The 115,343-nt window shown below is 53.2% G+C and carries 100 protein-coding genes, 10 tRNA genes, 3 rRNA genes and 1 CRISPR repeat array (1 of these 114 cut by a window edge); of the genes, 59 read left to right on the top strand and 54 right to left on the bottom strand.

What is annotated here, in order from left to right:
- Positions 1-249: 249 nt before the first annotated feature.
- The 7 genes from CKV68_RS04450 (at position 250) to CKV68_RS04420 (ending at position 2,714) form a co-directional block, all read left to right on the top strand.
- Positions 250-322: transfer RNA gene (locus tag CKV68_RS04450), tRNA-Lys, on the top strand.
- A 239-nt stretch (positions 323-561) separates the two neighbouring features.
- Positions 562-637 (top strand) — tRNA-Glu (locus tag CKV68_RS04445).
- A gap of 23 nt (positions 638-660) precedes the next feature.
- A tRNA-Asp gene (locus CKV68_RS04440) sits at positions 661-734 on the top strand.
- 156 nt (positions 735-890) lie between these two features.
- Positions 891-1,967 carry an iron-containing alcohol dehydrogenase family protein gene (locus CKV68_RS04435; protein ID WP_095075675.1) on the top strand — a complete coding sequence of 359 codons (1,077 nt, stop codon included), beginning with the start codon at positions 891-893 and terminating at the stop codon, positions 1,965-1,967.
- Positions 1,968-2,091: 124 nt separating this feature from the next.
- Positions 2,092-2,165 (top strand) — tRNA-Asp (locus tag CKV68_RS04430).
- A gap of 21 nt (positions 2,166-2,186) precedes the next feature.
- A tRNA-Phe gene (locus CKV68_RS04425) sits at positions 2,187-2,262 on the top strand.
- A gap of 155 nt (positions 2,263-2,417) precedes the next feature.
- Entirely contained in the window at positions 2,418-2,714 is a 297-nt protein-coding gene (locus CKV68_RS04420) for a GNAT family N-acetyltransferase (RefSeq protein WP_013912220.1), read from the top strand.
- A gap of 60 nt (positions 2,715-2,774) precedes the next feature.
- On the opposite strand, the gene epsC is transcribed toward CKV68_RS04420, so the two are convergent.
- Positions 2,775-3,341, bottom strand: a complete 567-nt coding sequence (gene epsC, locus CKV68_RS04415; protein ID WP_013912219.1) for a serine O-acetyltransferase EpsC — start codon at positions 3,339-3,341, stop codon at positions 2,775-2,777.
- A gap of 185 nt (positions 3,342-3,526) precedes the next feature.
- A complete protein-coding gene (gene cysK, locus CKV68_RS04410) occupies positions 3,527-4,462 on the bottom strand; it encodes a cysteine synthase A (protein WP_013912218.1) in 936 nt (311 codons plus the stop codon).
- Between the two features lie 762 nt (positions 4,463-5,224).
- Here cysK and ramA point away from each other — a divergent pair.
- Entirely contained in the window at positions 5,225-6,064 is an 840-nt protein-coding gene (gene ramA, locus CKV68_RS04400) for an acetate metabolism transcriptional regulator RamA (protein WP_013912216.1), read from the top strand.
- Between the two features lie 66 nt (positions 6,065-6,130).
- Here the strand turns inward: ramA and CKV68_RS04395 are convergent, their stop codons facing one another.
- The gene (locus tag CKV68_RS04395) at positions 6,131-6,703 is read right to left on the bottom strand and encodes a cob(I)yrinic acid a,c-diamide adenosyltransferase (RefSeq protein WP_029975628.1); all 573 of its coding nucleotides are present in this window, start codon (positions 6,701-6,703) and stop codon (positions 6,131-6,133) included.
- A 38-nt stretch (positions 6,704-6,741) separates the two neighbouring features.
- Here CKV68_RS04395 and murA point away from each other — a divergent pair, with 38 nt between their 5' ends.
- The 6 genes from murA to CKV68_RS04365 all read left to right on the top strand — a co-directional run bounded on the left by murA (position 6,742) and on the right by CKV68_RS04365 (position 17,647).
- Entirely contained in the window at positions 6,742-7,998 is a 1,257-nt protein-coding gene (murA, locus tag CKV68_RS04390) for a UDP-N-acetylglucosamine 1-carboxyvinyltransferase (RefSeq protein ID WP_013912214.1), read from the top strand.
- A gap of 701 nt (positions 7,999-8,699) precedes the next feature.
- A 16S ribosomal RNA gene (locus tag CKV68_RS04385) occupies positions 8,700-10,219 on the top strand.
- A 369-nt stretch (positions 10,220-10,588) separates the two neighbouring features.
- Positions 10,589-13,674, top strand: a 23S ribosomal RNA gene (locus CKV68_RS04380).
- Between the two features lie 123 nt (positions 13,675-13,797).
- Positions 13,798-13,914 (top strand): 5S ribosomal RNA (gene rrf, locus CKV68_RS04375).
- Together the 16S, 23S and 5S rRNA genes form the textbook arrangement of a ribosomal RNA operon.
- A 382-nt stretch (positions 13,915-14,296) precedes the next feature.
- On the top strand, positions 14,297-15,046 hold the full coding sequence (locus CKV68_RS04370) for an ABC transporter ATP-binding protein (RefSeq protein WP_014526184.1): 750 nt from the start codon (positions 14,297-14,299) through the stop codon (positions 15,044-15,046).
- Entirely contained in the window at positions 15,047-17,647 is a 2,601-nt protein-coding gene (locus CKV68_RS04365) for an ABC transporter permease (RefSeq protein ID WP_095075674.1), read from the top strand.
- 51 nt (positions 17,648-17,698) lie between these two features.
- On the opposite strand, the gene CKV68_RS04360 is transcribed toward CKV68_RS04365, so the two are convergent.
- Together CKV68_RS04360 and CKV68_RS04355 are read right to left on the bottom strand one after the other, a co-directional pair.
- A complete protein-coding gene (locus CKV68_RS04360; protein WP_095075673.1) occupies positions 17,699-18,031 on the bottom strand; it encodes a FluC/FEX family fluoride channel in 333 nt (110 codons plus the stop codon).
- Positions 18,028-18,372 carry a fluoride efflux transporter family protein gene (locus tag CKV68_RS04355; RefSeq protein WP_038622275.1) on the bottom strand — a complete coding sequence of 115 codons (345 nt, stop codon included), beginning with the start codon at positions 18,370-18,372 and terminating at the stop codon, positions 18,028-18,030. The genes CKV68_RS04360 and CKV68_RS04355 overlap by 4 nt, the downstream gene beginning before the upstream one ends.
- Before the next feature lie 126 nt (positions 18,373-18,498).
- Here CKV68_RS04355 and pgm point away from each other — a divergent pair, with 126 nt between their 5' ends.
- The 4 genes from pgm (at position 18,499) to CKV68_RS04335 (ending at position 21,840) form a co-directional block, all read left to right on the top strand.
- Entirely contained in the window at positions 18,499-20,136 is a 1,638-nt protein-coding gene (gene pgm / locus CKV68_RS04350) for a phosphoglucomutase (alpha-D-glucose-1,6-bisphosphate-dependent) (RefSeq protein ID WP_095075672.1), read from the top strand.
- Positions 20,137-20,240: 104 nt separating this feature from the next.
- Positions 20,241-20,702, top strand: a complete 462-nt coding sequence (locus CKV68_RS04345; RefSeq protein WP_095076231.1) for a DoxX family protein — start codon at positions 20,241-20,243, stop codon at positions 20,700-20,702.
- Between the two features lie 155 nt (positions 20,703-20,857).
- Positions 20,858-21,592, top strand: a complete 735-nt coding sequence (locus tag CKV68_RS04340; RefSeq protein ID WP_095075671.1) for a DsbA family protein — start codon at positions 20,858-20,860, stop codon at positions 21,590-21,592.
- 175 nt (positions 21,593-21,767) lie between these two features.
- A tRNA-Ala gene (locus CKV68_RS04335) sits at positions 21,768-21,840 on the top strand.
- 51 nt (positions 21,841-21,891) lie between these two features.
- On the opposite strand, the gene CKV68_RS11365 is transcribed toward CKV68_RS04335, so the two are convergent.
- The 6 genes from CKV68_RS11365 to CKV68_RS04310 form a co-directional block, all read right to left on the bottom strand.
- Entirely contained in the window at positions 21,892-22,326 is a 435-nt protein-coding gene (locus tag CKV68_RS11365; protein WP_231910462.1) for a tyrosine-type recombinase/integrase, read from the bottom strand.
- 30 nt (positions 22,327-22,356) lie between these two features.
- Complete coding sequence (locus tag CKV68_RS11360; RefSeq protein WP_095075669.1) at positions 22,357-23,061, bottom strand: Arm DNA-binding domain-containing protein; 705 nt, start codon at positions 23,059-23,061, stop codon at positions 22,357-22,359.
- 195 nt (positions 23,062-23,256) lie between these two features.
- The gene (locus tag CKV68_RS04320; RefSeq protein WP_231910461.1) at positions 23,257-23,496 is read right to left on the bottom strand and encodes an ImmA/IrrE family metallo-endopeptidase; all 240 of its coding nucleotides are present in this window, start codon (positions 23,494-23,496) and stop codon (positions 23,257-23,259) included.
- Entirely contained in the window at positions 23,450-23,620 is a 171-nt protein-coding gene (locus CKV68_RS11355; protein WP_231910460.1) for a hypothetical protein, read from the bottom strand. Before CKV68_RS11355 ends, CKV68_RS04320 begins: the two co-directional genes overlap by 47 nt.
- Complete coding sequence (locus tag CKV68_RS04315; protein WP_095075668.1) at positions 23,613-24,191, bottom strand: hypothetical protein; 579 nt, start codon at positions 24,189-24,191, stop codon at positions 23,613-23,615. The genes CKV68_RS11355 and CKV68_RS04315 overlap by 8 nt, the downstream gene beginning before the upstream one ends.
- Positions 24,192-24,322: 131 nt before the next feature.
- The gene (locus tag CKV68_RS04310) at positions 24,323-24,862 is read right to left on the bottom strand and encodes a hypothetical protein (RefSeq protein ID WP_145955123.1); all 540 of its coding nucleotides are present in this window, start codon (positions 24,860-24,862) and stop codon (positions 24,323-24,325) included.
- Between the two features lie 148 nt (positions 24,863-25,010).
- On the opposite strand from CKV68_RS04310, the gene CKV68_RS04305 reads away from it, so the two are divergent.
- On the top strand, positions 25,011-25,277 hold the full coding sequence (locus tag CKV68_RS04305; RefSeq protein ID WP_231910459.1) for a hypothetical protein: 267 nt from the start codon (positions 25,011-25,013) through the stop codon (positions 25,275-25,277).
- Positions 25,278-25,374: 97 nt separating this feature from the next.
- On the opposite strand, the gene CKV68_RS04300 is transcribed toward CKV68_RS04305, so the two are convergent.
- Complete coding sequence (locus tag CKV68_RS04300) at positions 25,375-25,626, bottom strand: hypothetical protein (RefSeq protein ID WP_231910458.1); 252 nt, start codon at positions 25,624-25,626, stop codon at positions 25,375-25,377.
- 180 nt (positions 25,627-25,806) lie between these two features.
- On the opposite strand from CKV68_RS04300, the gene CKV68_RS04295 reads away from it, so the two are divergent.
- Positions 25,807-26,226 (top strand): antA/AntB antirepressor family protein, encoded by a 420-nt coding sequence (locus CKV68_RS04295; protein WP_095075666.1) that lies wholly within the window; start codon positions 25,807-25,809, stop codon positions 26,224-26,226.
- Positions 26,227-26,340: 114 nt separating this feature from the next.
- Positions 26,341-26,601 (top strand): hypothetical protein, encoded by a 261-nt coding sequence (locus CKV68_RS04290; protein ID WP_095075665.1) that lies wholly within the window; start codon positions 26,341-26,343, stop codon positions 26,599-26,601.
- A 41-nt stretch (positions 26,602-26,642) separates the two neighbouring features.
- On the opposite strand, the gene CKV68_RS04285 is transcribed toward CKV68_RS04290, so the two are convergent.
- Positions 26,643-27,101: a hypothetical protein gene (locus CKV68_RS04285; RefSeq protein WP_095075664.1), complete on the bottom strand. Its 459-nt coding sequence runs from the start codon at positions 27,099-27,101 to the stop codon at positions 26,643-26,645.
- Between the two features lie 78 nt (positions 27,102-27,179).
- Between CKV68_RS04285 and CKV68_RS04280 the strand changes: the two genes are divergently transcribed.
- A complete protein-coding gene (locus CKV68_RS04280; protein ID WP_095075663.1) occupies positions 27,180-27,365 on the top strand; it encodes a helix-turn-helix domain-containing protein in 186 nt (61 codons plus the stop codon).
- Between the two features lie 348 nt (positions 27,366-27,713).
- Here CKV68_RS04280 and CKV68_RS04275 read toward each other — a convergent pair whose 3' ends face one another.
- Positions 27,714-28,424: a hypothetical protein gene (locus CKV68_RS04275; RefSeq protein ID WP_145955122.1), complete on the bottom strand. Its 711-nt coding sequence runs from the start codon at positions 28,422-28,424 to the stop codon at positions 27,714-27,716.
- A gap of 1,006 nt (positions 28,425-29,430) precedes the next feature.
- Here CKV68_RS04275 and CKV68_RS04270 point away from each other — a divergent pair.
- The 3 genes from CKV68_RS04270 (at position 29,431) to CKV68_RS04260 (ending at position 32,681) form a co-directional block, all read left to right on the top strand.
- Positions 29,431-30,312, top strand: a complete 882-nt coding sequence (locus CKV68_RS04270; protein WP_095075661.1) for a hypothetical protein — start codon at positions 29,431-29,433, stop codon at positions 30,310-30,312.
- On the top strand, positions 30,302-32,122 hold the full coding sequence (locus tag CKV68_RS04265; RefSeq protein WP_167376963.1) for a protein NO VEIN domain-containing protein: 1,821 nt from the start codon (positions 30,302-30,304) through the stop codon (positions 32,120-32,122). The genes CKV68_RS04270 and CKV68_RS04265 overlap by 11 nt, the downstream gene beginning before the upstream one ends.
- Positions 32,123-32,441: 319 nt before the next feature.
- Entirely contained in the window at positions 32,442-32,681 is a 240-nt protein-coding gene (locus tag CKV68_RS04260; protein WP_167376962.1) for a hypothetical protein, read from the top strand.
- Between the two features lie 121 nt (positions 32,682-32,802).
- Here CKV68_RS04260 and CKV68_RS04255 read toward each other — a convergent pair whose 3' ends face one another.
- The 4 genes from CKV68_RS04255 to CKV68_RS04240 all read right to left on the bottom strand — a co-directional run bounded on the left by CKV68_RS04255 (position 32,803) and on the right by CKV68_RS04240 (position 36,584).
- On the bottom strand, positions 32,803-34,644 hold the full coding sequence (locus CKV68_RS04255) for a heavy metal translocating P-type ATPase (RefSeq protein WP_095075659.1): 1,842 nt from the start codon (positions 34,642-34,644) through the stop codon (positions 32,803-32,805).
- The gene (locus tag CKV68_RS04250; protein ID WP_095075658.1) at positions 34,641-35,039 is read right to left on the bottom strand and encodes an ArsR/SmtB family transcription factor; all 399 of its coding nucleotides are present in this window, start codon (positions 35,037-35,039) and stop codon (positions 34,641-34,643) included. The genes CKV68_RS04255 and CKV68_RS04250 overlap by 4 nt, the downstream gene beginning before the upstream one ends.
- Positions 35,040-35,167: 128 nt before the next feature.
- On the bottom strand, positions 35,168-35,809 hold the full coding sequence (locus tag CKV68_RS04245) for a hypothetical protein (protein ID WP_095075657.1): 642 nt from the start codon (positions 35,807-35,809) through the stop codon (positions 35,168-35,170).
- A gap of 112 nt (positions 35,810-35,921) precedes the next feature.
- Complete coding sequence (locus tag CKV68_RS04240; RefSeq protein ID WP_095075656.1) at positions 35,922-36,584, bottom strand: hypothetical protein; 663 nt, start codon at positions 36,582-36,584, stop codon at positions 35,922-35,924.
- 1,310 nt (positions 36,585-37,894) lie between these two features.
- Between CKV68_RS04240 and CKV68_RS11350 the strand changes: the two genes are divergently transcribed.
- The 3 genes from CKV68_RS11350 (at position 37,895) to CKV68_RS04220 (ending at position 40,730) form a co-directional block, all read left to right on the top strand.
- The gene (locus tag CKV68_RS11350; RefSeq protein ID WP_231910457.1) at positions 37,895-39,670 is read left to right on the top strand and encodes an LPXTG cell wall anchor domain-containing protein; all 1,776 of its coding nucleotides are present in this window, start codon (positions 37,895-37,897) and stop codon (positions 39,668-39,670) included.
- Positions 39,671-39,806: 136 nt separating this feature from the next.
- Entirely contained in the window at positions 39,807-40,208 is a 402-nt protein-coding gene (locus CKV68_RS04225) for a hypothetical protein (protein WP_095075655.1), read from the top strand.
- A gap of 87 nt (positions 40,209-40,295) precedes the next feature.
- Complete coding sequence (locus CKV68_RS04220; RefSeq protein ID WP_095076227.1) at positions 40,296-40,730, top strand: pyridoxamine 5'-phosphate oxidase family protein; 435 nt, start codon at positions 40,296-40,298, stop codon at positions 40,728-40,730.
- Positions 40,731-40,741: 11 nt separating this feature from the next.
- On the opposite strand, the gene nadE is transcribed toward CKV68_RS04220, so the two are convergent.
- Complete coding sequence (gene nadE, locus CKV68_RS04215; protein ID WP_095075654.1) at positions 40,742-41,572, bottom strand: ammonia-dependent NAD(+) synthetase; 831 nt, start codon at positions 41,570-41,572, stop codon at positions 40,742-40,744.
- A gap of 234 nt (positions 41,573-41,806) precedes the next feature.
- Here nadE and ykgO point away from each other — a divergent pair, with 234 nt between their 5' ends.
- The 4 genes from ykgO (at position 41,807) to nrdE (ending at position 45,510) form a co-directional block, all read left to right on the top strand.
- Positions 41,807-41,929, top strand: a complete 123-nt coding sequence (gene ykgO, locus CKV68_RS04210) for a type B 50S ribosomal protein L36 (protein WP_003852698.1) — start codon at positions 41,807-41,809, stop codon at positions 41,927-41,929.
- 474 nt (positions 41,930-42,403) lie between these two features.
- Positions 42,404-42,637 carry a glutaredoxin-like protein NrdH gene (nrdH, locus tag CKV68_RS04205; RefSeq protein ID WP_013242528.1) on the top strand — a complete coding sequence of 78 codons (234 nt, stop codon included), beginning with the start codon at positions 42,404-42,406 and terminating at the stop codon, positions 42,635-42,637.
- Between the two features lie 126 nt (positions 42,638-42,763).
- The gene (gene nrdI, locus CKV68_RS04200; RefSeq protein WP_013912197.1) at positions 42,764-43,201 is read left to right on the top strand and encodes a class Ib ribonucleoside-diphosphate reductase assembly flavoprotein NrdI; all 438 of its coding nucleotides are present in this window, start codon (positions 42,764-42,766) and stop codon (positions 43,199-43,201) included.
- 149 nt (positions 43,202-43,350) lie between these two features.
- Complete coding sequence (nrdE, locus tag CKV68_RS04195; RefSeq protein ID WP_013912196.1) at positions 43,351-45,510, top strand: class 1b ribonucleoside-diphosphate reductase subunit alpha; 2,160 nt, start codon at positions 43,351-43,353, stop codon at positions 45,508-45,510.
- Between the two features lie 66 nt (positions 45,511-45,576).
- On the opposite strand, the gene CKV68_RS04190 is transcribed toward nrdE, so the two are convergent.
- Positions 45,577-46,062, bottom strand: coding sequence for a ferritin (locus CKV68_RS04190; RefSeq protein ID WP_095075653.1), 486 nt, complete (start codon positions 46,060-46,062; stop codon positions 45,577-45,579).
- A gap of 439 nt (positions 46,063-46,501) precedes the next feature.
- Here CKV68_RS04190 and nrdF point away from each other — a divergent pair, with 439 nt between their 5' ends.
- Both nrdF and ctaD read left to right on the top strand, forming a co-directional pair.
- On the top strand, positions 46,502-47,488 hold the full coding sequence (gene nrdF, locus CKV68_RS04185; RefSeq protein ID WP_013912194.1) for a class 1b ribonucleoside-diphosphate reductase subunit beta: 987 nt from the start codon (positions 46,502-46,504) through the stop codon (positions 47,486-47,488).
- Between the two features lie 467 nt (positions 47,489-47,955).
- A complete protein-coding gene (ctaD, locus tag CKV68_RS04180; protein WP_095075652.1) occupies positions 47,956-49,677 on the top strand; it encodes an aa3-type cytochrome oxidase subunit I in 1,722 nt (573 codons plus the stop codon).
- Between the two features lie 142 nt (positions 49,678-49,819).
- Here the strand turns inward: ctaD and CKV68_RS04175 are convergent, their stop codons facing one another.
- Positions 49,820-50,164 carry a hypothetical protein gene (locus CKV68_RS04175; protein ID WP_013912191.1) on the bottom strand — a complete coding sequence of 115 codons (345 nt, stop codon included), beginning with the start codon at positions 50,162-50,164 and terminating at the stop codon, positions 49,820-49,822.
- Between the two features lie 610 nt (positions 50,165-50,774).
- Between CKV68_RS04175 and CKV68_RS11240 the strand changes: the two genes are divergently transcribed.
- Positions 50,775-50,930 (top strand): hypothetical protein, encoded by a 156-nt coding sequence (locus CKV68_RS11240; protein ID WP_157932718.1) that lies wholly within the window; start codon positions 50,775-50,777, stop codon positions 50,928-50,930.
- A gap of 494 nt (positions 50,931-51,424) precedes the next feature.
- Here CKV68_RS11240 and CKV68_RS04170 read toward each other — a convergent pair whose 3' ends face one another.
- Together CKV68_RS04170 and CKV68_RS04165 are read right to left on the bottom strand one after the other, a co-directional pair.
- Positions 51,425-51,922: a helix-turn-helix domain-containing protein gene (locus CKV68_RS04170; protein ID WP_095075651.1), complete on the bottom strand. Its 498-nt coding sequence runs from the start codon at positions 51,920-51,922 to the stop codon at positions 51,425-51,427.
- A gap of 111 nt (positions 51,923-52,033) precedes the next feature.
- Complete coding sequence (locus tag CKV68_RS04165) at positions 52,034-52,237, bottom strand: type IIL restriction-modification enzyme MmeI (RefSeq protein ID WP_231910456.1); 204 nt, start codon at positions 52,235-52,237, stop codon at positions 52,034-52,036.
- 194 nt (positions 52,238-52,431) lie between these two features.
- Here CKV68_RS04165 and CKV68_RS11420 point away from each other — a divergent pair, with 194 nt between their 5' ends.
- The 3 genes from CKV68_RS11420 to CKV68_RS11235 all read left to right on the top strand — a co-directional run bounded on the left by CKV68_RS11420 (position 52,432) and on the right by CKV68_RS11235 (position 53,172).
- Positions 52,432-52,554: a hypothetical protein gene (locus CKV68_RS11420; protein WP_269090463.1), complete on the top strand. Its 123-nt coding sequence runs from the start codon at positions 52,432-52,434 to the stop codon at positions 52,552-52,554.
- Positions 52,555-52,674: 120 nt separating this feature from the next.
- A complete protein-coding gene (locus tag CKV68_RS11175; RefSeq protein WP_145955121.1) occupies positions 52,675-52,974 on the top strand; it encodes a hypothetical protein in 300 nt (99 codons plus the stop codon).
- Between the two features lie 24 nt (positions 52,975-52,998).
- On the top strand, positions 52,999-53,172 hold the full coding sequence (locus CKV68_RS11235; protein ID WP_167376961.1) for a hypothetical protein: 174 nt from the start codon (positions 52,999-53,001) through the stop codon (positions 53,170-53,172).
- 1,069 nt (positions 53,173-54,241) lie between these two features.
- Here CKV68_RS11235 and CKV68_RS04160 read toward each other — a convergent pair.
- A complete protein-coding gene (locus tag CKV68_RS04160; protein ID WP_167376960.1) occupies positions 54,242-55,348 on the bottom strand; it encodes a replication initiation protein in 1,107 nt (368 codons plus the stop codon).
- Positions 55,349-55,351: 3 nt separating this feature from the next.
- A CRISPR array of direct repeats spans positions 55,352-56,419; the repeat unit is 29 nt; unit sequence GGAACTACCTCCGCATACGCGGAGAAAAG.
- 307 nt (positions 56,420-56,726) lie between these two features.
- Between CKV68_RS04160 and serB the strand changes: the two genes are divergently transcribed.
- Positions 56,727-58,004, top strand: coding sequence for a phosphoserine phosphatase SerB (serB, locus tag CKV68_RS04155; RefSeq protein ID WP_013912189.1), 1,278 nt, complete (start codon positions 56,727-56,729; stop codon positions 58,002-58,004).
- Here the strand turns inward: serB and CKV68_RS04150 are convergent.
- The 3 genes from CKV68_RS04150 to CKV68_RS04140 all read right to left on the bottom strand — a co-directional run bounded on the left by CKV68_RS04150 (position 58,001) and on the right by CKV68_RS04140 (position 61,909).
- Positions 58,001-58,501 carry a GNAT family N-acetyltransferase gene (locus tag CKV68_RS04150; protein WP_014836720.1) on the bottom strand — a complete coding sequence of 167 codons (501 nt, stop codon included), beginning with the start codon at positions 58,499-58,501 and terminating at the stop codon, positions 58,001-58,003. The two genes, serB and CKV68_RS04150, sit on opposite strands and share 4 nt — an antisense overlap.
- 21 nt (positions 58,502-58,522) lie before the next feature.
- Positions 58,523-60,487 carry an ATP-dependent DNA helicase gene (locus tag CKV68_RS04145; protein ID WP_095075649.1) on the bottom strand — a complete coding sequence of 655 codons (1,965 nt, stop codon included), beginning with the start codon at positions 60,485-60,487 and terminating at the stop codon, positions 58,523-58,525.
- A gap of 66 nt (positions 60,488-60,553) precedes the next feature.
- Positions 60,554-61,909, bottom strand: coding sequence for a nicotinate phosphoribosyltransferase (locus CKV68_RS04140; protein ID WP_014526162.1), 1,356 nt, complete (start codon positions 61,907-61,909; stop codon positions 60,554-60,556).
- 124 nt (positions 61,910-62,033) lie between these two features.
- On the opposite strand from CKV68_RS04140, the gene clpS reads away from it, so the two are divergent.
- From clpS to rdgB, 7 genes are all read left to right on the top strand, one after another.
- A complete protein-coding gene (gene clpS / locus CKV68_RS04135; protein WP_013912185.1) occupies positions 62,034-62,414 on the top strand; it encodes an ATP-dependent Clp protease adapter ClpS in 381 nt (126 codons plus the stop codon).
- A 97-nt stretch (positions 62,415-62,511) separates the two neighbouring features.
- Positions 62,512-63,048 (top strand): DUF2017 domain-containing protein, encoded by a 537-nt coding sequence (locus CKV68_RS04130; protein ID WP_095075648.1) that lies wholly within the window; start codon positions 62,512-62,514, stop codon positions 63,046-63,048.
- An 85-nt stretch (positions 63,049-63,133) separates the two neighbouring features.
- Positions 63,134-63,952: a rhomboid family intramembrane serine protease gene (locus CKV68_RS04125; protein WP_095075647.1), complete on the top strand. Its 819-nt coding sequence runs from the start codon at positions 63,134-63,136 to the stop codon at positions 63,950-63,952.
- A gap of 138 nt (positions 63,953-64,090) precedes the next feature.
- Positions 64,091-64,912 (top strand): glutamate racemase, encoded by an 822-nt coding sequence (gene murI, locus CKV68_RS04120; RefSeq protein ID WP_013912182.1) that lies wholly within the window; start codon positions 64,091-64,093, stop codon positions 64,910-64,912.
- Between the two features lie 72 nt (positions 64,913-64,984).
- Entirely contained in the window at positions 64,985-65,752 is a 768-nt protein-coding gene (locus CKV68_RS04115; protein ID WP_013912181.1) for an MBL fold metallo-hydrolase, read from the top strand.
- Positions 65,753-65,790: 38 nt separating this feature from the next.
- Positions 65,791-66,525, top strand: a complete 735-nt coding sequence (rph, locus tag CKV68_RS04110; protein WP_095075646.1) for a ribonuclease PH — start codon at positions 65,791-65,793, stop codon at positions 66,523-66,525.
- Positions 66,522-67,145, top strand: coding sequence for an RdgB/HAM1 family non-canonical purine NTP pyrophosphatase (gene rdgB / locus CKV68_RS04105; RefSeq protein WP_095075645.1), 624 nt, complete (start codon positions 66,522-66,524; stop codon positions 67,143-67,145). The genes rph and rdgB overlap by 4 nt, the downstream gene beginning before the upstream one ends.
- Positions 67,146-67,215: 70 nt before the next feature.
- Here the strand turns inward: rdgB and CKV68_RS04100 are convergent, their stop codons facing one another.
- A complete protein-coding gene (locus tag CKV68_RS04100; protein WP_014526157.1) occupies positions 67,216-67,575 on the bottom strand; it encodes a DUF3817 domain-containing protein in 360 nt (119 codons plus the stop codon).
- Positions 67,576-67,651: 76 nt separating this feature from the next.
- Positions 67,652-68,098 (bottom strand): hypothetical protein, encoded by a 447-nt coding sequence (locus CKV68_RS04095; protein WP_095075644.1) that lies wholly within the window; start codon positions 68,096-68,098, stop codon positions 67,652-67,654.
- A gap of 125 nt (positions 68,099-68,223) precedes the next feature.
- Here CKV68_RS04095 and CKV68_RS04090 point away from each other — a divergent pair.
- Positions 68,224-68,305 (top strand) — tRNA-Leu (locus CKV68_RS04090).
- A gap of 281 nt (positions 68,306-68,586) precedes the next feature.
- Here the strand turns inward: CKV68_RS04090 and CKV68_RS04085 are convergent.
- Genes CKV68_RS04085 through CKV68_RS04075 form a run of 3 tightly spaced genes read right to left on the bottom strand, consistent with a single transcriptional unit; the run spans position 68,587 to position 71,426 of the window.
- Complete coding sequence (locus CKV68_RS04085) at positions 68,587-69,630, bottom strand: DUF418 domain-containing protein (RefSeq protein ID WP_095075643.1); 1,044 nt, start codon at positions 69,628-69,630, stop codon at positions 68,587-68,589.
- Positions 69,631-69,675: 45 nt separating this feature from the next.
- Positions 69,676-70,302: a response regulator gene (locus CKV68_RS04080; protein ID WP_013912172.1), complete on the bottom strand. Its 627-nt coding sequence runs from the start codon at positions 70,300-70,302 to the stop codon at positions 69,676-69,678.
- A complete protein-coding gene (locus tag CKV68_RS04075; protein ID WP_172457167.1) occupies positions 70,299-71,426 on the bottom strand; it encodes a sensor histidine kinase in 1,128 nt (375 codons plus the stop codon). Before CKV68_RS04075 ends, CKV68_RS04080 begins: the two co-directional genes overlap by 4 nt.
- A 209-nt stretch (positions 71,427-71,635) precedes the next feature.
- Here CKV68_RS04075 and CKV68_RS04070 point away from each other — a divergent pair, with 209 nt between their 5' ends.
- The 3 genes from CKV68_RS04070 to acpS all read left to right on the top strand — a co-directional run bounded on the left by CKV68_RS04070 (position 71,636) and on the right by acpS (position 81,734).
- Positions 71,636-71,884 carry a hypothetical protein gene (locus CKV68_RS04070; RefSeq protein WP_095075642.1) on the top strand — a complete coding sequence of 83 codons (249 nt, stop codon included), beginning with the start codon at positions 71,636-71,638 and terminating at the stop codon, positions 71,882-71,884.
- A gap of 222 nt (positions 71,885-72,106) precedes the next feature.
- Positions 72,107-81,205 carry a type I polyketide synthase gene (locus CKV68_RS04065; RefSeq protein WP_095075641.1) on the top strand — a complete coding sequence of 3,033 codons (9,099 nt, stop codon included), beginning with the start codon at positions 72,107-72,109 and terminating at the stop codon, positions 81,203-81,205.
- Between the two features lie 133 nt (positions 81,206-81,338).
- Entirely contained in the window at positions 81,339-81,734 is a 396-nt protein-coding gene (gene acpS, locus CKV68_RS04060) for a holo-ACP synthase AcpS (protein ID WP_095075640.1), read from the top strand.
- 3 nt (positions 81,735-81,737) lie between these two features.
- On the opposite strand, the gene CKV68_RS04055 is transcribed toward acpS, so the two are convergent.
- Together CKV68_RS04055 and bcp are read right to left on the bottom strand one after the other, a co-directional pair.
- The gene (locus CKV68_RS04055) at positions 81,738-82,391 is read right to left on the bottom strand and encodes a TetR/AcrR family transcriptional regulator (protein ID WP_023636151.1); all 654 of its coding nucleotides are present in this window, start codon (positions 82,389-82,391) and stop codon (positions 81,738-81,740) included.
- A gap of 40 nt (positions 82,392-82,431) precedes the next feature.
- Positions 82,432-82,911 carry a thioredoxin-dependent thiol peroxidase gene (gene bcp / locus CKV68_RS04050; RefSeq protein ID WP_013912166.1) on the bottom strand — a complete coding sequence of 160 codons (480 nt, stop codon included), beginning with the start codon at positions 82,909-82,911 and terminating at the stop codon, positions 82,432-82,434.
- An 88-nt stretch (positions 82,912-82,999) separates the two neighbouring features.
- Here bcp and CKV68_RS04045 point away from each other — a divergent pair, with 88 nt between their 5' ends.
- Together CKV68_RS04045 and CKV68_RS04040 are read left to right on the top strand one after the other, a co-directional pair.
- On the top strand, positions 83,000-83,275 hold the full coding sequence (locus tag CKV68_RS04045) for a DUF3618 domain-containing protein (RefSeq protein ID WP_013912165.1): 276 nt from the start codon (positions 83,000-83,002) through the stop codon (positions 83,273-83,275).
- A 113-nt stretch (positions 83,276-83,388) separates the two neighbouring features.
- A complete protein-coding gene (locus CKV68_RS04040; protein ID WP_013912164.1) occupies positions 83,389-83,733 on the top strand; it encodes an antibiotic biosynthesis monooxygenase family protein in 345 nt (114 codons plus the stop codon).
- A 15-nt stretch (positions 83,734-83,748) separates the two neighbouring features.
- Here CKV68_RS04040 and CKV68_RS04035 read toward each other — a convergent pair whose 3' ends face one another.
- The 3 genes from CKV68_RS04035 to CKV68_RS04025 all read right to left on the bottom strand — a co-directional run bounded on the left by CKV68_RS04035 (position 83,749) and on the right by CKV68_RS04025 (position 85,837).
- A complete protein-coding gene (locus CKV68_RS04035; RefSeq protein WP_013912163.1) occupies positions 83,749-84,303 on the bottom strand; it encodes an isochorismatase family protein in 555 nt (184 codons plus the stop codon).
- 213 nt (positions 84,304-84,516) lie between these two features.
- Positions 84,517-85,512, bottom strand: a complete 996-nt coding sequence (locus CKV68_RS04030) for an NADP-dependent oxidoreductase (RefSeq protein ID WP_023636147.1) — start codon at positions 85,510-85,512, stop codon at positions 84,517-84,519.
- A 249-nt stretch (positions 85,513-85,761) separates the two neighbouring features.
- Positions 85,762-85,837, bottom strand: a tRNA-Lys gene (locus tag CKV68_RS04025).
- Between the two features lie 381 nt (positions 85,838-86,218).
- On the opposite strand from CKV68_RS04025, the gene CKV68_RS04020 reads away from it, so the two are divergent.
- The gene (locus CKV68_RS04020; RefSeq protein ID WP_038622240.1) at positions 86,219-87,406 is read left to right on the top strand and encodes a L,D-transpeptidase; all 1,188 of its coding nucleotides are present in this window, start codon (positions 86,219-86,221) and stop codon (positions 87,404-87,406) included.
- Positions 87,407-87,469: 63 nt separating this feature from the next.
- On the opposite strand, the gene CKV68_RS04015 is transcribed toward CKV68_RS04020, so the two are convergent.
- The 5 genes from CKV68_RS04015 to CKV68_RS03995 all read right to left on the bottom strand — a co-directional run bounded on the left by CKV68_RS04015 (position 87,470) and on the right by CKV68_RS03995 (position 91,140).
- Complete coding sequence (locus CKV68_RS04015) at positions 87,470-88,297, bottom strand: dihydrodipicolinate synthase family protein (protein WP_038620037.1); 828 nt, start codon at positions 88,295-88,297, stop codon at positions 87,470-87,472.
- A 57-nt stretch (positions 88,298-88,354) separates the two neighbouring features.
- Positions 88,355-88,430, bottom strand: a tRNA-His gene (locus CKV68_RS04010).
- Between the two features lie 46 nt (positions 88,431-88,476).
- Positions 88,477-89,136, bottom strand: a complete 660-nt coding sequence (gene orn / locus CKV68_RS04005; protein WP_013912141.1) for an oligoribonuclease — start codon at positions 89,134-89,136, stop codon at positions 88,477-88,479.
- A 65-nt stretch (positions 89,137-89,201) separates the two neighbouring features.
- On the bottom strand, positions 89,202-90,005 hold the full coding sequence (gene cmrA, locus CKV68_RS04000; protein ID WP_046693755.1) for a mycolate reductase: 804 nt from the start codon (positions 90,003-90,005) through the stop codon (positions 89,202-89,204).
- Positions 90,006-90,144: 139 nt separating this feature from the next.
- Positions 90,145-91,140, bottom strand: coding sequence for an MDR family oxidoreductase (locus tag CKV68_RS03995; protein ID WP_095075639.1), 996 nt, complete (start codon positions 91,138-91,140; stop codon positions 90,145-90,147).
- 274 nt (positions 91,141-91,414) lie between these two features.
- Here CKV68_RS03995 and CKV68_RS03990 point away from each other — a divergent pair, with 274 nt between their 5' ends.
- Positions 91,415-93,256: a S8 family peptidase gene (locus CKV68_RS03990; RefSeq protein ID WP_095075638.1), complete on the top strand. Its 1,842-nt coding sequence runs from the start codon at positions 91,415-91,417 to the stop codon at positions 93,254-93,256.
- A 93-nt stretch (positions 93,257-93,349) separates the two neighbouring features.
- Here the strand turns inward: CKV68_RS03990 and CKV68_RS03985 are convergent, their stop codons facing one another.
- The 4 genes from CKV68_RS03985 to CKV68_RS03970 all read right to left on the bottom strand — a co-directional run bounded on the left by CKV68_RS03985 (position 93,350) and on the right by CKV68_RS03970 (position 97,094).
- Complete coding sequence (locus CKV68_RS03985; RefSeq protein ID WP_095075637.1) at positions 93,350-94,039, bottom strand: hypothetical protein; 690 nt, start codon at positions 94,037-94,039, stop codon at positions 93,350-93,352.
- Positions 94,040-94,411: 372 nt separating this feature from the next.
- Positions 94,412-94,485 (bottom strand) — tRNA-Arg (locus CKV68_RS03980).
- 103 nt (positions 94,486-94,588) lie between these two features.
- Positions 94,589-94,789 (bottom strand): YbdD/YjiX family protein, encoded by a 201-nt coding sequence (locus CKV68_RS03975; RefSeq protein WP_013912136.1) that lies wholly within the window; start codon positions 94,787-94,789, stop codon positions 94,589-94,591.
- A gap of 19 nt (positions 94,790-94,808) precedes the next feature.
- Positions 94,809-97,094, bottom strand: a complete 2,286-nt coding sequence (locus tag CKV68_RS03970) for a carbon starvation CstA family protein (protein ID WP_095075636.1) — start codon at positions 97,092-97,094, stop codon at positions 94,809-94,811.
- A gap of 599 nt (positions 97,095-97,693) precedes the next feature.
- Between CKV68_RS03970 and CKV68_RS03965 the strand changes: the two genes are divergently transcribed.
- From CKV68_RS03965 to CKV68_RS03955, 3 genes are all read left to right on the top strand, one after another.
- Positions 97,694-99,739, top strand: coding sequence for a cytochrome c oxidase assembly protein (locus tag CKV68_RS03965; RefSeq protein ID WP_095075635.1), 2,046 nt, complete (start codon positions 97,694-97,696; stop codon positions 99,737-99,739).
- A gap of 159 nt (positions 99,740-99,898) precedes the next feature.
- Positions 99,899-100,822: an ABC transporter ATP-binding protein gene (locus CKV68_RS03960; protein WP_095075634.1), complete on the top strand. Its 924-nt coding sequence runs from the start codon at positions 99,899-99,901 to the stop codon at positions 100,820-100,822.
- Positions 100,819-101,577 carry an ABC transporter permease gene (locus tag CKV68_RS03955; RefSeq protein ID WP_013912132.1) on the top strand — a complete coding sequence of 253 codons (759 nt, stop codon included), beginning with the start codon at positions 100,819-100,821 and terminating at the stop codon, positions 101,575-101,577. The genes CKV68_RS03960 and CKV68_RS03955 overlap by 4 nt, the downstream gene beginning before the upstream one ends.
- Before the next feature lie 32 nt (positions 101,578-101,609).
- Here CKV68_RS03955 and CKV68_RS03950 read toward each other — a convergent pair whose 3' ends face one another.
- From CKV68_RS03950 to CKV68_RS03915, 8 genes are all read right to left on the bottom strand, one after another.
- The gene (locus CKV68_RS03950; RefSeq protein ID WP_095076224.1) at positions 101,610-103,061 is read right to left on the bottom strand and encodes a YcaO-like family protein; all 1,452 of its coding nucleotides are present in this window, start codon (positions 103,059-103,061) and stop codon (positions 101,610-101,612) included.
- Positions 103,062-103,135: 74 nt separating this feature from the next.
- The gene (locus tag CKV68_RS03945; protein ID WP_013912130.1) at positions 103,136-103,309 is read right to left on the bottom strand and encodes a thiazolylpeptide-type bacteriocin; all 174 of its coding nucleotides are present in this window, start codon (positions 103,307-103,309) and stop codon (positions 103,136-103,138) included.
- A 38-nt stretch (positions 103,310-103,347) separates the two neighbouring features.
- Entirely contained in the window at positions 103,348-104,325 is a 978-nt protein-coding gene (locus tag CKV68_RS03940) for a zinc metalloprotease (protein WP_095075633.1), read from the bottom strand.
- Positions 104,322-105,335, bottom strand: a complete 1,014-nt coding sequence (locus CKV68_RS03935; RefSeq protein ID WP_013912128.1) for a lantibiotic dehydratase C-terminal domain-containing protein — start codon at positions 105,333-105,335, stop codon at positions 104,322-104,324. The genes CKV68_RS03940 and CKV68_RS03935 overlap by 4 nt, the downstream gene beginning before the upstream one ends.
- The gene (locus CKV68_RS03930) at positions 105,335-107,935 is read right to left on the bottom strand and encodes a lantibiotic dehydratase (RefSeq protein WP_095075632.1); all 2,601 of its coding nucleotides are present in this window, start codon (positions 107,933-107,935) and stop codon (positions 105,335-105,337) included. Before CKV68_RS03930 ends, CKV68_RS03935 begins: the two co-directional genes overlap by 1 nt.
- Complete coding sequence (locus CKV68_RS03925) at positions 107,932-109,416, bottom strand: nitroreductase family protein (RefSeq protein WP_095075631.1); 1,485 nt, start codon at positions 109,414-109,416, stop codon at positions 107,932-107,934. The genes CKV68_RS03930 and CKV68_RS03925 overlap by 4 nt, the downstream gene beginning before the upstream one ends.
- Positions 109,417-109,451: 35 nt before the next feature.
- Complete coding sequence (locus tag CKV68_RS03920) at positions 109,452-111,002, bottom strand: YcaO-like family protein (protein ID WP_095075630.1); 1,551 nt, start codon at positions 111,000-111,002, stop codon at positions 109,452-109,454.
- Entirely contained in the window at positions 110,999-112,723 is a 1,725-nt protein-coding gene (locus CKV68_RS03915; RefSeq protein WP_095075629.1) for a hypothetical protein, read from the bottom strand. Before CKV68_RS03915 ends, CKV68_RS03920 begins: the two co-directional genes overlap by 4 nt.
- Before the next feature lie 537 nt (positions 112,724-113,260).
- Between CKV68_RS03915 and CKV68_RS03905 the strand changes: the two genes are divergently transcribed.
- Both CKV68_RS03905 and ettA read left to right on the top strand, forming a co-directional pair.
- Positions 113,261-113,824, top strand: coding sequence for a single-stranded DNA-binding protein (locus CKV68_RS03905; protein ID WP_014836696.1), 564 nt, complete (start codon positions 113,261-113,263; stop codon positions 113,822-113,824).
- Between the two features lie 169 nt (positions 113,825-113,993).
- Positions 113,994-115,343 carry the 5' portion of an energy-dependent translational throttle protein EttA gene (gene ettA / locus CKV68_RS03900; protein ID WP_013912122.1) on the top strand. The gene runs 321 nt beyond the window's last position, so the window shows 1,350 of its 1,671 coding nt (coding positions 1-1,350); the start codon lies at positions 113,994-113,996; the stop codon falls past the right edge of the window.

Here is a 115,343-nt window from a genome sequence, read left to right as displayed (position 1 = left end):
CGGGATAAAACCTTAAGGAAATACTACGGTAACTTAATTGTCGCTAAACGCATCTAAAAAGTTTCCAACTGTGACAACTTTCATCGAGGGGCGGGGGTGTGGCCTGTTCTGTCGCATAGCGCGCGATTTGCGAGAGCTTTTGTGTGGGGGAGCGTCGTGGGTGCAGGGAAAATCAGGGCGACGGGGGTTGGATTTCACACTTGAGGGATGAAAGTAGTAAAGTGCCAAACGCACCGATAAAACGGTGATGGGCCTTTAGCTCAGTTGGTAGAGCTACGGACTTTTAATCCGCAGGTCCCGGGTTCGAGCCCCGGAGGGCCCACTTTTATGCAGACCAGGCAGTATGTATTTACTGCCTGGTCTGTTTTTGTTTTAAGTGGGGTGTGGGTCTTGGAGTGCTTGCGTTGGCTGGCGTCTGCGAGGTCCTTTCTGGGGTTTGGTGCTTCTTGTTTCATGTATTGCAGGAAAGGAGTGCTTTTACCTGCTGTTTTGTGATTATTGGAACATCAAGTATAGTTCTCTGCAGTCGAGCCGCTCAGCTAGCTGAGTATGGTGACACTTGCTCCCATCGTCTAGGGGCCTAGGACACCGCCCTTTCACGGCGGCGACACGGGTTCGAATCCCGTTGGGAGTACCACCACTTTTGTGGTTTTGTGATACGGCCCTGTGGCGCAGTTGGTTAGCGCGCCGCCCTGTCACGGCGGAGGTCGCGGGTTCAAGTCCCGTCAGGGTCGCAATTAAGCGGCGAGTTTTTACTCGCCGCTTTTTGCATTCTCTCAGTAGCTTACGGGGGTAAAGCGGAGGGCCTGTGGTGTGCGATTGCACTACCTTGGGTAATCGGCACCGCGAAGGTGAATCACGGAACTAGAATTTTCTGAGGTGTACTAGGTATGTCTTATTCGCTTCAACTTCCTGGCTACAGCATCGGTAAAGATGTGTATGGGAAAATCGATGAGGTCATTGCTGCTTACGGATACCGTGCAGTGGTTATCGGGGGTAAAACCGCCATTGAGAAAACCCGTGAGGCTTTTGAGATTGCGCAAGCAGACCAAGATTTTGTTATCGAGGACTGGATTGTTTACGGGCATAATTCCACGTACGCCAACGTCGATAAGCTATGCAGCCTTGAATCCGTGCGCAATGCAGAGGTGATCTTTGGTGTTGGGGGCGGCCGGGCAATTGACACCGTTAAGGTTGTTGCAGCGCGGCTGGGGAAGCCCCTGTTCAACTTTCCTACGGTGGGCTCTAACTGTGCGGCAGCGACAAATCTATCCGTAATGTATAAGGAAGATGATGCCCTGGATGGCTACGACTATCAGCCAGGGCCTTGTCAGCATGTATTTATCAATACTTCCGTGATCGCGCATTCCCCGGTAGATCTCTTCTGGGCGGGCATTGCCGACGGCATGTCAAAGGAATGCGAAGTCAAATTGCAGTCCCGGGGCAAAGAATTGACCAACGCCCCGCTGATGGGCCGTCATTTAAGCTCAGCCGTGACTCCTGCACTCATGGAGTATGGATTCCAGGCTCTGCAGGATTGTAAGAATACTAAGCCTTCAACTGCCATTGAAGAAGTGGCTCTGGCGATCATCATGACTTGTGGATACGTATCTAATATGACAGTCGATCCGGGGCAAACGTATTACTACAATTCCGCATTGGCACATGCTTTTTATAACTCCACTACCGCGATACCTCGTTGCGTCGGAGTGCACCTACATGGCGAGATCGTGTCCTATGGAGTGTTGGCGCTCTTGCAGTATGACCAAGATTTTGATCGTAAAGATCGGTATGTGGAGTTTTATAAAACCATGGGCTTCCCATTGACGCTCGCGGATCTGGATCTTAGTGAGTCTGATGTTCCAGCGATTATGGAAAGAATTCCGGCTACCACCGAGTGGAAAGTTGGAGAATACGACTTTGATCGATTCGCCCGGGCAATCATTGAAGCTCAGGTCTTGGATTAGTCAGGATTTCAATCATAATTTTCTACCCGCACGCTGGGGATTTGTGCGAGGTAGTGACTACTGTGTAAAGTCTTACCTCGTGCAAAGGGGAGCGATGCTTGCCAGATTGCATACAAATAAATATGGCCCTGTGGCGCAGTTGGTTAGCGCGCCGCCCTGTCACGGCGGAGGTCGCGGGTTCAAGTCCCGTCAGGGTCGCGGATCACTTTTGTGGTCAGTGGCGCGGTAGCTCAGTCGGTAGAGCGTCCGCCTGAAAAGTGGAAGGTCACCAGTTCGATCCTGGTCCGTGCCACCACCGAAGCCCCATCCTTAATCAGGATGGGGCTTCTTTTTTGTGTTGTTGGGTTTGGTGGTTTCTGGGGGGGGGGCGTCGAAACGCTAATGGAACATCGGGCAGCGATGCGTTGTTGTAGAGAGTACTTGGACGCTACAACTCATCAGGGGACAGCTATGACACAGAATTCTCATAACACCATTGCAGTAGAGCATGAGCCGGAGCAGAGCCGTTTTGTTGTTTATAAAGACGGGAAGCCCGGAGGATTCGCCAGTTACGTTGAACGCGGCCAGTCTCGCGACTTCAATCACACGGTGGTAGATTCTGCATTCCGTGGGCAGGGGCTATCCAAACCGTTGATTAAGCATGCTCTTGAGAGCAGTCATGCAGATGGTTTTTCTATCATTCCAACGTGCTCTGCGGTGGAGGGATTTATTGCTAAAAATCCTGAGTACCAAGATTTTGTTATTTAGCACGAGAAATTAAAAAGAAGCAGTCAAAGGTGACTGCTTCTTAAACGTTTGATATCCGTACTAGATGTAGTAATCCGGATCCACGAGCTTGATCTTTTCACCAGCCCCACGAGGGCGGTTTTTTGCAGGGATTCCCACAGCTATGTGGTTAGCCGGGACGTCCTTTGTCACTACTGCGTTAGCGCCGATGGCACTTCCTTCGCCGATAGTGATGGGGCCTAGAACCTTAGCGCCTGCGCCAATTGTCACGTTATCTTCCACTGTTGGATGGCGTTTTGTTTGGGTGAGAACCTGCCCACCAAGGGTTACGCCGTGGTACAACATAACGCCCTCCCCAATCTCTGCTGTCTCTCCGATGACTATGCCCATGCCATGGTCGATAAAGAACCGACGGCCAATGGTGGCGCCGGGGTGGATCTCGATGCCAGTGAGAAACCGTGTGAATTGGGATAGGAGGCGCGCTGGTCCTTTATAGCCTTTCTTCCAAAGCACATGTGCCACTCGGTGCGACCAGATGGCGTGTAGCCCGGAATAAACAATGGCGTTTTCTACGTCGCCGCGTGCTGCGGGATCATGATCTCGCGCATTTGCTAGGTCCTCGCGAATCATCTTGACGATGTTGTACATGCTTGTTGAGCCTATCAGTCCGTCTTTTCCTGCTGAGGTGATTCAGATTGTGACTATTATCTGTGTGAATCTCTTAGAGGAATGAGTTTGTTTAAGGGATACAACTTACTGCAGGAAAAATAAATTCCCCACGCTTATGGGTGGCTGGGGGAGCTCGTCATAAGCGTGGGGCTAAAAGAGGTTTCTTAGTCGCGGATATCCTCGAATAGGGCAGTGGAGACATAGCGCTCGCCGTAATCTGGGACGACGGTGACAATGGTCTTGCCTTCATTTTCTGGACGAGCAGCTATTTCAAGAGCTGCTTTGAGATTGGCACCTGCTGAGATACCGCCGAGGATGCCTTCCTGGGCTGCTAGCTGGCGGGAAACCGCAATAGCGTCTTCGTTGGTTACCGTGAGAACTTCCTCGTAGATCTTCTGGTTGAGGACCTCAGGGATAAAGTTGGCACCCAAACCTTGAATCTTGTGAGGGCCGGCTTTGCCTGTAGTTAGTAGGGGAGAAGCTGCTGGTTCAACGGCGTAAATCTTAATGTCTGGGTTGTGCTTCTTTAATGTCTCACCTGCGCCGGTTATCGTTCCGCCGGTGCCGATACCGGCGACGAAAATATCAACCTGACCCTCGGTGTCTTTCCAGATTTCTTCGCCTGTGGTGTTGCGGTGAATTTCTGGGTTTGCTGCGTTGGCAAACTGGCTGGCCAAAATAGCGTTGCCTCGTTCGCGGACGATCTCGTTAGCCTTATCCACGGCCCCTTGCATGCCTGCGGCACCGGGCGTCAGGATGATTTCTGCTCCATATGCGCGGAGCATGACGCGGCGTTCTAGAGACATTGTTTCTGGCATTGTTAGCACAACGTCATAACCACGAGCTGCGCCTACTAATGCAAGAGCAATGCCTGTGTTTCCGGACGTTGCCTCGACTATGGTGCCACCGGGTTGAAGCTCGCCAGACGCTTCCGCGGCATCCACAATAGCCTTACCGATTCGGTCTTTAACGGAGTTGGCTGGGTTAAAAGATTCTATTTTTACCAGTACATTGCCTGGAAGGTCCTGTGCTAGACGGTTAATGCGGACGATTGGTGTATTGCCAATAGTGTCCAGAATGTTGTCGTAGACCTTAGACATAGCTTGGGGACTCCTTAGTCAGGTTAATTCTATGCAGATAGAAACACAGTCTCGTGCTTTATGGTGACCTTACTCTTTCCCCGCAGGAAATACCAGACAGTTCAGTCTTTACATATAGACAGATTTGTCTACATTTCTCCAGGGAGGACTTTTAAAATGTTGGCCACTCACGGAAGGGTGGGAAGGTAGGTTTATGTATGGTAAATTCTTATGTAAATAATATCAAAAACACGGCTTTATATGAGTTATGTATGGATGAGATCTAAGTAAGTTCCCAATACTTTGGTGATATGCGACACATTGCGTTAATGGTTTTGTTTTCATTTTCGGACAAATCGGACATTTGGAATCGCTGCCCCGACTCTGGATGGGGGATATTAAGGGCTATAGGGGAATAGAAATTGGGAAAGTGGAGGTGGATATTTTCACCGGATGCACTATTGCGGCGACCGCATAGTATTCCCATTTTATGTGAGTATGCAGGGGTATTTGCGTAATTTATCCGGATTTACGGGATTTCTATCCCATGAAATATGTGGAAGGGATATGCCTTAGTGAAAACTATTTCAACCTGTACGTGCACCCCTGTGTTCTGACAAAACGGACATATTAAAAACAACACGTCGAATCGGAAGGCTTTTGACTACCCCCGTAAAGTAGATATACTTTCGCCAGTTGCACATTTTCGCTCAGGAACGGATTAAACAAACCAACGAATCTATTGGTTAGTTGCCTGACCGGGCGTCTGACAGGAGGCTTACGGTGGAAGCTCAACGCGTCAAAGATGATGACGATGCGATCCGCTCTGCGCTGGCATCACTGAAAAATGCCACTGGTATCCCAGTGACCATGTACGCGACCGTTCAGTCGGATAATCGCCTACTGATTAACCAGTGGGTGGGGTTGCGTACCCCCGCGCTTCAGAATCTAACGATTGAAAGCGGTGTTGGTGTTGGCGGGCGAGTGGTCAAGACTCGCCGTCCAGTAGGCGTGAGCGATTACATGCGGGCTAACGTGATCTCGCATGACTTGGATCCTGTCATCCAGGACGAGGGCTTGCATTCGATTGTTGCAGTCCCAGTTATCGTGCATCGTGAGGTCCGAGGTGTCTTGTATGTGGGCGTTCACTCTCCGGTGCGTCTTGGAGACAAAGTGATCGAGGAAGTCACCATGACAGCACGTGTTCTGGAACAGGACCTCGCTATTATCGCTGCTTCTCGACGTTCCGAGGGGCTGCGCGGGGCAGCCAAGCAGGGGCGCATGATGAACGGCGCCGAGTGGGAGCAGATTAGGGCGACTCACTCCAAGTTGCGAATGCTGGCTAACCGCATCGAACATGAAGAGCTGCGTCAAGAGCTTGAAGAGCTTTGCGACCAGATGGTAGCTCCTGTGCACGTCAAGCAAACCACCAAGCTTTCTGCTCGTGAGCTTGATGTTCTTTCTTGTGTAGCTCTTGGGCATACCAATGTCGAGGCTGCTGAGGAAATGGGCATCGGCGCAGAAACAGTGAAGAGCTACTTGCGTTCTGTAATGCGTAAGTTGGGTGCTCACACCCGGTACGAGGCCGTGAATGCGGCTCGCCGCATCGGTGCACTGCCCTGATGTAAGAGCGCGCAAAAACAAAGGGTAAGAGGTAACCTCTTACCCTTTGTTTTTCTATGTGGAGGATTAGCGGCTTCCTCCCGGAACCCACTTCACGTCATCGCTATCGTTCGCTACTCGGCTCAGGATGAATAATAAGTCGCTGAGCCTGTTGAGGTATTTAGCTGGCAATACAGAGGTGGTGTCTGGGTGAACCTCTATGGCTCCCCACGCTGCGCGTTCTGCGCGACGGGCGATAGTCCGTGCAGAATGCAACAATGCAGCCGCCGGTGTGCCACCTGGGAGGATGAAAGAGTTGAGCTTTTCTAGGTTCTCGTTGAAAAAGTCGCAGTCTTTTTCCAGGTTGTCTATATAGGATTGCTCAATGCGTAGGGGCGGGTATTCGGGATTCTCGGCGATGGGGGTTGCCAGGTCAGCGCCGGCGTCGAAAAGCTCATTTTGGATGCGGCGTAGGCATGTGCCGACTGAGTCAGGCACCTCGGATAGCGCTAAAACTACGCCGAGCGCTGCGTTGAGCTCATCGCAGTCTGCATAGGCAACAAGTCTTGGATCATTTTTGGAAACACGGGAGAAATCGGAAAGCCCGGTGGTTCCATCGTCACCGGTACGCGTGTAAATCTTTGTTAAATGAACGGCCATAAGCCCAACCTACGTGAGAAGTCAGTAGGGTTGGGAGGGTGAAAGAAAGATTTCTAGTGACGGGTGGGGCCCGACTCGAAGGCTCCGTACGGGTAAGCGGCGCAAAAAACAGCGTCCTCAAACTTATGGCAGCAGCTCTGCTTGCGGAGGGGACAACCACGCTAACTAACTGTCCGCAGATCTTGGATGTTCCCTATATGATCCGAGTGCTCGAAGGACTTGGATGCTCGGTGGAGTCCGATAACGGGACAGTGCGTATCAGCACCCCCGCGGAGATTTCTAGCGACGCGGATTTTGATGCCGTGCGTCAGTTCCGCGCGTCTGTGTGTGTGCTTGGTCCTCTTACCGCGCGCTGTGGTCGCGCAGTTGTGGCCTTGCCTGGTGGCGATGCCATTGGAAGCCGACCTTTGGACATGCACCAAAGTGGACTAGAAAAGCTCGGTGCCAAGACACGTATTCAACACGGCGCCGTTGTTGCAGAAGCAGAGCAGCTCAGGGGCGCCAAAATTACGCTCGATTTCCCTTCCGTGGGGGCGACGGAAAATATCCTTACCGCCGCAGTGCTTGCCGACGGCACCACGATTCTTGATAACGCAGCTCGCGAGCCTGAGATTCTCGATCTGTGCACCATGCTCAAAGAGATGGGTGCCGATATCTCTGGCGAGGGAACCTCAACAATCACCATCACCGGTGTGGATAAGCTGTACCCCACTGAGCATGAAGTCATCGGCGACCGTATTGTCGCTGGTACCTGGGCGTATGCCGCAGCGATGACTCAAGGTGACATCACTGTGGGAGGTATCGCACCGCGGAATCTCCATTTGCCGTTGGAAAAACTCAAAGTTGCTGGCGCGGAAGTTGAAACATATGAGCACGGATTTCGCGTGCGTATGAATCGCCGTCCCCAAGCCGTTGATTATCAGACGTTGCCTTTCCCCGGTTTCCCTACAGATCTCCAGCCGATGGCCATCGGAATTGCGACCGTGGCTCAAGGGACGTCTGTAATTACAGAGAACATCTTTGAAGCACGCTTCCGCTTTGTCGACGAGCTGATGCGACTTGGCGCGGACGCCACTGTGGACGGACACCACGTTGTTTTGCGCGGAGTGGAACAGCTGTCCTCTACTCCCGTGTGGAGTTCAGATATTAGGGCCGGCGCTGGATTAGTCCTTGCTGGCTTGTGCGCTGAGGGGATTACCGAAGTCCACGATGTCTTCCATATTGATCGCGGATACCCCAATTTTGTTGAAGATTTACGGCGCCTAGGTGCCACCATCGAGCGGGTAACCGATTAAACACTCTTTCAATCCCCAGCTTCACGCCTGTGAGCTGGGGATTTGTGTGTTCTGTTGAGGGTGTGTAACTTTATGCGAGTCGCCGCGGCCGAGAGGTTGCAAGATGGTGACCGGATGGTGAACAAAGAAAACGAAGAGTTTGACTTTTGTAGTTACTGTGTTTACTGTTTGTTGTACTTACGCTTGTAGCGCGCTGATGATGGTTGGTGTGTGGGGTGTGGGTGTGTTGTTTGAGAACTCAATAGTGTGCCAATGTACTTATAAATTTATTTTATGGTTGACATGGTGATAGCTACGTTTTGTAGTTAAACAATGATGCGTTGTTGCATGATGTTTTATGTGATGATCACGGTATACACAGTTTTGGCCGGCAAGTGTGGCTTGCTTGTAAAAATGTTGTGCCGAGGAAATAAGTTGTTTATGCGAAACATGGTGTGTGTTTCATGTCCATGACTCTTGTGTGGGTTGTGGTGTGGGATTCCATGTGAACAAACAATATTCACACGCATGTTGTGTGTGTGGGTGTTGGGTGGTTGTTGTGTTGTCTCGTCAAGGCATCGATGATCACTGTTTTTTGCTTTACTTTTTTCATTATTTTTTTGATGAATGATCAATAGGATTATTTTTTGTTGGTTGTTTGTTTTTTTGCCAGTTTTGGTTGGGCTTTTCACGAAGCCTGGTTGGTCTTTTTTGACTGATTTTTTGTGGAGAGTTTGATCCTGGCTCAGGACGAACGCTGGCGGCGTGCTTAACACATGCAAGTCGAACGGAAAGGCCCCTTCGGGGGTACTCGAGTGGCGAACGGGTGAGTAACACGTGGGTGATCTGCCTCGTACTCTGGGATAAGCCTGGGAAACTGGGTCTAATACTGGATAGGACCACACTTTAGTGTGTGTGGTGGAAAGTTTTTTCGGTACGAGATGAGCCCGCGGCCTATCAGCTTGTTGGTGGGGTAATGGCCTACCAAGGCGTCGACGGGTAGCCGGCCTGAGAGGGTGGACGGCCACATTGGGACTGAGATACGGCCCAGACTCCTACGGGAGGCAGCAGTGGGGAATATTGCACAATGGGCGCAAGCCTGATGCAGCGACGCCGCGTGAGGGATGACGGCCTTCGGGTTGTAAACCTCTTTCGACAGGGACGAAGCTTTTGTGACGGTACCTGTATAAGAAGCACCGGCTAACTACGTGCCAGCAGCCGCGGTAATACGTAGGGTGCGAGCGTTGTCCGGAATTACTGGGCGTAAAGAGCTCGTAGGTGGTTTGTCGCGTCGTCTGTGAAATTCCGGGGCTTAACTCCGGGCGTGCAGGCGATACGGGCATAACTTGAGTGCTGTAGGGGAGACTGGAATTCCTGGTGTAGCGGTGGAATGCGCAGATATCAGGAGGAACACCGATGGCGAAGGCAGGTCTCTGGGCAGTAACTGACGCTGAGGAGCGAAAGCATGGGGAGCGAACAGGATTAGATACCCTGGTAGTCCATGCCGTAAACGGTGGGCGCTAGGTGTGAGGGTCTTCCACGACTTTCGTGCCGTAGCTAACGCATTAAGCGCCCCGCCTGGGGAGTACGGCCGCAAGGCTAAAACTCAAAGGAATTGACGGGGGCCCGCACAAGCGGCGGAGCATGTGGATTAATTCGATGCAACGCGAAGAACCTTACCTGGGCTTGACATATACAAGATCGGCGTAGAGATACGTTTTCCCTTGTGGTTTGTATACAGGTGGTGCATGGTTGTCGTCAGCTCGTGTCGTGAGATGTTGGGTTAAGTCCCGCAACGAGCGCAACCCTTGTCTTATGTTGCCAGCACGTTATGGTGGGGACTCATGAGAGACTGCCGGGGTTAACTCGGAGGAAGGTGGGGATGACGTCAAATCATCATGCCCCTTATGTCCAGGGCTTCACACATGCTACAATGGTCGGTACAACGCGTTGCGAGCCTGTGAGGGTGAGCGAATCGCTGAAAGCCGGCCTCAGTTCGGATTGGGGTCTGCAACTCGACCCCATGAAGTCGGAGTCGCTAGTAATCGCAGATCAGCAACGCTGCGGTGAATACGTTCCCGGGCCTTGTACACACCGCCCGTCACGTCATGAAAGTTGGTAACACCCGAAGCCCATGGCCCAACCAGTTTTCTGGGGGGAGTGGTCGAAGGTGGGATCGGCGATTGGGACGAAGTCGTAACAAGGTAGCCGTACCGGAAGGTGCGGCTGGATCACCTCCTTTCTAAGGAGTTTTATTTTTCCAGCATTCACTGGTTGGTGTTTGTTGTTGTTTATTTGTAAATCCGGGTGGAGCAAAGTTGTGTGTGATTGTGTGCTGCTAATCAGATGGTGGCTGTGCATGGTTGTGTGATGGTGTGTTGTTGTGTTGTGTTGGTTGTAGGATTGTTTGTTTGTTGTGTTGGCATGCTGTTGGGTGTCTGGGATGATGCACTGTTGTGTTGATTCTTGTGGCTGCTTTTGTGCTGGTGATGGCCTTTGTGGGTTGTTGTTGGTGTGGGGTGGTTGTGTTGTGTGAGAACTGTATAGTGGACGCGAGTAATAATCTTTATTCTTTTTAGTTCTTGGTATTTTTTGTTTGCATATTGTGTGTGTGTTGTTTTTTAAGGGCACACGGTGGATGCCTTGGCATTATGAGCCGATGAAGGACGTGTAAGGCCGCGATAGGCCTCGGGGAGTTGCCAATAGAGCGTTGATCCGAGGGTGTCCGAATGGGGAAACCTGGCCACAGTTATGTGTGGTTACCCTTCAGTGAATTCATAGCTGTTGTGGGGGTTTACGCGGGGAAGTGAAACATCTCAGTACCCGTAGGAGAAGAAAACAATTGTGATTCCGTTAGTAGTGGCGAACGAACGTGGATGAGGCTAAACCATGTGCGTGTGATACCTGGCAGGGGTTGCGTGTGTGGTGTTGTGGGGTGTGTGCGTGAAAAAGGCTGCCATCTTTTTGCTGGTTTGTGCATGTGTTAGCGGAAGTGGTGTGGGAACGCCTGCCGTAGAAGGTGAGAGTCCTGTACGTGAAAGCATGTGTGCGCTGGTTGTGCATGTCCCCGAGTAGCAGCGGGCTCGTGGAATCTGCTGTGAATCTGCCGGGACCACCCGGTAAGCCTAAATACTTGTAATGACCGATAGCGGATTAGTACCGTGAGGGAATGGTGAAAAGTACCCCGGGAGGGGAGTGAAATAGTACCTGAAACCGTGTGCTTACAATCCGTCAGAGCCTCCTTGTGGGGTGATGGCGTGCCTTTTGAAGAATGAGCCTGCGAGTCAGCGGCATGTCGCGAGGTTAACCTTTTGGTGGGTAGCCGTAGCGAAAGCGAATCCTAACGAGGGTGTTGTTAGTGGCATGTCCTGGACCCGAAGCGGGGTGATCTACCCATGGCCAGTGTGAAGCAGAGGTAAGACTTTGTGGAGGCGCGAACCCACTTAGGTTGAAAACTGAGGGGATGAGCTGTGGGTAGGGGTGAAAGGCCAATCAAACTCCGTGATAGCTGGTTCTCCCCGAAATGCATTTAGGTGCAGCGTTGCGTGTTTCTTGCTGGAGGTAGAGCTACTGGTTGGTTGAGCGGGACTACAATCTTAGCAATGTCAGCCAAACTCCGAATGCCGGTAATGTTATAGCGTGGCAGTGAGACTGCGGGGGATAAGCTCCGTTGGTCGAGAGGGAAACAGCCCAGATCGCCGGTTAAGGCCCCTAAGCGTGTACTAAGTGGAAAAGGATGTGGGATCGCGAAGACAGCCAGGAGGTTGGCTTAGAAGCAGCCATCCTTGAAAGAGTGCGTAATAGCTCACTGGTCGAGTGGTTCTGCGCCGACAATGTAGTGGGGCTCAAGTACACCGCCGAAGCCGCGGCAGTCAACATTTTTGTTGGTTGGGTAGGGGAGCGTCGTGCATGTGGTGAAGCATTTGGGTGACCGGGTGTGGAGTGTGTGCGAGTGAGAATGCAGGCATGAGTAACGAATGAAAAGTGGAAAACTTTTCCGCCGGATGACTAAGGGTTCCTGGGTTAAGCTAATCTTCCCAGGGTGAGTCGGGACCTAAGGCGAGGCCGACAGGCGTAGTCGATGGATAACCAGTTGATATTCTGGTACCCGTGGTGATGCGACAAGTGGTGAATCAGTGGTACTAACCGCCCATTAATTGCATGTGTTCATACTTTGTGTGGGTGTGTGTGGTTGTGCGTGGGACCTTCGTTGGTAGTAGCCAAGTGATGGGGTGACGCAGTGAGGTAGCCGAGCCACTTATTGGATTGTGGTGTAAGCGTGTGGCCCGTGGCATAGGTAAATCCGTGCTGCATATAAGGGTGAGGCGTGATGCGTAGACCTTTTTGGTTGATGTTGGTGATCCTGTACTGTCGAGAAAAGCCTCTAGCGAGTGTCATTATGGCCCGTACCCTAAACCGACACAGGTAGTCAGGTAGAGAATACTAAGGCGATCGGGTGAACTGTGGTTAAGGAACTCGGCAAAATGCCCCCGTAACTTCGGGAGAAGGGGGACCATTGTTGGTGACAGACTGATGGAGCTGATGGTGGTCGCAGAGAATAGAGGGAAGCGACTGTTTATTAAAAACACAGGTCCGTGCGAAAACGTGGAAGTTGATGTATACGGACTGACGCCTGCCCGGTGCTGGAAGGTTAAGAGGACCTGTTAGATCTCTTTTGGGGGTCGAAGCGGAGAATTTAAGCCCCAGTAAACGGCGGTGGTAACTATAACCATCCTAAGGTAGCGAAATTCCTTGTCGGGTAAGTTCCGACCTGCACGAATGGCGTAACGACTTCCCTGCTGTCTCAACCACAGGCCCGGTGAAATTGCAGTACGAGTAAAGATGCTCGTTACGCGCGGCAGGACGAAAAGACCCCGGGACCTTCACTATAGCTTGGTATTGGTGTTTGGTTCGGTTTGTGTAGGATAGGTGGGAGACTGTGATACTGCGCCGCTAGGTGTGGTGGAGTCGCAAGTTGAAATACCACTCTGATCGGATTGAGCACCTTAACCTTGGCCCATGATCTGGGTTGGGGACAGTGCCTGGTGGGTAGTTTAACTGGGGCGGTTGCCTCCTAAAATGTAACGGAGGCGCCCAAAGGTTCCCTCAGCCTGGTTGGCAATCAGGTGGTGAGTGTAAGTGCACAAGGGAGCTTGACTGTGAGACTGACAGGTCGAGCAGGGACGAAAGTCGGGACTAGTGATCCGGCACCTACTTGTGGAAGTGGTGTCGCTCAACGGATAAAAGGTACCCCGGGGATAACAGGCTGATCTTCCCCAAGAGTCCATATCGACGGGATGGTTTGGCACCTCGATGTCGGCTCGTCGCATCCTGGGGCTGGAGTAGGTCCCAAGGGTTGGGCTGTTCGCCCATTAAAGCGGCACGCGAGCTGGGTTTAGAACGTCGTGAGACAGTTCGGTCTCTATCCGCCGTGCGCGTTGAAACTTGAAGAAGGCTGTCCCTAGTACGAGAGGACCGGGACGGACGTACCTCTAGTGTGCCAGTTGTCACGCCCGTGGCAGGGCTGGTTGGCTACGTACGGAAGGGATAACCGCTGAAAGCATCTAAGCGGGAAGCCTGTTTTAAGATGAGGTTTCTTTTGAGGTTCCCTCTAGACGAGGGGGTTGATAGGCCAGATCTGGAAGAGTGGTAACACTTGGAGGTGACTGGTACTAATTTACCGATAAACAACCACCTTTTGTGGTGTGTTAAATAATTGTTGTGCCTGGAGCGTTTGAAAAAGAAGAAGAGTTTTGTTGCTTGTGTTCACTGTGCAGTGTCTGACATGACACGTGTTGTGTGTTGTGTTATATAGGATGTGTTGGTGGTTATAGCGTCGGGGGTACGCCCGGTCCCTTTCCGAACCCGGAAGCTAAGCCCGATTGCGCTGATGGTACTGCACCTGGGAGGGTGTGGGAGAGTAGGTCGCCGCCAACCAAAAAATTTGATACAAACAAAAAAAGATTATGGAGAGTCTAGGTGTGATGCCTTACCCTGTGGGGTGGGTGTGGTGCTTAGACTCTCCTTCTTTTTGTGCATACCCATATTAAAAACCCCGGAAGACAGGGGGTGTTCCCTAGGGATTTTAAGAGGCTGACGGGGGTTAAGCCCTTTTTCCTAGGGAGCTTTTATACGTAGCAGCCTCTTAACAAGCAGGGGCTTTCAGACACCCAATCGCCGTGTAGTAGCCCACGCACAAAGGGGGTAGTCGTGCGATGGGGTGCGCACACTAACATTTCAAGGTTGAATAGACTTGTTACGCTCCTACGGATTTTGATGTAGCAGCTTGGAAACAACCTCAGATAGGAATTAGTTCTATATGTCTATCACCGACTCCAAGAGGCCAGCAGCTCGCGCAGTTGCTCTCACCAAGAGCTATGGGCAAGGCGAGACCATGGTCCGAGCCCTTGATGGCATCGACGTGGAATTCGCTGCCAATGAATTTACTGCGATTATGGGGCCTTCTGGTTCCGGTAAATCTACTTTGATGCACTGCATGGCAGGCTTGGATTCCGTCACCTCGGGGTCGACATTCATTGGAGACACAGATCTTTCGCAGTTGAAAGACAAACAGATGACTGCGCTAAGGCGTGATCGTCTTGGCTTCATCTTCCAATCTTTCAACTTGGTTCCTACATTGACTGCAGCAGAAAACATTACGCTTCCTCGAGACATAGCGGGACGCAAGGTCGATAAGGCGTGGTTTGAGGAAGTGACGCAGCGCCTTGGTCTGAGCCAGCGTTTGAATCATCGTCCAGCTGAATTGTCAGGAGGACAACAACAGCGCGTCGCTTGCGCTCGTGCCTTGGTAGCACAGCCAGAGATTATCTTTGGTGACGAGCCAACAGGAAACTTAGATTCCAACTCTTCGGCTGAGGTTTTGTCGATTCTACGAACTGCCGTAGATCAGGATGGACAGACTGTGGTTATAGTTACCCACGATCCGCGTGCCGCTTCCTACGCAGATCGGGTGGTTTTCCTTGCAGATGGTCGGATCGTTAAAGAGCTACGTGCCCCTTCTGCGGAGGACATCTTGCAGACTATGGCTTCTATTGAGGAGCTGGCGTAGATGGGACAACATTCTGCGAAAGGCAGAGAGCCTTCATATCCGGTCAGTTCTCCTAGTAAAGACAGCTCCACGGCGATGCTTCGCGTGAGCATACGATCCGTGTTGGCCCACAAGGTTCGTTTAGCCTTGACGTTGTTGGCTGTTGTTTTGGGGACAGCTTTTGTCTCAGGTTCCTTGATGTTTACGGCCTCTTTGAGCAAATCATTCGATGCAGTGGTGGACGACAATCTTGCAGGTATTGATGCCGTTGTCTCAGGTAAAGAGAAGCCCATTAATGTTGCAGAGATTGAACAGCTTCGAGCCGACAAAAATGTGAAAGCCGTAGACGTCAATGGATCTACAAACGTTGTTGTGGCTACGGCAGATCGCAAAGCTATACAGACAGGTGCTGGACAAGCTAGCGTCTCCATTTTTCATGGTGAGGGCAGCGCAAGTAACCGACCCGTGAAAATTGCGGAAGGAGTAGAGCCCAAGGACAATGCTGATGTAGTTATTGCCACTGGAACAGCTTCTGCGCACAACATCAAGGTTGGAGATTCTCTTTTAGTTATTGACGCAATGGGACAGCGTGAGGTCAACGTTGTGGGAACGTATGAGCCTGCTTCTTCTAATGCGCCTGGCTTGACCCTTTTAACGTCTGAAGAGGGCTACCTCGCTAATTACACACAAGGGTCCGTTGGATCAGTGATCGTTAAAAGCGCTGGTATGTCTTCTGAAGACTTAGTGAAGTACTTGTCAGAGACCTATCCGCAGTACAAAGTAGACACTGGGGACGCTATAGCCGAACAAATCACTGGAGTTATTAAAAAGGCCCTGAGCTTTGTTAACTATTTCTTGGTAGCGTTTGGTCTGATTGCTCTCCTTGTGGGTACTTTTATCATTGCTAATACCTTCTCCATGATCGTTGCCCAGCGGTTAAAGGAATTTGCACTTCTCCGAGCTTTAGGCGTGTCCAGAAAGCAACTTACCCGTTCGGTTGTATTTGAAGCTGTGATCATCGGCCTCGTCGGCTCCATAATCGGAATCTTTGGGGGTATGGGACTAGTCAGGCTCATCCAGTTTGTGATGGCTAAGTTTGGCATGGAAATTCCCGCAGCTGGTTTAGGTCTTACCGTCACTTCAGTGCTCCTCCCATTAGCGTTGGGCACAATCGTCACGGTGGTGAGTGCATGGGCGCCTGCCCGTCGTGCTGGTGCTGTTCGGCCAGTGGAAGCTATGCGTTCTACAGAAACCGCATCCGAGAGTTCCTTGAAAGTCCGCACTATTTTTGGCGTGGTCGGGATTGGACTGGGTATTGCTGCGGCCTTGGTGGGAATTTTCGCAGAGGATGCAGCTACAAAAACCCGGGCGATTTCCGTGGGCGTTGGCGCTCTGTTCGTGATCGTCGGCGTATTTGCGGCCTCACCCGCAATAAGTATTCCCGTAGTAGGAGCACTGGGACGTGTGCTGGGTGCCCCGTTCGGGGCCGTCGGCAAGCTATCGGCCACCAACTCACGGCGTAACCCTAAGCGAACCGCAACTACTGCGTTTGCGCTCACTTTGGGTGTTGCTCTTGTGACGACGATCGGCATGTTGTCGGCAACGATGAAGAGCAGCATTAGCGACCTTGTGAATAGTGAGGTCAAAGCAGAATTCATCTTGTCTGGCCCTCAGGGCGGGCATTTCCCGGTGCCGGCTGAAGCGGAACAGAAAGTCCGTGAGGTAGAGGGCGTGGATTCTGTGACATCGATGGGCTTTGCACCAGTCACATTGGGAACCTCAAAGCTGGGGGCCGCATCGCATCCGCGCGGTACGGCGTTGGTGAATGGAAAAATCGATGATGTGGTTAATGCTGAAGGCGTGGAGGGAAGTCTTGACCTCACAGCTGCTGACCGCGTCGTAGCCAAGAAGAGTTACTTAGAGGCACAGAACTTAAAAATCGGTGACCAAGTACCGCTGCGGCTGGAAGATGGGACGGAGATCGCCCATGTGACGATCGTCGGTAGTTTCTCCGAGAGCAAGGTTTTGAATGATGTTATTGCTTCGAGCAAAACTATCGAGGGCAAGAACGTCCTCTCAACGACCTCGGTTCTGTTTGTCAACGGTAATGGAAGCAAAACAACTGATGAGCTTCGCGATGGGCTAAATAAAGCCGTTGAAGATTTCCTCGTTGTACGTGTCCAAACATCAAAAGAGTATGCAGGCGAGCAGTCCTCAACGATTACTCAGATGATGAATATTCTGTATGCTCTCCTCGGCCTTGCAGTGGTGATTGCGATTATCGGAATCATCAACACCCTGGCATTGAATGTTATTGAGCGACGCCAGGAGATCGGCATGCTGCGGGCAGTGGGCACCCAGCGTAGGCAGATCCGCACAATGATTTCTATCGAATCAGTGCAGATTGCTCTTTATGGTGCCGTGGTCGGCATCGTCATCGGCCTTGGCCTGGGGTGGGCGTTCCTCAAGGTTCTTTCCTCGCAAGGCCTTGGAACGATCAGTATCCCCATCGCAGAGATCTTATGGCTACTTGTGGGTTCAGCAGTCGTTGGCGTGGTTGCCGCGCTGTGGCCAGCACGGCGTGCGGCTAAGACTCCGCCGTTGGACGCTATAGCGGACTAACCGTTCGCGTATAAAAACCTCGGGTTCACTATCATGTGGGCCCGAGTTTTTCTATAGGTGCATGATGAGACCAGCGCTGCCGATGCCAAGTGCACAGGTTGCCGCCAGGTATACAAGAGCGGCTGCCCAGCGACCTTGGACAATATCTGTTCCCAACTCTTGTGCCAGAGTCGACCAAGTGGATAAAGCGCCTGCGAGTCCAGTACCTACAAACACCATAAGTTCTTGGGGGAGTGCGCTCCGCCATAGCCAAGCGATCAACGCACAGGCAGCAACGTTGGCCACTAAGGTTCCTCGGTAGGGCCCCAGTTTTCCTAACCAGAAACGGCAGACCCCGCCGCAAAACCCACCGAGCAGTACAGCTCCTAGTGCGTAGAGCGTCATGGGACGAGTGGCCTTCTGCGTGTAAGAGCGTTGCCCAGGAGCCATCCGGCGATGCATCCGAAGACGGTAGCGAGGAAGACGCCAGCCGCAGAAAATCCGTTGAGCTGAGGCGTTGCTAGGTAGAGCGCGAAGGCGGAGAAACTAGTGAAGCCTCCGAGAAATCCGGTTCCCCAGAAAGGGCGCGGCCGGAAATACCCCATGAGAGTTGCTCCCACGATATTGATGAGGACGATGGTGGAGGGGGCGTCGATAAGCGATACCTGACTGGTGATGAGGAAACGCGCGGTGGCGCCGAGGGCTGCGCCGCTTCCAACGATCACCGAGAGAGGGACTCTATCCATGAGCTCAAAGCCTACTCCGTCAGTGTGGGGATTGATGTGTCACAAAACCGCACAAATGAGCTGCGTCGGACATCGAAAACCGCGAAGATAGAAGGGATAGACATCGAGCGGACACTAAGGAGCATCATGGCACACGAACGTGCAGGTCAGTTGGCCCAGCCCGAAGATCTTATTGATATTGCAGAAGTGGTGACTGCGTATTACACGCGTCGTCCCGATGTAGATAACCCTGACCAGCAGGTATCTTTTGGAACGTCCGGGCATCGTGGTTCCTCTTTGGACACCGCGTTTAATGAGCAGCATATCCTTGCGATTACGCAGGCCATTGTGGAATATCGGCGGAGCAACAACATTGATGGCCCGCTTTTTATCGGTCGCGACCCGCATGCGCTCAGCGAGCCGGCGATGATCTCCGCCCTTGAAGTATTGCTGGCCAACGATGTGACTGTGCTTGTCGACGACCGCGGCCGCTACACACCAACGCCCGCAGTGTCGCATGCGATCCTTACCTATAACGCGGGCACCCAGGCACAGCGTGCCGACGGAATCGTGATTACGCCCTCACATAATCCGCCACGCGACGGTGGTTTTAAGTACAACCCTCCTAATGGCGGACCTGCGGACACAGATGCCACAGACTGGATTGCCAACCGGGCGAATCAACTGCTCCGCGAGGGCTTGAGCGGAGTTCAGCGGACCTCTGTACAAGGTGTCCTTGACCCGCGAGCCCACGCATACAATTTCCTAGATTCTTATGTTGCGGATCTGCCAAACGTGGTCAATATCGCAGCCATAAGAGACTCCGGGTTGCGTATCGGCGCAGACCCTATGGGCGGGGCATCCGTGGACTATTGGGGTGCGATAGCTGAGCACCACAAGCTCAATATGACGGTTACTAACCCGCTTGTCGATGCCACCTGGCGTTTTATGACCCTAGACACCGACGGAAAAATCCGAATGGACTGCTCCTCGCCTGACTCTATGGCCTCGCTAGTGAGCAACCGAGACAGGTTTGACATATCTACTGGTAACGACGCCGATGCAGACAGACACGGGATAGTCACCCCAGACGCCGGCCTGATGAACCCCAATCACTATCTGGCGGTAGCCATCGATTATCTGTTTACGCATCGCCCCGAATGGTCTACCAACATTGCCGTGGGCAAGACGCTTGTCTCGTCTTCGATGATTGACCGGGTGGTCAGTGGCCTGGGTCGCAAGCTCATCGAGGTGCCCGTAGGCTTCAAGTGGTTTGTGTCTGGCCTTGTGGACGGCTCCGTGGGGTTTGGTGGCGAGGAATCCGCAGGGGCATCGTTTTTGCGTCACGATGCAACCGTGTGGTCTACCGACAAAGACGGACTTATCCTCAACCTTCTCGCTGCGGAAATAGCTGCGGTGACCGGGAAGAGTCCGTCGCAACGCTATGCGGAACTAGCACAGACCTACGGCGCCCCTGTTTACGCGCGTATCGACGCCCCCGCCAACCGCGAACAAAAAGTAACGTTGAAAGGGCTTTCTCCGGAGGCCGTCGTGGCTACCGAGCTAGCGGGTGAAGCCATTACCGCGAAACTTACCCATGCGCCCTGCAATGGCGCGGCACTTGGTGGGCTTAAAGTGACTACCGACAACGCCTGGTTTGCTGCGCGGCCTTCAGGAACAGAGCAGAAGTACAAAATTTATGCTGAGTCCTTCCTCGGAGAAGCACACCTACAGCAGGTGCAACGGGAGGCACAAGAGCTTGTGGATGGGATACTCCGAGCTTAAGCAACCTGGTGGTGAGGCCTAGTGCTGGTGGCGTAATGAACTCTTCCAGCACTTCCCTCCACCCTAAAGCTGCATTAGAGTTTAGGTTTGTGTCTGAAAATACGATGAGGCGTTCCAGAAAGACTATGGCGTTAGATGCCATGAGCTTCTTCGCGCGCTTCTTTATGGCTTATATCTGGATCTCGGCGGGTATCTCTAAAACCGGATCGCATCTAGAGACAGCGCAATCGGTAAAAGCGTATGAGATTTTTAGCGATACGTGGGCTAACTGGATTTCCATAATTATCGGCCCGTTGGAGATCGCCGGCGGTGTTTTGCTGCTGCTGGGAATATTCCTACGCAAGGCAAGCTGGGTCTCCACCTTTGTCATGGTGTTGTTCATCGTTGGACTTTCCCAAGCGTGGGCCCGGGGGCTTAGCATCGACTGTGGTTGTTTTGGTCCACAGGGAATTACAGAAAACACCGCTGTTGATTACGCAAAAGTGATAGCTAGAGACATCGTCTTTGTCGTGCTGTCGCTTTGGACGGTGTACCGCCCCTTTAAAAAGTGGGCCCTGTACGCATAAAAACATGATGTGTTGCGGGGAGTCTTCTCTACCTCCCCAAGACCACGTATTATGGCATCAATTGAGTCTGAAAGCTCATCACCCATGTTTCTTCCGTCTGCAAAGTACGTAGCTCGTGGGTGAGAACAACGACAAGAAACAAGGTTGTAAAAATAGTGAGTAGTGCATCCTCCGTGAAAAGGGTTAAAAACCCTACTGAGAAGTCCAATGGTTTCCTCTGGGCTATCCTGGCGCTTCTGGTAGTGGTCATCGCTGTGGTCGCTTTTATTGTGATCCAAGGTCGAGGCGCTCAGGCAGATAAATTTGCAGATCGCGAACGTGAGTCAGTCTCTTTCGGCGGTGCAGTAACGGACAACGCGATCCAGTTGAAAGCGGCAAACGCAAAGTCTGATGCCAAGAAGATTGATCTCTACGAGGATTACTCCTGCTCCCACTGTGCTGAGCTAGGAAAAGCAACAGACAAGCCGATGAAGGAAGCCATTGAAAAAGGCGAAATCGTGGTTAACCTGCGATTCCTTAACTTCCTCGATCGCGGAAACGAAGACGGCAGCTCCAGCAAAGGCGGCGCGGCTGCGCTAGCCATTGCTAACGCTGGTGAGTGGGAAGCCTACTGGAACTACCGCACGCTGCTCATGGAAGAACAGAACAGCATCTACGGACAGTGGAACAACGACGACTTTGCCAACGCAGCCAAGAACGTCGGCGCATCCGATGAAGTAGTACAGAAGATTCGTGAGGGCGCTGAAAAGCAGCACTTCCTTGACGCTGCTAAGGCTAATACTGAGAAGCTAGAGAAGGACAGCGGAAAAGTTTCCTCACCGCGCGTCTTTATCGACGGCAAGGAAGTCACCGAGAGCATTAATACCTGGATTACCCAGGCTACTTCCTAAGTACAGCTGAACACATAAGACAGCGACGCCACCTTGTAGGGTCGCTGTCTTTTTGTGGTATTTGTGCTGGTTGATGTGTGCGTATATCGGTGCTCGGCCCAGAATTTGGTAAATCCATCATCGATGACTACCATCTTGAACAGAAGAACGACGCGTACGCGCGAAGTTCACATCTGGGGCTATGGCGCAGCTGGTAGCGCACCACACTGGCAGTGTGGGGGTCACGGGTTCGAATCCCGTTAGCTCCACAGAATGCCCCTCACCTAAACACAAGGTGAGGGGCTATTTTCATACCTACATCACGCGCGGTTCTCACGATCCCACGACAACCCCACGACATCCGCCAAAATTCCCCCCAACGTCTCACCGACAGAATCCAGATCATCATCAAACAGCGCCGCATACGTATCCAACGTCATCGCAGCCGAAGCATGCCCCAACTGCTTCTGAACCACCTCCACATTCGCGCCCGCACTCACCAAAAGCCCCGCCGCCACATGCCTAAGCCCATGAGGGGTAAGGCTCGGAAAATGAGGATCTTCTTCCCGAGCTTTCTCAACCGCTGCACGAAACCAGCCGGTCGTAGAATTTACAGGGCGCAGGGGTTCGCCATTAGCCCACGTAAAAACCCACGCGTCCGGGGTCTTCCCTCGGCATTGCTCGTGCAGCATGCGTGAGACCGGCAGGCTCAAAGAAACCTCACGGCGCTCATGCGTCTTAGGTGCCGATGCCACCCAATCCTTCTTCACATACGACACCGAGCGCTACACCGTGATTCGAGCACGGTCAAAATCAATATCTTCGACTTTCAGCCCGGCCAGCTCGCCCCAACGCAGCCCCACGGTTCCCAAAACCCACACGATGGCCACACGATCCCTCCTAGTATCACCCGCAGCCGTGGCGAGGGTGGAGAGCTGCTTAGGGGTGAGGGTGGAGAGCTGCTTAGGGGTGAGGGTGGAGAGCTGCTTAGGGGTGAGGAAAACTTTTACAGGCGCGCTCTTCCGTGGGAGCTTCACCCCGTGCGCAGGATTGGTAAGGATAAGCCCATCCGCTACAGCCACGTCAAGGATTTGGGAAAGCACATTATGGACATTGCGGACCGTGGATCCTGATTTGCCCATGCCAGATACCCACGTCTGAATGTTGGAGGTGCGAATCGCGCCGACCTGCCAGCCTCCCCACTGCTCGACAACGCGGGCGCGGATAGGCCTGTCACGATCAAGGGTGGAGGTCTTGAGGTGTTGCCTGCCTGCCCACCACAAAGTGGCTAATTCCGACACTGTGATTTTCCCGTGTTGTGGGTTGATCCATGACCCCTCGGTGATCGTTGTGGCGTTCTTATCTGCCCATTGTTGGGCTTCTGTTTTGGTGCGGAAGCCTTGCTTGGTGCGTGATTTTCCGTCGGGGCTGCGGTACTGTACCCGCCACGCGGTGCCTTTTGCTGTGTCGTATTTTTTGATGGAGGCCATGAGATAGACTTCTCCCTAGGTCAGTGATTTTTGATGATTGCTGCCTTGCCTCTTTGCTCGTGTTGATTGGCGTCGATCGAGCAAAGAGGCCGTTTATGTTTTTTACCTATACAGACATTCCTTCATGGCTTGATCAGCCATATCTTCTAATGTTCTCCGGGTAGTTTTCGGGGTGATGTTACCGTTGTGTTCAGATCATGCTGAGGCTTGTTGTGGTAGCTGTTGCCAGGCTTCGATGATTTCGACGGTGACGCCGAGCTCGTGGGCTAGGCGTGCTGGGTGCGGGCCGTAGATCGTCTCTGCTGTAGCGTACTCAACGGGGGAGATGAGGAGCCGGGCTGCGAAGCGGTTGGCTCGCTGCTCCCGGAATCCGGTGTGCCCTGGAGGGTCATTGTGGTGTGCGTGTCCGAGCTCGTGAGCATAGGGTCTGCACATCGTCCATGCCCACCCTCACGCTGATGGTGTGGGTGTGGGGTAGCCAGGCTGCTTTTGGTCCACCGCGGTGCCAGCGGATGCGGTAGCCGCGGGCTTCGGCGGCGTCGATAAGGGCATCAATCATGGACACTCTGCTTCCGTTCGCCTTGTTTTTCGTCCTTTCCACTTGCGAAGACGCTTGCGAGTGCAACAAGGTCGAATGCCGCGATGATGCTGGCGCTGATCACATGGCCGAGGAATGCAAGGTAGGCGCAGAAGACCAACACCGCAACTACTGCTATGAGACCGAATATTTGACCGCGCTTGGCGATGGTTCCAGGTTCGACGTAGGGCAGCGTGCGGGCTTTATGGTCTGCGTCGATTTGGGCGTTGATGGCTTTGACGTAGGCCTGGTAAAGCTCAGGGGTGTCCTTCCTCATCCGGGTCATTTCGTCTAGGTCGGGAGTGAGGAGAGGTAGATGGAGGTGATTTTCCTGCAGGTAGGCGGTGACCTGAGCTAGGAGAATTGGGTTTTCTCTAAGCTCGTCTGCGCTGAAGCTCGGAGGAGCTGCTGGTTGATATTGGTTCTGGCTGCTGGCGGCAGGAGTTTCTGGGCTTGCCTGTACGTCGTTTGGCCGCTGAGGTCCATGAGGCTGCCGAGGCCCGTAAGGAACGCCCGGCGTTTGCGGCTGGGGTTCATGATTGTCATGGTTCATTACCTTACCGTTTTCTGTTGGTCTAAGTGAAGTGCGGGTTTCAAAACCTGTTTGAAAGTGCCTGGTTAGGTGAATCTCTTTCTAATTAGGAAAGGTGTTGTGACCAGGCTTTTGTAAAAGTCTTTTACCTTTTAGTCAACTGGGTTCTCGCCTCTCCTTAGTCGTTCTTCTGTTTCGTCTGGGCTGGAGTCTGCCGCGTGTGGCAGGCTTTCGTCCCAATCCATGACGGTGCCGTCATCATCGCTTAGGGGTTTGACACTCGGGGGAGTAGCGGGGGTGCTACGACGGCGTTTAGCAAGGTCATCGCGCTGCTGGTAGTCGATGCTTTCGCCGGTGGGATATCCGAATAGGCGGTTAGCTTCGGGGTCTGATCTGCGCATGATCTCGTCAAGCAGTTGCTGGTTCGATGCGTCGCTGAGGGCTATCCCGCCTACTTTGATTTCCCGGAGTTTTGCCTCGGCTTCGGTGATGAACTCAGCTGCAACGAGAGCCTCCAAGACGTTGGCGTTGTAGGACCGGGCGATTTTCACAACAAAGTCAGGGTCAGCACGTGCACCCTTCTTCCAGCGGGTGAAGTTGGAGGAGCTGATGTCTGATTTTTTAGCGGCTTCGGTGGCGTTGTCTCCATCCATGAGTCCGCTTAAATATTTCCACCACTGCGTACAAGTCATACCCGCATTGTATATTGCAGACCTGCAAAAGTGTAAGATATTGCAGCAAAATAAAAAAACTTGCAGCGCTAAAAAAGCGTGTATAGTGAATTACAGTGCAGCAAAACAGAATTGCATCACTGAAATTACAGCAGGTGGAAGGAGCGAAATGGCCACCATTGACACAACAAAAGTACGCCAAGAATGGGTAGGCAAAACACTAGGCGAGATCGAAACAATCACACGATTCGCGGAAATCCTAGGGGTCCCACCATCAACCGCATCACGCTGGATCGAGCCAGGAAAAGATGCAAATGGTCGCTTCATAGGAGCGGTGCTCAACAACTTTCCAGTGAACTTCGACGACGTGTTCGTCACAGTCCGAGAGGAGCTACCAGCGGAACGAGTCCGGCTACGCCGCCGGTATGTCGCGTAAAAGAAACTAATTGGAGAAAGGTTTGAAAAATGGAAAAATCCCAAAAACGCAGAAAGCGCCGGTAGTTGCAGCTACCGACGCACTCCGCGAAGCGAAACTAGTCGCCCAGAATTCGGTCTTCTGCCTCAGCAAAGCTCAGACCGCTCTGGAGAAGGCGCGCTTCGAGTCCAAGAACATAAGCCGCAACGTCAGATAGCTTCGACTCCATCTCTGACCGTAGTGCTATATGTTCTGCTGTCATATGGACTAACGCAATCGCCACAGCTGGCCCAGGGTCAGAACCTTCCTTCAATGCCTCTCGGATTGAATCCTGCATTTCCGTTAGCTTCTCTTCGCCATCCATATTCATTTCGGCAATCATTTCCCAAGTTAACAATTTCTTCCACCTCCTCCCCAGCACCAGATGTGCTATTCGAAATCTTACTTATCGAAAATGAAAACGCCTTTTCGGGGGAGGTAGAGGGGTAAAGAAAAACCCCTTGCAGGAACAAGAGGCGAAAACAAAACAACTAATAGAAAGGCTATCACAATGTCAGACTTAATTCCATTGACCAACAACGACGGCATCCAAGCTGTCATGGGACGCGACCTACATCGATTCTTGGAAGTTGGTGCCGAATATCGTCACTGGTTCCCTCGCATGATCGCGTATGGCTTTGAAGAGGGGAAAGACTACACGGTCAAAAATGACCGGGTACAAGATTCCCTAGGGTACGAGCGTGAAGCTACTAATCATATTCTCACGATGGATACGGCGAAAGAGCTATCCATGGTGCAGAACAATGCCAAGGGACGCGAAGCCCGCCAGTATTTTTTTGAGTGCGAGAAGCGGGTGGCAGCTGTGCCGCAGTTAACTGGTGCGCAGCTCATGGCTAAGGCGCTGCTTGAAGCTGAGTCGACGATGAAAGAGCTGGAGGACCGTGCGACTACGGCAGAAGCAATCATATAAGCAGCGGCCCTGGCACTCGAGTATCACGAAAAGTTCATCGCTGAAGATGACGATGTAACGAAGATTGATGATTTCGTTCGTGTTTACGGCTCTACTGGCCCGAAGGTGAGGGGAATGTTGATCAGTAAGAATATCGCTTTCCGTACACGGGTAGGCGCCCGATGGTCCGACTCAAAACAGATGATGGAACCGCAGTATGAATGGCGTGCTCGCGCCGGGCGTGCAACATACGACTGGTTCCGGCTATGTCCGCAGCATGACGCTCCGCGTCTACATAACGGTCAGGTTCGTCAGATCCTATATGTGAAGACGTTCCATATGGACGAGCTGGCTAAGCGCCTGGGGTTGGAGGGGCGCGATTCACGACACCCTTAAAAAGAGGCATAGAAAAATGCTCGACCGAGAACAATTTATCCCTACTCATCACGCCATTGAGCACGGATATCTGCCCCCGAGTATTCCATCTCCAAAGGGGCTCCATCTAGGAGATGAACCTTAACAGTGAAATACATACACCTCCAGGGGTGAATCTTTTGGATAAGTTCAATGTCTGTATGTTCACCAATGTTGATAGGGCGAAGGCTCATATGCCTATTCGGTATCTGGTCGCTTGCTATATCAATTCGCTCAATATTTTCAATACCCGGATTATGCACGCGCACCTTATTGCCATCTAAAGGTTCAAGGAAGAAGCGTTTTTGCTCGGCAGCAAGCGCCATCTTCTGAGTCTTCGCAACAGATTCCGCTGCCTGTAACGCGCGTTCTGCCTGGGTTTTAGATTCCTTGGCCTGGTGATGTGCATAGATACCGCCGCATATCGATGCGATCGCTCCAATGGTGGTTGCGATTGTGCCTATGAGCTGGGGAATGTCCATGAATAAGGATTTTAACCCACCGGCAGTCGGGGGGGGGGATACTGTCACAGTGACAAAACGAAAGAAGGTTTATTAGAAATGGAAATTTTTACCGTCGTGCAAGTTACGCAAAAGGAACAGGTTTCACCAACTACGGTTTACCAGGCGATTTACCGTGGCGATCTGGTTCCCATGGGGCGCACCGGCAACGGGCTACGTGCTCATTACCGCTTCACTGAGCAGAACATCGCCGACTGGCTCGGTGGCACCACTGCTGCTGCATAAAAGGGTTAAGTAGTAGGAAGCGTGTCCGTTTTGATGGTTGTTGCTTAACCTTTATTTCAGAATTCCTATGGACTCGTTTGTCGGTCCGATGGTGTCGAACAGGGGGATATAAACAAGATTAAGGTCGAAGTCTCGACAAGGCACAAGGTCTATCGGGCACGCCTGTATAAGTAATATGAGAACTGGACTTGCAAGCTATGGTGGTTGATTCTTTCTAAAATTTGTAGGGGAAGAAGATATCTCCACTGGGACCGAGCAGGGCGCCTGCCCTGCGCCGTACTTCTCGGAATGTGACGGGGAAATCGCCCTCTGTATAAGGTAGGTGATTTGAGACGTTAGGGTAAAGCACTACTTAAGTGCTCCTCTTTGAATTGCAATTTCTATAATGGCGTTTTTAGTACCGGTGACTGCGGGCTGCGATTGGGCAACAGCTGCAACGATAAACAGGAATAGGGTGATGATCGTTGATTGCAGACTATGCCCGTTCCACTTTGAAAACATTAGATAAAGGACGATAAAACTAAGCGATATTGTCCAAAGGGTGCAGAATATTAAACCTTGCATACTCCTGAGAAGTGCAAAGGCCTTCAATCCACCCAGCTCCTCAGCTGGGTTTTTACCAGCTATGTATCTCACTTCGATGGCCTTCCGACGAAGAATGTTATCGAGGATGTTTTCTACTAACAGAAAACACATCAGTACAAGGAGAATCGCAACAGTGATTTGTTCTCCAAGCGAACGCGGTTGCGCATCGGATGCTACAAACCGTGCGATTGGAAAAATTGTTCCGGCGGTTCCCCACAGGAGATACGTGCCAGATAGAGACCCTCTTGCATATAGTGAAGCCTCCAACTCGAGTCTTCTGTTTTTGAGCATCCGAATCCTCTCTGAATGTTCTTCATTGTCAATAATGTTTTGGATGCGGCTAAGTTGGTTGTCAATCCGCCTAGATTTTGTAGCTTCTCCGATGGCAATGAGGATCGCCACTAGCGAGGAAAATGCAGCAATTGCCCCACTTGTAAATGTGAAGAGATCAATTTGCTCTGGTAATAGCTTCATACGTTTAAGAATAAACATCGGAGTCTTCGTATGATCCGGTGCTCACTCTATATGCCAGTTGCTCGTGAGATTCGGGTATAGTCTTAACTCACTTAGTAATCCATTAAACTTGACTGAGAGATATTAACATTTGCTCGGAGGGGGCAACGGTTTTCAAAAGCCACTTCATGGGACTACAGATTCCGGCTTTAATAGCGGCAATGGTCACAGCATGTCCAGAAGGTTCAGCGTCCGGTAAATATCGTTTACCGGTGGGGATGATGTAAAGACTAGGGGGCGAAGGGAGAGGTCTCTTAACTTTGTAGATTGCTATTCCTTCAGACATAACGACCAGAGGAAGCGTTGTATCTGGACTGCGCTTATATGGCTTTTGGGTGAAAGGGATGTAGGCGTTTTGTTGGGCAGCTTTCTCTGTACGCTACTGTAATCATTCGATGGTCTGTGGCTAGCACGCGCGTAAAATCTAGTTCACTGGATGAAGTACGAATAGAAGATCTGTTGACGTATTAATAAATACGAAGGCAAGAAAACCGGGTGCGGCATCTCGTATGTTATAGACGATCAAAACAGGGGAGTGTTAGTTGATATCCCGCCCAGTATGTGAAAGAAAAACGTGGGTGTATGCTGCAACGGGATCTTCGAGACTGCCGTCTTTGACGTGAGCGGATTCGAAACCTGGAGGGGTAAGGCTTTGTAGGGCGTTGCTGAGATAGTTGATCGTCAGATACTCCTCACTAAGCTCGAGTTTTTGCCTGACTTCTTCAATCCCAACCACCCATCGCGCAGTCGGATGATATACATATGCTCGTTATGTTATGGGAAACCTTCAAAGGGGAACGGGGGGGGGCAACTGATTTTCAAAGATGGTTTGAACTCTAGGAGATTCTAAATAAGGCGCCGCAACTTCGTTAACTATTTATGTTATCTAGCTGGTAAAATTAGTTGTGAATTTTGATAGTGTAGGTAGGCCCGCAAGCCTAAGCGTTCTACCCTCAAGGAGGGGGTCATGAGCTTTATTGATATTCCAATTGAGGTTGATGAAATTAATTTATCGATTCGTGGTTGGGAGATTCTTGATGCTCGTACGCGATTCGTCGAGGTAATCGACCTGTCTGGTGAGTGTGTCTATAAAATGGCATATTCAATTCGCGCCTGTTACACCCCATCGGACAATGAGGATAGCAATGTATACCTCGAGGGCAAAGATAATTCTTTTTATTGGTCGGGGTCTCCAGGACTTCAACTTGAAGTTGAAGGGCCGGGTGGAGAAAGTCAAATAGTATTTTTGCGTCGTGGGGATGGCCCGCGATGGCAGGAGAACATGTGTAGAGCTTACGCATCCAAGAAGCCACTTGATATTTCAAAGTCGTTTAAAGTGTCTCTGACAGCGGTGGATGAGATAGCGGCAGACGACTCTATGTACATGATCCCTACATTTGTCTCTGAAATCCCTGTTGAAATTATCAACGAGTCGGCCCTGACATCTGTTCGATTTGAGTTCGATAAAACGATGGTGAATATGGCATATGGTCTATGGGAAAGCCAAATAGATATTGATTTTCGCGGCCGTCTCATAATTGGTAGCGATGTTGAGATCGAATCAGATTTTAGAAAAATGAATCGAAACGCTCAGTGGCTTGCTCGCAAAGGCGCCGATATTTCGAGTTACGTATCGATTCCGCACTTAAGTATTGAGATCATGGACGAAACCGGATTCCTTCTTAACGATGACGAATTCACAATTCTTGGTGACACCTCCGTACGTAAAGCTGCTGACAATCGCCCAGTTTTCACCTGGACTTACCGATCATTCGATGACACCGAAGAAATGATGGGGAGTCCAGCTCGAGTTGTAGTGAGAATTTTTGATGAAAATAATGCTTGTTGACGTCGAAAGAATCCAGAAGTCGCTTGTGAAAGAATATGAGAGCGCTCCCGGAATGTTCAGTGAGCTAGCTCGCCTTGAGGAACTTCTAGCTGAGACATATCGAGACCGGATCCAGTACGAGTTGCTTCAGAACTCTGATGACGCAGGGTCAAGCTATGTCGAAGTTACGTTGAAAGACGACGGAACCATGCATTGGGTTAACGACGGGCGTTCGTTTGATCTGCGTGACGTGGAATCGTTGTGTAGGAGTGCTAGTTCGACAAAGACGCGAGGTGATTCGATCGGATATCGTGGCATCGGTTTTAAGTCTTTGGCTGCTACCGCGCAAAAAATCACTGTCGAATCTGGAGGAGCGTCATTTAGTTTTCATAAAGAAGAAGCTGTGTCAGTACTTTCAGGGGCGGGTAGCGTTGTTAAAGTGGCCGAGGTTCCGTTAATCCGGATACCTGTAGAGATCCAATCCAGCGCGATTGTGCAGGGAAGCAGATTCTCAGTGAAACCAAAAGAACTGAATAATAAGCCTTTCATTAATATTGAGCTGCTGTCCCTGCTTTTCTTACGGAACGTGAAGACATTGCAGGTTGTCGATGGAAATGAGATCGCGCGTACTACAAAGAGCGTGGTGGGCGAAAAGATCACGATTTGTGCAAAGAACGACTGTTCAGAATTTGCGTTGCTTTCTTCCTCGCACGTTTCAGTTGCCATCCCCCTCAATGAGTCAGCTCTAGCAAAAGTCGGGAGCAGAGGAAAACTCTATGCGTTCTTGCCGTTAAATGACTATCTTGGTATCCCGCTTATTGTCAGCGGAGATTTTCTAACTGATCCTTCTCGGACGAATGTCGTTGTGACTGATTCAGCCACAGTAGACATCCTGAATGTTGCGGCTAAACTTATTGCTGAACATTTATCTGATCCGCAGGCGAAGTATTTCCAGAAATTATGGGAATTATTGGCCCAAGGGGAGGATTTACGAGCCTTATTATCGTTCGGACAAGGGAGCGCCGCAGGTATTTTTGTTATGGCATTGCGGAGCGAAATGCAATCTCGACAGATACCTTTTTCTGTTCTACCTATCTCTCTAGAGCCTGATGAAGTAGCGCTAGTGTTCCCGCAAGGAGCTCCGAAGGCTCTTTACACAGCTGAAAACCAGAACCAGACTAAGGCTCTTCAAATCGCTTTGGGGCTACCTAAATCAGATGTTGGCGTTGTAATTGGTGATAAGGCTTCTTCTTTGCACGAAATGACCATTCGTAAAGCAGTACAGTACATTGATGATCTTGCGAGCGCTAAAGGCGTTCAGCTTTCTGCCTCTGAACAAAAACTTGTGGATTTTGCAAGAAAACAATTTGATATATCGAACGAAAATGGAGACAGAAGCACACGAGTCTCGAATATTCAACAGATAATGTGGCAACCTACAGTTAGTTTCCCTGATGTCGTGAAGCGATGGCGAACGGCTGAGCTTTCGGCTTGTGAATGGCTCAACATGAATGGGTGGAACGTTGAAGATGTCTCCTTGCAGAACCTCGGTTATGACTTAGTAGGAACCAATCCCGCAGGAGAGAAAGTCATGATCGAAATAAAACGGATTACGCGTATGAATGAACCGTTTGCAATGACGAACAACGAAATGGGAGCCGCACAAGTTGAAAGCGGAAAATACTGGCTTGGTCTCATTATTGGGTCTGATTCGCAACCTCAATTTGGTTTGCTGGATCCTCGGGATGAGAAAGTTCATCCGGAAAGGGTATGCAAAGCTTGGGAATGGCGATTCAATAATTGGGCTCCAAGAATCACTCGGATAGCCTAGGCGCTGACGGATTGGGCTATCCGTAGGCGTGTGCTGGGGGTACTAAGTATCCAAGAGCGTCTGTTCTGCCAGCGTTCTGTATACACGCCGGCCGTTGTCTCTAAAGTGGGATAGAAGACAACAACGTACAATTCGTTCAGTCTCTAAATGGTGGTGTTTCGTTATATCTGGACTGTTCAAGTTTGGTTTTGTGCTAAGGGACGAAGGTATCCCTATCTGGGAAAAGCAGCTGAATCAAACCGTGGCGATGGGTAGCGTTATAGGGAGAAACGAATGATAAGCGCTAATCAGACAGTCTGATTGAAAAGGGAAACCACTAATGGAAAAGAACATCATCGACCAGTTCGTAGCGGGGGAAGCGACGATGGACGACGTGAAACGCGCACTCGACAACGAACCGAAGGGGCCGGAAATCGACCGCAGAAAGATTCCAGTGACCGAGAACGTTCCCTTCCTGGACGATCTACTGATCAAGATTCAAGCAGCGGAAATGTTCCGGAAAATCACGGAAGCACAAGCGGAAGAAATGTACGAACACCTAATCAAGAGAAACAAGTAAACGCACACGCTAAGCCGTGTGGAAGCGAGACTTTCTTTCGCTAACCGCAAGTAGCCGCGCATGTTGCACGGCTTGCCACACTTCACCGTCATCCAACCACAGGCGCCTGGCCTGTAGCACCCTAGCGCCGCCGCGGGATGAGCCGAGCGGAGTTGAGGATAAAAGCGGTTTCGGAACCTACATGGATGAACGCCGCAAACACGGGGGAGAGCAGCCCATACGCGGCAAGGATCATGCCAAGGACGTCGATGGCAATGGTGCCGATGAAGTTGAACATGATGATTTTTCGGGCACGTTTGGCCACGCGGACAGTGTGCGCAAGGTCGTTGAGATCAGAGCTGATAAGGACTACGTCTGAGCTTTCTTGAGCGATATCTGTGCCTGAGCCCATGGCGATCCCCACGGTGGCATGCGCTAGAGCTGGTGCGTCGTTGACTCCGTCGCCGATCATTGCAATCGTGCGTCCGGCGGTGCGTTGTGCGTCGATAATGGCGAGTTTGTCGTCGGGGAGCAACCCTGCGTGGACTTCGTCGATACCTAGCTCGGCTGCGACGGCCCGTGCCGCGGTCTCCTGGTCACCGGTGAGCATCATGGTTCGCAGTCCGAGTTTCTTCAGGCCCGCAATGGCGGATTGTGCGGAATCACGGATGGCATCAGCTAAGAGAATCGTGCCTGCATAGTGTCCGTCGATGCTGATGTGGACGGCAGTAGCGGTACCGTGGGCATCAACCGTATCCGGCGCACCTGATACCAGGGAACGGTTGCCTGCGCGCACCGTTTTACCTGCGATTGTGACCGTCACGCCCTGCCCTGGTTGATAAACAAAATCTTCAGCCTGGCCGATAGGAAGTCCCTGCGCGCGAACATATGCGACGACAGCTCGCCCCAGTGGATGCTCAGAATAAGATTCGGCGGTTCCTGCCAGCGTGAGCAGTTCTTCACGGTCAATGCTTGTCGACGGCACGACCTCCACGACCGTGGGGGCACCGGTAGTAAGCGTTCCTGTTTTATCGAACACAATCGTATCCACGCTAGAAAGCGCTTCAAGATGGGCGCCGTCCTTGATAAACGCTCCATTTCTGGCGATTCGGGCGATGGCCGCTAAAACTGCGAGCGGTGTGCCAGCCGCGATTCCGCAAGCGCCAGCGACAACAACCACGGCAATTGTGGCCTTGAGATCGTGTGTAATCAGGTAGGTGATCACGGCGCTGGACAAGGCGAGATACACCAGCCATGCTGCGAGTTTATCGGCAAGACGCTGTGCCGGTGGTTCTGTGGATTGTGCTTGTTCCACTGCCGCGATGATTCGTCCGTAGGAGGACTCTGTGCCGACTCGTTGCGCACGAATTTCGACCACGCCGACCTGGTTGATTGATCCGGCAAACACGTTATCGCCAACCGTAATATCCACGGGCAGGGGTTCTCCAGTAATGCGCGATTGGTCGGCGCTTGATTCGCCGGAAATGACGATCCCATCAACCGGTATGCGTCCACCCGGAGAGACGATGACGGTGTCTCCCGCGACAACCTCATGCAAGGGCACCAGGGTGGTCTCATGGTCGCGTCGGACTTGCACTGTCTCGGGGAGGAACGTCATTAGGTCAGTCAAGGCCTCGCGACCGCGATCCAGCGAAAGATCTTCTAATATCTCTGCGGCCAGGGCGAAAGCGGTGATCACCAAAGAGGTTATCCACTCACCGATGGCTGCGGAGGCGACAATTGCGATGAACATGGACAGCTCCATGCTCATCTTCCTGTGACGCAAGTCCTCAAAGGCTTCGAGCGCGATTGGCCAGCAGCCCACCACCAAGCCAAGAACCGCGATGGCCGGCATCGTCGGCCACGGCCACGTCAATCCCAGAGCGAGGGCGACGGCGCAGAGTGCTACGAATAAGGTGCGCGCGAGGTCTTCGCGGTCGATGCGTTGCCACAAGCTACGCATATCTGTTGATGAGGTGCTCACTGCGTAGCACCAGGAGTTTCAGCATCAGTGGTAATGGAACCATCAGCATTCCGATGATGAGTGGGCGCAGTGCCCGCCACATGTTGCTGGGCGTGGAACACGGCGTGCGTGACGAGCTCGCGGGCGTGATCGTCGATAAGCCGATAAAAGACTCGATTGCCATCTTGGCGAGCCTCGACGATCTTTCCCCAGCGCAGTTTTGCTAGATGCTGCGAGGTAGTCGTGGGGGATTTGCTGATTTCTTCTGCGAGCTCATTGACGGATTTTTCCGTGTCGCGCAAAGCCAGGATGATGCGCACGCGTGTGGCATCCGAGAGCAGAGTGAACACCTCGGCGGCGAAGTTGGCGTATTGGCTCTCTGGGTTGAATGTACATTTCTTAGTATCTTCACGCATGCTTAGATACTAAGGTTTGAGGATGGACGTGGCAACCCTGTTGGGTCTGTTTGTAGGCTGAATATAAAAAGAAGTCACCCCACCCAGGGGTTGAGCCTGGATAGAGCGACTGTATGAGCTAACGACGGTTAGCGGAAGAGTTGCGGTAGCTGGTCCTTGAAGAAGAACCAGATAGCTCCGGCAGCTGCGCCGATGATGGCAAGTGCACCTGCTACCCACGGTGCGTAGGTGCGGAAGGGGGATTTGAGGCTTTGTGTGTGTTCGAAGTGAACGGTACAGATCGTTTCGCTAGCATCTCCCTTGCTAATCGGGAAAGCAAGCTTTTTAGTGACTTCTTGTTTTTGAATATCCTCTTCGGTCACTGTGTATGTGTAGCGAATCGATGCGAAATCGTTTTGGTTTAGGTACTTTCCGTTTCCATTATTGGTTATTGGCTTTATGTCAATTTTCTTCATCGTGTCCGGGACATCGTCAATCGTGGGATGCTCGTGGACTGCAACTCCGATTTTGGTCTTTCCTTCCTCAAAGAAGGTGTTGGTAATCGTCATTACGTAGCCGATGGTGTCACCTACCTCCGCGTGCTTAGCGAAGCCCCAGGATGTTTCTACCGGCAGTAGCACATGGTTGACTTCATCGCACTGTCCTTCGACTCTGCTTGTTGCACCTGCTACTGGTGTAGCGACCAACGTCGATGCTGTGGTAGCAAGTACGCAGGTTAGCGCGATTGCTGCTCGTTTGGTGCTGGTTTTGGGTGGGACGGTGAACTTCATGTTTTCCTTTCGTGGGGAGGGGGATGCGTTGTTGGATTTTGTGTGCCGAGGCGATAAACGGCAAAACCCGCCCTAGCTGGAGATTTTCAGCTAGGGCGTAGGGGGTGCTGCACTATCGGAATAGTTGGGGCAGTTGATCTTTGAAGAAGAACCAGATAGCTCCGGCAGCTGCGCCGATGATGGCAAGTGCACCTGCTATCCACGGTGCGTAGGTGCGAAGGGAAGGGAGAGGGGAATTAAGGTTTTGCGTATGTTCGATTATTCCGCGACAGCTAGGTGTGAGTGCGGTTTCCTCTGTGAATGGGATATCGAATTTTTTGCTAACGCTTTGCTGTTCTATATCACTATCAGTGAGCGTATAGAGGTAAGTGCCTGTGGCAGTTTCACCTGGCTTGATGAGCTCAGGTTCTGATTGATCTGGTCCCTTGAAAAACAGTTCTCCTTTATCGTTGTATTCCCCGTCAATATTTGGATGGGCGCCGGCTGTAACTCCTAGGCGTACAGTTCCATCTTTAAATGAGACATTTGTGACCGATAACTGATAGGTAAGAGTGTCACCCGCCTGTGGTTTTTTAAAGCTGGACCAGGAAGGCGTTACGGATACCAATGACTGTTCAATGCCAGAGCAGTACTCTCCCTCGAACCTGCTGGTTGTTGCGTTTGCTGCGTTTGCCGCAGGCGGAACAACGAGAGCGGATGCTGTGGTGGCAAGTGCGCAGGTTAACGCGATTGTGGTTCGTTTGGTGCTGGTTTTAGGTGAGGCAGTGAACTTCATGGTTTCCTTTCACCAAGTGGTGGGATGATGGGGTGGTTGGGGTTCATGTCCCCTGCAAAGAGTTTCCTATGATTATTGTTGATATGTCTTTAACAAAGATTAAGCTTAATCATGTGACTGTATTTGTCCACATTGGGAAAATTTAATCCTTTATCTGCTGGTAGACATGCACTTAGGGGGAATTGTGTGGGGTGAGAAAGATTGGATTTAATTATTTTTGGTTTTTAACTTAAAGGCGTGACGTATTGCTTTGGGGTTTATATGGGTGAAACTTCTTATTGTTAAAGTGTTTGCTATGTGCTTTGTTTCTGGAGATGTTTCACGTGAAAACGGGATTAAAAATGTGAAACCACTGCACACCTTCCGGGGGCTGTCCTTCTCGTGGGTGTGTGGCGATAATTTGCTTGTTGCATCTCGATGTGGAACGCGCTGATGCTCTTATGTGATTCCTGCGGTGTTGTCGGTAGGTGGCTTTGACGGTATGTAGTGCGACATCTTTGCCGGACGGATTGTGTCGGGCATGTTGAAGCGATTGGTTCACTAGGGCTTCGGGGTTTGGCTGTAGAGGGTGCGGTGTCTATGTGGTCTTTGGTAATAAGAAGTTCTTTTGTTGGAAATTGCTGCGTCAACTAGATGTGTGCTCAAGACTTGTTTGCTGGCCGATCGGGAATGTGGCTAGCGGCCTGCCGGTACTATCTGAAGATTATTCCTTCATGGTGTCTGCTGGGTGTTGCTGGAGAACTTGGCAAAACGTGTGGGAGTATGCCGGATTTCTGTTTAGATAAGGGGGGATGGCAATACCGAAGCTAGTGGCTGGTTCTGCCGTCTTTTTATGGGCTGTGGACTAGGTGCGAGGGGGATTTGGGATGAACTTCACTATGCTCATGTGGGGGTATGTAGAGCTAAGAACCCTTCGATGTTGCATGCGGGAATTGCTTAGGTTGTAGTAAGTTATTTTTCAGTTGTTTTCGAATGAATTTTTCATTAATGCTTGAATGGTAAGGCAGGCCTCAGAATGTTCGGGAAATGCCTTCTAACGTTTTCCTTATGATGATGTTTTGGTTGAGGGGAACGGGAACGCAGTGCTCGACGTAATATATTGGCTTTTCTTAAGTTCAGAAATAGATAAATAGTTTTGCTAGCATCGCGGGGGAACTTTGCTCGAACTTAAGTGCGGGTGAAGTGCTGGTCGAATTGGATCGTTCAAGTGTCGCGGACAGAGGGGGGTTCGCCACAGTAAGGCTTAATAGAGTGAGCTGGATCCTGCGCCTGATTGGTGATTTTTCAAGACGAGTCTTTAAAGGAGATCCATGTCAGTCATACGGTACCCTCAACCTCGGAGGCTAAGTCCGGTAGCAATAGTTGCCGTAATCTGGACTTTAATTGCTGCCCTCACAGTAGTTCCATATTCATCTGCATATGTTCCCGGGACTTTTGCTCCCAATCATGAGCAGCCAAATGGTCCACCTGCCGACGTGAAATCCGGGATAGATATTGCTCCTAACCCGGTAGTGCCGGGTGGGGATGTGACCTACACGATCACGGGGCAAGCTAAAGCGCCAAAGCCTAATACAACAAATGCTCCGGGACAGAGCAATGTTTTGTATGCGCAGGTGGAATTTACTCCGAGTGAGCATGCTCCGCTTAAAGCGGCCCCTCAAGCAACTGATTTCACATGGTCGGACGGGGTACGTCGAACATTTGCTGAAGAGCCGAAACTAGTCAATGGTACCTGGGTTCTCACGTTCAACGCCGGAGGTACTGACTTCGGTGCAAACCCTTCGTATAAAGCTTCGCTCGTAGGCTCGACCTCAACCGACATTTCGGTAAAAGAGATTACCGCAAAGGTGAAAACCACGGTGAACATTGATCCCGTGCTGAACTGGCGCTCGACGAATCCTACTATCACGCCACTCGGAAACTGTACCTATCGGGCAGTCCAGGAAAACACCTACCTAGGCGATGGCTATGGGGCGTGGTTGATGCACCTCAAGCTGGGATCGGATGGCTGGAATCAAGAGCTTGATCCTAACGGGCCTCAGATTCAAGTTTTCGATGAAACTGGTGCTGATGTGACTGCAAGGTTCGCGCACTACCGATTCAATTCACAGGACTACAGCCAGCCGGTTTACCCAGAAACAAATGCTGGTGTTAGCCCATACAACCAGTGGAAACAGTCCTTGAATTACAATTTCGATCAGAGCACTAATACAGGCGATACTTGGATCCGTGATGGATACAAGGTCAGAGTGACTCAGACGATTCGTGACACCACATGTAGTTATGGGGAAAGCTACATTCACTATAACGTTGGTATTGAATCGGCATTTCCACCTATCTATTCTTCTGACGAAGCAACAGCTTCTGCGCCCGTGGAACTGACCAAGAAGTTCCGTGTGGAGAAGTCGACGGATGCTGGTCGGGTGGTGTTGACTCCTGAGCAGGTGCGTGGTGAGGCTTCGTTTGATGTGAAGTACAAGGTGACGGTGACGAATGATGGTCGCGTTGCTGGTGTGCATCCGGATGTGACGGATGTGCCTGCGGCTCGTGAGGGTTTTGCGGTGCAGGGTGTGTCTGTTGATGGTCAGGTGTTGGATGCGCCGTATGTGATTAAGGGTCAGTCGTTGGATGCGGGGGCGTCGCGTACGTATGACGTGGTGGTGTCGTATCGGGTGGCTGATGCTGGTCGTGTTGATTGGTCGTCGGTGGGTACGTGTGAGTCTTCTGGTGGTCAGTCGTCTGGTGGTTTGGTGAACCGGGTTCAGATGGAGGGGGATTCTGATGGTCCGGGGAATAATGATGCGTGTGTTCCGGTGATTCCGCCGAGTGAGGACACACCATTTGTACCAATTCCAATCGTGCCCATTCCGGTTGTACCGACACCAGTGGTACCAACACCGGTTGTGCCGACTCCAGTTGTACCAACGCCAGACGGAGCGCAGCCTACTCAAAAGCCGGCTGAAAAAGGTGCCAAGTCAGGCAAAGTGCTTGCAAAAACAGGCGCATCTGTACTGGCTCCGATCGTAATCGGTCTAATTATGCTGGCCTTGGGTATTGCTATTCTTCGGCGTAGGAATACGGAATAACCACAGCTAAGGAATAACGGTTGAAGGTGTCAATGAGCGAAAACTCGTTGACACCTTCAATTTATTAGTGTGCATTGTGAAAGTATTACGGTTTCCAAGAGGCTTGCCTTTCTCGCAGGTATGCGACAATCACTGCATGCAAGGTGAGAAAAATATGTCGCGGGAGGGCGTCGAAAAGCTAACCAGACTGCTTGTCTCTGGTGAAGCATTGCGCTGGATACGTGAGTTTGAAGCCTATCGTTCAGATTTGGCAAAAGTGGGAGAACAAGACCGACCGGATAAAAGAACGACTGTTTTTGTGGATGCTGCGGACCTGGTGTGGGCATGGATCTCAGAGCCGGGTGCTACGGGATTCCGGAGCTATGCTGAAGAATTGATTTCCTGCGAGTTGGCTGGGGAAAACCCGGATTGTGCTGAGTTGGCAACCTTCTGGCCTGACTCAGAGATGGCTGTTTTGTCTCAGGTAGTGGAGCAATGGGAGTTTAGCCACCCGCCATTTGTGAAGTTGGTTGATGATGACGGCGGTATTGCTCGTTGAGGTTAACCTACCCCTAGATGTGACAAATATAATTCCAGTTTGGTAAAGGCCGCGCTTTTTTGGTGTGCTGCTGGGAACATGGGTGGCATGGATAACAATTATGAGGCAATCAGGGTATTAGGGCAGGACGAGATTGTAGAAAAACTCCGCGGCGAACCCGTTGGTCGGATCGTTGTCCGGCGTAAAGATGATATGGAGATCTTCCCGGTGAACTATGTCATTGACACCTCACAGGGGGAACCGCGTATTTATTTACGTACAGCGGAGGGCACAAAGCTGTTTACTGTGAATTTAAACCCCCAGGTTCTCTTTGAGGTCGATCACTTTAATGAGGAATCTGGTTGGTCAGTGGTCGTTCGTGGCACTGCGCACGTGGTGAAAGATACCGCTGAGATTCAACATGCAGAGACTCTTAATTTGCGCCCATGGCTGCCAACATTAAAGTACAACTTTGTGTGTATCCCCTGCATGGAGCTATCTGGGCGCGCGTTCGTCTTTGGAGAAGAGCCGGAGCGGTACTAGCAGCAGCGAGCTTATCGACGCCACCATGTGTCGCCAGGCTCTACCGGTAGATGGCGCTTATGTTCGCTAACTTTCCATAGATGCTCGATGCGGGCCGTGGCTTCTTTGGAGACTGCCTCAGTGTCCTCGATGTACGTATCGATCTCGGAGTAGGTCACACCAAGAGCAGCCTCGTCGGGAAGCGCAGGGCGGTCTTCTTCCAAGTCCGCAGTGGGGACTTTAAGCCACGTGGAATCTGGAGCGTTAAGGGCTTGTAAAAGTTGTGCACCTTGGCGCTTGGATAGTCCCGCGAGTGGGAGGATGTCGGCTGCGCCGTCGCCAAACTTGGTAAAGAAGCCAGTGACGTTTTCGGCTGCATGATCAGTGCCGATAACCAGAAGTCCTTTCTCACCGGCCAAAGCGTACTGCGCGATCATCCTCTGGCGTGCTTTAACGTTTCCTTTATTAAAGTCGCCGAGTTCTTTTAACCCCAGGGCTTGCGCGACATCTGCTGCACAGGCGTCTGTGGCTGGCTTGATATTAATGGTGACGCTGTGATCTGGCTGGATAAACGCAAGGGCAGTTTGGGCGTCAGCTTCGTCTGCTTGAACACCATAAGGCAACCGGATGGCCCAAAAATCTGCGGGATGTCCTTCTTTGCGTAGTTTCTCTACTGCTAGTTGGGCTAGGCGTCCCGCCAACGTTGAGTCCTGTCCACCTGAAATACCAAGGGCGAAACCCTTTGCACCAGAGGTGGCAAGGTAGTGGGCGAGGAAGTCCACGCGTTTCGCGATTTCTTCAGAAGGATTGATGATTGACTGGGTCCGAAGCCGGTGTTTAATAGTGCTGCGTAGAGTGTCCATGGTGCCATCTTAGTTTTTCTCCCAACGAGTGCTGTGAGGGTAGAAAAATAAGGTGGGATCAGCGGGTCGGGGGATGCTGAGCGCTAGGGTTTGGTATTTGAGTGCTTGGTAAGATAACATCATCCCTCGTGTCATGGCAGGTTTTCCGCCTATGCGTAAGCATATGAGTGGAGAAATGCCCAAATAACCGTGAAGCCTCTCTATGGCTTTTCTTGGAGAAGAAAGGAGCGCCCGATGAAGGTCCGCAAGTCCCTTCGGTCGCTGAAGAACAAGCCGGGCGCTCAGGTTGTCCGTCGCCGCGGCAAAGTTTACGTGATCAACAAGAAGGATCCTCGTTTCAAGGCTCGCCAGGGCTAGGATATTTTTGCAAACGACCACCTCTCGGGGTGGTCGTTTTTTGTTGTATCTAGAGCCTGATTGGGTGGGGGGTGACCCCTGCGTTTTATAACTTTTCTATAACGAAAAATTTTCAACATGGAGGTGAGCTGGCCTTATGTTGATCGGGATTGATTCTGTTGTGATTTTTGGGCGAGAGGGCGGTGGGCCTATCCGCTAGATGTAGTGGCGGGGGTAAATGCCGTACTGGGAATTCCCTCGATGTAACTACTATATATTGTGCCTGTTGCGCATTTTAACCACTAAGTATAGTGTCTTCTTGTGTCGCCGGAACGGCTCGGAGAACAGCGGAAACATATAATTTCCGCCCGTATCCCCTCTGCTGTGGTGCTCCTGTCAAAGGACACTGCATGTTCTCCGGGGAACAACATACGTTGTTAACTATGTCGTTTCGGTCCTAGGGACCGTTTGCTCAAGATTTAGGAATTGTGCGCCATGTCGATCACCGTCTACACCAAGCCAGCTTGCGTTCAATGCAACGCCACTAAAAAAGCCCTCGATCGTGCAGGTCTTGATTACACGCTCGTAGATATCAGCATCGATGATGAAGCTCGTGATTACGTGATGGCTCTGGGATACCTTCAGGCTCCTGTTGTTGAAGTCAATGGTGAGCACTGGTCAGGATTCCGCCCCGAGCGCATCAGCTCGCTGGTGGCGCAGGTTGCCTAATGACTTTGTCTTCTGAGCGCCGTGATGGGGCCAGGGACTTCTAGGAAAGCCCGAGTGAGACAATAGGTCTTGCTTGGGCTTTTATACATAAGAGCCAGGACTCAATGTTTAGGAAGGTAGCCGGAGATGCTCGTCGTCTATTTTTCTTCCGCAACGGAGAACACTAAGAGGTTTGTGCACAAACTAGGTTTTCCTGCCAAGCGAATCCCATTGCATAAGTCTTCTCCTGAACTGGTTGTGGACGAACCCTATGTATTGGTGTGCCCCACGTATGGTGGGGGAGCGTCGATAAGCGGTGGTAATACTAGGCCAGTGCCTGCGCAGGTGATCCGCTTCCTCAATAACGAGCACAATAGAGGCTTGCTGCGCGCGGTTATTGCGGGAGGTAACTCTAACTTTGGTCTTGACTTTGGCAAAGCCGGAGACATGATCGCAGCTAAATGCCAGGTGCCTTATGTTTACAGGTTTGAGCTTTTGGGCACAGATGAAGACGTTCGACTAGTTCGCGATGGCTTGCTTAGCAATGCGGCTGCGCTGGGTCTTCTCCCTGAACCGGTAGCGTAAAACAAGGAACTGCTGGCTTCCGTAGAATCGTGGGGCCTTGCTGTTTAATACTCGCCTTCTCCGTGAGCGTTGACTCCGAGAAGAGTCTAATTTCATAACATTTTCTGTATCCGCACATCACCATTATTTGAAAAGGTAAAGGTTTCTTCGTGTCGCAATCTTTGGGAAAACACGTTGCTGAGCCGGTGTCTCGCACCGAACAACTCGACTACCACGCGCTTAACGCGCTACTCAATCTTTATAACGCGGATGGAAAGATCCAGTTTGATAAGGATCGCGAAGCTGCAAATCAATTCTTCTTGCAGCATGTTAACCAGAACACCGTCTTCTTCCACGATCTTGAGGAAAAGATTGAGTACTTGGTTGAGAACAACTACTACGAGCCTGAAATCATTCAGCAGTACGAGTTCGCGTTTATCAAGGACCTCTTCAAACAGGCGTATGCCCACAAGTTCCGTTTCAAGTCATTCCTTGGGGCGTATAAGTACTACACCTCTTACACGCTCAAAACTTTCGACGGGCGCCGCTACCTTGAGCGCTTTGAGGATCGCGTATGCATGGTCGCGCTAACGCTTGCCGACGGCGACCAGGACCTCGCCCGTAACCTCGTTGATGAGATCATGACTGGCCGATTCCAGCCAGCTACCCCTACCTTCCTCAACTCTGGTAAAGCACAGCGCGGCGAGCCCGTGTCCTGCTTCCTTTTGCGTATTGAGGACAACATGGAGTCCATTGGACGTTCCATCAACTCTGCACTGCAGTTGTCCAAGCGCGGCGGCGGCGTTGCCCTGCTCCTGAGCAACCTGCGTGAGGCTGGTGCACCGATTAAGAAGATTGAGAACCAGTCTTCCGGCGTTATCCCCGTGATGAAGCTGCTGGAGGATTCTTTCTCCTACGCAAACCAGCTGGGCGCGCGTCAGGGCGCAGGTGCTGTATACCTCAACGCCCACCACCCTGACATTCTTAACTTCCTGGACACCAAGCGCGAAAACGCAGATGAAAAGATCCGCATCAAGACGCTTTCCTTGGGTGTTGTAATCCCAGACATCACCTTTGAGCTGGCTAAGCGTAACGACGACATGTACCTGTTTAGTCCCTACGATGTTGAGCGGGTCTACGGTAAAGCCTTTGCCGATATCTCTGTGAGCGAGCATTACGCTGAGATGGTGGAAGACCCACGGATTCGTAAGAGCAAGATCAACGCTCGTGAGTTCTTCCAGACCATCGCGGAGATTCAGTTTGAATCTGGTTACCCGTACATCATGTTCGAGGACACTGTAAACAAGGCAAACCCCATCGAGGGCCGTGTGAACATGTCCAATCTCTGCTCTGAGATCCTTCAGGTGAACACCCCGTCCCTATTCAACGACGATCTTACGTACGAGGAAGTCGGCGAAGACATTTCTTGTAACCTGGGCTCGCTGAACATTGCGATGACGATGGACTCGCCGGACTTTGCCAAGACCATCGAGACAGCGATTCGCGGGCTTACCGCGGTATCGGAGCAGACTGCTATCAACTCGGTTCCGTCGATCCGTAAAGGTAACGACGCAGCGCACGCTATCGGTCTTGGTCAGATGAACCTTCACGGCTACCTTGGCCGCGAGCACATCTACTATGGCTCTGAAGAAGGCCTCGACTTTACCAACGCCTACTTTGCTGCTGTTCTCTATCAGTGCTTGGTGGCCTCCAATAAGCTGGCCCGCGAACGCGGACGTACTTTTGCTGGCTTTGAGACCTCAAAGTATGCGACTGGCGAGTACTTTGATGACTTTGATCCCGCAGATTTTGCGCCTAAGACCGAAAAGGTAGCAAAGATTTTTGCGGACTCCTCGATCTATACGCCAACGGTTGCCGATTGGGCAGACCTTAAGGACGCCGTGGCTGCCCACGGTCTCTATAACCGCTACCTTCAGGCAGTGCCGCCGACGGGATCGATTTCCTATATCAACCACTCAACCTCTTCTATCCACCCAATCGCATCCAAGATTGAGATCAGGAAAGAGGGCAAGATCGGTCGTGTTTATTATCCAGCACCTCACATGGATAACGAGAACCTCGACTATTTTGCAGATGCTTATGAGATCGGCTTTGAAAAGGTCATCGATACGTACGCCGTAGCGACGAAGTACGTGGATCAGGGGTTGTCGTTGACATTGTTCTTCAAGGACAGTGCGACTACCCGTGATATTAACCGTGCACAGATTTATGCCTGGAGAAAGGGCATTAAGACCTTGTACTACATCCGTCTGCGACAGGTCGCGCTGATGGGAACTGAAGTAGAGGGCTGCGTCAGCTGCATGCTCTAAACGAAAGGGGATGGCCCACCGCGAAAGCGGTGGGCCATCCCCTTTTTTAAGTGTGTACTGCGCTGTTTAGCGCGCGGCGAGTTCGGCGTCGATACGCAAGACTCCGGAGCCGGTATCGGCGATGCGCAGGCGGTCCAGGATCTCCTTGACGGTTGCTTCCTCTTCGATCTGCTCTTCCAGGAAGCGATCGATAAGTGGGCGTGAATCGTAATCCTTGACGGAATCCGCGATCTCTGCGAGTTCGCGGATCATAGCGGTGACCTTCTGCTCATGTGCGAGGGAAGCCTCGAATGCTTCGATTGCAGAATTTGCATCGAGCTTTGGCGGTGCAATATCGCCGATCTGAGGGCGGTAGTCGCGATCAAGAAGGTGCTTAGAGAACTGAGCGGCGTGATCGAGCTCTTCCTTGTGCTGAGCCTGCATCCAGTTGCGCATTCCGGTGAGGGAAAGATCATCCAGGATGTAGGAAAGCTGAAGATAAACCATGGAAGCTTCGAGTTCAGCGGTGATCTGGTTGTTAAGGGCTGCTGCTAGTTTTTCATTGATACTCATGAAAGCGATACTAAGTAGCAATAACGGATATGTCACCTTAAGTTAGCCCAGCATAACAGGGGTTTTTGTTGTTGGGTTGCCTAACTTAATGGTGAGGAGTTGTGGTGGTTAGCAAGATGCTACTGAAAGCGAAATGAAAAGCTAGAAGGTGGTAAAGGCCACATTTTTCGAGTGGGTGGCGTGCATGTGCGCTCAGGTTGAACTTAGGGTATGCCATCCTATGGGTCCGGTATGTGGTGTGATGAAGATAACATTAAGGTGGTGTTGGTTGAAGGGGGGAGGAGCCTTATAGCCTCTTCTGGAGTTGTTGTGGGGTAGAGTCGACGGGTAATAAGCTGCCCCGGAGCTATGTATAAGGCTGGCCGTTGCGCGTCGAAAAGCGGCATGCTTTTGACTGCTGGGTAGGGCAGGGAAAATTCCGAAGTAGGAAGGTGAAACGGTGGAGTCTTACGATTCTTATCTCGAATCACATAAAAAACCGGTCTCTGCTATTAACTGGAATAGCATTCCTGATGAAAAAGATCTTGAGGTGTGGGATCGCCTGACCGGCAACTTCTGGCTCCCTGAAAAAGTCCCAGTCTCCAACGACTTGAAGAGCTGGGGAACGCTCAATGATCTGGAAAAGACCACGACTATGCGGGTCTTTACCGGGCTGACCATGCTGGACACCATCCAGGGAACGGTTGGCGCCGTGTCAATGATTCCTGATGCGATCACCCCGCATGAAGAGGCTGTGTATACCAATATTGCCTTCATGGAAAGCGTGCATGCTAAGTCTTATTCCAATATCTTTATGACGCTTGCCTCTACTAAAGAGATCAATGAGGCGTTCCGGTGGTCGGAAGAGAATGAGAACCTTCAGAAAAAGGCCAAGATCGTTCTTTCCTACTATGAGGGTGCTGACCCATTGAAGCGGAAAGTGGCCTCGACGCTTTTGGAGTCATTCCTCTTCTATTCCGGCTTCTATTTGCCCATGTATTGGTCGAGCCATGCCAAGCTGACTAATACGGCGGACATCATTCGACTGATTATTCGTGATGAGGCCGTGCATGGTTATTACATTGGCTATAAATATCAGCAGGCGGTGCGCCAGCAAACGCCAGAGCGTCAGGCGGAATTGAAGGAATATACATTTGACCTTCTTTATGACCTCTATGATAACGAGATCCAGTACACGGAAGATCTTTACGACGACCTGGGTTGGACTGAAGACGTAAAGCGCTTCTTGCGGTATAACGCCAACAAGGCACTTAATAACTTGGGGTATGAGGGCTTGTTCCCGGCTGATGAATGCAAAGTTTCGCCGGCAATCCTCTCTGCACTGTCGCCTAACGCTGACGAGAATCATGATTTCTTCTCTGGCTCTGGTTCTTCTTATGTGATTGGTAAGGCTGAAAACACTACGGATGATGACTGGGACTTCTAATAGGAAGTGCTAGGAAAGGCCGTGTAAACCGCCGCACAAAAATTCTTCTTGTGCGGCGGTTTTGCTTATTTTTGGGGTGGGGGGGATTGTGGTGAGCGTGAGGCTGGAGGGGAAGGTCTTGAAGTGGGAAAAGGGGGCTGGTACCCCTTTCATCCTTTGGATTGATAACCGCTGGGGGTGGGGTAGGGGCGCTTTGTGGGGGTGACGTATGGAAACGCACCCTTTTTACTATGTGGCGCGTATCACTGGAACTATCTGGAAAATGCTGTATTTTTAGCGGAATTAGTTGCCCGGTTGTGTAAAACCCCAGATAGGCATTTCGTTTTGCAGGTCATTGCGCATAAACTTAGCTGAATTCCAGCCGGCTGTGGCTGGCTTACGTACTTACGCTGCCATAAGATGGGGCAGTGTAAATTTAGTCGTCTTCGTCACTTGGAGCGAGGCGGCTCACAAGTCAGGAGGATCGTATGACCGCTGTGGCGCCGAGGCTCGAGAATTACTCTGAGCCAACAAGGCCCGCGCCGACCGGCGGTGCCCGTAAGGGTACCCTGGCCTGGAAAATGCTAACCACCACCGATCACAAGCAACTGGGCATCATGTACATCATCATGTCCTTTGTGTTCTTCTTCCTCGGTGGACTTATGGCACTGCTTATTCGTGCGGAGCTTTTCTCCCCAGGACTGCAGTATCTCTCAAACGAACAGTTCAACCAGCTCTTCACGATGCACGGCACCGTGATGCTGCTTTTGTTTGGTACTCCCATCGTGTGGGGCTTTGCTAACTACATCCTGCCTTTGCAGATTGGTGCCCCGGATGTTGCATTCCCTCGTCTTAACGCTTTTGGTTTCTGGGTCACCATGATCGGTGCCGCTGCCATGCTCTCCGGCTTCCTCACCCCTGGCGGTGCTGCGGACTTCGGTTGGACAATGTACCTCCCGCTGGCAGACTCCATTCACTCTCCGGGCATTGGCTCTGACATGTGGATTGTTGGTGTTGGTGCAACTGGTGTGGGAACCATTTCCTCCGCTATCAACATGATCACCACGATCCTATGTATGCGTGCTCCGGGTATGACCATGTTCCGCATGCCAATTTTCTGCTGGAACATCTTCGTGGCATCTGTCCTGGTTCTTATGATCTTCCCACTCTTGACTGCTGCAGCTCTGGGCGTGCTTTACGACCGTAAGCTTGGCGGACACCTCTTCGATCCAGGCAACGGCGGCGCCATCATGTGGCAGCACCTGTTCTGGTTCTTCGGACACCCTGAGGTTTACGTCCTCGCGCTTCCGTTCTTCGGAATCGTCTCCGAGATCATCCCAGTCTTTGCCCGTAAGCCAATGTTCGGTTACATCGGCTTGGTATTTGCAACGCTGTCGATCGGATCGTTGTCCATGGCTGTGTGGGCGCACCACATGTTCGTTACCGGCGCTATCCTGCTTCCGTTCTTCTCCTTCATGACCTTCTTGATCTCGGTTCCTACCGGCGTGAAGTTCTTCAACTGGCTTGGAACAATGTGGAAGGGACATGTCTCCTGGGAGACGCCGATGACCTGGACCATGGGCTTCCTGGTTACCTTCCTCTTTGGTGGATTGACCGGCATCATGCTGGCCTCGCCGCCGCTAGACTTCCACATCTCTGATACCTACTTTGTGGTTGCTCACTTCCACTACACCTTGTTCGGTACCGTGGTGTTTGCTTCCTTCGCCGGCGTGTACTTCTGGTTCCCCAAGATGACCGGACGTATGCTCGATGAGCGCCTGGGTAAGATTCACTTCTGGATCACCTTCGTGGGCTTCCATGGAACCTTCCTGGTTCAGCACTGGTTGGGCAACGAGGGCATGCCGCGTCGTTACGCTGACTACCTTGATTCTGATGGCTTTACCACTCTGAACCAGATCTCCACGATCTTCTCGTTCCTGCTCGGAATGTCTGTTCTACCGTTCATCTGGAACGTCATCAAGTCTTGGCGCTACGGCGAGGTCGTTACCGTGGACGACCCATGGGGTTATGGAAACTCCTTGGAGTGGGCTACCTCTTGCCCGCCACCACGACACAACTTCACTTCGCTGCCACGTATTCGTTCCGAGCGTCCTGCATTGGAGCTCCACTATCCGCACATGGTTGAGCGGATGCGTCGTGAAGCTCACGTGGGGCACCACGCGGAGCCGGTCACCAAGAAGACCAGTTAACGCATAGTAGCGACTGATTACTCTCTGACTTAAGTCGAGGCCTAGAAAGAATCTAGGCCTCGACTTTTTGTTGTGATGTGAACGCCCGCGATGGCTCGGGGAATCGTTTGATGGGGGCGGCTATCGGTAGTTTGGGCAATTTCTATGAGCTAGACAGATTGCTCATGAACATAGGAAGGGCTGAGGATAGCTCGAAGTGGAGATGCTTAGGGGGAGATGAAACGCACTCTTGAAAGTATTGCTGACTTCGCTCAAGGTAACGTTTGATCGCGTCCTTGGAGTGTCCGTTTTTAGATAGCTGATCGTGTGAGGACTCGGCTTCTTTGAGCTGTTTGGTCCAGGCCTCTACGTCTGCTTGGAGTTCCTGGCATGCAATGGGTACGGATTTAGTCTCTGCATGTGCGAGAGTGCTTGTGGATGCGAGGGCGAAAGAGAGTGCAATGGTGGTGGTTATGAGAACGCGAGTGACGGTGGTTTGAAGATGCATATAACCCTACTTTCCTTCTTTAATGCTAATTAATTGTTAAGTTAATGTATATGAAGTGATGGGGGCTATCAAGTGTTTTGCATCTCAAACTTTTCGAGCTATTCGGAGAGCTTCTACAAGCAAGAGCTTTTCGACGGCATCCTCTCTTGGATAGGTGAAGAAGAGACGTTGAGATAATGACTGATCGTATTGATGTTGCTTTCGGTATTGCACATAATGGCACGTGGCTAGTGTGGTAGTGCTGCTAGGGGATAGTGCACTGATCATTATGAAATATTGTTCCGGCTCGTTTTTAGCTCCGGTTGTGCGGTTTTGAGGGCTGTGGCTTAACTTGGCAACGATTTAACGCCGAAAGAAGTGGGGGAGCACTTGGTATTTACATTGTTAATACCTCATGCAAAACCGTTTGCTATATGGGGTGCTAACACTCTACGGTGGCTAATCATCGTTGAATTGGACTAGGGCGGCGAATGCTAAACCGCAGGCTCGTTCTTGACTACAATGACTACAGGCTCAAGAAACAAGAGCTTTATGCCAAAGAGAGGACAAGGTTGGGAGTATTCCGTGCCATCACCTACATGGCCGAGACGCTTTCCATCCCCACATAATCATGAAAAACAACATACACTTGGCAATACTGGGGTTGCTTGCGGTGTCTGTAGCCCTCGGCGCACCCCGCGTCATTACCTACGGCCTTGCGGCACTCCTCTTCGCAGTTCTCACAGTAAAAACATGGTCACTGGCCAGAGCCTGGGCAAAGCAATAGGCCCGCATCATTATCGGCGGACATGCTGGGTACATCTTTTGGTGCGTTAAGGATGCTCAGTCCACTGCGGAATATGACCATCAGTCTGGGTCACATATGGCAGACAGTCGCCCCTGCTGCAATATGTCCCTTAGATAAACGTATGCCTCTATGGGGTGCTGAAGAGATCAAAGTATGGACGCGCTAGCGACTTCAGTCCTCTGTGTAGAATCGCTCTAAATCTAAATGTGACACGCAAAAATAATCCTTGACTGATCGTAGGGTCAGTAATAGATTTTGTTTATTAAAATCTGTACTACGGTTTGTGTTCAATATTGTGGTCAAGCTTCTCTCGTATATCATCCGGAACTGCCTCTGCATATATGGAGAGAAGTCTGCTAGCTGTCCGCACGGCAGGCATGGGGCATCGTTGTCTTTTGTCGGCGCGCCGACATGGATGGGGAAGTATTCCCCATCTCTCAGCTTGCATGTATCACGCCTGGGAAAGTCGATAACTATTCCTTCTCTGGAAACTTTTTAGGCAGCTGCCAAATGTGTGCACCTCTTTTTGTGATCCGCACACCGGGCTTCATTTTGATAATGAGGTTCCCGTCTTCTGGGGACCTCGGTACGTACATAAACCCGCCTGTATTCGACAAACCTTTTACAGGTGGATAGGACTCGTCGTAGTCGATAACTTGATTGAATCGAACAAGTTTTCGATACATGCCGAGCAGTTTAACATAACTTGAACCACGTACCCCCTCTTGTCCCCGTTCCATATAGCGGGCGTGGATTCGTAGCGTTTTGTAGATTGTGTTATCGCGGTGCTTATCTTTAACTTTTGGCCAAGGTATGTCATCTTTGATGTATTCCATTTCCCTAGCTTCATGCCCTCCTCTTTTTGCAAGAGTGAAGATGTATTGACGGGTAACCCCGTATTCCCTAGCAATCTGGGATTGGGTCATACCTTCACCTAAAAGCTGCATAACCCGTTCTGGCGTGATAGACATTTATACCTCCGTAGTGGTGGACACAAACTATATATCTAGCAAGTGTCAAGCTATGAACTACCTCCGCATACGCGGAGAAAAGCTGCCTGAAAGAGATTTCCTGGACCTGCGCTAGTTCTCGCGAGTCATCTCTGTATAGTTCGCAAACTGAATCTCTTGGTGCTGCCGCTCGTTGGTGAGCTTGCGCGGAACTCCCATCGCTTTATCGACTTCCCGATCTAGATCATCGTGAGTTTTAAGAAGGGCATGGTCCATTTCTAACGGGTCGTAGTGGTCAACGAGCGAGTGATCGGGGTGAAGCTCGCGCGCGGCCAAACCAAGGTAGGAGTTCAGGTTATCCTCAGGCCACTCTCTAGCGTGCTTCTTCGCTCCTCACTATCACCGCCTGATGATGATTATTGGTCGACCTAACGACCCCATGATTTGACATTTCCTAAAAAATGTTGAACACAATTTGGGTCGTATGTAACCTAGGGCTCAAACCCCTCCCTCTAAAGATCGGAATCACTATGAGACCTCGATCAAAATCCCTGGCTTCACTAGCTGCCGTCGCTATCCTTTTCACTGGTCAGGGTCAAGCCGTCGCTGCTGAAAAAGACGATCCTACAACCCTTCAGGAGTTCCAAGAATAGACCGTTGCAGAGGCATCAGTCACCCCGGAGGTTCTGGATCAAGCTTTTGAGGAACTGATCAACTCGGATGTTCCCCGAACTGTAAATGACGACTCCACTGTAACCTTCAACCTCGAGCACATGGATCTAACGTTAAGGGATCCACATGCCATCACCCCCTACGCAAGTGGAGGGAAAGAACAAGGAGGCTTTTGGGTAGAGTTCACCCCTCTTGAGCAGGACCTGATTATTGGTGGATCGGGGTTTGTCCTAGGGGCCGCCATCTGCGCCATTCCCGGTGTCGGGTGGGCTGTATGCACCCTCGTTGGAGCTATCATCACCGGGGCAACAGTGGTTCTCAGCCACCACAAGAAGTGCAATAATCGCATAAAGATCCATTACACATGGGCCGGAACGGTTCGTAACAGCGAGTGTACTTAACGATCAAGCGCGAAATGAGGACTAATGAACAAGCATAAAATATCGCCCAATGCGATTGTCGTTGCACTATTTGGGCTGGCAATCTCAGGTTATGTCGCCATTGCAAACAAGTCGATCCTCGGATTTGTCATCCTCATACTGCTCACCATAGTTGTAGCAGTACTGGTCAATCACATCAAAAACAGTCATCAGGAATAACCGGCGAGTAAAGTCATCTGCCGGACGCTAACCCATGTCGCCAACCTGGCATAACGTTTTATCACCGTTTATTTCTGCATTGTTTGGCTCGGCTTCCCTGTCCCCCGCTCTCCCTTGCTCTGCTGCTCGGCGCATGGCGCCGACTCTGCCCCTCAAAACTGCCACACACAGTAGGCACTTCTAGTGTCGATGGTCTTTACGCTGGTTGCGGCCATTCGAACCGCTGTATGTGACCAGTTATGCCATTGGATGGGTCTCAGATTTTAGGCCCAACTGAGCTGGGATCGCTGGGGCATTACAACTCTGGATGTGGTGGTTCTTCGCCGGCTTCATCGAGGTAGTAATCAATGACGTACCGGTACAGCTTGAAAAGCTGCTCTCTATCAAACTCGGCAGTGTCCTCGGGATCATCTTCAAGCTCCCAGTGGGTTTTCCGTCAATCGTGTGTTCGGCAAGCAGAACAACTTGACGGAGTTCAACGGTGCGTCGTGCCGTTGTTACGACGTCGCCGATCCCTTTTTCTTCGGGAACGTCAGTGATTACCCAGTGTTTCCTCCCACCTGGGACTAGTTCTACTCACTTAAAGAAGGGGTAGTCAGGCTTTTTGTTCTTGCACGCTTTAAGAAAAACGATCAGTGCGCCTGCGACTGGTTTAGGCAGTGTGTTGACGTTGTCGAAGTCCAGGCCAAACGTTTCGTCCCCGTTGCGTAACCCCAGTTTCCATGCGCTTGTATTTCTTGCTGCGAAGCAGATTGCCGATGAATTCAACCTGCTTCGGACTGGCTACCGCCCAGGGCAAAAGAACTCCCAGTCTCACAGTCCTTCTCAATCAGCGTCACTTCGTAGTAGTTCTGTGCCGTGTGGGGACGTAAACAAGCTGCCCCGGCTCTCACACTCACCCTGACAGGCGACATACAAGCCGTGATATCAACAATGCAAGGAGGGTGTTTCTCGGTTATCTGGGCTCTCCAATAGCTGTTGTGTGTGGAGTAAAAGAACGATGAAAGTAGTTTTCAAAAAGAGGTGTTTTATTAGTGGCTGTCCTATCGGACAGGGAACCGTATATTGCTTACGGTATTGCACCCTGTTCTTCGGGATAAAGCCCTGCTTTCTTTAAAGCGGATACATGATAAGCGACCGTGCGTCTGGAAACTCCAACCTCTTCTTCGATTGCCTTCCAAGTAGGAAGCTTTCCTGTCTGGGTAAAGCTCTGCGAAGCAACCGCGAGGATCTGGGCTCTCGTATTGTTGCCGGATGCACGCTTGCGCTTGTTCGCAGAAGCAAGATTCTTTCTCTGTGCCTGTGCGTATTCGCCTTGGGGGTCGGTTTTCCAGCGTTGCGCGGCTTTCTGTCCGCCTCTGCGCCCCATGGTGGCTAAGGCTTTCCGCTCGCTGGTGGTTGCTTTTCTAGGCGCGCTCGACCCGATGGAGGCTGTGCTCTTAGATTGGGTCACATAGCCGCGAACTCGGCGTGCCATAGTCTGGAGGTCGCGCATCGGGGCCAGCTCTGCGGGCCGGCCTGCACCACCGTGGGCCTGCGCGACGTTGTAGGCGTGCTCGTAGGCGTCGATAATCGCCGCGTCCGTAAGACGTTGTCCAGCAGCGCGCAGCCTGTGGCCGGTCTTAAGAGCATGTCTGAATGCGGTCTCGTCGCGAACAGCGGTGCCTTCAGCAATCCAGAGCACGCGCACGCCGTCGATGAGCTCCGGGTCGTACTGGTCGAGTCCAGCGGAGACTTCCGCGTCCACGTCTTGGGCCAGAACTTTAAACGCCTGTGCCTCTTCGCGACGGGTTTTCACCGCGTTAATGAGTTCTCGCCCAGACTTAAACTGCTGGCGTGGTGCAGTCTTGTACTGGTCTGTCCCGGCCAAGTCCCTCACCTGCCTTATCAAGTCACCTAGACGCATCACACGATTATGCTGCCTATACCAACGATAAGCCGACGGAGACTTACCCGTGTAGAACGGATTGCGGCTAAAACCGTGGGCGAAGTGGGGATCATTGTCGAGTAGTTCACCTAGGGTGCGTGTAGTCGCGGCGAGGAGCTTCATCTGCGAAGATTTACCCGAAGCATCCGCGTAAACAGGGTCAATAAGCCAGATAAACTGGTCTTTCCCGCTTACTGGGTTCACGCCCACCCAGGTGGGGCCGATGCTGTGCTCAACAAGCACCCGCACGACGGAACTACCTCCGCATACGCGGAGAAAAGCCCGGGTGCGAAAGCTGGTTCCAATGATCCGATGAACTACCTCCGCATACGCGGAGAAAAGACTGCAACGGTGGGGCGTTGCGACGAAAGTAAGGAACTACCTCCGCATACGCGGAGAAAAGCTATATCCTCACGCACACGATCCAATTTGCGCTGGAACTACCTCCGCATACGCGGAGAAAAGGGGACCGCACTACAGCCCGTCCCTGTGGGCTGGGAACTACCTCCGCATACGCGGAGAAAAGTCGGTGAATCCATCGGTGAGCACTTTCTCCCAGGAACTACCTCCGCATACGCGGAGAAAAGAAATCGACTACATCTTGAGCCTCTGGAACAAAGGAACTACCTCCGCATACGCGGAGAAAAGACTTACTTCCCACCTACTCACCACGGTGGGAAGGAACTACCTCCGCATACGCGGAGAAAAGAACCCACGGTCCTGGTGTTGAGTCGTCGAGCAGGAACTACCTCCGCATACGCGGAGAAAAGTGCTGATATGACACCCGCGCAGCGTTTCGAGTGGAACTACCTCCGCATACGCGGAGAAAAGTCGCAGATTCCCTGATGGGAACGATCCTGAGTGGAACTACCTCCGCATACGCGGAGAAAAGATTACGCCCATGGCTATCCCTTTAACGATGGCGGAACTACCTCCGCATACGCGGAGAAAAGTGGCCACAGCACCTGCACCAAAAAACTGTGACGGAACTACCTCCGCATACGCGGAGAAAAGTGATCGACACTAACGGTAATGATCTTGATGAAGGAACTACCTCCGCATACGCGGAGAAAAGGCGATGTTGATGGGGAACTCATTGAAACTTTGGGAACTACCTCCGCATACGCGGAGAAAAGGGCAACACAACTTCCACAGTGCGGGCCTGGCGGGAACTACCTCCGCATACGCGGAGAAAAGCGCGTGGAATCAGCTGGGTGAGAACGCCGCACAGGAACTACCTCCGCATACGCGGAGAAAAGCAAGAAGGCTGGGCCTGGGTTGATTCCAACGTGGAACTACCTCCGCATACGCGGAGAAAAGACTAACTTACCTGCGCGTTTACTCACCAAAGAAGTCAAAAACAGTCCAAACTGCGTCTGGAATCAGCACATTAACTCCATACAAGCGGTGCGAAAACTAGCCTTCCTTATTAGACCATGACAAAAGTGGGAAAGACTATTGCACACCCCCGCAGGATCCGCAAGAAGGTGTAAAACCACAAGACCGAAGGAAAGGTACTTTGCCCCATAGGATGGGGAGCAAGTGCGCATTCGTTGATGCGGAGCCCGTCATTCCTAAAAAGGGGAGCACTGGGAGGATTTGAAAGGCTTCGTGCGACAATAGATCGGTGATTGAACTGGACCAGCCTCAAGTAACTGTTAGCCTTCGCCCAGAGCTGACCCCGGCTGTTATTACTATTTCAGGCCAGGATCGACAGGGAGTGTCGGCAGCAGCTTTCCGAGTGTTAGCTGCTAATGGCGTGCAGATCCTTGATGTTGAGCAGTCGCAGTTTCGGGGGTTTCTCGGGCTGGCGGTGTTCGCGGGCGTAGAGGCCGCGGGTGTGGAGACTCTGGAGATCGGTCTCAAGGAGACTCTGAAGACGTATGGACAGAGCGTCAAGATTGAGCTGCAAGAAGTCGCTCAGTCTTCACGTCCCCGTTCTACGCATGAGGTGGTTATTCTTGGGGACCCGGTGGAAGCTCATGATTTGTCGCGTATAGCGCAGACTCTGGCAAATTTTGATGCGAATATCGATACGATCCGTGGCATTTCTGATTATCCGGTTACTGGTCTTGAGTTGAAGATTACTGTCGCTAATCGTGAGCTAGGTGCTGCTATGCCTTTACGCAAAGCTCTGGCCGAGCTCACTACAGAGCTGGGCGTGGACATTGCGATTGAGCGTGCAGGGCTTTTGCGACGCTCTAAGCGTCTTATTTGTTTCGATTGTGATTCCACGCTCATCACCGGTGAGGTTATTGAGATGCTGGCAGCGCACGCCGGTAGGGAAAAAGAAGTCGCAGAAGTTACAGAACGCGCGATGCGTGGCGAACTGGATTTTGAAGAGTCACTGCGAGAGCGTGTCAAGGCTTTGGCGGGTCTCGACGCTAGCGTCATCGGTGAGGTCGCTGATTCCATCGAATTGACGCCGGGGGCAAGAACAACCATTCGGACATTGAAGCGATTGGGCTACAAGACTGCTGTAGTATCAGGCGGCTTTATCCAGGTTCTTGAAGGTCTTGCAGAAGACCTTGGGCTGGATTATGTCCGCGCCAACACACTGGAGATCGTGGATGGGAAGCTTACTGGTCGGGTGATTGGGAAGGTCGTCGATAGGGCAGCTAAGGCGGAATTCTTAGAAGAGTTCGCTCGGGAATCAGGCATAGAAATGCATCAGACTGTCGCAGTGGGCGATGGCGCGAATGACATCGACATGATCTCTGCCGCTGGTTTGGGCATTGCTTTTAACGCTAAGCCGGCATTGCGCGAGATCGCCGATACCTCTGTAAACTCCCCATTTTTGGATGAGGTCGTTCACATGCTCGGTATTACAAGGGCTGATATCGACGCCGCAGATGACTCGGACGGAAAGATTCGTAGAGTCCCGCTGCCTCAGCAGAAAAACTAGTATGACGAGCGGTATTCGTCGGCGAGCAAGGAATAGACTGTGAAGTCATTGTGGAGGCCTTGGTAAAGGAACCCGGCTTTCTCTGCAACACGTTGGCTGGCCTTGTTCTGAGGATCTGTGCGTAGTTCAATGCGGTGGACGCCGAGTGAGAATGCATAGTCCACGGCGAGCAGTAACGCTGAGGTCATAAGGCCTTGCCCTCGTGCCCATGGGGCTGTCATGTAGCCCACATCCATGGCATTGTGTTCTCCAACAAGTGGCCGTAATTCAATTTGCCCGCAGAAGCGGTCGCTTGTAAGGGTCGTGATCACCCACCGTAGGTTGTCGTGTTCAGTCGTGATGAATTCTTCTGCGTTAGCAAGGGTGTAACCTGCGGGAATCGTCGTGTATTTCTGAGTCAATGGGTCAACACAGGTGGCGGTGAGATCGTGGGCGTCGGAAAGCACCAAAGGCCGTAGCCTTATCGATTCGTTGCGCAGAGTGGGAATGTGCGCCATGGCAAGCCTTCCTAGTTCAAGTTACTTTGCGACGAGGCGGGCGAGAGCGCCGCGCACTACCTGCGGATCGTTGGTACGCCAGAAAGCCGGCAGCGATTTAATAAAGAACGCCCCGTAGCGCTTGGTCACGATCCTACGGTCAAGGATAGCCACGACACCGCGGTCCGTCACGGACCTGAGTAATCGTCCTGCTCCTTGCGCAATGAGCAGTGCAGCATGGGTCGCCGCGACCTCCATGAAGCCATTTCTGCCTTCTGCGTCGGCTGCGTCTTTACGCGCTTGTAGCAGTGGATCGTCTGGGCGGGGGAAAGGGATTCTGTCGATGATGACCAACGAACACGCCTTGCCCGGAACGTCCACGCCCTGCCAAAGACTGAGTGTGCCAAAAAGGCAGGTGTTTTCTTGTTTGGAGAACTTTTCGACGAGCGCACCGGTGGTGTCGTCCCCCTGGCAGAGGACGTCGAAAGGCAGGCGGGTGCGCATGGCTTCTGTGGCTTGTTGCGCGGCGCGGCGTGACGAGAATAACCCGAGGGTACGGCCTCCGGCAGCCATGATGAGGTCATATATTTCGTCGATGACCTCGGGGCTTAATCCATCGCGCCCAGGATCGGGGAGCGAGTTGGGGGTGTAGAGAATTCCCGACTTAGCTGGGTCGAAGGGGGTTCCTGCGTCAAGGCTGTCCCACGAGCCCTTGGCCAGGCCCCAACTGGCGGCCATCGCGTTAAAATTGCCGCCGATATTGAGCGTGGCAGAGGCTAGTACCACCGTATTCTCGCTAAAAAGACGGGCGTGGAGCAACCCCGCGATGGACAATGGGGCGACTTTGATCATGACGCCGCGGCGGTCGTCGTGAAGCACCCATACGACGTCCTCTTGGCTGGCGGCGTCCTCCTCTTCAAAGACAGAAAGGATGCGGACAACAGAATCGTGCTGGTCACCCAGATGATTTGAGAGAGACATCCGCTCGGCGTGCCGTTCCGGATCGTTTGCGGCTTCTCCTTCTGGTACTCGGGATACATGTTCCCGGAGAGACCAGATGGCATCGCGGAGGGCGATTGTTTGCTGTTTAAGAGACTCGGGAAGGGATGTGAGCCGGCCCGGCTCCACAGCGAGCATCGCGTCTTCCCATTCTTTGGAGATGTCGATGAGCTTTTGGTCTTTGTCTCCCGCGCCTAGTTTCCCGGCTCGGCGTGAAGACATAGTCAGCGCGGTAACACCGATTTCATTGGTGGCTACGGCCGTGATTCTGCCGTCGAGTTCATGGGCCTCGTCGACGATGACCACCTCATGCTCTGGCAACACGTTGACGTCGGATAATGCGTCGATGGCTAAGAGCGCGTGATTGGTGACGATCACGTCTACATCATGGGCTTTTTTGCGGGCTATTTCTGCAAAACAATCTTCCCCGTGTGGGCACCGACTGGCCCCGATACATTCCTGCGCGCTGACGCTGACCTGTCGCCATGCCAAGTCGGGAACACCGGGGTCAAGGCTATCGCGATCGCCGACTTCGGTCTCGTTGGCCCATTCATAAATCCGTGCCACGTGTTTGCCTAGCCAGGAGAGGTCTTCCTCGTCGATCAGAGCATCTTCTGGTTCTTCGGCCGCAGCGATCTTATTCATGCAGACGTAATTCGCGCGGCCCTTCATGATGGCAAAGGTGGGGCGCCTGCTCATGTGTGGTTCGAGGGCGTCGGCAAGCCGGGGAAGATCGCGTTCCACGAGCTGCCTTTGCAACGCGATCGTGGCGGTAGAAACGATGATCGTGGAGTCCGTAGCTTGAGCATGGCGCAGGGCGGGAACTAGATAAGCCAAAGACTTACCAGTGCCTGTTCCTGCTTGAACTGCAAGATGGCGTTCTGATTCGAGTGCTTTGGTCACCGCGTTGGCCATGGACACTTGGCCGTTACGACGGCTGCCGCCGAGGGCAGCTACCGCCGCATCCAGTAACTCATCGGTGGATAAAGCAAGGGGCGAATCTGACATAGGACACAGTGTAGAGGCTGCACCCAACGTTGATTCCCGCGGCCCCTAGGCCTGCGAAAAGACTACTTAAAAACCAATGAACCGAGTCGACAGGACAGGCTCGTCCTTGCTCAAAGCAAGTCCTTCCCACGGCAACGTTATAAGCTGTTCTGCTAGATAAGCGCGGGATTCTTCGAGCGTGGGCAGGTTATCCACGACTATTCCGTTACGCATCAGAGGGATGGTGAGTTCATAAGAATTAAGCTGCCCGATCTGAGGAGTCTCGTGGTCGTAGGGGAATACAATTTCCTCGACTGCTGTTCCAGTGGCGCGGTGGGTACGAACTGCTCGCTTAGTTCCGCCCACCATGGCCTTGCCTCGGGAACGCTTGGCCACGGGGTGTCCGTCGACTTCCACAAGTTTGTAGACCATTCCGGCTGTCGGCGCCCCTGAACCGGTGACCACAGATGTGCCCACGCCGAAGGCATCGACGGGATTACCGCGCAGACCAGCAATAGCGTATTCATCTAGGTCAGAGCTCACGACGATGCCAGTATTATGCGCTCCCAGAGAATCAAGCTCTTGACGCACCTTTCGCGTCATTACACCGAGATCACCAGAGTCGATGCGGACAGCACCTAATTGAGGTCCCGCTATTTCGATGGCGGTTTTAACGCCCTTGGCAATGTCATAGGTATCCACTAAAAGGGTGGTTCCTACTCCGAGGACATTGATCTGGGATTGGAAAGCTGCTGGCTCGTTGGGTGTTCCATCATCGTTGACGTGCAGTAGCGTCCACGCGTGTGCTGCGGTGCCGGAGCCAGGGATCCCGTAACGGTAGACCGCCTCAAGATTAGAGGTACCTACAAAACCTGCGAGATATGCAGCACGTGCAGCTGTAACCGCTGCGTATTCGTGTGTACGGCGGGAACCCATTTCAAAAATAGGACGACCATCTGCTGCCGTGACCATGCGAGCCGCCGCTGAAGCTACTGCCGAGTCTGCATTCATAATGGAAAGAATGAGCGTCTCAAGGATGACGCACTCGGCGAATGTTCCGCGAATGGTGAGGATGGGGGAGCTGGGGAAGTAGAGCTCACCTTCCCGGTAGCCATCGATTTGTCCTTTGAACTCGTATGAACGCAAAAAATCAATGGTGGTAGCGTCCAAGAACGTCAGACTAGCGAGTTGCTTTTCGGTGAAGCGATAGCGCTTAATCGCTTCGAGCACTCGGGCTGTTCCTGCGACAACACCATAGCGGCGTTCGTTGGGAAGCCGCCTGGAGAAAACCTCGAATGTACAGTTGCGGTATGCAGTGCCGTCGGCAAGCGCTGATTGCAACATTGTTAACTCGTACATATCGGTGAGCAATGCTGTCGATTCGAATTCAGTCACGCACACAAGCTTAGCCTTGAAAACGATGAGAGCTGAAGCACAAGTCATAAAACGCTTTTCCGTATATTTGTGCGGCAGCTCACTGTGGGGCTGTCGTGTTCAGATCTTCATCGGGCTCTCAAAAGAAAAGCTCCATGCGGAACAACTAAGGAATTGGGCTAGGCTGTGTTGTATGCAAGTCAACCAAGAAGATGTGACTCATTCCCTTAACGAGCTACCTTCTGTCGTTTTAGCACCCACTATGGATGTTGTGGTGTCTTCTCCGATGGCTACCCCAGAGCTTGACGAGGATTTATCAGTGGACGTGGCCTCCAGCGAAAATCTGCCTTGGATGTGCATCGTGTGGGACGACCCGGTCAATCTCATGAGCTACGTAACGTATGTATTCCAAACGATCCTCGGATATAGCAAGCGCCGCGCTATCGAGTTGATGATGCAGGTTCATACAGAAGGCAAAGCCGTGGTGTCCTCCGGGGAGCGCGACAAAGTTGAAGGCGATGTGAAAAAGCTCCACACCGCTGGCCTGTGGGCCACGATGCAACAGGGCGGTTAGTCCCTGGGGGTTTGTGCACCCCTTGCTCCCCACGTGCGTCCCGTAGCGCTTATAGGCGAAAAGCCGAGCGCTCCTTTGATCGAAAGGCATAATCACTATGCAGCCATGGAAGAAAAAGAAAGGCCTCATGCGCGGGGCCCACTTTGTATGTGTGCTTGAGCCAATGGAACGAGAGGTTCTTGGAAACCTTGCCTCCACCGTGAGTGAGGCCCTCATCCACCGTGCGCAAACCGCACCCAAAGACGAGTTGGCAGAGCTCACCGGTATGCCTAGTGGGCATAAAGAAGCCCCCACCGATCCCGCATTGGCCCGGCTACTTCCAGATTTTGAAAAGGAAGGCGACGAGGAATTCGAAGGAGATAATTCTTTGTTGCGTTGTCTGCACGAGACAGACATTACGCGTGCGAAGGTTGAGCATTTGCAGGTGCTCGGTCAGGCTCTTGGCCCCGATGGCGGTGTTCACGTGGATATCACGGAACCAGAGGCGCATGCATGGGTTGCTGCGCTTAACGATATCCGCCTCTACGTGGCATCTGGAGAGGTCTTTGGAGAAGAAGCTGAACAAGACCGAGATAACCTGGTCGAATGGCTGGCTTATAACCAAGAGTCACTACTGAACGCGATGATGGGGTAATCAAGGCGCTTGATTCTAGAAGCGGGGACACCCGATTACTGTCAGTATGCTGGGCGTTTTCCCAGCATTTTACTAGCAGCAGGGGATGGAGCTGCGAGATTTCTTTACTAGGCTGTGCTTCATTATGACGAACCGATTTAACCCCTACGCTCAATCAGATAGAAATACTTACGGCGGTGTATCAACTAGCGGTGGGTATCTTCCTCATGAGTATGGCGCGCAGTATCTTCCAACGCCGGGTTATTCTGCGGATAGGGTGACACAGCGAGGCGTGGATACTAGTTCGTGGCGATCCATGGGGCGCAAACGCTTAGTCGACGCTACCGTACTGGCCTTGGGGTATGTGGTTATCATCTGGGCAGTTCATATTGTGAACACCGTATTTTTTGGTGGCACCCTCGCTCAAGGACTTGGCGTGCACCCACTAGACGGTGCCTCAATCTGGCATATCTTTACGTCGCCGCTCGTGCACGGAAACTATATGCACCTCTCAGCTAATACCCTCCCCGGGTTAATCTTTGTGTTCCTCATTGGCCTATCTGGTCGTCGGGCATTCTGGGAAGTCACAATGATCGCTGCGGTTGTCGGCGGCATGGGAACCTGGATCTTTGGCGGAATCGGAACCACTCATATCGGCGCCTCCGGTCTCATTTACGGCTGGCTTGCTTATCTAGTGGTTCGAGGAATCTTCAATAGAAGCTTCTCGCAGGTACTGCTCGGTATGGTTTTGGCGTTTATCTACGGTGGTTTGATTTGGGGAGTTTTGCCGGGCGACGTTGGAGTCTCATGGCAGGCGCACCTATTCGGAGCTATTGGCGGACTCATCGCAGGTGCGACCATCACTTCCGATGACCCGCCAGCGTTGAAAGCGCGCCGGGAACAGCGAGCTCTTGAGCGCTCTTGATGTTGCTGGCCCGCGAAAGTGGTGGACGGCAGTGCTCGTTATACACTTCCGGCTGACCGGATTAGCATGGACTACGTGATACAAGACCACAAGTCGGATTCCTTGAAAACAGAAGTGCCAGGCGTGGAGCCATCGATTGTGTACGAAGGTACGATTGATGCCTCCTCGCCGATCGGCATTTTTGATTCCGGTGTGGGGGGATTGACCGTAGCTCGGGCAATTATGGAGCAGCTTCCCCAAGAGTCAGTGATATATATCGGGGATACTGCTCATAGCCCGTATGGACCAAAACCGATCGCCCAAGTCCGAGAGCTTTCCATGCGGATCGGCGATGAGCTGGTGGCTCGCGGCTGCAAGATGATTGTGATCGCTTGTAATACAGCAACGTCAGCCGCGTTACGTGATCTGCGTGAACGGTATAGCATCCCGGTGGTCGGGGTGATTCTTCCTGCTGTACGACGCGCTGTTGCCACCACCCGCAATGGCAAAATTGGTGTTTTGGGCACCCAGGGAACAATTGCCTCGGGGGCATATCAAGAGCTATTTGCTGCAAGTCCCGGTGTAGATGTCTATGCGCAAGCCTGCCCGAGTTTTGTGAGTTTTGTGGAACGCGGCATCACATCGGGGCGACAAATCTTGGGAGTAGCCCAAGGCTATACGGAGGGGTTGCAAGCCGCGGGGGTAGACACTCTGGTTCTTGGGTGTACTCATTACCCATTGCTGACAGGCGTGATTCAGCTCGCCGTGGGGGATAACGTTACCCTTATTTCTTCCTCGGAAGAATGCGTAAAAGACGTGCTCAAGACACTGAGCCGCAACGATATGCTTGCCGACGCCGCCACAGATAAGCAACCTATTCGCTCTTTCGAGTCCACAGGAGACCCTGCCTTATTTGAGCAGCTCGCCATGCGTTTTCTGGGGCCGCATGTGACGCACGTCGAAAAGCTACGGGAGGTGTAAAGTTCATCCACTTAGTGGATATGGCCCCTTTTCCGCTCGCTCTTGGCACGTAATCGTGGCACAGTAAAAAATATGAAGCTGACCATCCTTGGAAGTTCCGGAAGCCTGGGCGCCCCCGACAACGCTGCCTCCGGGTACCTCATTCAGATGGATAACGCCCCCAGCATCCTCATGGACATGGGGCCAGGTGTCCTAGCACAGCTCGAACGCGTCCAGAATCCCTCCGATGCACATGTCGTGTTTTCGCACCTACATGCTGACCATTGCGTCGACTTTCCTTCCCTCTTGGTGTGGCGTCGCTATCATCCGACGGCGGCAGCGAAGGGGCGTAATCTGTGTTTTGGTCCCACAGACACCCCCATCCGAATGGGGCGCTTAAGTGCCGATTCCGTGGATAACATCGACGATATGTCAGATACCTTTGCGTTTACGCCGTGGGAAAACGCACAGGAGGAGCTGGTCGGTGCTGTTTCTATCACGCCATATTCGGTTATACATCCGATTGAAACGTTTGCCCTGCGCGTAGAGCATAAACGCTCGGGGAAAATCATTGCGTATTCCGGCGACAGTTCCTATACAGAGAACCTGATTGAGTGCGCACGCAATGCTGATGTTTTTCTGTGCGAGGCTACGTGGGGAGAGACCAGCGAGGGTAAGGCCCCCAACATGCATATGAGCGGAGCGGAGGCCGGCCGTATCGCGCGCCTTGCCGGAGTAAAGCGGCTCGTACTCGTGCATATACCGCCGTGGGGGAATGCCGAGGCAGCTCTTGAGAAGGCACGATCTGAATACGACGGTCCCATCGATATCTCCTACCAAGGCATGGAAATCAACATCTAGTCTCTTGGGCAGAGAACAGCTGCAGTAGTGTGGTGGGCATGACTACTTCGAACTTTAAGCGCGCCGATGGCCGCGCAGTTGACCAAATGCGTACCGTGAAAATCACCCGTGGCTTTACCACTAATCCTGCGGGAAGCGTCTTGGTCGAGTTCGGTAACACCCGAGTTATGTGTACTGCCTCTGCAGAAATTGGGGTGCCACGCTTTAAACGCGATTCCGGCGAAGGTTGGCTCACCGCCGAGTACGCCATGCTCCCGGCGGCAACGTTGGATCGTAACCCGCGCGAGTCGATGCGCGGAAAGGTGAAAGGGCGCACCCATGAGATCTCTCGTCTGATCGGGCGTTCGCTGCGTGCCGCTGTGGACCTCTTCGAGCTGGGGGAGAACACCATCAACATCGACTGCGATGTTCTGCAAGCTGACGGCGGGACTCGCACCGCATCGATCACGGGTGCGTATGTGGCGCTTGCCGACGCCATCACTCATCTGCAAAAGCAAGGTGTCGTTCCAGGCAACCCGCTGAAGGATCCTGTGGCTGCTGTCTCTGTTGGCGTTATCGACGGAACCGTGTGCCTTGACCTGCCTTATGAAGAGGACTCCCGTGCCGACGTAGACATGAACGTGATCATGCAAAGTGGCCGCTTTGTGGAGATTCAAGGAACCGGCGAGCACAATACTTTTGACCGCGATGAACTCACACGCATTCTCGACTTTGCAGAGAAAGGCTGCGCGGAGTTGGTAGAGGTGCAAAAAGCAGTTTTGGGGATTGCATGAGAATTCTCGTCGCATCTAATAACGCCAAAAAGCTCACAGAATTAGAAGTTATTCTGGAGGCAGCTGGTATCTCAGGAGCGGAGATTGTTCCGCTCAATGCTGTGGAACCCTACGCAGAGCCTAAAGAAGACGGCCGGCATTTTGCCGATAACGCCTTGATCAAGGCACGCGCTGGGGCGAAACACACCGGCCTTATCACTATCGCGGATGATTCCGGTCTGACGGTGGACGAGCTCAACGGGATGCCCGGTGTTCTTTCTGCCAGGTGGTCTGGTGGGCACGGTGACGACGCAGCCAACAACAACCTCCTCCTGAATCAGATGGGGGACGTGCCAGAGGGGCGTCGACAAGCAGCATTCGTGTCCGTGTGCGCTTTGGTGACCCCCGATGGGGAAGAACACGTTGTTGAGGGGCGCTGGGAAGGGCGACTGCTGACCGCACCCCAGGGCGACAACGGCTTTGGCTACGACCCGCTATTTGTACCAGCGGAAGAAGACGCCGCAGGCACATGCCGCAGCTCGGCTGAGCTCTCGGCGGAGGAAAAGAACGCACTTTCTCATCGCGGGAAGGCGCTTACCCAATTGGTTCCTGTGATCGCGCGGATCATCCAGGACGCGTAGAAAACACCAAAGCTCGGCACTAGGTTTGTACGTCTAGTGCCGAGCTTTATGCGTGGGCGTGTAGCGCTGCTTAGGACTCGTTGAGCTGGAAAGTCTTCTCCACATCTTTGCGGCGCCAGGACTCGACAAAGAAGGAAAGGAAAGGCACCACGCCACCGAGGGCCGTGATCAGCCACTTGGTCGGCTCCCAACGAGCCTTGGTTCCCAAGTTCAAGGAAGCCACCAGATACACAATGTAGAGCAAACCGTGAACCTGGGCGATGTACTTGCCCCACTCAGGGATTTCCATTCCTAGTCCGTACTGACAAATCATCCGCACGACGAGGACCAGCAGCATAACGCCGGTTGCCCACGCAGAAATAGAGAAATAACGAAGGGCCTGGCGCACACGACGCTTACGCTCCGGGTGAATCGGGGTAGAGGTAGTCATACTGCTTTACAATCTCCTAGTTTTGATACTCGGTTAACAAGCCTACAGACAAACATCCATGACAGCGATCAGAGCATTAACGACGACGTTTTTGCTGGTTAAGCTGGTTGAACTCTTCTATGCTCAAGGTCTTGCGCTGGGGCAGGAACGACTCATCGATCTCAGTGGAACTCTTTTCCTCCTGGGACACTGCAGTAAAAGGAAGCTTTTCTTGTGTGTGCTCTTCGGCTTCTGTCGCGTTGCCATATAGCTCGGCATCGCTGGCATAGCGCTGATTCTCATACTCCATGAGCTTGCGATACGCATAGATGAAGAATCCACCGAAAAACGGCCACTGCAGCGCGTAGCCCAAATTCTGGAATGAACCACTTCCAGACCTAAAGCGCGTCCACTGCCACCACGCGAGCGAGAGAGTTGCTGCGACAAAAACCACCAGAAAAACAATGTGCCATAACCGGACTCGGAAACGCCGTGGCTCAGTGGCCGTGGGCAGATCTGGGGACGTCTGGTCGGAGTTATTCACAGTGTCTTAGGATACCCGCTAACGTGGGAAAACCAACTTCTTCTTCAGCGCAAGAACCTGGCGTTTTTCAAAATCGTCCAATGACCCGTATAATCATCACACGTTGCGCAGTGAACCTGCGCTAAGCGCCCGTGGCGGAATTGGCAGACGCGCTGGATTTAGGTTCCAGTGTCTTAGGACGTGAGAGTTCAAGTCTCTCCGGGCGCACAGTATGAAAAGACCGTCTAACTGAGTTAGGCGGTCTTTTTCTTTTGTCTGGCATAGCTTTCCGCTAACTCTCCGTGATGATTTCACGACATCCGAAAACTTTGTTCATCGCGGTATTGCGGTATTGATGTGAGCAGTATGGTTGCAAGCGCTCTGGAAAGCCGATCACACCGTGATGAGGTAACCACGATAGAGCGGCATTATGGATCCCTCTTCAATAGCAGAAGTCCTGTCTGGTTTCTCCGGATAAAGAAGACCAAACAGGACTAGTGCTCAACACGTTAATTCTGAAGAACAGGCTGAGCTGTTTCGTGGATGTTTTCAACCGCCGCACTAGATTCACGATTACTAGGTTCACGATTATCTGAGCGCTTGGGTGCGAAACTCCACCATGTCACCATGCGCCAGAGGCGCTCTAAGGGGCCTTGCCCAAGGGTGCGATCCCACACCCAGCTCAGCACCATCTGGAAGACAAGCATCCCGGCGGTAAAGAAGAATGCGATGTCCCAAGCTTTTGGAGAATCGGGCAGACTAATCACTGTGTTAGCAGCCAGCATGATGAGCGTCGCACCGATGTAGTTGGTGAGTGCGAGGCGTCCCATAGGCGCAAAAGCTGTTTGTAGGAACGATCGAGCTGGCGTGTGCAACAGAAGAATCGCCAGGCAGATCCATATGGCGGCGATAGCGAGCCCTGCGATCGCAGATTCAGTGCTAAAACCAGCGTTGATCTTGTTCTGCCACTGCATCCAGCCGGTGATGAGAGCAATAGGGGTAAAAATAATCAGCGCGTAGGCAGGAATACGGGGTTTTTCGGCTAGTACAGCAGGAATGCCATATTGAGCGAGGCCGCTACCTAGGAGGAATAAACCGGGAATGAGCAGTGGCCCGCCAAATGGGGAGGCAAGGACTGTCGCTATGACGCCGAAGGCTAACACCCAGGCTCGGGGCATATATGTGGAAGGGAGAAGGATAAATAGCGCGGCTGCGGCGTAAAACAGGAGTGCCTCTCCAGGATGGACAAACTGATGGAGCGCGCCCAAGGCACCGATGAAGAGAAAGCGGCGCAGCAACGGGACGCGTCCGTAGTTTTTTGACCACATCAAGCCGAATCCGATACCAAAAAGCAAAGAAAAGATCGGAAAGAAGCGCTGTTGTACTAGTAGCTGCATAAAGTCATAGGAGAGGCTTCGCGGCGCGGACACCTTCCATACCGTGCCAATGTTGGCGAAGGCAATTCCACATAATGCGATTCCTCGAACAACGTCGAGCCATTCAATACGATTTTTCACACGTTCTATTTTTGCTCGTAGATCGTGCGTTGCCATCGGTCTAGGAGATGAAAAACCCTGAGCGCGTGTCGGCCGAAAGTACTACGTAGACATTTCTCCTGAACGCCACAATGCTGCCGCAATCTCCACTCTGTTTCGCACGAGTAGACGTTCTTGAATCCGTGCGACATGGGTTTTTACTGTGGAAAGTGAGATAAAGAGGTCCGCGGCGATTTCTTGATTTGTGCGTCCATGCGCAATGAGCCGTGCGACTTCAAGCTCTCGACTGGTCAGCGGGAGTTCGGAGGGGGCGTCGTTAAGCTTGGATCGGCGCGCAAGTAAGAGCGACAGCACTTCGGGGGAAATGAGGACATCGCCGCGATATGCAGAGCGAACAGCCTCTACAAGTAATTCCGGCCCGGAGTCTTTGAGCAGATAACCGCGTGCGCCATAGTCCAAGGCGGTGTCCACGTAGGTGTCATCGTTAAACGTGGTGACCATCACCGTAGATACGTGAGACGCGATCTGCTTGGCGACGTCTAAGCCGTTCATCCTCGGCATGCGGATATCCAACAGGGCTACATCCGGGCGCAGTCTGGTGATAGCGTCAAGCGCCTCCGCGCCATCAGATGCTTCGTAGAGAATCTCCATGTCGGGCTGTGACCCGAGAATCATATGAAAGCCGGTGCGCACCATGGCTTGATCGTCGGCAAGCACGATACGAATCATGGGATTACTGCCTCTACTTTCCAACCAGTTCCATGCGGGCACGCATGAAAAGTTCCTCCAAGTGCACGTATGCGTTTTCCTAGGCTATACAGTCCGCTGCCGGAACCGCTGTCTAAGCCGGGTGCGGGGGTTCCACCCGAATCTTCAACGACAACTTTTAGTCCTTGCGCAATGTCTTCCAATGTTACCGATACCGCTGCGCCGTGGGCGTGCCTGAGCACGTTGGTGAGTGATTCGGATACCACGCGCTCTGCGGTGATGAGTGCTTTGGTGGGCGCCTGGGTGCGGGCAGTGAACGTAGCCTCTCCGGAGAAGTCGTCGACTAGCCGTTCGATGTCTGCGATTGTGGCGCTTACTGGTGCAGTGCGCGCTTGAGATACGGTGTCTCGGATTGCTTCCAAGGCACGTTTTCCAGAAGACTCGATCTGCTCCAGAAGTTGGCTTGAAGCGGAATCGGCCTGTGTTCGTCCCGCCTGAGCCAGGACGACGATACCTGCGATTTCGTGAGCCACGATGTCATGGAGATCGTCCGCAATATCGCTTTTTACTTGTGCTCGAATTGCGCTTTCATGATCTTTCAAACGCGCGCGTTCTGAGTGCACAATAGTACCGATTGCAAAGCTCACTATGGTCGCGATGATAACGAGCAGCCATACGATAACCATGCCTATATCGGAGACGACAAGCTGAAGCGGAATGAGCATCGCGGTGAGAGCCGCAACGATAGACATCCAGCGAGGAGAACTCGGCGACGTATTGGCCGCAAGTACGCCAGCCAAAATGACCAATGCCCAGTTGGCGGCGCTTGTCCAGTAGCTTCCTAGCGCATAACCGATGGCGACTGCACAGAGGTTTCCCCACAGGGCTAGATGCCAGCGATGATTCTTAATACCAAGGGTTGCGCATACTCCAGCAGCTAACGCGGGGAGGGCAAGCACAAGGTTTTCTGTCATCGCGAGTTCAACTAGTGCCGCCAAAGCTAAGGGGAGCAGCAATAAGGCAAGCTGAAATTCCGTGAGATGACGTCGGAGGAAAGTCACGTGATCGATGATAACCGTATCCGCACATGAGAAGGAGAAGGATGCGGTGTCGCACCGGGGTGCGCAAAGCCTTTTTCTGGACAACGTCCTTAGCTGATAAAAGCAGATAGGAGGTGGTGTTATGCGATTCTAGTGAGCGATGGTGAATGCGCTCGTACACTAAAAAGGAAAGAACGTGCGGAAGCAGTGTGAGGTTCAGTGAGCAGTCCATGGTTAAGCGGATGCGGAACTGCAGCATGGGTAAAAAGAAGCTCTCGCATGGAATTGGGACGGACTGACAAAGGTGGTTTTCTGTGAGTATTTCGCGGAATTTTGATGAGTACTTGGCAGATCGTGGGCTGGTGCAATTAGCGGAAGTAATCCCCGAGAATGAGTGCCAAGAATTTTGTCCGGCAGACTCATGGTATGAGGGGCAGTTGGAAGAGCAGGGGGTAGCGAAGGGTGCTGAAAATGACACGCCCGGAGAAAGTTTTCCGGACCAAAGTGCTGATGAAGAGCTAGCCCAGGCGCAAAAGCTAGTAGAAGGCATTTTGGGCAGCTAAATAGCTGTTTTTATGGCGGAAATATGGATCTAACACTAGGACGCTTATGTGTTGTAAGACACTTTTTTGGCGGAAAAAGATGTAAAAGGTGACAGTTTCCTCATATTTTGTGGCATATTAGTCAAGCAAAAGTTTTTACGGCAATAGTGTTTTTTTGGGAGCTATTGCCGGTGAACCCGTGAGCGCAGAGCGCCAGTCCAAGACAACAGGAGAGTTACTCAGGTGACTGAACACAGCATCTTTAAAGGGCAGCAGTCCGGATCTTCGCGTCTCGTTGAACGCTTTGATTCTGAGCCTTTTGCGCTCGTATTTGCCGGGCAGGGGTTTGATTGGTTAAAGACCCTCCGTGCGTCAATAGCTCAGGGTGCAGGAAAAACCTTGGAGCCAATCATCGCAGAGGCAGCGCAACGCCTCATTCCTATTTCTGATGTGTTGGCAGTTGCTAGGCCTTTTGGGTTTAAACCATTGGAATGGGCCAAGCACGATGAAAACGCAGGCATGGATACATCCCAAGCAGCTATTAGTGTGCCTGGAATTCTTACCTCACAACTAGCTACCTTGGATCTGCTAGAAAAGCAGGGCTTGGACGTGGATAAAGCCGCTGCGGTTATAGGCCATTCGCAGGGCGTTTTGGGCGTTCATAGTGTGCGGGACCTTACTCGCGCCGCAGAGATCCTTGCGATTGCAGAAATTATCGGCGCAGTTATTGGCCATAATGCACGTGTCACAGGACTAGTAACACGTGGTGGCATGGCCCCCATGGTTTCCATTGATGGCATCACCCGTGAGCAATTAGAAGCTGCTATTTCTTCTGCATGCGGCGGCATTGACAAAGATATTCGCCCTGTCATTGGGCTTAAAAACTCGCGTACTAATTTTGTGCTCGTTGGACGTCCTAAAGACAACGAGGCAGTCCTGAATATTCTGCGCGCGCAGGCGGCAGCTGATGCGCGTGCGGTAGAGGCTAAAAAACGTGGTGGTTCTGCTTTCGCACCAAAGATAACTCCGTTGAATGTTCAGGTAGCTTTCCACCACCCGGCTATGCTTCCCGCTGTTGATCGCGTGGTTGAACTAGCAGAGCGTGCCGGCCTGGATGCGGACCTTGCGCGACAGATCGCCATGGACGTCATGGTCACTCCGGTGGATTGGGTGTCTGATGTACACACTGCGCTCGATCAAGGCACGCGCTGGTTCCTCGATGTCGGGCCAGACGGTGGTGTGGTGTCTCTGACTGAGCAGGCACTTCTGGGGCGCGGTGCGATGTCCTTCGCCGTGTGCGGCACGGAAGGCCAAGCACAGCTTTTCGACGCTGGCCGCGCGCCTGTCCTCCCGCATCCCTTTGAGGCTTTCTCGCCGACGCTGATAAAAACTCCTCACGGCGTGCGCGTAAAGACCAAGTTCACTGAGCTCACTGGGCGTAGCCCCATGCTCCTTGCCGGGATGACCCCGACCACCGTTGATCCTGAGATTGTCGCGGCGGCAGCGAACGCGGGCCACTGGGCAGAGCTAGCAGGTGGTGGCCAGGTCACCCCTGAGATCCTAGAAAGCAACATAGCCAAGCTCACCGGCTTGTTGCAGCCAGGCGTGAACGCACAGTTCAACTCCATGTTCCTGGATCCTTATCTGTGGAAGATGCAGATCGGCGGTAAGCGGCTGGTGCCTAAGGCGCGAGAAAACGGTGCGCCTATTGATGGCATCGTGATCACGGCGGGTATCCCAGAGCATGAAGAGGCCGTGGCTCTGGTGCACGAGCTGCGCTCTGGTGGATTCCCGTGGGTTGCTTTTAAGCCCGGCGCGGTAAAGCACATCATGAAGATTCTGGCTATTGCCAAAGACGTGCCAGAAACCCCCATCATTATGCAGATTGAGGGCGGCAAGGCTGGCGGACACCACTCATGGGAGGACTTGGACGAGCTGCTCATCAGCACGTATGCCAAGATCCGTGAGTATGACAACGTGGTGGTGTGTGTCGGTGGTGGCATAGGGACCCCGGAGCGTGCTGCAGACTATCTGACCGGTTCGTGGGCTCGTCACTACGGCTTGCCCGATATGCCTGTCGACGGCATCCTCGTGGGCACGGCTGCCATGGCTACCAAGGAAGCGAAGACGTCTGAGGCTGTAAAGCAGCTGTTGGTTGAGACGCAGGGTACCCAGGAATGGGTCGCAGCTGGTAGCGCAAACCAGGGCATGGCTTCTGGCCTATCGCAGCTGGGTGCGGATATTCATGAGATTGATAATTCCTTTGCCAAGGCTGGTCGTCTCTTAGACTCGGTGGCTGGAGACGCAGAGGCTGTGGCAGCGAAGCGAGAAGAGATTATCGCGGCGATTGCTAAGACGGCCAAGCCATACTTTGGCGATGTTGAAGACATGACGTACCAGCAGTGGCTTGAGCGTTATCTTGAGCTGTCTGGTCCTGTGGACGGACGGTGGATTGATTCCAGCTGGTACCGCAGGTTTGTGGAGATGCTGCACCGTGCCGAGGCGCGCCTGGTGGCGCAGGACCATGGTTCTTTCCCGTCGATTATTTCGCTGGAGGAGACGGAATCGCCGCAGGTGGGCGTCGATACGCTCTGTGCGCAGTACCCGGCTGCTGAGACTCTCGTGCACCCGGCGGATGCGGCGTGGTTCCTAGAGGTGTTGGCAACCCCGGGCAAGCCCGCTAACTTTGTGCCGGTTATTGATAAGGATGTGCGCCGTCGCTGGCGTTCGGACTCCTTGTGGCAGGCCCACGATGAGCGTTATACGGCGGATCAGGTGGCTATTATCCCTGGTACAGCTGCTGTTTCGGGTATCACGGTGGCTAATGAGCCAGTCGCTGAGCTGCTTAGTCGTTTTAACGCCGCTACCGTTGATCGCTTGGATGCCGCAGAAGCGGAAGATGCTCAGACTAGCGTGGTCGAGCGCGTGCTGAACGCCTCTGGTACGTCATGGGCAGGTCGCCAGGTCGATTCTCTTACCGCTCGACTGGGGGCTGTCTCAGAATGGGATGTGGACACGAACGTTGCGACGCACGCATCGAGCGGGGCACGACTCGTGGAACTCGATTCTGAGCACGCCGAGCTTCATGTGCCTTTGCTTGGATCTACTGCTCCTGGAGTGGAGGCCAGCATCACCATTCGTCTCACCCTGCCTGAGAGCGCACCAGCTGGCTGCGTACCGCTGGTTACCAGGGAAGACGCAGAGACCGCGATGGAGGGACTGACCCAGATAGCCGCCGGCGGTGTACTTGGTTCGATGGACGATGACGGCGTGACTGCTGTCTGGCAGAGCACCCTGAGCCGCGACGATGCAGCCACCTATGAGACTGTGACTGCCGGCTATCTTCCTGCTTCTGTCGAACCAGCAGGAATTGCCCCCGACATTCTGGTGGGCAAAGCATGGCCAGCTATCTTCACCGCGGTGCGTAATGCCGTAATCCCAGACTCTGACGGCGCGAAGGTCGTCGAGGGAATGCTCTCCTTGGTGCACCTTGAGCACCATGTCACCGTGGTTGACCAGGACTTGTTCTCTCGTTGCGTCACCGCTGAGGCTTCCTCGCCTGTATCCATTGAGGTGAGCGCACGGGCTGAGGAAATAGTAGACACCACCATTGGGCGCATTGTGATCGTCCGTGCGGAACTGCGTGTCGACGGCACCCTGCTGGCACGCCTCAGCGAGCGCATGGCCATCCGCGGTCGTCGCGGGAATGCCGTAGCCCGGACGAACACCTCTGCTCTTCCCAGCGTTATTGACGCACCCCGGTCTTTCCGTGCGTTTGCAGCGGTCACGGCCCCGGATTCCATGCATCCTTTTGCCGTAGCGACGGGCGACCGGAACCCCATTCATGTGTCTGAGACCGCCGCAAAGCTGGCGGGCCTGGGAGAGGGCGTGATTGTTCATGGCATGTGGACATCGGCAATGGCCGAGCTTATTGCCGCTGGTGGCTACTCGGATGAATCTGTATCCACCCGCCCGAATAAGGTCATGGAATATACCGCGACGATGCTTGCGCCGGTGCTGCCGGGCCAAGAAGTAGAGTTCCTGGTTGAGCGCTCGGGTATTGATTCGCGCGAGGGGCGCGGTGAAGTTCGTGAAATCACCGCAACTGTTCAGGGCTCTATAGTCCTTACCGCAACTGCTGTCATGGCTGCGCCGACCACATTCTATGCTTTCCCCGGACAGGGCATTCAGTCTCAAGGCATGGGCATGGAATCTCGTGCTCGCTCTGTAGCTGCTCGTGATGTATGGGCGCGCGCGGATCATCACACTCGTACTCATTTGGGATTCTCCGTTTTGGACATTGTTCACAACAACCCAACAGAGGTGCGCGTTGCTGGTGAGACATTCTCGCACCCCAAGGGCGTTCTCTTCCTCACACAGTTCACGCAGGTGGCTATGGCAACCCTCGGCGTGGCTCAGATAGCTGAGATGAAGGAAGCTGGGGCACTTGACAATAAGGCGTGGTTCGCGGGCCACTCCGTGGGCGAATACAACGCTTTAGCTGCTTATGCAGGTGTTTTATCTCTAGAAAGCGTGGTAGAGATCGTCTACCAGCGCGGACTTACCATGCATCGCTTGGTAGAGAGAGACCAAGATGGAAACTCCAACTATGGTCTTGCTGCCTTGCGGCCTCACAAGATGGGGCTCACAGAATCTCAGGTCTTTGATTATGTCGCTGGAATAGCTCAAGAATCTGGCGAGTTCCTTGAAATCGTCAATTACAACCTTGCCGGCATGCAATACGCAGTGGCAGGAACAAGCAAGGGGCTCAAAGTCCTCGGCGCTGATGCTGAACGCCGCGCGCCGGGCAAGCGAGCCTTCATCATGATTCCTGGCATCGACGTGCCATTCCATTCTTCGCATCTCCTTGACGGCGTGGACGCCTTCCGTGAACATTTGGATTCCCTGATCCCAGCAGACATAGATCTGTCTATGTTGGTTGACCGCTATGTTCCTAACCTCGTAGCACGCCCATTTGAGCTCACCCGGGATTTTGTCTCCGCCATGCTTGAGGTGGCACCGGCTCCGATTCTTAAAGACGCCCTTGAACGCTTTGATGAGTTGTCTCAGGAACCGGTCACACTTGCTCGCACCCTGTTGGTGGAACTGTTGGCGTGGCAGTTTGCGTCCCCAGTGCGCTGGATTGAGACGCAAGATCTGATCCTGCGACCTGTTTCTGAGGGGGGCCTCGGCGTGGAACGCTTTGTCGAGGTCGGCGTGGGTTCGGCGCCAACTATCGCGAACATGATGGGGCAGACCCTCAGGCTTCCGCAGTATGACGGCGCCGAGGTGGAAGTTCTCAACATTGAGCGCGACCGCTCGGTAGTCTTTGCCACCGATGAGCTGACGCGTGCCGTGGCCGCACAAGCTACCGACGCAGAAACGGAGTCTGCTGAGGTCGCACAGGATGTCGCAACGGTCCAGGTTGCCGCAGCAGTGGCACCGACTGAGGCCCTGGCAGCCGCTAGTGGCGCCCGTCCAGACGACATTGCCTTTACCCCGGCTGATGCGACGATGATGCTGATCGCTTTGTGGACTAAGGTTCGCCCGGATCAGATGGGCGATGCAGACTCGATCGAATCCCTGGTTGAGGGCGTGTCTTCTCGCCGTAACCAGCTGCTGCTAGACCTGGGCGTGGAATTCGGACTTGGCGCAATCGATGGTGCCGCAGATGCGGAATTGGTGGAGCTCAAGAAGACGGTCTCGCGAATGGCCAAGGGGTACAGCGCCTTTGGGCCAGTGCTTTCCGACGCCGCCAATGACGCCCTTCGTCGAATCACAGGACCTACTGGCAAACGCCCCAACTATATTTCCGAACGCGTAGCGTCCGCATGGCAGCTTGGCACTGGCTGGGCCGATCATGTCACTGCTGCTGTGGTTATCGGTGCACGTGAGGGATCGTCCTTGCGCGGGGGAGACCTCGCAACCTTGACGCCTGCGGCGCCCTCTAATGCAGCCGAGCTAGATCAGCTTATCGACGCCGCTGTGCAGGAAGTTGCTGCTCGCCAAGGTGTGGCAGTAGCACTTCCAGGTGGATCATCAGCTGGTGGCGGAGTCGTCGATTCTGCAGCACTGGGCGAATTCGCGGAACAAGTGACAGGAAAAGAAGGTGTTCTTGCAGCTACGGCTCGCACGATTTTGTCTTCGCTGGGCTTGCATGAGACCGCAGAAACTCAGTCGCTAGAAGACTCCGATGCAGATGCGGCACTGTATGAACTCGTGTCTCAGGAGCTAGGCGCTGATTGGCCTCGACAGGTCGCTCCGAGTTTTGACGCTAACCAGGCAGTTCTTCTCGACGACCGTTGGGCTTCGGCGCGTGAGGATCTTTCCCGCGCAGCACTTGGTGAAGAATCAGCAGATTCGCTCGATCTTACTGGTGCAGGGGAGATCGTGGCACAGCAAGCCGAGTTCTTTGGATTCGAAGAGCTTGCTGAACAAGCGCGTTCTACAGAAGCGCTCGAATTCGTTGACGACGTTGCCGTGGTCACCGGTGCCTCACCAAACTCCATTGCAGCTGCGGTCACCGCTGAACTGCTCTCCGGAGGGGCGACCGTGGTCGTCACGACCTCCTCGTTGAGCCATTCCCGCCTGCAGTTCTATAAGGACCTCTATCGGGACAGTGCCCGTGGCGGTGCCGCGTTGTGGGTTGTTCCTGCGAACCTCTCCTCTTTCGCGGATATTGACAGCATCATCAAGTGGGTTGGCGAGGAACAAACCGCGACGGTCAACGCCCAAAAGCAAGTGATCAAGCCAGCACTTGTTCCTACGCTTTTGTTCCCCTTCGCAGCACCGCGCGTCCAAGGTTCCTTGTCCGACGCTGGCCCACAAGCAGAGATGCAGATGCGCCTCTTGCTATGGTCCGTCGAACGCCTCATCGCAGGGCTATCGGAGCTGGGTACTAACACCCACGTGGGCGAACGACTACATGTTGTCCTCCCAGGTTCCCCCAACCGCGGTCGTTTTGGCGGCGACGGCGCATATGGCGAGTCTAAGGCGGCTCTCGATGCACTCGTCACACGCTGGAATGTAGAAAAGTCGTGGAAGCCCAACACATCGCTTGTTCATGTTCTCATCGGTTGGGTACGTGGCACCGGACTCATGGGCGGAAATGACCCGCTCGTCGAGGCGGTTGAAGCAGCTGGCGTTACCACTTATTCCACGCAGGAGATCGCCGAGCTTCTGATCGGCCAGGTCAGCGCAGAGGTGCGTCGTCAAGCTGCGGAAGCTCCGATAACCGTTGATTACACGGGTGGCCTAGCCGAGTGCGATCTAAATTTGGCGGAACTCGCCAGCAGCATTCACTCCCAGGGTTCGGGAGAAACAGCGGCAACTGAAGATAACGCTCCGACTCTTAAGGCGTTGCCTACTCTTGCCTCTACTGCTCAAGAAACCCGTCCAGATTTCCGTGGACAGGTTCACCAGAATCTGGATGACATGGTGGTTATCGTGGGCGCTGGAGAGCTTGGGCCATACGGCTCTGCTCGCACCCGCTTTGAGGCCGAGCTCACCGGCGACCTCGGGGCCGCAGGCGTTCTAGAACTTGCGTGGACCATGGGGCTGGTTCACTGGGATGAAGATCCCAAGCCGGGTTGGTACGACGCTGACGATGAGCCTGTGGATGAGGCGGATATCTACGATCGCTTCCATGATGAGGTACTCGCTCGCGTTGGTGTGCGTCGCTACCACGACGACTTCCACATGGTGGACAACCTTGCACCAGAACTCACCACGGTCTACTTGGATCAGGACCTCAGCTTTAGCGTGAGCGACAAGGAGACTGCGCGCACCTTTGTCGAATCAGAGCCAGACTCCACCTCAGCGGTGCTGAACAAGGAGACCGGCGAATGGACAGTCACGCGCAAAGCCGGATCAGCTGTGCGTGTTCCACGCAGGATGGCTATGAGTCGATTTGTCGGTGGTCAGATCCCAGAAGGTTTTGATCCCAGCGTGTACGGTATCCCCGCAGACATGGTGGATAACCTAGATCGCACCGCACTATGGAACCTCGTATGCACCGTCGATGCTTTCCTCTCCTCGGGATTCAGCCCCGCGGAACTGCTACGAGAGCTACACCCCGCACGGGTTTCCTCCACGCAGGGCACTGGCCTAGGCGGAATGCAGTCCATGCGCGCGCTGTATATCGATGGTTTGTTGTCAGAACCTCGTCAAAACGACATCTTGCAAGAGGCGCTTCCCAACGTTATGGCTGCTCACGTCATGCAGTCCTATGTGGGCGGATATGGCCAGATGATTCATCCGGTGGCAGCATGCGCAACCGCTGCTGTCTCTGTGGAAGAAGCAGTAGACAAGATTAAGTTGGGCAAGTCTGACTTTGTGGTTGCCGGTGGCTTCGACGACCTATCGATCGAGGGAATTACCGGATTCGGTGATATGGCAGCCACCGCTGACTCCCAAGAGATGACGGCCAAAGGCATAGAAGATCGCTACTTCTCTCGCGCCAACGATCGACGCCGTGGTGGATTCGTGGAATCCGCTGGTGGCGGAACAGTACTCCTAGCACGCGGCAGCCTGGCTGCTGAACTCGGACTTCCCGTGCTTGGAGTGATCGGATTCGCAGAATCCTTTGCAGACGGCGCGCATCTGTCTATCCCAGCCCCAGGCTTGGGAGCCCTTGGCGCTGCGCGTGGCGGAAAAGACTCTCGCCTTCTCGCGGATCTGAAACACCTGGGAGTCTCCGCGGATGACGTCCGGGTTGTGTCTAAGCACGACACCTCCACGAATGCGAATGATCCCAACGAGTCCGACCTCCACGAGCGTATTGCGCACGCGATTGGTCGAACAGAGGGCAACCCGCTGTACGTGATCTCGCAAAAGAGCCTCACCGGCCACGCAAAGGGCGGCGCTGCTGCGTTCCAGCTGATCGGTCTTACTCAGGTTCTACGCACTGGTATCGTCCCAGCTAATTACAGCCTGGACTGCGTCGATCCTGTGCTGGCAAAGCACTCGCATCTGGTGTGGCTGCGTCGACCGCTTAACATTGGGCAGTTGGCACCTAAAGCCGGACTCGTGACGTCCCTTGGATTCGGTCATGTGTCTGCGCTCGTGGCTATCGTGCATCCAGAAGCCTTCGCAGAGGCTGTCCGTAGTGAACGCGGCGAAGAAGCTCTTACCACATGGCGTAAAACTGCTGCAGAGCGTGAACTTGCCGGTAGTCGCCGTTTGCTCCGAGGCATGATGGGAAGGGCAGCTCTGTACGAACGCCCGGTGGAACGAAACCTTGGCAGTAGCGGTAACGCTGGTAAAGAACGTGAGGCTGCAGTCCTTTTGAGTGAGTCTGCGCGACTCATCGACGGTATCCTGGTTCCGACGCCAGATAAGTAGTCTCTTTTGAACAAGGCCTGCCCCACACAGACAACACCGTGTGGGGCAGGCCCTTGTTTGCACACACTACGCATGTCATACAGCCCGCCCGCGCGCTACACTTCAAGAGCTCCCGAGAAAAGGAAGATAATCCATGTTTATTGGGACGGACCTCGTTCACATCCCTAGCTTTGCAGAACAGTTACATACGCCAGGGTCTTCTTTTGCAACCAACGTCTTTAGCGCGCTTGAACTACGAGTGGCCGCGACAAAGCCAAAGAGAGATGCGCACCTTGCTGGTCGATGGGCAGCCAAAGAGGCCTTTATCAAGGCATGGAGTCAAACAATGTACGGTAGCGCGCCGGTGATAAGCGCGGAGAACGTTGACTGGCGAGACATCGAAGTAGTGCCGGACGCTTGGGGGAGAGTAGTGGTGACTCTCCGTGGGGAAATCCAAAGACTTGCGCAGATAGACCAGGCGCAGGTGAGCATCAGCCACGATCATGACTATGCCATCGCGCAGTGCATTATTGCCGGTCCTGCACGATAAAAGCTAACCGGTGGCTACGGCAAAGAGATAGGCCACAAGCATCCTTTTAATTTCTTTCACGCGCGCGTGAAACATCTCATCCGTGGAGGCACGGTCATAGACTGCGTAGTTCAACAGCGAGGAGACCGTATGTACCAGCATGCGAGAGATTTCCGCCCGGCCTTCTTCCGATGTTTGTGGGGCAAGCGGCCGCAGGGCTTCTCCCACGATTTCTAGCATGGGCTTTTCTGTGGCCGCTGCTGTTGCACGTGTAGCAGGAGTGGACTGAATGGCATGCCAGACGCTCCTACGAGAGGGGTCCGCACGCCACATATCCGCCAGATGATCAATGAACTCGTCGAGGAAGTCCGGCCATTGAAGCGCCGGGACCTGCTCAGAGAACTTTTGTATTTCTGCTAAGGAAGCCGCAGTGTCTTGACGATCGAGTTCGCAGATCATCACATATTTATTGGCAAAGAATTGGTAGATGGTTCCGATGGGTACCTCGGCGCGGCGGGCGACTTCATCGAAGGTAAAGGACTCAAAGCCTACGTCGACAAGCACAGAGCGAGCAGCGGCGAGAATTCTGTTGAATCTTTCGCGGCTGCGTTGCTGCGCGGGCCGGCGGCGAGGGAGGAGAATGTCCCCGCTAGTCCTGGTTACTTCGGGTTTACCCATGGCTTACATCGATTGGTTCTTTACTAGAGCAGATTGATAATTATTCGCTGGCGAGCAGGTCGCGGAGCACACGTGCAACATGTCCTGTAGCTCGAACGTTGTATAAGGCTAAGCCAAGCGTTCCGTCTGGTTCTACAAGAAATGTCGATCGAATAACTCCCTGGACCACTTTGCCGTAGTTCTTTTTCTCCCCGAAGGCACCATAGGCCTTCATAATTTCCTTTGATTCGTCGGAAAGCAATGGGAAATTAAGCTCATGGTCGTTGCGGAAGGCACTGAGCTTTTCCACCTTATCGGGGGAGATGCCGACAACGTCGATCCCCAGTTTTTCGAGCTGAGCAAGGCTATCCCGGAAGTCGCACGCCTCTTTTGTACACCCAGGGGTATTAGCGCGGGGATAAAAATAGACCAGCACCCGAGAGCCGCGGAAATCCTTAAGAGCTGTGGTGCCGCCCTTGTCATTGGGAAGATCAAAGTCGGGGGCCATATCGCCGATGGAAAGTCGCGCTTGTTCAGTCATGGTCTAAAGGATACCGGCTACGCACACTCAACGGGTTTCGGGCTAAGGTGTAAGGAGGAAATAGCGAAGAACTCAGAGGAGAGTATCCGTGGCACGCGATATTAATGACATTCAGCGCGACATTGAGCGCACCCGTCGTCAGCTCGCAAGCACCCTCGACGAGATTGTGGATCGTTCTAAGCCGCAGAACTTTGTCGATGATGCCAAGAAGCAAGCAACCACCAAGCTGCAAGATCCCCAAATCCAGAAGATTCTCGCGGGCATCGGAGTAGCTGTGGCTGGCCTCGTGGTCCTGGGCATCGCACGCGGACGCAAGAAGAACAAGGAACTCAAAGAAATCCAGCGGCTTCTCGCACAGCGCTAAAGCTTTTCGACGCCACCATTAGTAGCCCATAAGCCATATCCCCACGCTAATCCCGTGAGGATATGGCTTTTTGCTTCTGCATGCTGTGAGATATACGACTAGCATCGGGGTCTATGAGCATCATTAAAATCAATGCATTGTCCGTGCCCGAAGGCCGTGGGGAGGAACTAGAGAAGCGATTTGCGGCACGCAAACACGCTGTGGATTCCGCGCCGGGCTTTGAAGGTTTTCAATTACTACGCCCTACAGCTGGTGAGGACCGTTATTTTGTGGTGACCCAATGGGCTGATGAAGAATCATATGCGCAGTGGCGCGATGGGGAAGCTCAGAGTTTGCATGGACACGGCCGGGGCGAGAACCATGAGAATGCTGCTAGCTCCCACTCTGGTGATAAAGCCCCCGTGGCACAGAAATCTGAGCTTTTGGAATTTGACGTGGTGTTGGACTCTACAAAGTAGGGTGGCGTTAACCGATTAACCGAGGACACACCCGTGGTCTGTGAGCCTACGCAAAACTGCGCGGGTGTTGTCCTCATTGACGGCGGCGCACAGGCTCGAGAGCACCGTTACCTGGAAGCCTTCTCGTAGACCGTCGAGAGCCGTAGCCTGAACACAGTAATCCGTAGCGATCCCCGCGATATCAATCTCGCGTACCCCACGGTCTTTTAGCCATGTGCTTAAGAGTTGCCCATCTGCCGTGGAACCCTCGAACCCTGAGTAGGCGGCGCTGTAGTGCCCTTTATAGAACACCTCGTCAAAGCGCGTGTTTAAGAGCAGCGGATGAAAATCGGCGCCCTCTGTATGAGCCATACAATGTACGGGCCACGTATCAATAAAATCTGGGGTTTCAGAAAAGTGATCGCCAGGGTCTATATGCCAGTCTTTGGTGGCTGCAATGCAGCCGTATTTTTTCCCGTGAAGTGCTGTGTATTCTGCAATAGATTGTGCTTGAATTGCACCCTTGACCGTTTCTAACGCCCCGCCCGGACAAAAATCATTTTGGACGTCAACAATGATGAGGGCTCGCATATGTTCCTTCCGAGGAAGCACAGAGAAGGTATAAATCCATACGAGGATACATCTCGGCAATAGGAACACTGCATTGGGGTTGAGAAAGGGGTAAGCATTGTGGATAAGGCTTTTCGACGCCGCCCACTATCCGCAACACCAGATCCCCCGACTAACTGAAAATAACGATAAGTAGAGCGGGGGAGTGGGGGGGGGCTATGGCGCGGAAATTCTCTAGAACTCCACGATCATCTTGCCGGTGTTGCCGCCTTGGAAAAGCTCCAGGAAGGCGGAGGGGAGTGCGTCAACGCCGTGGCGAGTAGTGACATCAAACTGTATTTGCCCAGTGACCACAAGCGGGGCTATGACCTGCTGGAATTCCTCTACCGTATCCATGTATTTGGGAGCGACAAACCCGCGCAAGGTTAAGCACTTCCCAATGATTGAAAGCATATTGCGAGGGCCAAAAACTTCTTCTGAATTGTATTGAGAGATCGCCCCGCATAGCGCTGCTCGGCCAAAGACATTGAAGTTGTCGATTGCTGCTTCAAGATGGTCGCCGCCGACGTTATCAAAGTAGACATCAATACCATTGGGCGCTGCTTGTTTGAGTGCCGTGGATACATCACCGTTGCGATAGTTGAAGGCGGCGTCGAAACCCAGCTCTTTCAAGCGCTCAACCTTGGCGTCTGTGCCGGCAGAACCAATCACAAAGCTAGCTCCGAGATGCCGCGCGATCTGACCTGCGGCAGAACCGACGGCGCCGGCCGCGCCAGAGATAAAGACGACATCGCCCTCCTTCATCTCCGCGACTTTTTTCAACCCGATGTAGGCAGTCAAGCCAGTCAACCCTAGTATGCCTAGGTAAGCGTGAGCTGGGACAATGTTTGTATCTACCACCAAAGCTTCAGCCTCATCGACGATAGCCATCGTCTGCCATCCTTGGAAATGGCGCACGCTCGCTCCGACCTGAATCTTCTCGGACTTTGATTCCACGACGACGCCGACAGCCCCACCAGACAGTGGTTGATCAATCTGGAACGGCGGGACGTAAGACTCCGTATCGTCCATGCGACCGCGCATATACGGGTCGACCGTCGCTACCTCATTGCGAACCAACACTTGGCCGGCTTGAAGCTCGGGGAGCTCGACGACTTCCTTACGGAAATTCTCCAGCGTGGGCATGCCTTGCGGGCGAGACGCGAGAACCCATTGGGTAGTTGTGGTCATACGAAGATGCTCCTTTTCCCTTGACGGTTGCGTGTGAGCACGTGGACGTGTGTTCCACGAATGCTTTTAACAATCCCTCACAACCCCACGGAGATGAAAAATATTCCAAATTACGTATGTCTTGTGGGGTTTGAATCTTGGAGGGGAAGAGGATGATGGGGAGTGTCGTTTATTTTTGGATATTTTTTAGACACTTGCATAAAAAATGACCCCAGCTATTCGGTAAAATACCGTTCTAGCTGGGGTCTTTGGTGCGCCATCAGGGACTTGAACCCCGAACCCACTGATTAAGAGTCAGTTGCTCTGCCAATTGAGCTAATGGCGCATTGTTGTCCTTTGTGCCGTGCGGCGCGCTGTGCAACGAGAAGAAATATAACCCTATTTGATGGTGGTTGTAAAATCGCCTGGTCAGAACGTGTTTCTGGGCGGGCGTTTTATGACTATTTTGTGGGAAGTGCGCAGAGAGCTTTGGGGTGGGCGTCGGCACGCTAAAAGTAGGGGAGGGGAGCGTAACGACGGGTGCTTGACAAGCGATGAAGGGGAGGAAACGCACTGGTGGTTTGGGTTAGATAACAATGTGGCAAACATGGGTTGCTGCGGGCCTATATCAGTGGGAAAAGACGTTACGATGTGGGTTCGTCGTCGTGACGAGGTGTCGTGAGAAAAGTGCGACATCGATCGTGGTTGTAGGAGAAGAAGGAAAATAGTGGCCAAAAGGGTATCCAAGCGATCGTATATAGGGGTAGCGGCGACGCTGTTGGGTTTCTCGTTGTTGATGGCTGGATGCACGATAGCTAAGGGGGGCGGGGATGAATCAGGACACAGTGAGCAGTCCTCGCAGCAGGCGGAGAAGAAGCTTGCTCCCATAGCTAGCGTGAATAATGGTGAAACCGGGGTGGATCCCTCCGCGTTTGTCACGGTCAAATCTTTGGGCGAGGGCCTGAAGAACGTGACCATGACTAATGAGAATGGCAAAGAGGTCCAAGGTGAGATCTCTGCAGATGGACGTTCGTGGTCTACCACCGAGGTCTTGGGCTTTAACCGTTCGTACACCATTGTGGCGAAAGACAAGAACGGAGAGTCTTCCACTACGGGGTTCCAAACGGTAACCCCGGCGGCGCAGGCATTTGGTTCTTTAGCTCCTCTTGATGGGTCAGTCGTGGGAGTAGCCCAGGTCATTGCGATGCGTTTTGATGCAATCGTGAATGATCGCAAAGCTGTGGAAGACGCAATCAAGGTGACCACCGAGCCTGCGGTCGAGGGCGCATTTTTCTGGATTAGTCCCTATGAGGTGCGGTGGCGTCCGGAGAACTTCTGGGCACCGGGCACCAAGGTCACCGTGGACGCCAAGCTTTATGGCAAGAACCTAGGCAAAGGCGTGTACGGAGATAACGACAATTCTGCGACGTTTACCATTGGTGATCGAGTCGAGGCGGTAGCCGATGACGCAACAAAGACCATGACGATCTACCACAATGGTGCGCCTGTCCGGTCGATGCCGATCTCCATGGGGGCGAATAAGTGGCCGACCCCCAACGGGGTTTACACCATTGGGGATAAGAATCCTTCTCTGGTGATGGACTCGGAATCCTATGGGCTCTCCCATAACGAGGGCGGTTACCGCGTTGATGTGAAATTTGCCACACAAATGTCCTATTCCGGCATCTACGTGCATGCGGCGCCATGGTCTGTCTATGCACAGGGCAATTCCAATACGTCTCATGGCTGCATCAACGTGAGCACGGAGAACGCGCAATGGTTCCAGAACTTTGTTAAGCGAGGGGACATCGTCACCGTGCGGAACACCATTGGCGGTTACCTCAGTGGCTATGACGGCCTGGGGGACTGGAACATCGACTGGCCAACCTGGAAGGCCGGAAACTCGAATATCTAATACTTCCCTAAAGCCTTCAAGGCCCCGTAGCTCGATGAATTACGGGGCCTTTTCGTGCCGTGGCTAATCGACGCCACCCAGTGGCGCCCGACATACTCCCATATCTATGCCTTCGTGGTCAGTGATGTAGTCCTTGAGCGTCTGAATCGGGGCCTCGCCTTTGATCTTGGACACCAACTCGGAAAGGAGATCATTATGGGGTGGTTCAAGGCCCTTCCTTAATGCCTCGAACCATTCGACGGTTTCCTTTGGTGCCATGTTGCCGGCGATGGAGGAGAGGTAGGTAAAACCTGTGGATACGCGGGAGTTGATGTTGACCTCACCGCCGGCATAGTAGCGAGTTTTAAAGGGGGTGAGCTCTTGGGCGACCTCGTCAATCTTGAGCGTGCCGCCTGGATCTTTGATGCCGATGACGTGCGCGAGCATACATAGCTGCGCCAGGGTAGAAGCACTCGCGTCGAAACCAGTGCGTTCTGGGTGGTTGTAGATGATTGTGGGCTTACGGACGGCGTCGATAACGGCTACTGCGTAACGACGCGCCTGCTCCTGCGTAGGGCGCACGTAGGGCGGGAACCCTAATAAGATGCCATCAATCCGGCTTAACGACGCCACGTAGCGCCCTAGCTCTACAGCATGGCGCTGTCGGATAGCGGCAACACCAACAAGTATCTCAATTCCAGGCGCCCAGGGATGCTGATTCACAGCGTCGTAGAGAGCACGTTTTTCAGAGGCGTCCATGCTGTGCTGCTCGCCGGTGGAGCCACCGAAGAGGATTGATGTGATGCCTTGGCTGATAAGCCAGTCTGCGTGGGCCAGGGTGGACTCGATGTTGAGGGATTCATCGTGATGGAAGGCCGTGGGCACGGCAACATGGATCCGAGCGTTAAGCATGCAGTGATTGTATCGGATAACAAAAACTCCCTGACTAAAAATAGTCAGGGAGTTCATTGGGGTGGCTGACGGGGCTCGAACCCGCGACACCCAGGATCACAACCTGGTGCTCTACCAGCTGAACTACAGCCACCATTGCCGCTTCAAAGCAGCGAGGACAATATTAACTCACAAATCTATTATTGCAAAAACTGCTGGTAGGACTGGGTTGCTTGAGCAGAAGCCTCAATGCATTCCGCGTTGGTGAGATCCTTTTTAAAGAGCGCTTGACGGTAGTACTCAAGCTCGCGGATGGACTCAACGATATCCGCTAGCGCGCGGTGTGCCATGCCCTTTTGTGGTTGATTGAAGTACACGCGCGGGGACCAGCGTCTGGCAAGCTCTTTGATAGAGGAAACATCGACCATGCGATAGTGCAGAGCCTCGTCGAGCCTTGGCATGTAAGCGTTGATGAAGCTGCGGTCTGTAGCAATGGAATTACCTGCCAGGGGAGCTGGATGTTGCGGGTCGCAATGCTTGGCAATCAGCTCAAGGACGGCATCCTCGGCTTCCTTGATGGAAACAGTGGAGGATCGGATTTCCTGCGTCAGACCAGAGTTTTCGTGCATTGTGGTGACATAGTCGTCCATTTCTGCGAGTTCCGCATCAGTGGCGTGCACAACAAGGTCTACTCCCTCGCCAAGGATATTCAGATCTGCATCGGTGATCAGTGCAGCAACTTCGACAATCACGTGACGGTGAGTATCGAGACCTGTCATTTCAAGGTCTATCCAAACGAGACGATCATTTTTAGCGGGAGTATCAGACATGTTTTCTAAGGTACTCGTATCTTGCGTCATTGTGGCAGCAAGGAGGTGTTTCTAACCACGAATTGACGCAAGAACGGACGAAGATGCATTGAGGTTTATGATCCTAGTTTTTTATAGAACCAGCCCATCAGTGGTGAAAGTACTGCAGTAGGGGCGATTGCAGAAATTGCATTCATTGCTTTTGATAAAGGCCCAGGAACGACCCGGCGCGAGTTTGCGGCAAGTGCTGCGAGAGTTTCTTGTGAACATGACTCGTATGTGGTCCAGAGGAAGTCCGGTACGACTTTGTCCACGATGGATTTTTCGGCATCATCGACGACTGCCTCGCGGACGGGGCCCGGAGCTAACAATGTGCATGCAACGCCAGTGCCTCGGAGCTCGTAGTGGAGGGCCTCCGTGAAAGCGTTTACCCCTGCTTTAGTGAGCACATAGGTGGCATTGTTGGGGATGGGGACATTTCCGGCGGCGGAACCAACGTTGCAGATGGCGCCCGTGCCACGCTTGATCATGCCGGGAAGTACTGCGTGGGTGAGCTCAAAGACCGCACGGGCGTTGAGCTCGAATTGTTTGTCTTCATATGACCAATCCTGGTCGATGAAGGGGCCAAAGCTTGCGATTCCTGCGGAATTGATGATGATGTTAACTTCCACGTCTTGAAGCTCGCTGATGAGCGTTGCACGCTCCTCGGGATTAGCAAGGTCACAGGCCATAACATCGACTTTGACGCTGTGGTTTTGTTCCAATTCCTCTGCTAGCTGCTCAAGGACGTCACGGCGTCGGGCTACCAGAATGAGATTGTGGCCCATGCAGGCAAGATCCTTGGCGATCGCACGTCCGATTCCTTGGCTTGCGCCAGTAACTACAGCTCGTGCATGAATGGATGGTGAAGGTAATGCCACGGTAGTTCTCCTGAACATTGGTTGGAAAGCGCACAGAGTTCTCATTCATACTACGTGCGCCCGTAGCATTACCGTCGTTATAGCTGGATTTAGCTTGTGGGCGTCGAGTTGTGAGGCGCCCACACGTTTGGGTTTGGTGTTAATTGATCTCGACTACCGTCCGGCCATGAAGTTGGTTAATCATTAAGGCTTTACCCGCATCGATGACCTCGTCGAGGCTGATAGTGGTTGTCATTGCATCTAGGGCTTCGGTATCTAGGTTTTGTGAGAGTAGAGCCCAAGCTTTTTCGCGGTGCTCAAGAGGTGCATCAACGGAATTGATGCCAACGAGTGATACGCCACGAAGAATAAAAGGAAGAACCGTTCCTGGTAAATCTGCCCCTTGGGCCAATCCGCACGCTGTAACCACTCCGCCCCACTTAGTTTGAGCACACGCGTTGACAAGGGTGTGGGAGCCCACGCAGTCGACGACACCCGCATATAGGGCGCGTTGTAGAGGTTTGCCCTTTTCGCTCAGTTCTTTTCGTTCCACGATGGAGCTGGCCCCAAGCCCTAGAAGATAATCTGAGTGCTCTTCCATTCGGCCGGTCGCGGCGACAACGTTATAGCCAAGCTTGTGCAATAAAAGAATGGCGATTGACCCCACGCCGCCGGTAGCGCCTGTGACGAGGATGGGGCCATGATCGGGCAGAACCCCGTGTTGTATAAGCGCGTTCACGGAGAGCGCTGCTGTGTATCCTGCTGTGCCAATAGCTGCGGCTTGTTTCATGGAAAAGTTAGAGGGGAGAGCCACCGTAGACGAGGCGTGAATACGCTGACGTTCGGTGTACCCGCCATGGCGAAATTCTCCGATTCCTGCGCCATTGGCAATGACTTTATCGCCGGGCTGGAACCGCTCGGATTCTGATTCTAAGACCTCCCCAACAGCATCGATGCCGGGAACTAGGGGGAAGGTGCGGGCCACGCCGCGATCCCCACGCAGGGCCATGCCGTCTTTGAAGTTGAGGGAGGAATACGCAACTTTAATGAGCACATCACCATCGGCGATGTGCTCATCCGCTGATGGGAGGAGTTGGGTGGTGATGTCCCCGGTTTCGGAAGCACAAACCACAACAGAGCGCGATTGATTAGTCATGTTTTCCAACCTAGCCCTCTTTGTCTCGTTGGGTGGGGGATCGTGCGAATACACACACGTGAATATAAAACGGAATAGTGAGTATGGTTGAGCACTTCATTTTTCCTTTATGAACTTGGACTCACCCAAAAAGGGGAAGTTTGCATAGGTAGAAGCTGAGAATTAAATGAAGCTTACCGAGCGATGGTGGGTTTTCTTTCGCGATTTTTGGGGGAAAATTTTCTCCAGCAAAAGTTTCGGATTGCTTTTATTTCATCTCGTTATAATTCCGTGAGTGAAAATTCATCCCTCAAGAACCGTATTCTCACGCAGGGGTGGCGTATCTGTTGTATGCGCTGCCATAACGTGTGCATCTCTCGTTACTACTGCTGCCCCTGCTCTGTCCGCTGAAGAACCCGATGACTCTCTTGCCGTTGTGCAGCGTCAAAGTGCTGCCCCAACAGGCGAGGCGCCTGCTACTCGATTCATTGTCACATTCAACCGCATGACGACGCTGGATCAGGCTAAAAGGATGAAAATCCTGGATAAGATTGTTAAAGAATTTTCTTCTGACGCATCTTTTGTTCGTCAGATGTTCGACGGCTCATACGTCGTTGAACTAGATCCGCCTGTGCCTGCAGAGCGAATTCCTTCTCTCCGTGGCGCCCTTGAGTCCAAAGCAGAAATTGCTTATGCGGATATTGACCGCGTCCAGTATTCCACTTCTCTTGCTGCGCCCAATGACGAGCACTACAAGTACCAATGGCACCTCTTTGACCAGTTCGGCGCTAACGTCGATAAAGCATGGGCATCGGGTGCCGACGGCGCTGAGACGGTTATCGCCGTGGTGGATTCGGGTATTACCAGCCACGCCGATCTTAACGGCAAGGTCTTGCCTGGTTACGACATGATCTCCGACCCCAAGATCTCTCAGGATCGCGACGGTCGCGATAACGACCCCACTGACATGGGTGACTGGACCTATCAAGGGGATTGCGGCCCCAACTCCCGCGCCACGAATTCTTCCTGGCATGGTACTCACGTTGCGGGTATTGCGGCGGCAATTACGGACAACCATGAGGGTGTTGCTGGCGTTGCTCCTGGAGCCAAAATCCTTCCTGTTCGTGCTTTGGGCCGATGTGGTGGCTACACCTCGGATATCGCGGATGCAATCGTGTGGGCTGCAGGCGAGGACGTTCCTGGAACCCCACATAATGACAACCCGGCCGACGTGATCAACCTGTCCCTCGGTGGACGGTCTCGCTGCATGCCGATCTATCAAAACGCCATCGACCGCGCGCTGTCCCGTGGCGCAACAATAGCAGTGGCTGCTGGCAATGAGGATCAGTCAACCGATAACGTGCAGCCTGCATCGTGTGATGGCGTGATCACTGTAGGCGCTACTGGTCCGGAAGGCCACAGGTCTACCTACTCCAACTTCGGGCGCCACGTTGACGTCGGTGCTCCTGGCGGCAATATGTATCCGGCCTTTAGTAACCACAATCCGGGAGGGGGCATCCTTTCCACTGTTAACCGTGGTCTGCGCAGCGCTGAAGCGAGCGGCTACTCCTACATGGAAGGCACCTCCATGGCTACGCCTGTGGTTGCTGGCGTCATTGCTTTGATGAAGGCTGCAGATTCCACAATCAGCCCCGATGAGATTGAGCGCATCCTTCGCGACACCGCACGTCGCTATACTGCAGAGCCTGGTCCCGGACAGCGAAAGACTGCGCACGGAATGGGTGCAGGGCTTGTCGACGCCCATGCTGCGGTGTGTTCTGTACTAGCCCGTAATGGCCGTAGCTGTGATGATGCCCGTCCTGCTCCTAAGCCGATTACGGTTCCTACACCGGTCGTGGAGACCGTTCCTGCGCCGGCTCCTTCCGACCCGGAGCCGGTTGACCTCGATCCTAGCGAGTCTCTTACCCCAGAGCTTGACCTTCCCATTGTTGATCCAGAGCCGGTGGCTGAACCAGAGCCGGTAGCTGAGGCACCAGTCGCACCTCGCCCTATTGTGAGGAAGCCTGTTTCTGAGGAAAAGGAACGCCCTGGCCGGGAACGCACCGGAAGGGAACAAATAAAGCAGCAGCAATGCACCCGCTTTGAACGTCTTCTCCCATGGAAGAAGTGCTCTTAAGTCTTGTGTAGACGTATGAGGTAAAGGCACGTCCCGCTTGTTATCGCGAGGCGTGCCTTTTGTTGTAATTACTGATGCTGGCTTTGGCTCCAGTTATGAGCGAAAGAGCATCAGGAGTGGGCTGAAGAAGTGTGATAATGCGCGCAAGAAACCTTGCCACAGTGAGCGGAAGTTTCCTGTTGAATTAGGTTGATCCACCACGAGGTTGGGGCCCATGGCGCGAGTGTTGTTGTCTGGGTAGCCGTCAACCATGATTCCTGTTGTTCGTGGTTCCGGCGACCTAGCGTCGACGGTGTATGTGTATTCGACAGAGACTTTTCGTCCAAGAAGAAGGTTTGTGAGGTCTTTATCTCTGAACCTGATTTGATTGGACTGCTCTTGTACTTCCCATCTTTTCTCGATGAGTTTTGCAGGGGGCTGCTGGTCGATTGTGTAGGTGATGGCTTCCTTGTTTAGTTGTCCTACCGCAGGGACTAGCTCTGTGAAGTCACTAAAACCGCGGGAATTTCTATCTTTTGATTCGATGGTGACCTTCACGGTCACGGTATCTCCGTGGGAAGCGTGGACCGTTGTGGGGTCAGACGGGGTCCGAGTGGTCCCCTTGGGATCTTTGACCGTGATTTGGCGTATTAATCGCGCGCCTTCCGCTATATCAGTTGTGGCCGTTATTGCGTTGTTCGAGGCTTCTCGAGCTAGAGCGCTGGGGGCCGTAGATAAAAGGGGAGTTATGGCTGTGAAGGCAACGATAACTGCCAGCGGTTTGACGACTCCAGACTTGCGCATAGGACCCTCCCATATATTTATATGAATATGCTTATAAAGATAAGGTTTTTATCTTAAAAACAAATTAAAATCTACTGTATTTTGGGGTGTGAGGAAAGCGGGGGCGCTTGGTGGTGTTGGGAGTGTCGTTTCTGAGAACGCTAGCGGGAGTGTGCTGTCTAAAAGTCCAGGTGAGGTTTTCTAGTGTTCTCAAAAACGACAAAACCTTGGGGATCTTGATCTCAAACCTGCATTTCCATAGACAAAAGCCTCAAAACAGGCCACGCACTGCCCCTTTGTCTATGGAAATGCAGGTTGTGGTGGGGGAAAGTTGCTAACAAACACAAAAGGAGCCGGGACATTGTGTTAACAATGTCCCGGCTCCTCACAAAGCGCCCCCGGCAGGATTCGAACCCGCGACCAATCGGGTAGAAGCCGACTGCTCTAATCCACTGAGCTACGGAGGCATTGATGGAAATAATACTACGGCGTGTGTTTTCCTCATAGTTGAGGAGGGGGAGGCAAAAGAAAGGCCGAGAACTCTGTCTCGACCTTGTCTTTTAGCAGACGCTAACAGCAGCGGGAACCCGGATTGGAATCTTGATCAGCCCAACGCTGGCGCCAATATTCGCGTTCGCTGGGAATCGATTCGTGGGGATGGTGGGCGCGTTGGTGGGCTACGAATTTTTCGTAGTCTTTTTCTCCGAGTACCTCGCCCCAGTAACGTAGCGGGGCAGTTGCCCATCGCAGCGCTGTTGAAAGAGTCTCCATCGTTCCTCGTTAGTGGATGCTAGTGGTGGCTGTGGGCGTGTGCTTTAGGTGGATCATATTCGTTCCACGCATCAACCAGAACTTTTTCTACGTCAGATGTGCCAAGCGACGATGGCGCGAAGAAATTGGACTGGTGGAATGGCTCTTCAGAAGTCTGAACTTCCTCGCCACGCTTGAGCTGACCCAATGCACGAATACAGACTACCGCAGCTGCAATGAGGACGATGATCACGAGCACCGCGAACAGCACGGACAAGAAGCCCTGGACTGCGGTGTTCCTGACGACGGCCTCCATGGCCTCGACCGACTTTGCAGTGCCAAAGGAAGTCTTTCCTTCTGCGAGTGCATTCTTGTAGCGTGTGTGCTGAGCCCAGTATCCGATGGCGGGATTGTCGGAGAAGATCTTCTGGTAGGAAGCTGTCATGGTGACTGCAACATCCCAGAGTAGAGGTAGTCCTGGGATCCACACCCACTTGAGAAGGCCCTTCTTAACGGTTACTACCACAACAAGTGAGAGCGCGACAGCTGCAAGCAGCTGGTTTGCAATACCAAAGAGTGGGAAGAGAACGTTGATGCCGCCTAGTGGATCTGTAACTCCCATCAGGAGGATGGAGCCCCAGAGAGCGCACACAATGACAGTGGAGAGCCAGTGGCCTACGGTCCAGTTAGGATCGGCGAATTTCTTCAGGCCAGGGATGTTGGCCAAGGTGTCTGTCATCATAAAGCGAGCCACACGGGTACCAGCGTCCACGGTGGTGAGGATGAAGAGCGCCTCGAACATGATGGCAAAGTGGTACCAGAAGGACTGCATTCCAGCGTTGCCGGTGATATCCGTGAGAATTTGTGACATACCGAAAGCCAAGGTCGGTGCGCCACCGGTACGTGAAATGATGGTGCTTTCACCCACGGCGTCGGCAGCCTGCGTAAGCGCATCAGCGGTGATACCGGCGCCTGGAAGACCGAGGCCGTTGACAAATGCGGCTGCCTGTGCCGGATCGAGTCCGGTGAGGGTCGCAGGGGAGTTCATCACAAAGTAAAGGTGACGGTCGATGACCACAGCGGTGATGAGAGCCATGATGGCAACGAAGGATTCCATGAGCATGGAGCCGTAGCCAATCATGCGCATCTGGGATTCCTTTTCAATCAGTTTCGGCGTTGTTCCCGCAGAAATGAGCGAGTGGAAGCCCGATAGGGCGCCACAAGCGATGGTGATAAAGAGGAATGGGAAGAGATTACCTGCAAAGACTGGGCCGTTTCCGTTGCGCGCGAAATCGGTGATCGCGGGCATATGAACCTCGGGTCGATTGATCACGATGGCGATTGCCAAAAGGGCGATCACGCCGACCTTCATAAAGGTGGACAAGTAGTCGCGTGGGGCAAGGAGCAACCACACGGGCAGGATGGCGGCCACGATGCCGTAGCCGATGAGGACCCATGCCAGTGTGACCTTGGACCAGGTGAACCAGTCGGTTCCCCACTCGGTGGAGGCTACCCAACCGCCGGAGATGATGGCGAGAAGAAGCAGAACCACACCGATAACCGAAACCTCGGTGACTCGTCCGGGGCGGATGTAGCGCATGTAAATGCCCATGAAGATTGCGATCGGAACCGTCATGGAAATGGAGAACACGCCCCATGGGGAGTCGGCAAGCGCGTTAACAACAACAAGGGCAAGAACCGCAATGATGATGACCATGATGGTAATAACGGCCAAGATTCCGGCGGCGCCGCCTACGGTTCCCATTTCATCGCGGATCATCTGGCCGAGTGAGCGGCCGCGGCGACGTGTGGAAATCCAAAGGACGAGGTAGTCCTGTACAGCACCGGCGAAGATAACACCGAGAACGATCCAGAGTGTGCCTGGCAGATAGCCCATCTGCGCAGCCATAACCGGGCCCACCAGTGGACCAGCGCCGGCAATAGCAGCAAAGTGGTGACCAAAGAGCACGCGACGGTCTGTAGGAACAAAGTCCTTTCCGTCGTTGATGTATTCGGCTGGGGTAGCACGATCATCGCGTGGCCGGACTACCTTGTATTCAATAAGTCGTGCCCAGAATGCGTAGGCGATGAAGTACGAGCCAACTGCTGCGAAGACGAGCCACACAGCGTTGATCGTTTCACCTCGGGCGAAGGCAATGACGCCCCAGCCTGCAGCGGCGATGAGGGCGATGACAATAAGTATGATGCGCGATTTGAGGGACAGTGGGCGCGAGTCTTTAACACCCACGGGCAGCGGCGCTGTATCTCCGTGAATGTACTCCACGCCCTTTGGGGGTGCTTCGATTGTGGGAACTGGATTGCTCATGTGCAATGACCTTCCACTTTGGGGCTGTGTCGATGAGCAAGCGAGAAAATTGAGGGCGCTTGCCGATCAAGAAACCGAGTCTTATTTGGCTGGATGTGATTCGTTCTCTGATAAAAGCTGCAGTAAGAGAGTCGAGCGGCACATCGCGTGGCCGTGCATTACAAAAATGTTCAATTATGGGTGCCTGTGCGTGTTCGATGCTGGGAGCAACGTGCAGCACACCGTCGAACTGCTATGCGATGAGAGAGCTGCCCATACACCTATGGGCAAGGCTTCTGAAGCATGTTTGATTAAGGGAACGCAAAGGATATGACCGCAACAATGTATTTTCCCGGTTCATAAGGGATAAGCGGGGACTCACGTGGAAATATCCTTCCGTATGACAATTCAGCCTGTGGCACTAAGAAGTAGGGTAGCTTAACAAAGGCCTATAACTGTAATTTGTTTCATCCATTTCGCTTAATGTGGCGAAGGTTAAACTTTTGTTTGGTTAAGCGTGCTGTTGGAATTCTCTTCCATCTTGTTTGGTTTTGGCGTCGTGCCTAGAAAAATGCGTTAAAAGCGTGCAGCTTAAGCGGAAACGGTTAGGCTAGAAAACTATGTCGAATGCTTCCTCCCCCGTGGTTCGAGTCACATGGCCGTTGTATCTTGCTTTTTTGGTGGTTGCGGGCCTTGTGGGGGCGTTAATTTCATGGGGTTTTCTTAGTGAATCCCTGGCCGCATTGGGAATTCCAGACCCCGGGCCGGTGACCACTGCAGGGTTGCCGTTTTTTCGTGCTGCAGGTTGGATGCTTGCAGCTCTTGGTGTGGGTTCGTTTATGTTTTCGGCCTTTTTTGTTTCCCCTCGCGCAAACGCCTCGTTGGATCGTGCGGAGTTGAGCGTCGATGGGCATATCGCGGCACGAACCGGTTCTGTTGCCGTGCTTTGTTTCGGCGCTATTGCGGTCCTCATGATTCCACTTGTGCTTTCCGACGTCTCCGGCCAGCCGTTTTCTCAAGCCGTACAGTTACATAACTGGCCAATCGCTATTACCAAAGTTCCGGCAGCGTTGGCGTGGCTATGGACGGCGATTATCTCTGGCATTGTCGGTGGTTTGTCATTATTGAGTAAGCGTTGGAAGTCCCAACCTGTGTGGTTTGTTGGGGCAATCGCCACGATCATCCCATTGGGGTTGGAAGGGCACTCGGCCGCCGGCGGCGATCACGATTATGGGACGAACTCTCTTTTATGGCATTTGCTTTTTATGCTGCTGTGGGTTGGCGGCCTTATGGCTTTGATTGCGCACGGTAGGCGCTTGGGGCCGGATCTGGGGCTTGCGGTGTCGCGCTATTCGCAGGTGGCTTTATGGTCGCTTGTTGCTATGTCGATCTCTGGTGTGATCAACGCAGCTATCCGAGTGCGTGTGGAGGATTTGTTTACTAGTGGATATGGCAGGTTGATCGTCGCTAAGGCCATCATCACGATTATTTTGGCGGTGTTTGGTTTTGTCCATCGCGCAATTACCGTCCCCCAGCTTCAAAAAAGCGAGGACACTCGGGGGCTTTTTGCTCGCGTCGCGATAGTCGAAGTGCTTGTCATGGCTGCGATCATGGGAGTTGCTATCTCATTGGGGAGAACACCGCCGCCTCCGCCTCGGGTGACTGATCTTTCCCAGATGTCGATCATCATGGGTTATGACCTCACCAAGGCGCCTACATTCTGGAATGTATGGACGGTCTGGCGTTTTGACATTATGTTTACCACCTTGGGAATTGTGCTTACCGTGGCGTATGTTGTGGGACTCCTGCGGCTTCGGGCACAAGGGAAACAATGGAAGTGGCAACGCACATTTTGGTTCTTGTTGGGGAGTATAAGCCTTAGCCTTTGTATGAGTTCGGGCGTGGGGCTCTATATGCCGGCTATGTTCTCCATGCACATGGTGACGCATATGGTCCTATCGATGGTTATCCCAGTCTTTTTAGTGCTGGGAAATCCGCTTCAGCTTGCTCTTGCGACGCTGCGACCGGGGGCGGAAGCTCAGCCAGGGCCTAAGGAATGGCTGGAACAATTTATTGATTCAAAAACGCTGCGTGTGGTCATGCACCCAGCATTTAACACAATTCAGTTTGTTACCATTTTCTATCTCTTATACGTCACCCCTTGGTATGAGGTGATGGTTTCCGAGCATGCGGGTCATCTCTCTATGAACTGGGTCTTCTTGCTGTCCGGGACGCTTTATTATTGGGAAATGATCGGCGGAGACCCTAAGCCGGTGAATAATTCGGTACTATCCCGTCTTGGATGGTTGGTTTTCTCGATGCCTTTCCACCTGTACTTCGGCGTGTACCTTATGCAGCTTTCTAAAATCTTGGCAGAAGGCTTTTACTCTCAGCTCGGTTTGCCGTGGGCAGTTGATCTGATGCATGACCAAAACGTTGGCGGCGGCATTGCATGGGCCTCTGGAGCCTTCCCGTTGGTCATCGTTTTCGGTGCGTTGTTTATGGAATGGCTGAAGGAAGACCGTCGAACGGAGCGTGAGATTGAGAAGCGGATTGAGTCGGATGACGATGAGGATTTCGCTGCCTATAACCAGATGCTGGCAAGAATGAACTCGGGCGAACAGGGTGCGGCGGCGGATTACCATAGCCGGGAGTTTGATAAGTAAGTGCAAAGGGGATAAGCGAAAAGGTGGATGGTACCTCTGCCGTGGTTTTCTATGAGAACTTGAGCGCAGAAGTAGCAAGGTTTATTGACTCAACGTCACTCATTATTTTAAGTGATATATACCCTTTTTATTAGCTAAATGATCGGCTAGCATAAGTTTATGAGTACGCCAGTCATTCAAGTCTCCGCACTTACTAAGTCGTTCCACCGGCACGGCCAACGTAGGCTTGTTGCCGTCGATCGGGTGTCGTTTAGCGTCCCACAGGGCCAGATTGTTGCTTTTTTGGGTCCAAACGGTGCTGGAAAATCCACAACGATCGACATGATTTTGGGACTCAGCTCGCCTGATTCTGGTCAGGTGAATGTACTTGGTGAGCCTCCGCAAAAAGCTACCTGCTCTGGCCGGTGCCAAGCAGTGCTTCAGTCTGGTGGGTTGCTTCCCGACTTCACAGTGCGGGAAACTATTCAGGCAGTTGCCGCCGCACATGGAGCGCGCGGACGGGTAAAAGACATGATTAAGCGTTGGGATCTGTCTAGTTTTGCTCGCAGAAAAGTAGGGAAATGCTCTGGGGGCCAGCAACAGCGATTGCGTTTTGCGTTGGCCATGCTCTCAGATCCGCAAGTGCTTATCTTAGATGAGCCCACTGCAGGATTGGACGTTGAAGCACGCCGGAAGTTCTGGCGCATCATGCGTGAGGAAGCGGATGCTGGCCGCACGATTATCTTTGCTACCCATTACATCGAAGAAGCAGACGACTTTGCGGAACGCGTTATTTTTATCAGCGAAGGAAAAATCGTTGCGGACGGTCCCATCGAAAAGATTAGGGCTTCAGTGCGAGGTGCAACCGTCAGTGCCGTCATTCCGCATGCCTCGATGAAAGAACTCGCCGGATTACCGGGGGTTAAGAACGTAAGCATGAACGGTGATCGAATGACGCTGGACACTACGCATCCAGACGATGTTGCGCGGTACCTGCTTAACCGCACCTCTGCTTATGACTTGTTGGTTTCAACGACATCGCTTGAAGACGCATTTATTGAGTTGACTCATTCACGCGATGGTAAAGCAAAGGACGTAGCATGAATATTCGTTTTGGTCTCATAGACGTCAAGCGCATCGTGCGTAACCCGGCAAATTTAGTGTTTGCCATCTTGTTACCGGCTGGAATGTATCTTCTTTTTGGTGCTATTCAAGGTTATGGAGATGCAAACTTAGGTCATGGCAACGTCAGGGCGGCGATCATGGCATCAATGGCTTCCTACGGTTCTGTTACCGTGGCCACGACTCTAGCGGCAACGTCGGCGCTGGAGCAGGAAAAAGGCTGGGGACGTCAGCTTGCGATGACGCCTCTTGTTGGTGGGAAATACCTTGCTACCAAAGTATTGACGGTGTTGATCGTTTCTTTCGTCCCTGTCCTTGTCGTGTATGTTATTGGTGCTTTGACATCGGCCCAGATAGAAGGTGATATTCGATGGGGCTGGGCGTTCTTAGCATCATGGCTTACGGCAGTGCCGTTTGCATTTTTTGGACTTGGAGTGGCACTGCTTATACGCGGTGAAGCTGCCCTTTCTCTTGCTTCCTTTGGCGTATTAATCTGTGCATTTTTGTCCAATATGTTTATCCCGCTTAGTGGGGTTTTGCTGTCCATATCGCGTTTTATGCCACTGTATGGAGTTAATAAGCTAGCGCGTTTTCCCATATCGGGTTCTGAAGAAGCTATAGCGAATGGGGCTGCACTATCTGCTCCCCTATGGTGGGCGGTAGCTAACATTGCTGCTTGGACTGTTGTGTTTGCGTTGTTTGCTTTTGTTGCCTCGAAGCGGCAGCAAAGAAGATGAAAAAGGAGATAAGGAGTGCCACCTCAGGACAGCTACGCAAAGGGGTGGCACTTTTTTTCTATGGGATTTACGGTTCCTCCTGTTGCTTGATAGCAAAGGTGAGCGGGGCGTTCCATAAATTGTGCTCGCTGTCGGTCCCATCCAAAGTCGATAGGGACGAGTCCCGGGACGACAACTGTTACGGCTGTGAGACCGTATGTTTGCACCTCAGGAAGGGTGGTGTTTATGCAGATCGGGTCAAAACCGGCGTCGATAAGCGCGGCAAGGGCGGAAGGCGTAGCCGCAAAGTCTGTCTCTCTGTACTCGTATAATGGCTGATCTGTGCCGAGCAGCTTGTCGATCCGCGTTGTCCATTCTGGAAACGACACCTGATGTGCATGGTCGAGAACCGAACGAATACGGTCGGGCACAGGTAGACCGGTAGCGCGGACGCGCCGCCGCTCAGGATAAAAAGCCCAGGCTTCGTTGAGCGCTGCGACGGCTGCGGCAGTCAGTGACTCGCGGCAGGCTGAGCCTAGAGACACTGTCACACCATCGTCGACACCTGCGATCACCACTGGAAAACCCAGGTCAGTATAGGCGCGGGCGAGCCGAATCCGGAGCTCAAGTAGTCGTGCACGGCAGAGCAATGGGGCAAGCTCTGCAATGGAATGTGGGAGAAGCGGCAGAGTGGGAATTGATCGTACCCACGTGGACATGATGGCATCGCGTTCAATGAGCTCAAGGCATGCGGCGTGGGTGGCATCTGTGAGCGAACTTCCAATGGCGGAGCCGGAGGAGTTAGTGACGGCCCAGCGGTGCGTCGGCACATCTCCGTAGTACACGCATTCAACAGGAAGAAACACAGAATCATGGGTACAAAGACTGCGGCCTTCCACCCACATGTGTGGCGCGGTAGGGGACCATGGAACTAGTCCGCGATTGAGCGCGAGCATTTCTGGCCCGAACCCTAGCTGTGTAGGAGAGATTGCTCGTCCAGGAAGATCTGTAGCGGCCCCTACGATGACTCTTCCTTGGGAATGGGCGCAGCATAATCGCTCAAGCCCTTCTAATGCTGCGATATTTCGACTGTGGTGTAGCGACTCTGTCTGTCCTGACCACGTGAGATCAAGATTGCAGAGGGCGGTTCTTATGCGGGTAGTCCCGGAAAAGGGAACGGACGTAGTCCAACCGCGATCTAAGTGACCAGGGCCTAGAATCCCCACGGTGGGATCGAGGACAGAAGTGACGATCCCATCAAGAGCCTCCAGCGGAAGCCTATACGGCTTTGAATTTTCCGCAGGTACGGGACGAGGAATTTTCACGACCTGACCCGTGAGTACATGGATTGCCCACGATGAATCGTCTGATAGTTCGGTTGCCACATCACAAAGGTTTTTTAAGGCGTGCTTGGTAGCAAAGCCGGCCGTTCGGCGGTGGCCGGCTTTGCGTGGCGGAGGTGCGTCTGCAGTGGCAGTAAACGCAAGCGAAGAAGCACTAATCATGATGCAAGCAGAACCGGAGCACAACGGGGAAGTCGCTGTGCTCCGGCAGCTTCCTTAGAGAAGAAAGCTTGGAGCTAGGAGGAAGAAGACGTGGAAATGCAGGAGGAGGAAGAGGTAGTGGACGAACACATGCTGAAGAACGCGGTGTCATCAGCATCGACGTAGTCGTTTACCTCAAGACCCTCGACCTCCATTGCGAGCAAATCCAGGTTGAGACCGGACATAGCGTCTCTGTGCATGCTTGTCATGATGGTGTGCTCCTTTCATGGGAAGACGTACGGTTGGACTACTGATATGGACTACCAGGGAAAACTATAAAGAATAGCACTATGATTGCCCATAACATTATGGTACCCAGATAAAGTGAAATGTAAATAACAATTATGGTAACGATTTGCTGTTGAAATATCTCAGAACGTAGTTGTTTTCTGCGTGCAAAATTCCATGCAAATTTTGGTAAATTATTGGTTCTGGATATCGTCTCCAAAATCTTGGTTCCGTCTGAATGCGGAACAGGAATAAGGGAGCCAACAAATGTGAGAAATAAGATTCTGGGAAGCCAGGAGGCGCCGTCGGGAAGCAACCCTTTGTTGTAGAGAAATACGGAAAGCCCTGTGAATATGAGAGTGGTGGCAGGGCCGACCGCAAGGACTGCAACCTTCCCGGCGCGAGAAGATATTGCCAATATTCCCGGTAATTGCAAGCTGAGGAATCGGCGGGGAAAAGGGGCAGTGGAAAATACTGCCGGTTTGATTCCGCACAGCAGAAAAAAGGCGATTCCATGAGCACACTCGTGGGCAATAATGGTGATGATTACGCCGACGAGAATTGTGAAAAAACCGGTGAGATTAGGCGCGCTATGCGTTTGGGTAAAAGCGGAGCCCGCAGACAGGAGCAGGGCCGTCGATGCCGCCGCAAGTGCCATGACTAAGGTGACAAAAGAAACGAACCACACTTCGCGGGGCCGCCCCAACACGCCTACGGGATGCGAAGACGCGCCGGTATCCGGGGCCGCAGTAAGCAGTCCCCGGTGCTCCATCGCACGTATGGCTTGAGCAACCTGCGGAATGACAAGCATTCTCATGTCGACGCTATTCCCATTATCGCGTTGCCGGAAGAGATCCAGCAGCATCCAGGCCTGTGGGCCTAGTTCGCTGAGTTCGCCCTGCGGATTACGTGCTACTGCGAAACTTCGATCAGGACTGTGGATAATCGGACCCAATGCCGCGCCGGGAGCAAAACGGAGATCGTGGATGCTGGTCATATTGCCTCCTGATATAACGCGTGCAGTAAATAAGCTAAATAGGCTTCATCTGAGATATTGACGGACATCCTGTTGTTGGTCATGTGGACATAAGAGCGCAGAAGAAAAATGGAGTTCTCTTTCCACGTGTGGCCGGCCTCTGCCGCAGAATCACCAAAATCAAGCTCGTGAGAGGCATGCGCCGCATGGAGTTTCTCCACTGCAGACGTCATGTGTTGAGTGAAAGTGGCATAGGGTTCGGGGAGACCTGAGCCGTCTGGGGCGCGGCGTAAGGCTTCACGAAATGGCGTGGCTGCGCGTGAGAGCGCCTGAGCCTCAGCGGAGATTTTGTGCTGTGCCGTGGGCGAGGTGTAGCTGGTGGGCATAGAAAAAGACGAGGTCCAACCTGCGTGGTAGCTTTCCCAAAAGCGTCCTATGGATGCGTCGGAATCCAAAACCGTATGCGCAGTGCAGATCATTCCTAGCGCGGCCGCGGCTAATCGTGAGGTACGTGCTTCTAAAACGCCAGAGTGTAAAAGCTTTTCGACGAACAATGTCGAGGTTTGAAAAACATCTTGGCTAAGCGACATCCCTATCCGTCCGCCGTAGCGGTCATATTCACGCTCGTAGTAGCGCTCTCGGATGCAGTTATCTGGTTCTAGGCGCGGCAGGCCATCCTGATCGATGTAGTCGGAGAACCTGGACATGGGGTACTCGTGTTCAAAGAGACGCCGATAGCCTTCGGGATTGCGCAGCGACAGTTGGGGTGCGCTGGAAGGATGAGCGTCAATCCACGGTTGGATAGCCTGATGTGCTGCGCATATGACGTGCTCGCGATCTGCCGGATTGCAAAGCTCTAGCCTTAAGCGGACATGTGCGCCCTCCAACCAGTAATTCATATGGAAGAACCGTTGTACTAGGCCTTCTGTCACGCATGTATGGGCAAAGGGCAGTAGGCAGTCGCGGAGCAAAAGAGAGGGATCTTCTCCATAAAAAATATGAAAAGCGAGCCAGGGGTCGGTTGTGCGCATTAGATACCTTCCTTCAAAGAGCGTGTTCCTGTGACTATGTGTTCCTGTGCTACGCCGGACTCGCCAACAAGAGGAAAGAATTCCTCAATGACACATCCGTAGTGAGCGTTGCGTAATGCACGTATGAGGTTGGTGATCGTTCCCATGATCTGGGAGTTGTAAAACTGTCCTTTGCCCACAACGCCGTGGGCGTCGAATGTTCGCAGAACTCCACACTCGGGTAGACCCTGATACCGGGAAAAGCTGCGCCACCATACCAAGGCTTCCTCTAAGAGACACGGGATATTCATAAAGGTGGTTGAAGTAGGAAAGATCCAGCTTTCTCGCGCGAGGACAGCATCTCCTAGCATCAGACGCGCTTGATGCGTTATCTCTGAATTCGTACGCGGGAAAAAGTCCAAAGAGCAATGCATAGGTGGTGCTAGGAGCATGAGCGCCTGCGTAGATAATGGCAGACCTCGGTCGGTGATGTACCCCATGTATGCGGGGAGGAGTTCGGTGCCGTGGGCGTCGAAAAGCTGCAAGCGTCCACTGGATGCGCAGTAGGCCAGATGCGTGTCTGCGAGTCGAATATCAGACGCACGTGTGGTTTTTCGAGGGTGTCCCGGAATGAGAAGGGTGGTTGGATAGGTAGCCGGATGCGCGTTGAGGTTGGAGACGACTTTTCCGGCTGTCAGCTCGACGAGTTTCACTCCCGCATCAGACGCATAATCAGATAATTCGGACCATGCACGTGTTGCGGAATCTGGCATCGCATGCGCGAACCGAGACCACGGAAAACCTGGCCCGCCAAGTGTCCGGTTAATCACGATCTTGGCTTTGTCGCCTTGCTGAACATAAGCGTTCAAAGACCGAAGCGGATATCTACGCGATTGCACAAGAGGGCGATGATCGATGAGGAGATCACGTATGTCCACGGGGCCAGCGGCGTTGCTTCTTAATGCTGCCACGTGTGCCAGGAAGCGACGCCGCGCACGAATCCATTCCCAAGCCTTACCCAGCGGCAAAGATGCAGTGGACTTCAGATCATTTTCATCGACTGCCTCAATATCAATTTGGCGCAGTGGCGTGAGGACCTCGGCGACAAAACTGTTGACCAGCGCCGGAACATCGTGGCAGATTTCCCCACGGGGGAATTTTGCGGACACAAACTCCTCAAACAACGCGCGTTCTGCCTGCCGCACATCCAGCAGATCGACTAGGTCTGAGAGAGCTTCCCAGTCAAGGGCTGTGCACGAGTCCGCGATGGAGGAGGGAATCGTCGATTCTTTCCCGACCCCATCCTCATACACATGGGTATGGAACATCGGAATGCTGGGATCGACGAGTCGCCGGAGGCTATCCAAGTGGTGCGCGAGATCTAGGATCTGAGTGTGCCTGCGGTCAAAGTCGCTTATCGACGCCACCGCGTTGCATTCCTCCGCGATGCGGGCAATGAGACGCGCAGCAGATACGGCCTTGTCTGACCCACGTGCCAAGTGCGTAACTATCGGCTGTTCAGATACCGCTGTGGACGGGGATAAATCGAGAGTGGGAACAACTAAGGCCGAAATTCGGATGGCATCGAGAACAATGCACTTTGTTTGTGCCTTGCTTAAACCTGTACGCGCCGAGAGCTCTGCGGCCAGCTGCTCACACGTGTATTCGTGGTTTTGGGGAGCACTTGCGGCTAAGGCCATGACCTTTCCAAATAGTCCATTGGAATCGACCACTCGGCGTTCCTCCCGGTAAACGGCTAAGTCCCGGTCGCCGACGTGCCCTAGATATTCGACAGAACACCGAGGCAGTGCGCAGTGACCATGCTCTGATAACGCGTCAGGATTAACCAGAACCGGAAGTGTGGCAATAAAACCAAAGTCCTTCTTCATAGCAGAGAAAATCTGAGCCATAGCGTAGACGTTCCAACGCGCAATAGTGTGCACAGATGTTGGGGCAAGAGTCTCATCCGAGTGCAGGCTGGCGTGGGACAACTGAGACGGCGCGATTGCGCACAGGGCGGAAAACGGTACTGACCGGGTGGCGCTGCGGATCACGTATCCCAGCGCGGTGCGGTGGGCACGAGCTAGCTGCTTGGCAGACATCGCACAATCTGTGCTCAGTTTCCGGATGGCTTTTGCCGCTGGGACTGATGCGGCCAGTACTGCTGAATCGACTCCCTGGTCACGGGCGATCTTCCCGAGGCACTCGCGCTCTCTTTTCTTGGAACTCATGAGTACCTTGTGCAGCTGCTCTGAGGACAGCACGTTTTCGGCGGCAGTGATCACCGTATCTGCGGCAGTCGTTACGCCAGCAGGCAACCGCACACCAGCGGATGTAGCTTTAGCCAGCAGCGCACGAACTTTGCGCACGTCATGATGATGCGCAGCTCGCTTGAGATCGAGTAGCGTGTGGCGCAACACTGTGTGTGTACACCCCGCGACGTCCTGGCGGGCCGCAGAACCAAGGGCATCAAGGGCCGCGTCTACGCGGAGTCGCTGGTCCAGATCGGCAGTAAGTAGTGCGTCGGTGGGGGCGTCGCAAAGCTGCCGCAACGCCTCATACGGCACACTGCAGCTGCGAACCAGGGCTTCATTAAGAAGCTTCCATGAAATGGTTGTCATAGTAACGAGTTCCTCCACCGTGCGTGAGGCCGATCCACACCCACAAGGATGTTGAGGACCGGGATGAGATTATCCGCTAAACCGAGGTAGTTGCGCTGGTACTGAGCATCAAAGCCCAACACAGCGCCCACAGAGACTCGCTCCTGTGCCGCAACAGCATAGACAGCGTGACAAAAGGCCCCGACCTCAGCACATGCCCACCGATAACCAGAGGCGCCGTAAGTAGTGGTTACCCGCTGCAAATCTGCGCACAGCACTAAGACGGCTGAGCTGCGCAGGGGGTCGTAGTTTTTCAGGAGATAGGTGTTGCGCAATAACTCGGGAAGCTGTGGACACGGGCGCGCAGGAGCCGCCGCAGGATATGTCTCACTATCCGCTATAAGCGAATGTGCTAAGTCCATGACGTTGACGCACAGCGCGGCTGCTTGGATACCCGAGGAATAATCGGTTTCAGGAGGGGTTCCCAGGAGTGAAGCGGCCGTGGCGCGCCCGCGTTGCACCATGCGGGTAAGCACACCCACGTCGATTGGAGCTCCGGAATAGCGCCCAAAAGAGCTGGAGCCTCGCTTGATTATTGCTGGTGGCGGGGCGGCGATTCTTTCCGTAGAAAAAGGCGCACGCATACTCTGCATTTCTCGGAGCCGCTGTTTTTGCAAAGCCACAGTGGTGGGAAAACGTACGGGCATCGTTCCCGAGTGTGCGAGTCGAGCAGCAGTCTGGAGAACGGCTGATGGCGCGCCAGCGGTAACAGTGTCTGAAGGGGAGCTGTTAGGCAGCGTGATCGTGCAATATATGGCCTCGTCGAGGGGATCACTACCAAGGAATTCGGAGAGAGCAAGCTCGTCGGGTGACCAGTCGATAGCCACCGGCCCAACCGCTGCATCCAGTTGGGAGACTAACGCCGCGACAACGATCCCCACATCCACGGAGGTCGCTTGATACGCAAAGTCACCGTACTTAAACGCTGAACGCCAAAACTCCACGGTAACCAGCAGGGTCTCACCGGCAGAACGCGAGCGTTCGCCTCGTGGGGAATCAGCCCTCAGCTGCTGCCATTGGCAGGTTATGGGGTTGAATAAGTACAGGCCAGCGGGCAGGTGGCTATCTCCGGGGCTGTATCTGTAGAAGTTCACTGGGTATAAGCCTCCGCCTGAGGCTGTATTCCGAGACCACTGAAAAGATTGCGCCTCAGATCGGGTCCTTGTCGGCGAGTTGCAGTCGACTTCTGCGCGCAGATGAGTTCTGATCAGAGAATCCTCCAGCGCTTGCGCAATAGCGATGTCCGTGGGGGACATGGCGTGTGTATGAAGCTGGAAACGAGGGGCGTCTGGAACAATTTTTGCGGGATAGGGTTGATGGTTCCAAAAAGGACCTTGAGCAGGGAAGACCATGCCATGTTCTTTGCGCTCCAGAATGAGCTGCGTGTATTCGGTCGCAGCGTTATCCGTTGTGGCCCAAAAATCTGCAGTATGGCGATCCATAGGACTCACCACCTTTCAGCGAAGCATGAGGAACATTAGGGAAGCGGGTGCGGAACAAGATTGAGACGGGGAGGTGAGCTGGGAGGGGCTAGACCCAAAGCGCGAAAACATGTCATCTGTTGCCTCAACCTAGGCATATGCAATGCCCTGGTCAGCTGTCCGATATATTCCAGCGGCAAGAGACCAGGGACAATAACCTTGACAGCTGAAAGCCCCACCATTTGGTGATAACTCTGGGTGAAGTCGACAACATAGCCGTAAAAGCCATGTGCTTTGAGACGCTCGACTAGCTCAACGAGAGACAAGCGAGGGCACCCCGGGATGTCGGAGACACGGAGCAGCTCTTTACGGGGCAGGAGGAGGAAAGCGGCGGCGTCGATAAGCTCGGAAGCGGCAACGCTGAGGCGATGAGCTGCCCCGGAACCGTCCGCACGCACTGCGGCGGCGTCTGACAACCGTGCACTAGCAAGCAAACGCGACTGCGGATAATCCGCCATGACCTCCCGTAGAGCTTTGCGTACTGCGACATAAGGATCGGGTGCGGCGGCTGCCCCAACGCAGAGGAAAGTGCGCTCAGTATCCGTGCATACCGCAATAACAGCAGGAACTCCTACACTCAGCGGGCAGTAAAACGCGCGGATAACCAGCCCTTGCCTGCGAAGATGCCGCAGCATTGCCTGGTAAGTGCGATCATTGATCGAGTCAACATCGATCTCTGGGACGGTCATGGAACCATGCCATACGGCCAGGACAGCGTCACGTTCAATGACCTCTACTAACCCAGACATCACCGCGTCCTCCCATGTGCGCCCCACCGCGGCGCCGCTGGAGGAATCGAAGCAAAAACGAGCTTGTGCGTCAGACCAGAAAAACACCATATCCGTGGGGACTGCCCATGCGGTTTCATCTCCCAGGCGAATAGCGCGTGTCCAATCGCGGCAGCGTTCATAAGAACGGTTCCACCGTTCGTTGTCCACCCCAAAATCAGTGGCAGGGACGTGGGGAATATGCGTATCGACGCCTCTCGCTCCCTCATTCCCACATGCGGATGCGCGCTCGACGGCCTCGTAAAGAGCTAGCTTTCGACTCTCAGCAATGGTCGGCGCCTGACCACTCCAATGGAATGCTGGTCGAGACCCCACAGCAGGCATGGTTCCACGGGAAACCACCATTCCAGGACGGCGAATCTCCGTGATCGGCCCCGTCCCACACGGTGCTAACACAGGCCCTGTGAGATCGGAAACCTCTGCGTTAGCAGCACAATCGTGGTGCTCAGTGCAGCACGGGCTTGGCGGAATAAACACCGTAGAACTGGAAAGGCACTGTGCATCAGTAGCTGCTAGTCTCCAGCCTCCTTGGGGGCGCTCGACATAGTGCACACGCTCAGACAGCCAACATCTGATGAAGCCGGGTACTCTAGCAGCCTTAACCCAGTCCGCAGCCTCTTCCGTGCGATCCGCCCATGCGCTAAGGCAGACCCTGCATACCTCGGAGGGGACCGCTATCCACTGCTCATGACGCGGAGGCAGGGCGTGCGCTGGGAAACTGCGCGCCGGGCAGTGCAGGTAGGCGACGCGCGTAGTCATGAGACAAGAGGCCGATGAACGGCCGGGTCGACGGCGGGCGGGGAAGCAGGTATCCACGTGCGTGGGCGCAACGCTACGGCAGTGAGCCCGGCGGCAGAGAGACGGGGATCTGTTAAAAGCTCAGCCACCGGTTCCTCTGCAAGGCAGCGCATGCTGGATTCTCTTAAGGCTAACGCCGGAAGCGCATGCGACCAGCCGTCGTGCGGCGGACAGTGCTTGTCCGCATGCAGTTGTGCAAGCGCGAGGTGGCCGTAGGCGGCTGATACCGCGGCTTGTTCCGCCGAGTCTCCCGCCGCCACGACGCTAAGAATCGGATTGTCACATTGAACAACGACTACCGAATGGCCCCACAGAGGCGTGAGCTCCAAAAACGTAGACGTGGCTGCGCCATAGAGTTCCTGAGCATCTCGTACGCAGGATGAGGCCTCAGGACTTGCATTAAACGGAACAACCTCCGAGATGCCCTGCGTTGCAGAGTGAAAAGACCAATAAGCGGCTGCACGCGGGAGAGCGCGTTCCATGGCTTCTTCCTGGGAACTTCCTACGGCAGCCGGTGCGGGAAGCCCAGTGGGCTGCAGCAAAGGGGCGTCCGGCATAGTCCGTGCTGACTGTTGGGAGAGAAGGACGCGGGTAGTGGCTTCCTCAACTGCGCGTTCACGTGCAGCCTCCAGAGTATCTAGCGCCCAACCCGTGACGATCCAACGACGTTGATCGGGACCGGTCACGGATACTTGAGATAGCCGCAAGGGCATCTGAGTTATATCGTCGTCAAGGAAGCGCGGCGTGAAGCCCAGAAGCGGATCAACCAGAGAAAACAGGGGAGAATCGCCATTATCGCGCTGCTGGTGCTGCTGTCCTAGCTGGTGTTGGGTCACCTCACCGGTGGAAAGGTCGATGCGAACTAGTGCTTGTGTGAGTGTTGCTGGCATGACACCAGAGACAATCTTGAAAGCCTCAAAGGACGCGACGATTCCAGCCATGCGGATAAGAGCTTCTGGAACCTCAGCGGTTTCTTTCTCAGTGGATAAAGACTCCAACACGCGCGTCGCAGCTGCTGCCTCAGCTGCGGCATCTGATGCGATGACTAATCCGCTGCCAATTCTGCGGACGGTGATGGTGGCGGCGTCGCTGAGCTCGCGCCAGCTCAGAGAGAGCAGGGGGCGGAGGTGCGACGTATCCGGAGAAAGCGCTGCACAACGCACTGTTGCACAGCCGTTTTCTTCCAAACTTGCTTTGATTAGATGAGCGCTTTCCGGGTGGTTGCAGCAGATAGTAAAAGGCGTGTGGCTGATCTTCTCCAGAACAGCAATGGGAGTGGGCGTGTAGTTTGCGAGGAGCCTCAAGATCCCGTCCCAGGGGCCGCCCCACTGGTATGCGGCAACAGAAGGGTTTTCCGGGGTCAGCCGTGTGAGCATCCCATGCCGGTATAACTCGGATTCGAATAGCTTGATGGTCTGAGCACCGGCAGCGCCCAGGTGTTGGAGAGCATCTGAGAAGAGTACGTCGCCTTCAAAAAGGGGCGTTGCGGCACGGAAAGCTTTGTATGCGCCGGGGCCATCGATAGAAAATCGACGAAAGTCATTGTGAAACTCCACGCCCGTGGGTGTCTCCGAGAACATCACATTACTGTGCAGGAATGGTCGCCATCCCTGAGCCGCTGTGGAATTCTCAGTCTCTGGCAAGCCGGCGGGATGTGGGGAATTCTGTACGATACGGGTCATACGATCACCATTCCTTTGGGGAGCAATCTCACACAAACCCTCAACTCATCGTCGGATTTCTAGAGCACAAAGGGCTTTTCGACGGGAACGAGCGTGCCGATAAGCGGGGTGGTGGCTCGGGGGGGGTGATCCGAAGAAGAATCAAAAATTTATTGACAAAAGCTTACCGCAAAATGTGGCTTAGGTTCAGAAAAGTTATTAAACAGATAGATATTTATCAGAAACTGCTGGTGATGGGCGGAGGGGCTTGAGTGAGCTAGCGGGCGATTCGTCCCGCAGCATAAAAGGTTCACAACATCAAGAGCCCGCAGCCTATTCGGAGAGCTTCTGTGGATAGCTTGCGACTAGAAGCAGAGTTGTCCACAGAAAGACAGTCTGCACGGTGAGAGGGATATTCGTGTGGGGGAAAGGTGCGCAAGATGTGGAGGGCAGGGAATCGGCGTTAGCCCTTGTGCTACGGAACAAAGTTCTGCGACATGCCGCAGACCTGCGTGGTTATCAGCTCATACCAATGAACTCAAGGAATGGAATCACATCATGCATATTCAAAGCACCATCGTAGGAAACCTCACCAACGAGCCAACATTCGTGCAATTCACTAGTGGAGGAGTCTGCAAGTTTCGTATCGCTGCGAGTCGCAGGATGCGCAAGCATCCTGTCAACAACGATGTTCCCGGGGAAGAGTCTCAGTGGATTGATACGGACCAAAACTACATTGACGTGGAATGCTGGGGTCAGCTAGGTGTGAACGCCCGGATGTCGTTGGAACGTGGGCGCCCCGTGATCTGTTCTGGTTATTTGGTCACACAAGAATGGACTGATGCCGCAACGGGAAAGCTGGCATCAAAGATCGTTCTCAAAGCTAGCTACGTGGGGTTTGAGTTGAGCCGTTACGTTGTGTCTTCGCGTAAATCGACTGTGGAGGACATCCACCATGTCCCTGGGCTACCAGCTCCAGAGAATACGGAGAACCAACCCTTTATCCCAGACCGGGACTATTCAAGAACCAATGACTTTTTGAATGAAGAAGGTGGTGCCGCGAAGGAGTCCGGTGAGTTGGTGGGAGCAACGACAACGAGTTCCCACAATCCGCCCTTTTAACCGCCTTTTAAAAAACTCGTCGACTAACAGGGGGAGGCGGGCTCACACGGTGAGGAAATAAAACCTCTTTTAGGTTAGGAGAGTGCAGCGCGGGGCGAATTTATAGGAAGAGTGATGTACCCTTTGACGTGACTGAAACCTATTTCAACATTTAAAGGGGAATATCACTGTGGGCGAATTCATCTACACGATGAAAAACGTGCGCAAGGCTATCGGTGACAAGCTCATTTTGGACAATGTCACCATGGCCTTTTACCCAGGCGCCAAGATCGGCGTTGTGGGCCCGAACGGCGCTGGTAAGTCTTCGATCCTCAAGATCATGGCTGGACTTGACCAGCCGTCCAACGGCGAAGCATTCCTTGACCCCGGTGCTACCGTGGGCATTCTTCTTCAGGAGCCGCCACTGAACGAGGACAAGACCGTTCGTGGAAACGTTGAGGAAGGCCTCGGCGAGATTTTTGAGAAGAAGCAGCGCTTCGAGCAGATCGCCGAGGAAATGGCGACCAATTACACCGATGAGCTCATGGATGAGATGGGCAAGCTCCAGGAAGAACTGGATGCCGCTGACGCCTGGGAGATCGACTCTAAGATCGACCAAGCGCTTGAGGCACTGCGCTGCCCGCCGTCCGACGATCCGGTTACGCACCTCTCGGGAGGCGAGCGTCGTCGAGTAGCACTGGCTAAGCTGCTGCTCTCTGAGCCCGACCTTTTGCTTCTCGACGAGCCCACCAACCACCTGGACGCAGAATCCGTGCTGTGGCTGGAAAAGCACCTTGCAGACTATAAGGGCGCTGTCTTGGCAGTTACTCACGATCGTTACTTCCTGGACCATGTTGCAGGCTGGATTTGTGAGGTTGACCGTGGAAAGCTTTACCCTTACGAGGGCAACTACTCTACCTACCTGGAGACTAAGGCTCAGCGACTAGAGGTTGCCGGCAAGAAGGACCAGAAGCTGCAGAAGCGACTGAAGGAAGAGCTTGCGTGGGTGCGCTCGGGAGCTAAGGCTCGTCAGGCTAAGAACAAGGCACGTCTGCAGCGTTACGAGGAAATGGCTGCAGAGGCTGAGCAGTACAAGAAGCTCGACTTTGAAGAAATCCAGATTCCTACTCCTCCGCGTTTGGGCAACCAGGTCGTGGAAGTGGACCACCTGGATAAGGGCTTTGATGGCCGCGTTCTGATTAAAGACCTTTCCTTCACCCTGCCACGCAACGGCATTGTGGGCGTTATTGGCCCCAACGGCGTGGGTAAGTCGACGCTGTTCAAGACCATCGTGGGACTAGAGAACCCGGATTCCGGTGACGTCAAGGTTGGACAAACCGTCAAGCTCAGCTATGTCGACCAGAACCGTGAGAACATCGACCCAGAAAAGACCGTGTGGGAAGTTGTCTCCGACGGCCTCGATTACATCCACGTTGGACAAAACGAGATGCCTTCGCGCGCGTATCTGTCCGCCTTTGGTTTTAAAGGCCCTGACCAGCAGAAGCCATCCAAGGTCTTGTCTGGTGGTGAGCGCAACCGA

The sequence above is a fragment of the Corynebacterium ulcerans genome (assembly GCF_900187135.1).
GTDB lineage: Bacteria > Actinomycetota > Actinomycetes > Mycobacteriales > Mycobacteriaceae > Corynebacterium > Corynebacterium ulcerans.
This window is presented reverse-complemented; position numbering and strand designations above follow the sequence as displayed.

Excerpts from the sequence above, each read along its gene's own strand:
- CKV68_RS11420 (WP_269090463.1), top strand. The coding sequence starts at position 52,432 with ATGAGACCTCGATCAAAATCCCTGGCTTCACTAGCTGCCGTCGCTATC.
- CKV68_RS03975 (WP_013912136.1), bottom strand. The coding sequence starts at position 94,789 with ATGGAGACTCTTTCAACAGCGCTGCGATGGGCAACTGCCCCGCTACGT.
- CKV68_RS04305 (WP_231910459.1), top strand. The coding sequence starts at position 25,011 with ATGGCCACCATTGACACAACAAAAGTACGCCAAGAATGGGTAGGCAAA.
- CKV68_RS04275 (WP_145955122.1), bottom strand. The coding sequence starts at position 28,424 with ATGAAGCTATTACCAGAGCAAATTGATCTCTTCACATTTACAAGTGGG.
- CKV68_RS04420 (WP_013912220.1), top strand. The coding sequence starts at position 2,418 with ATGACACAGAATTCTCATAACACCATTGCAGTAGAGCATGAGCCGGAG.
- CKV68_RS04080 (WP_013912172.1), bottom strand. The coding sequence starts at position 70,302 with ATGATTCGTATCGTGCTTGCCGACGATCAAGCCATGGTGCGCACCGGC.
- CKV68_RS04085 (WP_095075643.1), bottom strand. The coding sequence starts at position 69,630 with ATGGCAACGCACGATCTACGAGCAAAAATAGAACGTGTGAAAAATCGT.
- CKV68_RS03925 (WP_095075631.1), bottom strand. The coding sequence starts at position 109,416 with ATGGATCGCCATACTGCAGATTTTTGGGCCACAACGGATAACGCTGCG.
- CKV68_RS04190 (WP_095075653.1), bottom strand. The coding sequence starts at position 46,062 with ATGAGTATCAATGAAAAACTAGCAGCAGCCCTTAACAACCAGATCACC.
- CKV68_RS03905 (WP_014836696.1), top strand. The coding sequence starts at position 113,261 with ATGCATATTCAAAGCACCATCGTAGGAAACCTCACCAACGAGCCAACA.
- CKV68_RS04170 (WP_095075651.1), bottom strand. The coding sequence starts at position 51,922 with ATGTCTATCACGCCAGAACGGGTTATGCAGCTTTTAGGTGAAGGTATG.
- CKV68_RS04370 (WP_014526184.1), top strand. The coding sequence starts at position 14,297 with ATGTCTATCACCGACTCCAAGAGGCCAGCAGCTCGCGCAGTTGCTCTC.
- CKV68_RS11350 (WP_231910457.1), top strand. The coding sequence starts at position 37,895 with ATGTCAGTCATACGGTACCCTCAACCTCGGAGGCTAAGTCCGGTAGCA.
- CKV68_RS04265 (WP_167376963.1), top strand. The coding sequence starts at position 30,302 with ATGCTTGTTGACGTCGAAAGAATCCAGAAGTCGCTTGTGAAAGAATAT.
- CKV68_RS04040 (WP_013912164.1), top strand. The coding sequence starts at position 83,389 with ATGAGCATCATTAAAATCAATGCATTGTCCGTGCCCGAAGGCCGTGGG.
- CKV68_RS04145 (WP_095075649.1), bottom strand. The coding sequence starts at position 60,487 with ATGTCAGATTCGCCCCTTGCTTTATCCACCGATGAGTTACTGGATGCG.
- acpS (WP_095075640.1), top strand. The coding sequence starts at position 81,339 with ATGTTTATTGGGACGGACCTCGTTCACATCCCTAGCTTTGCAGAACAG.
- CKV68_RS03965 (WP_095075635.1), top strand. The coding sequence starts at position 97,694 with ATGTCGAATGCTTCCTCCCCCGTGGTTCGAGTCACATGGCCGTTGTAT.
- CKV68_RS04240 (WP_095075656.1), bottom strand. The coding sequence starts at position 36,584 with ATGAAGTTCACTGCCTCACCTAAAACCAGCACCAAACGAACCACAATC.
- ctaD (WP_095075652.1), top strand. The coding sequence starts at position 47,956 with ATGACCGCTGTGGCGCCGAGGCTCGAGAATTACTCTGAGCCAACAAGG.
- pgm (WP_095075672.1), top strand. The coding sequence starts at position 18,499 with ATGGCACACGAACGTGCAGGTCAGTTGGCCCAGCCCGAAGATCTTATT.
- CKV68_RS04030 (WP_023636147.1), bottom strand. The coding sequence starts at position 85,512 with ATGACCACAACTACCCAATGGGTTCTCGCGTCTCGCCCGCAAGGCATG.
- CKV68_RS04035 (WP_013912163.1), bottom strand. The coding sequence starts at position 84,303 with ATGCGAGCCCTCATCATTGTTGACGTCCAAAATGATTTTTGTCCGGGC.
- CKV68_RS11355 (WP_231910460.1), bottom strand. The coding sequence starts at position 23,620 with ATGATTGATGCCCTTATCGACGCCGCCGAAGCCCGCGGCTACCGCATC.
- CKV68_RS03950 (WP_095076224.1), bottom strand. The coding sequence starts at position 103,061 with ATGATTAGTGCTTCTTCGCTTGCGTTTACTGCCACTGCAGACGCACCT.
- CKV68_RS03970 (WP_095075636.1), bottom strand. The coding sequence starts at position 97,094 with ATGAGCAATCCAGTTCCCACAATCGAAGCACCCCCAAAGGGCGTGGAG.
- CKV68_RS04015 (WP_038620037.1), bottom strand. The coding sequence starts at position 88,297 with ATGCTTAACGCTCGGATCCATGTTGCCGTGCCCACGGCCTTCCATCAC.
- CKV68_RS03940 (WP_095075633.1), bottom strand. The coding sequence starts at position 104,325 with ATGACCAGCATCCACGATCTCCGTTTTGCTCCCGGCGCGGCATTGGGT.
- CKV68_RS04220 (WP_095076227.1), top strand. The coding sequence starts at position 40,296 with ATGGATAACAATTATGAGGCAATCAGGGTATTAGGGCAGGACGAGATT.
- bcp (WP_013912166.1), bottom strand. The coding sequence starts at position 82,911 with ATGACTGAACAAGCGCGACTTTCCATCGGCGATATGGCCCCCGACTTT.
- CKV68_RS11240 (WP_157932718.1), top strand. The coding sequence starts at position 50,775 with ATGAAAAACAACATACACTTGGCAATACTGGGGTTGCTTGCGGTGTCT.
- nrdI (WP_013912197.1), top strand. The coding sequence starts at position 42,764 with ATGCTCGTCGTCTATTTTTCTTCCGCAACGGAGAACACTAAGAGGTTT.
- ykgO (WP_003852698.1), top strand. The coding sequence starts at position 41,807 with ATGAAGGTCCGCAAGTCCCTTCGGTCGCTGAAGAACAAGCCGGGCGCT.
- clpS (WP_013912185.1), top strand. The coding sequence starts at position 62,034 with ATGCAAGTCAACCAAGAAGATGTGACTCATTCCCTTAACGAGCTACCT.
- CKV68_RS04125 (WP_095075647.1), top strand. The coding sequence starts at position 63,134 with ATGGAGCTGCGAGATTTCTTTACTAGGCTGTGCTTCATTATGACGAAC.
- CKV68_RS04290 (WP_095075665.1), top strand. The coding sequence starts at position 26,341 with ATGTTGATCAGTAAGAATATCGCTTTCCGTACACGGGTAGGCGCCCGA.
- rph (WP_095075646.1), top strand. The coding sequence starts at position 65,791 with ATGACTACTTCGAACTTTAAGCGCGCCGATGGCCGCGCAGTTGACCAA.
- CKV68_RS04285 (WP_095075664.1), bottom strand. The coding sequence starts at position 27,101 with ATGGACATTCCCCAGCTCATAGGCACAATCGCAACCACCATTGGAGCG.
- CKV68_RS04245 (WP_095075657.1), bottom strand. The coding sequence starts at position 35,809 with ATGAAGTTCACCGTCCCACCCAAAACCAGCACCAAACGAGCAGCAATC.
- CKV68_RS04100 (WP_014526157.1), bottom strand. The coding sequence starts at position 67,575 with ATGACTACCTCTACCCCGATTCACCCGGAGCGTAAGCGTCGTGTGCGC.
- CKV68_RS04320 (WP_231910461.1), bottom strand. The coding sequence starts at position 23,496 with ATGTGCAGACCCTATGCTCACGAGCTCGGACACGCACACCACAATGAC.
- orn (WP_013912141.1), bottom strand. The coding sequence starts at position 89,136 with ATGACGCAAGATACGAGTACCTTAGAAAACATGTCTGATACTCCCGCT.
- CKV68_RS04395 (WP_029975628.1), bottom strand. The coding sequence starts at position 6,703 with ATGGCCGTTCATTTAACAAAGATTTACACGCGTACCGGTGACGATGGA.
- CKV68_RS03935 (WP_013912128.1), bottom strand. The coding sequence starts at position 105,335 with ATGCGCACAACCGACCCCTGGCTCGCTTTTCATATTTTTTATGGAGAA.
- CKV68_RS04150 (WP_014836720.1), bottom strand. The coding sequence starts at position 58,501 with ATGGCGCACATTCCCACTCTGCGCAACGAATCGATAAGGCTACGGCCT.
- CKV68_RS11360 (WP_095075669.1), bottom strand. The coding sequence starts at position 23,061 with ATGGCCTCCATCAAAAAATACGACACAGCAAAAGGCACCGCGTGGCGG.
- epsC (WP_013912219.1), bottom strand. The coding sequence starts at position 3,341 with ATGTACAACATCGTCAAGATGATTCGCGAGGACCTAGCAAATGCGCGA.
- CKV68_RS03995 (WP_095075639.1), bottom strand. The coding sequence starts at position 91,140 with ATGACTAATCAATCGCGCTCTGTTGTGGTTTGTGCTTCCGAAACCGGG.
- CKV68_RS04355 (WP_038622275.1), bottom strand. The coding sequence starts at position 18,372 with ATGGATAGAGTCCCTCTCTCGGTGATCGTTGGAAGCGGCGCAGCCCTC.
- CKV68_RS03930 (WP_095075632.1), bottom strand. The coding sequence starts at position 107,935 with ATGACAACCATTTCATGGAAGCTTCTTAATGAAGCCCTGGTTCGCAGC.
- CKV68_RS11235 (WP_167376961.1), top strand. The coding sequence starts at position 52,999 with ATGAACAAGCATAAAATATCGCCCAATGCGATTGTCGTTGCACTATTT.
- CKV68_RS04365 (WP_095075674.1), top strand. The coding sequence starts at position 15,047 with ATGGGACAACATTCTGCGAAAGGCAGAGAGCCTTCATATCCGGTCAGT.
- CKV68_RS04435 (WP_095075675.1), top strand. The coding sequence starts at position 891 with ATGTCTTATTCGCTTCAACTTCCTGGCTACAGCATCGGTAAAGATGTG.
- CKV68_RS04140 (WP_014526162.1), bottom strand. The coding sequence starts at position 61,909 with ATGACTTGTGCTTCAGCTCTCATCGTTTTCAAGGCTAAGCTTGTGTGC.
- CKV68_RS03915 (WP_095075629.1), bottom strand. The coding sequence starts at position 112,723 with ATGACCCGTATCGTACAGAATTCCCCACATCCCGCCGGCTTGCCAGAG.
- CKV68_RS04345 (WP_095076231.1), top strand. The coding sequence starts at position 20,241 with ATGAGGCGTTCCAGAAAGACTATGGCGTTAGATGCCATGAGCTTCTTC.
- CKV68_RS03960 (WP_095075634.1), top strand. The coding sequence starts at position 99,899 with ATGAGTACGCCAGTCATTCAAGTCTCCGCACTTACTAAGTCGTTCCAC.
- cysK (WP_013912218.1), bottom strand. The coding sequence starts at position 4,462 with ATGTCTAAGGTCTACGACAACATTCTGGACACTATTGGCAATACACCA.
- CKV68_RS04260 (WP_167376962.1), top strand. The coding sequence starts at position 32,442 with ATGGAAAAGAACATCATCGACCAGTTCGTAGCGGGGGAAGCGACGATG.
- CKV68_RS04310 (WP_145955123.1), bottom strand. The coding sequence starts at position 24,862 with ATGACTTGTACGCAGTGGTGGAAATATTTAAGCGGACTCATGGATGGA.
- nrdH (WP_013242528.1), top strand. The coding sequence starts at position 42,404 with ATGTCGATCACCGTCTACACCAAGCCAGCTTGCGTTCAATGCAACGCC.
- CKV68_RS04225 (WP_095075655.1), top strand. The coding sequence starts at position 39,807 with ATGCAAGGTGAGAAAAATATGTCGCGGGAGGGCGTCGAAAAGCTAACC.
- CKV68_RS03955 (WP_013912132.1), top strand. The coding sequence starts at position 100,819 with ATGAATATTCGTTTTGGTCTCATAGACGTCAAGCGCATCGTGCGTAAC.
- CKV68_RS04300 (WP_231910458.1), bottom strand. The coding sequence starts at position 25,626 with ATGAATATGGATGGCGAAGAGAAGCTAACGGAAATGCAGGATTCAATC.
- CKV68_RS03945 (WP_013912130.1), bottom strand. The coding sequence starts at position 103,309 with ATGACAAGCATGCACAGAGACGCTATGTCCGGTCTCAACCTGGATTTG.
- CKV68_RS04295 (WP_095075666.1), top strand. The coding sequence starts at position 25,807 with ATGTCAGACTTAATTCCATTGACCAACAACGACGGCATCCAAGCTGTC.
- nadE (WP_095075654.1), bottom strand. The coding sequence starts at position 41,572 with ATGGACACTCTACGCAGCACTATTAAACACCGGCTTCGGACCCAGTCA.
- CKV68_RS04280 (WP_095075663.1), top strand. The coding sequence starts at position 27,180 with ATGGAAATTTTTACCGTCGTGCAAGTTACGCAAAAGGAACAGGTTTCA.
- CKV68_RS04270 (WP_095075661.1), top strand. The coding sequence starts at position 29,431 with ATGAGCTTTATTGATATTCCAATTGAGGTTGATGAAATTAATTTATCG.
- CKV68_RS04130 (WP_095075648.1), top strand. The coding sequence starts at position 62,512 with ATGCAGCCATGGAAGAAAAAGAAAGGCCTCATGCGCGGGGCCCACTTT.
- CKV68_RS04315 (WP_095075668.1), bottom strand. The coding sequence starts at position 24,191 with ATGAACCATGACAATCATGAACCCCAGCCGCAAACGCCGGGCGTTCCT.
- CKV68_RS04115 (WP_013912181.1), top strand. The coding sequence starts at position 64,985 with ATGAAGCTGACCATCCTTGGAAGTTCCGGAAGCCTGGGCGCCCCCGAC.
- CKV68_RS03985 (WP_095075637.1), bottom strand. The coding sequence starts at position 94,039 with ATGCGCAAGTCTGGAGTCGTCAAACCGCTGGCAGTTATCGTTGCCTTC.
- CKV68_RS04175 (WP_013912191.1), bottom strand. The coding sequence starts at position 50,164 with ATGCATCTTCAAACCACCGTCACTCGCGTTCTCATAACCACCACCATT.
- CKV68_RS03920 (WP_095075630.1), bottom strand. The coding sequence starts at position 111,002 with ATGACTACGCGCGTCGCCTACCTGCACTGCCCGGCGCGCAGTTTCCCA.
- rdgB (WP_095075645.1), top strand. The coding sequence starts at position 66,522 with ATGAGAATTCTCGTCGCATCTAATAACGCCAAAAAGCTCACAGAATTA.
- CKV68_RS11175 (WP_145955121.1), top strand. The coding sequence starts at position 52,675 with ATGGATCTAACGTTAAGGGATCCACATGCCATCACCCCCTACGCAAGT.
- CKV68_RS04360 (WP_095075673.1), bottom strand. The coding sequence starts at position 18,031 with ATGACGCTCTACGCACTAGGAGCTGTACTGCTCGGTGGGTTTTGCGGC.
- CKV68_RS04250 (WP_095075658.1), bottom strand. The coding sequence starts at position 35,039 with ATGCGTGAAGATACTAAGAAATGTACATTCAACCCAGAGAGCCAATAC.
- CKV68_RS04055 (WP_023636151.1), bottom strand. The coding sequence starts at position 82,391 with ATGGGTAAACCCGAAGTAACCAGGACTAGCGGGGACATTCTCCTCCCT.